The 115,343-nt window shown below is 61.0% G+C and carries 105 protein-coding genes and 6 pseudogenes (1 of these 111 running past the window's edge); 40 read left to right on the top strand and 71 right to left on the bottom strand.

The window, feature by feature from the left end:
• Positions 1-272: the 5' portion of an EAL domain-containing protein gene (locus FJ443_RS27255; protein WP_224656188.1), read on the bottom strand. 2,350 nt of this gene lie to the left of the window's left edge; only the first 272 of its 2,622 coding nucleotides appear in the window; the start codon lies at positions 270-272; its stop codon lies beyond the left edge, outside the window.
• A gap of 542 nt (positions 273-814) precedes the next feature.
• Complete coding sequence (locus FJ443_RS27250; protein ID WP_224656190.1) at positions 815-1,714, bottom strand: class I SAM-dependent methyltransferase; 900 nt, start codon at positions 1,712-1,714, stop codon at positions 815-817.
• Positions 1,715-3,010: 1,296 nt separating this feature from the next.
• Here FJ443_RS27250 and FJ443_RS27245 point away from each other — a divergent pair.
• Positions 3,011-3,238: a hypothetical protein gene (locus tag FJ443_RS27245; protein ID WP_140499490.1), complete on the top strand. Its 228-nt coding sequence runs from the start codon at positions 3,011-3,013 to the stop codon at positions 3,236-3,238.
• A gap of 687 nt (positions 3,239-3,925) precedes the next feature.
• On the opposite strand, the gene FJ443_RS27240 is transcribed toward FJ443_RS27245, so the two are convergent.
• The 4 genes from FJ443_RS27240 to FJ443_RS27225 all read right to left on the bottom strand — a co-directional run bounded on the left by FJ443_RS27240 (position 3,926) and on the right by FJ443_RS27225 (position 8,028).
• On the bottom strand, positions 3,926-4,348 hold the full coding sequence (locus FJ443_RS27240) for a hypothetical protein (RefSeq protein WP_140499492.1): 423 nt from the start codon (positions 4,346-4,348) through the stop codon (positions 3,926-3,928).
• A gap of 138 nt (positions 4,349-4,486) precedes the next feature.
• Complete coding sequence (locus tag FJ443_RS27235; RefSeq protein ID WP_140499494.1) at positions 4,487-4,882, bottom strand: hypothetical protein; 396 nt, start codon at positions 4,880-4,882, stop codon at positions 4,487-4,489.
• Between the two features lie 788 nt (positions 4,883-5,670).
• The gene (locus FJ443_RS27230) at positions 5,671-7,107 is read right to left on the bottom strand and encodes a glycosyl hydrolase (RefSeq protein WP_140499496.1); all 1,437 of its coding nucleotides are present in this window, start codon (positions 7,105-7,107) and stop codon (positions 5,671-5,673) included.
• A gap of 111 nt (positions 7,108-7,218) precedes the next feature.
• Positions 7,219-8,028, bottom strand: a complete 810-nt coding sequence (locus FJ443_RS27225; RefSeq protein ID WP_140523363.1) for an SDR family oxidoreductase — start codon at positions 8,026-8,028, stop codon at positions 7,219-7,221.
• A 672-nt stretch (positions 8,029-8,700) separates the two neighbouring features.
• Here FJ443_RS27225 and FJ443_RS27220 point away from each other — a divergent pair.
• The 6 genes from FJ443_RS27220 to FJ443_RS27195 all read left to right on the top strand — a co-directional run bounded on the left by FJ443_RS27220 (position 8,701) and on the right by FJ443_RS27195 (position 14,691).
• Positions 8,701-9,972 carry an ABC transporter substrate-binding protein gene (locus FJ443_RS27220; RefSeq protein ID WP_210239623.1) on the top strand — a complete coding sequence of 424 codons (1,272 nt, stop codon included), beginning with the start codon at positions 8,701-8,703 and terminating at the stop codon, positions 9,970-9,972.
• Between the two features lie 160 nt (positions 9,973-10,132).
• The gene (locus FJ443_RS27215; RefSeq protein ID WP_140499499.1) at positions 10,133-11,005 is read left to right on the top strand and encodes a branched-chain amino acid ABC transporter permease; all 873 of its coding nucleotides are present in this window, start codon (positions 10,133-10,135) and stop codon (positions 11,003-11,005) included.
• Between the two features lie 8 nt (positions 11,006-11,013).
• Positions 11,014-12,000: a branched-chain amino acid ABC transporter permease gene (locus tag FJ443_RS27210; RefSeq protein ID WP_140523360.1), complete on the top strand. Its 987-nt coding sequence runs from the start codon at positions 11,014-11,016 to the stop codon at positions 11,998-12,000.
• A 2-nt stretch (positions 12,001-12,002) separates the two neighbouring features.
• Positions 12,003-12,743, top strand: coding sequence for an ABC transporter ATP-binding protein (locus FJ443_RS27205; protein ID WP_224656199.1), 741 nt, complete (start codon positions 12,003-12,005; stop codon positions 12,741-12,743).
• Complete coding sequence (locus FJ443_RS27200) at positions 12,740-13,456, top strand: ABC transporter ATP-binding protein (RefSeq protein WP_140523358.1); 717 nt, start codon at positions 12,740-12,742, stop codon at positions 13,454-13,456. Before FJ443_RS27205 ends, FJ443_RS27200 begins: the two co-directional genes overlap by 4 nt.
• A gap of 809 nt (positions 13,457-14,265) precedes the next feature.
• Positions 14,266-14,691, top strand: coding sequence for a hypothetical protein (locus tag FJ443_RS27195; protein ID WP_140523354.1), 426 nt, complete (start codon positions 14,266-14,268; stop codon positions 14,689-14,691).
• Between the two features lie 465 nt (positions 14,692-15,156).
• Here FJ443_RS27195 and FJ443_RS27190 read toward each other — a convergent pair whose 3' ends face one another.
• The 5 genes from FJ443_RS27190 to FJ443_RS27175 all read right to left on the bottom strand — a co-directional run bounded on the left by FJ443_RS27190 (position 15,157) and on the right by FJ443_RS27175 (position 18,447).
• A complete protein-coding gene (locus tag FJ443_RS27190) occupies positions 15,157-15,378 on the bottom strand; it encodes a hypothetical protein (RefSeq protein ID WP_140499509.1) in 222 nt (73 codons plus the stop codon).
• Positions 15,379-15,392: 14 nt separating this feature from the next.
• Positions 15,393-15,680, bottom strand: a complete 288-nt coding sequence (locus tag FJ443_RS31475; RefSeq protein ID WP_140736593.1) for a hypothetical protein — start codon at positions 15,678-15,680, stop codon at positions 15,393-15,395.
• 548 nt (positions 15,681-16,228) lie between these two features.
• Positions 16,229-16,972: a hypothetical protein gene (locus tag FJ443_RS27185; protein WP_224646632.1), complete on the bottom strand. Its 744-nt coding sequence runs from the start codon at positions 16,970-16,972 to the stop codon at positions 16,229-16,231.
• 28 nt (positions 16,973-17,000) lie between these two features.
• Complete coding sequence (locus FJ443_RS27180) at positions 17,001-17,534, bottom strand: sigma-70 family RNA polymerase sigma factor (protein WP_140499513.1); 534 nt, start codon at positions 17,532-17,534, stop codon at positions 17,001-17,003.
• A 703-nt stretch (positions 17,535-18,237) separates the two neighbouring features.
• Positions 18,238-18,447, bottom strand: coding sequence for a hypothetical protein (locus FJ443_RS27175; RefSeq protein WP_140523478.1), 210 nt, complete (start codon positions 18,445-18,447; stop codon positions 18,238-18,240).
• A 957-nt stretch (positions 18,448-19,404) separates the two neighbouring features.
• Between FJ443_RS27175 and FJ443_RS27165 the strand changes: the two genes are divergently transcribed.
• Both FJ443_RS27165 and FJ443_RS27160 read left to right on the top strand, forming a co-directional pair.
• Positions 19,405-19,614 carry a hypothetical protein gene (locus tag FJ443_RS27165; RefSeq protein WP_140523352.1) on the top strand — a complete coding sequence of 70 codons (210 nt, stop codon included), beginning with the start codon at positions 19,405-19,407 and terminating at the stop codon, positions 19,612-19,614.
• 15 nt (positions 19,615-19,629) lie between these two features.
• Positions 19,630-19,950 (top strand): hypothetical protein, encoded by a 321-nt coding sequence (locus FJ443_RS27160; RefSeq protein WP_140499517.1) that lies wholly within the window; start codon positions 19,630-19,632, stop codon positions 19,948-19,950.
• 252 nt (positions 19,951-20,202) lie between these two features.
• On the opposite strand, the gene FJ443_RS27150 is transcribed toward FJ443_RS27160, so the two are convergent.
• The 5 genes from FJ443_RS27150 to FJ443_RS27130 form a co-directional block, all read right to left on the bottom strand.
• Entirely contained in the window at positions 20,203-20,448 is a 246-nt protein-coding gene (locus tag FJ443_RS27150) for a DUF982 domain-containing protein (RefSeq protein ID WP_140499519.1), read from the bottom strand.
• Between the two features lie 143 nt (positions 20,449-20,591).
• Positions 20,592-22,046 carry an aldehyde dehydrogenase family protein gene (locus FJ443_RS27145; protein WP_140523349.1) on the bottom strand — a complete coding sequence of 485 codons (1,455 nt, stop codon included), beginning with the start codon at positions 22,044-22,046 and terminating at the stop codon, positions 20,592-20,594.
• Positions 22,043-22,234 carry a hypothetical protein gene (locus FJ443_RS27140; RefSeq protein WP_224646634.1) on the bottom strand — a complete coding sequence of 64 codons (192 nt, stop codon included), beginning with the start codon at positions 22,232-22,234 and terminating at the stop codon, positions 22,043-22,045. Before FJ443_RS27140 ends, FJ443_RS27145 begins: the two co-directional genes overlap by 4 nt.
• A 57-nt stretch (positions 22,235-22,291) precedes the next feature.
• Complete coding sequence (locus tag FJ443_RS27135; RefSeq protein ID WP_140499523.1) at positions 22,292-23,470, bottom strand: alanine racemase; 1,179 nt, start codon at positions 23,468-23,470, stop codon at positions 22,292-22,294.
• 11 nt (positions 23,471-23,481) lie between these two features.
• Entirely contained in the window at positions 23,482-24,510 is a 1,029-nt protein-coding gene (locus FJ443_RS27130) for a GNAT family N-acetyltransferase (RefSeq protein WP_224646636.1), read from the bottom strand.
• 132 nt (positions 24,511-24,642) lie between these two features.
• Here FJ443_RS27130 and FJ443_RS27125 point away from each other — a divergent pair, with 132 nt between their 5' ends.
• Positions 24,643-25,581 carry an ornithine cyclodeaminase family protein gene (locus FJ443_RS27125; protein ID WP_140499525.1) on the top strand — a complete coding sequence of 313 codons (939 nt, stop codon included), beginning with the start codon at positions 24,643-24,645 and terminating at the stop codon, positions 25,579-25,581.
• A gap of 438 nt (positions 25,582-26,019) precedes the next feature.
• On the opposite strand, the gene FJ443_RS27120 is transcribed toward FJ443_RS27125, so the two are convergent.
• From FJ443_RS27120 to FJ443_RS27085, 8 genes and pseudogenes are all read right to left on the bottom strand, one after another.
• The gene (locus tag FJ443_RS27120; RefSeq protein WP_140499813.1) at positions 26,020-27,342 is read right to left on the bottom strand and encodes an FAD-binding oxidoreductase; all 1,323 of its coding nucleotides are present in this window, start codon (positions 27,340-27,342) and stop codon (positions 26,020-26,022) included.
• Positions 27,343-27,613: 271 nt separating this feature from the next.
• Positions 27,614-28,224: pseudogene (locus FJ443_RS31850) on the bottom strand (IS481 family transposase); the annotation flags it as partial.
• 62 nt (positions 28,225-28,286) lie between these two features.
• Complete coding sequence (locus FJ443_RS27110; RefSeq protein WP_140499527.1) at positions 28,287-29,597, bottom strand: FAD-binding oxidoreductase; 1,311 nt, start codon at positions 29,595-29,597, stop codon at positions 28,287-28,289.
• A 55-nt stretch (positions 29,598-29,652) separates the two neighbouring features.
• Entirely contained in the window at positions 29,653-30,531 is an 879-nt protein-coding gene (locus tag FJ443_RS27105; RefSeq protein WP_140499530.1) for an ABC transporter permease, read from the bottom strand.
• 32 nt (positions 30,532-30,563) lie between these two features.
• Positions 30,564-31,514 carry an ABC transporter permease gene (locus tag FJ443_RS27100; RefSeq protein ID WP_140499531.1) on the bottom strand — a complete coding sequence of 317 codons (951 nt, stop codon included), beginning with the start codon at positions 31,512-31,514 and terminating at the stop codon, positions 30,564-30,566.
• A gap of 80 nt (positions 31,515-31,594) precedes the next feature.
• Positions 31,595-33,265 (bottom strand): peptide ABC transporter substrate-binding protein, encoded by a 1,671-nt coding sequence (locus FJ443_RS27095; protein WP_140499533.1) that lies wholly within the window; start codon positions 33,263-33,265, stop codon positions 31,595-31,597.
• A 23-nt stretch (positions 33,266-33,288) separates the two neighbouring features.
• On the bottom strand, positions 33,289-34,953 hold the full coding sequence (locus FJ443_RS27090; protein ID WP_140499535.1) for an ABC transporter ATP-binding protein: 1,665 nt from the start codon (positions 34,951-34,953) through the stop codon (positions 33,289-33,291).
• A 791-nt stretch (positions 34,954-35,744) separates the two neighbouring features.
• On the bottom strand, positions 35,745-36,632 hold the full coding sequence (locus tag FJ443_RS27085; RefSeq protein ID WP_140499537.1) for a LysR family transcriptional regulator: 888 nt from the start codon (positions 36,630-36,632) through the stop codon (positions 35,745-35,747).
• A gap of 73 nt (positions 36,633-36,705) precedes the next feature.
• Between FJ443_RS27085 and FJ443_RS27080 the strand changes: the two genes are divergently transcribed.
• The 6 genes from FJ443_RS27080 to FJ443_RS27050 all read left to right on the top strand — a co-directional run bounded on the left by FJ443_RS27080 (position 36,706) and on the right by FJ443_RS27050 (position 43,589).
• Complete coding sequence (locus FJ443_RS27080; RefSeq protein WP_140499539.1) at positions 36,706-37,752, top strand: four-carbon acid sugar kinase family protein; 1,047 nt, start codon at positions 36,706-36,708, stop codon at positions 37,750-37,752.
• Positions 37,749-38,741 (top strand): 4-hydroxythreonine-4-phosphate dehydrogenase PdxA, encoded by a 993-nt coding sequence (gene pdxA / locus FJ443_RS27075; protein ID WP_140523343.1) that lies wholly within the window; start codon positions 37,749-37,751, stop codon positions 38,739-38,741. The genes FJ443_RS27080 and pdxA overlap by 4 nt, the downstream gene beginning before the upstream one ends.
• Positions 38,742-38,762: 21 nt before the next feature.
• Entirely contained in the window at positions 38,763-39,827 is a 1,065-nt protein-coding gene (locus tag FJ443_RS27070) for a cupin domain-containing protein (protein ID WP_140499543.1), read from the top strand.
• A gap of 795 nt (positions 39,828-40,622) precedes the next feature.
• Positions 40,623-41,948, top strand: coding sequence for an FAD-binding oxidoreductase (locus FJ443_RS27060; RefSeq protein ID WP_140555434.1), 1,326 nt, complete (start codon positions 40,623-40,625; stop codon positions 41,946-41,948).
• Between the two features lie 80 nt (positions 41,949-42,028).
• Positions 42,029-43,102, top strand: a complete 1,074-nt coding sequence (locus tag FJ443_RS27055; protein ID WP_140523338.1) for a tartrate dehydrogenase — start codon at positions 42,029-42,031, stop codon at positions 43,100-43,102.
• Between the two features lie 10 nt (positions 43,103-43,112).
• Positions 43,113-43,589 carry an Lrp/AsnC family transcriptional regulator gene (locus FJ443_RS27050; RefSeq protein ID WP_140499549.1) on the top strand — a complete coding sequence of 159 codons (477 nt, stop codon included), beginning with the start codon at positions 43,113-43,115 and terminating at the stop codon, positions 43,587-43,589.
• Positions 43,590-43,762: 173 nt separating this feature from the next.
• Here FJ443_RS27050 and FJ443_RS27045 read toward each other — a convergent pair whose 3' ends face one another.
• Positions 43,763-45,139 (bottom strand): aspartate aminotransferase family protein, encoded by a 1,377-nt coding sequence (locus FJ443_RS27045; RefSeq protein ID WP_140523335.1) that lies wholly within the window; start codon positions 45,137-45,139, stop codon positions 43,763-43,765.
• Positions 45,140-45,152: 13 nt separating this feature from the next.
• Positions 45,153-45,992, bottom strand: coding sequence for a GNAT family N-acetyltransferase (locus FJ443_RS27040; protein ID WP_140523333.1), 840 nt, complete (start codon positions 45,990-45,992; stop codon positions 45,153-45,155).
• A gap of 321 nt (positions 45,993-46,313) precedes the next feature.
• On the opposite strand from FJ443_RS27040, the gene FJ443_RS27035 reads away from it, so the two are divergent.
• Positions 46,314-47,003, top strand: coding sequence for a haloacid dehalogenase type II (locus FJ443_RS27035; protein ID WP_140523330.1), 690 nt, complete (start codon positions 46,314-46,316; stop codon positions 47,001-47,003).
• Positions 47,004-47,150: 147 nt separating this feature from the next.
• Here the strand turns inward: FJ443_RS27035 and FJ443_RS27030 are convergent, their stop codons facing one another.
• From FJ443_RS27030 to argE, 5 genes are all read right to left on the bottom strand, one after another.
• Positions 47,151-48,626, bottom strand: a complete 1,476-nt coding sequence (locus FJ443_RS27030) for an NAD-dependent succinate-semialdehyde dehydrogenase (protein ID WP_140523327.1) — start codon at positions 48,624-48,626, stop codon at positions 47,151-47,153.
• A 20-nt stretch (positions 48,627-48,646) separates the two neighbouring features.
• Positions 48,647-49,690 (bottom strand): tartrate dehydrogenase, encoded by a 1,044-nt coding sequence (locus FJ443_RS27025; RefSeq protein WP_140523325.1) that lies wholly within the window; start codon positions 49,688-49,690, stop codon positions 48,647-48,649.
• A 229-nt stretch (positions 49,691-49,919) separates the two neighbouring features.
• Positions 49,920-50,276, bottom strand: coding sequence for a cupin domain-containing protein (locus FJ443_RS27020; RefSeq protein WP_140523322.1), 357 nt, complete (start codon positions 50,274-50,276; stop codon positions 49,920-49,922).
• A 14-nt stretch (positions 50,277-50,290) separates the two neighbouring features.
• On the bottom strand, positions 50,291-51,214 hold the full coding sequence (locus tag FJ443_RS27015) for a glyoxylate/hydroxypyruvate reductase A (RefSeq protein ID WP_140523319.1): 924 nt from the start codon (positions 51,212-51,214) through the stop codon (positions 50,291-50,293).
• Between the two features lie 17 nt (positions 51,215-51,231).
• A complete protein-coding gene (argE, locus tag FJ443_RS27010) occupies positions 51,232-52,356 on the bottom strand; it encodes an acetylornithine deacetylase (protein WP_140523316.1) in 1,125 nt (374 codons plus the stop codon).
• A 227-nt stretch (positions 52,357-52,583) separates the two neighbouring features.
• Between argE and FJ443_RS27005 the strand changes: the two genes are divergently transcribed.
• Positions 52,584-53,462: a GNAT family N-acetyltransferase gene (locus FJ443_RS27005; protein ID WP_140523314.1), complete on the top strand. Its 879-nt coding sequence runs from the start codon at positions 52,584-52,586 to the stop codon at positions 53,460-53,462.
• A 224-nt stretch (positions 53,463-53,686) separates the two neighbouring features.
• Here the strand turns inward: FJ443_RS27005 and FJ443_RS31845 are convergent.
• The 5 genes and pseudogenes from FJ443_RS31845 to FJ443_RS26980 form a co-directional block, all read right to left on the bottom strand.
• Positions 53,687-53,821, bottom strand: a pseudogene (locus FJ443_RS31845) (ACP phosphodiesterase); the annotation flags it as partial.
• Positions 53,803-54,489 carry an amidohydrolase gene (locus FJ443_RS26995; RefSeq protein WP_318013174.1) on the bottom strand — a complete coding sequence of 229 codons (687 nt, stop codon included), beginning with the start codon at positions 54,487-54,489 and terminating at the stop codon, positions 53,803-53,805. The pseudogene FJ443_RS31845 and the gene FJ443_RS26995, both read right to left, overlap by 19 nt.
• A 623-nt stretch (positions 54,490-55,112) precedes the next feature.
• Positions 55,113-55,349, bottom strand: coding sequence for a hypothetical protein (locus tag FJ443_RS26990; RefSeq protein ID WP_140523311.1), 237 nt, complete (start codon positions 55,347-55,349; stop codon positions 55,113-55,115).
• A gap of 512 nt (positions 55,350-55,861) precedes the next feature.
• A complete protein-coding gene (locus FJ443_RS26985; RefSeq protein ID WP_224656193.1) occupies positions 55,862-55,999 on the bottom strand; it encodes a hypothetical protein in 138 nt (45 codons plus the stop codon).
• Between the two features lie 254 nt (positions 56,000-56,253).
• Positions 56,254-57,264 (bottom strand): SDR family oxidoreductase, encoded by a 1,011-nt coding sequence (locus tag FJ443_RS26980; RefSeq protein WP_140555432.1) that lies wholly within the window; start codon positions 57,262-57,264, stop codon positions 56,254-56,256.
• Between the two features lie 171 nt (positions 57,265-57,435).
• Between FJ443_RS26980 and FJ443_RS26975 the strand changes: the two genes are divergently transcribed.
• The 3 genes from FJ443_RS26975 to xth all read left to right on the top strand — a co-directional run bounded on the left by FJ443_RS26975 (position 57,436) and on the right by xth (position 59,827).
• Complete coding sequence (locus FJ443_RS26975) at positions 57,436-57,651, top strand: hypothetical protein (protein WP_140523309.1); 216 nt, start codon at positions 57,436-57,438, stop codon at positions 57,649-57,651.
• 1,206 nt (positions 57,652-58,857) lie between these two features.
• Positions 58,858-59,040: a DUF3606 domain-containing protein gene (locus tag FJ443_RS26965; RefSeq protein WP_140523303.1), complete on the top strand. Its 183-nt coding sequence runs from the start codon at positions 58,858-58,860 to the stop codon at positions 59,038-59,040.
• A gap of 10 nt (positions 59,041-59,050) precedes the next feature.
• Entirely contained in the window at positions 59,051-59,827 is a 777-nt protein-coding gene (gene xth, locus FJ443_RS26960) for an exodeoxyribonuclease III (RefSeq protein WP_140523301.1), read from the top strand.
• Between the two features lie 215 nt (positions 59,828-60,042).
• Here xth and FJ443_RS26955 read toward each other — a convergent pair whose 3' ends face one another.
• Positions 60,043-60,918, bottom strand: a complete 876-nt coding sequence (locus tag FJ443_RS26955) for a hypothetical protein (protein ID WP_224656195.1) — start codon at positions 60,916-60,918, stop codon at positions 60,043-60,045.
• A gap of 559 nt (positions 60,919-61,477) precedes the next feature.
• Between FJ443_RS26955 and FJ443_RS26950 the strand changes: the two are divergent.
• Positions 61,478-61,915 (top strand): annotated as a pseudogene (locus FJ443_RS26950) (transposase); the annotation flags it as partial.
• A 496-nt stretch (positions 61,916-62,411) separates the two neighbouring features.
• On the opposite strand, the gene FJ443_RS31325 reads toward FJ443_RS26950, so the two are convergent.
• The 15 genes from FJ443_RS31325 to FJ443_RS26875 form a co-directional block, all read right to left on the bottom strand.
• Positions 62,412-62,585 (bottom strand): hypothetical protein, encoded by a 174-nt coding sequence (locus FJ443_RS31325; protein ID WP_181167739.1) that lies wholly within the window; start codon positions 62,583-62,585, stop codon positions 62,412-62,414.
• A gap of 54 nt (positions 62,586-62,639) precedes the next feature.
• Positions 62,640-63,680, bottom strand: a complete 1,041-nt coding sequence (locus FJ443_RS26940) for a GTP-binding protein (RefSeq protein WP_140523298.1) — start codon at positions 63,678-63,680, stop codon at positions 62,640-62,642.
• The gene (locus FJ443_RS26935; RefSeq protein WP_140523295.1) at positions 63,673-64,005 is read right to left on the bottom strand and encodes a hypothetical protein; all 333 of its coding nucleotides are present in this window, start codon (positions 64,003-64,005) and stop codon (positions 63,673-63,675) included. The genes FJ443_RS26940 and FJ443_RS26935 overlap by 8 nt, the downstream gene beginning before the upstream one ends.
• 183 nt (positions 64,006-64,188) lie before the next feature.
• Complete coding sequence (locus tag FJ443_RS26930) at positions 64,189-65,403, bottom strand: sugar ABC transporter substrate-binding protein (protein ID WP_140523293.1); 1,215 nt, start codon at positions 65,401-65,403, stop codon at positions 64,189-64,191.
• A gap of 30 nt (positions 65,404-65,433) precedes the next feature.
• A complete protein-coding gene (locus tag FJ443_RS26925; RefSeq protein WP_140523290.1) occupies positions 65,434-66,444 on the bottom strand; it encodes an ABC transporter permease in 1,011 nt (336 codons plus the stop codon).
• Positions 66,444-67,418, bottom strand: coding sequence for an ABC transporter permease (locus tag FJ443_RS26920; protein WP_140523288.1), 975 nt, complete (start codon positions 67,416-67,418; stop codon positions 66,444-66,446). The genes FJ443_RS26925 and FJ443_RS26920 overlap by 1 nt, the downstream gene beginning before the upstream one ends.
• A gap of 2 nt (positions 67,419-67,420) precedes the next feature.
• Positions 67,421-68,956, bottom strand: a complete 1,536-nt coding sequence (locus FJ443_RS26915; protein ID WP_140523285.1) for a sugar ABC transporter ATP-binding protein — start codon at positions 68,954-68,956, stop codon at positions 67,421-67,423.
• Between the two features lie 318 nt (positions 68,957-69,274).
• Positions 69,275-70,174: a polysaccharide deacetylase gene (locus FJ443_RS26910; RefSeq protein ID WP_140523283.1), complete on the bottom strand. Its 900-nt coding sequence runs from the start codon at positions 70,172-70,174 to the stop codon at positions 69,275-69,277.
• Between the two features lie 41 nt (positions 70,175-70,215).
• The gene (locus FJ443_RS26905; protein WP_224656196.1) at positions 70,216-70,980 is read right to left on the bottom strand and encodes a FadR/GntR family transcriptional regulator; all 765 of its coding nucleotides are present in this window, start codon (positions 70,978-70,980) and stop codon (positions 70,216-70,218) included.
• An 84-nt stretch (positions 70,981-71,064) separates the two neighbouring features.
• The gene (gene fabG, locus FJ443_RS26900) at positions 71,065-71,814 is read right to left on the bottom strand and encodes a 3-oxoacyl-ACP reductase FabG (RefSeq protein WP_140523280.1); all 750 of its coding nucleotides are present in this window, start codon (positions 71,812-71,814) and stop codon (positions 71,065-71,067) included.
• A 29-nt stretch (positions 71,815-71,843) separates the two neighbouring features.
• Positions 71,844-72,899 (bottom strand): ABC transporter ATP-binding protein, encoded by a 1,056-nt coding sequence (locus FJ443_RS26895; RefSeq protein ID WP_140523278.1) that lies wholly within the window; start codon positions 72,897-72,899, stop codon positions 71,844-71,846.
• Positions 72,896-73,831, bottom strand: a complete 936-nt coding sequence (locus tag FJ443_RS26890) for an ABC transporter ATP-binding protein (protein WP_181165428.1) — start codon at positions 73,829-73,831, stop codon at positions 72,896-72,898. The genes FJ443_RS26895 and FJ443_RS26890 overlap by 4 nt, the downstream gene beginning before the upstream one ends.
• 97 nt (positions 73,832-73,928) lie before the next feature.
• Entirely contained in the window at positions 73,929-74,939 is a 1,011-nt protein-coding gene (locus FJ443_RS26885; protein ID WP_210239621.1) for an ABC transporter permease, read from the bottom strand.
• Positions 74,939-75,862 (bottom strand): ABC transporter permease, encoded by a 924-nt coding sequence (locus FJ443_RS26880; RefSeq protein WP_140523273.1) that lies wholly within the window; start codon positions 75,860-75,862, stop codon positions 74,939-74,941. Before FJ443_RS26880 ends, FJ443_RS26885 begins: the two co-directional genes overlap by 1 nt.
• 63 nt (positions 75,863-75,925) lie before the next feature.
• Positions 75,926-77,587: an ABC transporter substrate-binding protein gene (locus FJ443_RS26875; protein ID WP_140560030.1), complete on the bottom strand. Its 1,662-nt coding sequence runs from the start codon at positions 77,585-77,587 to the stop codon at positions 75,926-75,928.
• A 213-nt stretch (positions 77,588-77,800) separates the two neighbouring features.
• Between FJ443_RS26875 and FJ443_RS26870 the strand changes: the two genes are divergently transcribed.
• From FJ443_RS26870 to FJ443_RS26845, 6 genes are all read left to right on the top strand, one after another.
• Positions 77,801-78,778: an asparaginase gene (locus FJ443_RS26870; RefSeq protein WP_140523267.1), complete on the top strand. Its 978-nt coding sequence runs from the start codon at positions 77,801-77,803 to the stop codon at positions 78,776-78,778.
• Between the two features lie 79 nt (positions 78,779-78,857).
• Positions 78,858-79,934, top strand: a complete 1,077-nt coding sequence (locus FJ443_RS26865; protein WP_140523264.1) for a tartrate dehydrogenase — start codon at positions 78,858-78,860, stop codon at positions 79,932-79,934.
• Between the two features lie 8 nt (positions 79,935-79,942).
• Positions 79,943-81,112: a mandelate racemase/muconate lactonizing enzyme family protein gene (locus FJ443_RS26860; protein ID WP_140523261.1), complete on the top strand. Its 1,170-nt coding sequence runs from the start codon at positions 79,943-79,945 to the stop codon at positions 81,110-81,112.
• A complete protein-coding gene (locus FJ443_RS26855; RefSeq protein ID WP_140527984.1) occupies positions 81,109-81,414 on the top strand; it encodes a hypothetical protein in 306 nt (101 codons plus the stop codon). Before FJ443_RS26860 ends, FJ443_RS26855 begins: the two co-directional genes overlap by 4 nt.
• A gap of 52 nt (positions 81,415-81,466) precedes the next feature.
• A complete protein-coding gene (locus FJ443_RS26850; RefSeq protein ID WP_140523255.1) occupies positions 81,467-82,225 on the top strand; it encodes an SDR family NAD(P)-dependent oxidoreductase in 759 nt (252 codons plus the stop codon).
• Between the two features lie 197 nt (positions 82,226-82,422).
• Positions 82,423-83,337 carry a polysaccharide deacetylase family protein gene (locus FJ443_RS26845; RefSeq protein WP_140523252.1) on the top strand — a complete coding sequence of 305 codons (915 nt, stop codon included), beginning with the start codon at positions 82,423-82,425 and terminating at the stop codon, positions 83,335-83,337.
• Between the two features lie 444 nt (positions 83,338-83,781).
• Here FJ443_RS26845 and FJ443_RS26840 read toward each other — a convergent pair whose 3' ends face one another.
• The 5 genes and pseudogenes from FJ443_RS26840 to FJ443_RS26820 form a co-directional block, all read right to left on the bottom strand.
• A complete protein-coding gene (locus FJ443_RS26840) occupies positions 83,782-84,924 on the bottom strand; it encodes a GSU2403 family nucleotidyltransferase fold protein (RefSeq protein ID WP_140523249.1) in 1,143 nt (380 codons plus the stop codon).
• Between the two features lie 205 nt (positions 84,925-85,129).
• Positions 85,130-85,369: pseudogene (locus FJ443_RS26835) on the bottom strand (DDE-type integrase/transposase/recombinase); the annotation flags it as partial.
• Positions 85,350-85,934, bottom strand: coding sequence for a DUF1403 family protein (locus FJ443_RS31995; protein ID WP_140523247.1), 585 nt, complete (start codon positions 85,932-85,934; stop codon positions 85,350-85,352). The pseudogene FJ443_RS26835 and the gene FJ443_RS31995, both read right to left, overlap by 20 nt.
• Positions 85,838-87,124 carry an FAD-dependent oxidoreductase gene (locus FJ443_RS26825; protein ID WP_140523245.1) on the bottom strand — a complete coding sequence of 429 codons (1,287 nt, stop codon included), beginning with the start codon at positions 87,122-87,124 and terminating at the stop codon, positions 85,838-85,840. Before FJ443_RS26825 ends, FJ443_RS31995 begins: the two co-directional genes overlap by 97 nt.
• Before the next feature lie 99 nt (positions 87,125-87,223).
• A complete protein-coding gene (locus FJ443_RS26820) occupies positions 87,224-88,144 on the bottom strand; it encodes a LysR substrate-binding domain-containing protein (RefSeq protein ID WP_181165427.1) in 921 nt (306 codons plus the stop codon).
• Positions 88,145-88,299: 155 nt separating this feature from the next.
• Here FJ443_RS26820 and FJ443_RS26815 point away from each other — a divergent pair, with 155 nt between their 5' ends.
• The 9 genes from FJ443_RS26815 (at position 88,300) to FJ443_RS26775 (ending at position 99,139) form a co-directional block, all read left to right on the top strand.
• Complete coding sequence (locus FJ443_RS26815; RefSeq protein WP_140523240.1) at positions 88,300-89,151, top strand: transporter substrate-binding domain-containing protein; 852 nt, start codon at positions 88,300-88,302, stop codon at positions 89,149-89,151.
• Positions 89,152-89,353: 202 nt separating this feature from the next.
• Complete coding sequence (locus FJ443_RS26810) at positions 89,354-90,892, top strand: FAD-dependent oxidoreductase (protein WP_140523237.1); 1,539 nt, start codon at positions 89,354-89,356, stop codon at positions 90,890-90,892.
• 48 nt (positions 90,893-90,940) lie between these two features.
• Positions 90,941-92,035, top strand: coding sequence for a LysR substrate-binding domain-containing protein (locus FJ443_RS26805; protein ID WP_224684691.1), 1,095 nt, complete (start codon positions 90,941-90,943; stop codon positions 92,033-92,035).
• Between the two features lie 69 nt (positions 92,036-92,104).
• Complete coding sequence (locus tag FJ443_RS26800) at positions 92,105-93,691, top strand: FAD-dependent oxidoreductase (RefSeq protein WP_140523234.1); 1,587 nt, start codon at positions 92,105-92,107, stop codon at positions 93,689-93,691.
• Entirely contained in the window at positions 93,688-94,548 is an 861-nt protein-coding gene (locus FJ443_RS26795; RefSeq protein WP_140523232.1) for a transporter substrate-binding domain-containing protein, read from the top strand. The genes FJ443_RS26800 and FJ443_RS26795 overlap by 4 nt, the downstream gene beginning before the upstream one ends.
• Before the next feature lie 48 nt (positions 94,549-94,596).
• A complete protein-coding gene (locus tag FJ443_RS26790; RefSeq protein ID WP_140499588.1) occupies positions 94,597-95,343 on the top strand; it encodes an amino acid ABC transporter permease in 747 nt (248 codons plus the stop codon).
• Complete coding sequence (locus FJ443_RS26785; RefSeq protein ID WP_140523229.1) at positions 95,340-96,179, top strand: ABC transporter permease subunit; 840 nt, start codon at positions 95,340-95,342, stop codon at positions 96,177-96,179. The genes FJ443_RS26790 and FJ443_RS26785 overlap by 4 nt, the downstream gene beginning before the upstream one ends.
• Positions 96,163-96,954 carry an amino acid ABC transporter ATP-binding protein gene (locus FJ443_RS26780; RefSeq protein ID WP_281405127.1) on the top strand — a complete coding sequence of 264 codons (792 nt, stop codon included), beginning with the start codon at positions 96,163-96,165 and terminating at the stop codon, positions 96,952-96,954. The genes FJ443_RS26785 and FJ443_RS26780 overlap by 17 nt, the downstream gene beginning before the upstream one ends.
• Positions 96,955-97,096: 142 nt before the next feature.
• Positions 97,097-99,139 carry an NADH:flavin oxidoreductase gene (locus FJ443_RS26775; protein ID WP_140523226.1) on the top strand — a complete coding sequence of 681 codons (2,043 nt, stop codon included), beginning with the start codon at positions 97,097-97,099 and terminating at the stop codon, positions 99,137-99,139.
• A gap of 20 nt (positions 99,140-99,159) precedes the next feature.
• Here the strand turns inward: FJ443_RS26775 and FJ443_RS26770 are convergent, their stop codons facing one another.
• Positions 99,160-100,455, bottom strand: coding sequence for an FAD-binding oxidoreductase (locus FJ443_RS26770; RefSeq protein ID WP_140523224.1), 1,296 nt, complete (start codon positions 100,453-100,455; stop codon positions 99,160-99,162).
• A gap of 31 nt (positions 100,456-100,486) precedes the next feature.
• On the bottom strand, positions 100,487-101,185 hold the full coding sequence (locus tag FJ443_RS26765; RefSeq protein ID WP_140523221.1) for an HAD-IA family hydrolase: 699 nt from the start codon (positions 101,183-101,185) through the stop codon (positions 100,487-100,489).
• Between the two features lie 122 nt (positions 101,186-101,307).
• Here FJ443_RS26765 and FJ443_RS26760 point away from each other — a divergent pair, with 122 nt between their 5' ends.
• Positions 101,308-102,315 (top strand): LysR family transcriptional regulator, encoded by a 1,008-nt coding sequence (locus FJ443_RS26760; RefSeq protein ID WP_140523218.1) that lies wholly within the window; start codon positions 101,308-101,310, stop codon positions 102,313-102,315.
• 85 nt (positions 102,316-102,400) lie between these two features.
• Here FJ443_RS26760 and FJ443_RS26755 read toward each other — a convergent pair whose 3' ends face one another.
• Positions 102,401-102,646 carry an FCD domain-containing protein gene (locus FJ443_RS26755; RefSeq protein ID WP_140523216.1) on the bottom strand — a complete coding sequence of 82 codons (246 nt, stop codon included), beginning with the start codon at positions 102,644-102,646 and terminating at the stop codon, positions 102,401-102,403.
• Between FJ443_RS26755 and FJ443_RS31835 the strand changes: the two are divergent.
• Positions 102,621-103,010: pseudogene (locus FJ443_RS31835) on the top strand (transposase); the annotation flags it as partial. The gene FJ443_RS26755 and the pseudogene FJ443_RS31835 sit on opposite strands and share 26 nt — an antisense overlap.
• 895 nt (positions 103,011-103,905) lie before the next feature.
• Here FJ443_RS31835 and FJ443_RS26750 read toward each other — a convergent pair.
• The 5 genes from FJ443_RS26750 to FJ443_RS26725 all read right to left on the bottom strand — a co-directional run bounded on the left by FJ443_RS26750 (position 103,906) and on the right by FJ443_RS26725 (position 108,524).
• Entirely contained in the window at positions 103,906-104,679 is a 774-nt protein-coding gene (locus FJ443_RS26750) for a hypothetical protein (RefSeq protein ID WP_140499601.1), read from the bottom strand.
• 424 nt (positions 104,680-105,103) lie between these two features.
• Positions 105,104-105,952 (bottom strand): S8 family serine peptidase, encoded by an 849-nt coding sequence (locus tag FJ443_RS26740; RefSeq protein ID WP_224656360.1) that lies wholly within the window; start codon positions 105,950-105,952, stop codon positions 105,104-105,106.
• A 435-nt stretch (positions 105,953-106,387) separates the two neighbouring features.
• Entirely contained in the window at positions 106,388-107,074 is a 687-nt protein-coding gene (locus FJ443_RS26730; RefSeq protein WP_246674846.1) for an AAA family ATPase, read from the bottom strand.
• Positions 106,975-107,268, bottom strand: coding sequence for an AAA family ATPase (locus FJ443_RS31990; protein ID WP_246674848.1), 294 nt, complete (start codon positions 107,266-107,268; stop codon positions 106,975-106,977). The genes FJ443_RS26730 and FJ443_RS31990 overlap by 100 nt, the downstream gene beginning before the upstream one ends.
• Positions 107,265-108,524, bottom strand: coding sequence for a DNA repair exonuclease (locus FJ443_RS26725; RefSeq protein WP_140523209.1), 1,260 nt, complete (start codon positions 108,522-108,524; stop codon positions 107,265-107,267). Before FJ443_RS26725 ends, FJ443_RS31990 begins: the two co-directional genes overlap by 4 nt.
• A 407-nt stretch (positions 108,525-108,931) precedes the next feature.
• Between FJ443_RS26725 and FJ443_RS26720 the strand changes: the two genes are divergently transcribed.
• The gene (locus tag FJ443_RS26720) at positions 108,932-109,855 is read left to right on the top strand and encodes a nucleotidyltransferase and HEPN domain-containing protein (protein WP_140523464.1); all 924 of its coding nucleotides are present in this window, start codon (positions 108,932-108,934) and stop codon (positions 109,853-109,855) included.
• A gap of 57 nt (positions 109,856-109,912) precedes the next feature.
• Here the strand turns inward: FJ443_RS26720 and FJ443_RS26715 are convergent, their stop codons facing one another.
• The 6 genes and pseudogenes from FJ443_RS26715 to FJ443_RS26690 form a co-directional block, all read right to left on the bottom strand.
• Positions 109,913-110,548, bottom strand: a complete 636-nt coding sequence (locus FJ443_RS26715; RefSeq protein ID WP_140523207.1) for an AAA family ATPase — start codon at positions 110,546-110,548, stop codon at positions 109,913-109,915.
• Between the two features lie 29 nt (positions 110,549-110,577).
• Positions 110,578-110,795 (bottom strand): annotated as a pseudogene (locus FJ443_RS26710) (3-keto-5-aminohexanoate cleavage protein); the annotation flags it as partial.
• Positions 110,792-111,736, bottom strand: coding sequence for a 3-hydroxyacyl-CoA dehydrogenase (locus FJ443_RS26705; RefSeq protein WP_140523204.1), 945 nt, complete (start codon positions 111,734-111,736; stop codon positions 110,792-110,794). The gene FJ443_RS26705 and the pseudogene FJ443_RS26710, both read right to left, overlap by 4 nt.
• A 13-nt stretch (positions 111,737-111,749) precedes the next feature.
• Positions 111,750-112,556, bottom strand: coding sequence for an SDR family oxidoreductase (locus tag FJ443_RS26700; protein ID WP_140523201.1), 807 nt, complete (start codon positions 112,554-112,556; stop codon positions 111,750-111,752).
• 453 nt (positions 112,557-113,009) lie between these two features.
• Positions 113,010-114,419: an amidohydrolase gene (locus FJ443_RS26695; RefSeq protein WP_140499610.1), complete on the bottom strand. Its 1,410-nt coding sequence runs from the start codon at positions 114,417-114,419 to the stop codon at positions 113,010-113,012.
• A gap of 18 nt (positions 114,420-114,437) precedes the next feature.
• On the bottom strand, positions 114,438-115,343 hold a 906-nt coding region (locus tag FJ443_RS26690; RefSeq protein WP_140666367.1), incomplete at its 5' end, for an aldehyde dehydrogenase family protein.

The raw sequence follows: 115,343 nt of genomic DNA, 5'->3' as shown, positions 1-115,343 counted from the left end.
AACAGGTTTCTCGCGAGAGAAGCAAAGCGTTGCTGTCCCATATAGGGTTCCGTCACGACCGTCGCGACCAGTCCATGCACAAGTTGGAGGTTTCCGCTGATGTTACCTTCTAGCTTGGCGCGAATTAGATTTACCTTGACCAGGACATCCGCGCGGGCGGCTTGGTCCGAAACGATTTTGTTTTGATGGTCCGCATACGCTGCGCTGATGGCAATAACCAAGACCGCCATGGCGGCCGGAATATTCACCGAAGAAAAAACGGCATCCTTCATCCCGCCGAACCTAGCGCCGAAAAGGGGCAATGGGGTCGAACTCCCTGTGTGGTTCCGGTGTTCGGATGGACTCGTGCTACAATACTAGCGTTGATTGCTTAATTTTAGACTTCACACTTCTGAAAACTTTGCACTTCCGACGGTGATGTCATCTCGGGTCGACGCCGGTCCCCTCGACGTTTTCACGCTGCCGACGACACCGATGACAACACTGATATTGATGGGAATCGTCGACAAGCGACTTCGTCACCTGCCCTGACCGCAATCAGAGAAGACAGGCGAAACGGCTACAAACGGCACGAACCTGGGCTGCTGCCAACCCCTTACAAGCCGCGCTACACGGCGCGGCTGGCCTATACGCAAGATTTAGAAACGGCTACGCTCAAGCTGAGGGCGTTCGCCTAGCAAACCAGATCGCCGTCGAAAGCCCGACCAGCCGGTGCTCGGCAGGCGGGTGCCTTCGACTGCGCGTCGTAGCAAGAGCCCTGTGCTCGGAAAGAATCCTGATCGCAGGCGACAGTCGTTTAAGCGGGATCATACCGTCACATGGATTTAGGAGCAGCGAGATATGGGATCATACCGACGCTCCGCTTCGTCGCGCCGATGGAATAGGCCATCGGAATCCTGGGAGAGTTCTTTGGCAAGCCGTACATATTCTTGCCGGCCCTCACCGCAAATGAAAAGTGCTGCCACGAAACCGTGTCATGCTCATTCAGAAAATCGAGCGTGAGCCCAGCTGAAATCAGGGCGTTCACGACATCGCTGATGGGATGAATCCACTCATAGTAGCGAGGATGCTTCAAGCGCCGGTCGTCGCCGGTATAGGTAAGTTCCTCGTTCCAGGCGAGCGGCTGAGCTATGGGTGTTCGCCAGTCGTGCTTCAACTCGAGTGCCGCGGCCTTGCGATCACACTGGAACATTAACGGATGGCCCTCAGCCATATAGAGCCGACCGCCGGGTCGCAGGAGATCGGCAACCACTCGCGCCCACCGGCCCACGTCGTCGAGCCAGTTTACCGAACCCCAAGTCACGTAAGCGACGTCAAAGGTCCGGCCAAGCGCTTCGACTGCCTCGAATAGCGGCGCTTCCACGAAGCGCACATCAGTGCCTGCCTTGGAAGCGAAATCCCGCGCAGCGGCGATGGCAGTCGGTGAAAAGTCGAGGCCGGTCACGCTGCGCGCGCCGAGATTTTTCAAGCTGATCGTGTCGAGCCCAATGTGACATTGTAGATGGATGATATCCTTGCCGACAATATTACCGAGCTCGCTCGTCTCAAGCTCATAGAGATTGGATCCCCCTGCCAGCACGTTTTCGATCTGGTAGCTGCCCGTTGTGTCAGTCGAATGCAGTTCGGCCCGATCATCCCAATTAAGGCGGTTCGTACCCAGAAACGATTCCACACCCCCTCCGATCGTCAGCGCTTGCTGATGCTTGGTAAACAAATGCTTAATATCTTTGCAGCGAAAGGGCCGTGCGTCAATCTGAGGTCGGCGGACGATGTGCCAGTTCGCGAAGCCTATAATCGCGGAGACAGCGGCGGGGTCTGAGGGAAGGTGTAGGTTGCTCGAACTGAGTTGATGATGATGCAGGCAGTTGCCGACCGCTCGCCTGGCAGTAGTTCTGCAAGCTCGGAAGAGAGCGCCAGCTGCATGCTTAACGAGGGAACAGTTTCCGCTCGTCTGCGACGACCCGCGCGGACCTGATCGGATCGGGTCGGTTTGCCTCATCAACAGCCCATCTGAGTGCCCCTCATGCCAACGAGCATCACATGATCGATTTCGGCAAGTCGGCAACGGAAGTGCTCGGATCTGAACGGGCAGCGTAGGCACGGTTCTCGCCGCCCGTCGATCAGCCCACGCTACCAGAGCTCCAACGGCGATCGCGGTTTACAGCATCGTTAACTCGCCATCGACCACGTATTGCCTGCCGGTCACATCTGCAGCAGCATCCGACAGCAGGAACCACGCGAAGGCTGCGGTCTTCGCCTTCTGGGGGGCCGAGAAAGTCGGCAGCATCCCCGGAACTTGCACTCAGCATGTCGTCTCGGGAACACGAACCCCGGTTCCGCAACGCGAGCCCAGTTCGTCCCCGCGGCTACCAACCTCTACCCTGGCACGCCCCACGGCGGCATGCGCATCCCCTGAAACCTATGGTGCTCGGAGGTTCGGCATCGCAGTTGGGGAATTGAATATTGCCAAGTGAAAGGTCGTGCCGATCTGCCGGGTCGCGGGTGCCGAGGGTGCCACATCTCTTAGATAGAGAGGTCGATCCAGGCGGCTGCAACCGCGGTCTGCTAGTGGCGTCCGTCAAGAACCATGCGAGGCATGGCCGGGCCTCGCCTTGATTCCCGAGCCCGCCTCGCCATTTTGTACCTGCGTCGTGCCCTGACTTCATCCTCCGCTTGCTTGCGCGATATCTCCACCGTACCGAGCAGCATCTTTTCTGGCATGCGATTGTCGTTTGAATTTCGAGTGGCCGCCATATTGGTTCTCCGTTGTGGAAGCCGAACTTCGACTTGGCGGAAGTGTTCCCTGCGGCGCGGGATCGATGCCTCGGGAGCACTAGTTGACCACCGACGAACAAGATCGGGAAACAGAGCCGCGACGTGGCTGGTGGCGGCAGATCCAGGGCGGGCATATCATAGTTAAATGACGGCGCAGGAGCAGGATGCGATGGGGGTGCTCAGCGGCTCCCCTTAAGCTGCTGAACAAAGGCATCGGCTTGCGGAGGACCACAGCATGCGCATGCATCATCCAGCAGACATCGCCATTTATCCAACCGATCTCGAACTGCTGCAGCGGGTTCTTATCCAGTATTGTTCAGAGAGACGGTGCAGTTTGGATTCCGCCATGGCCAACGACGCAGCATGTGAGCTGATGGCGCTGTTTCAGGCCGGCATCGAGGACGAAGGCGAACTCGAACGCATCATTTCCCGTCATGACATGCCGCTTCGGATGGTGGGGTAGGTGCCCTCCTGCCCGTGTAGTGGGCATGCTGTAGGGTCCAGGCTGCACCGCGCGGCTGGCAGGCTTATCCCACCCGCCCCCGCAACAAGGGCGCCGGCCACCTTGGCTCGGCACGGGTGCGAGCAAATTGTTTGCTAAGAACAGCCATACATCGAGCCTCGGTACCGGGTAGCCTCAATCCATAGTGCGAGGGCAATAGCTGGCGACCGCCCCTTAACTTCCAAATCGCGACCTCGATAGCCGCCAGCCGCGATCCATACTGTCTTTGAACGCTGGTAGATTGTAACGCCCCGTGCGCTCGCCCAAGCGCACAGGTCTGCAAAGTCTCGCTTCATGATTTCCCCACACGCAGCAATCGGAACGCTATAAACTGCGAAGGTGGAGGTATGTTCCACGATGCTAAAAAAGCCCGCCACCTTTCGGCGGCGGGCAATCAGCGGGAACACAGCACTGAATGGGAACAGTGCGAGGGTCCAACATCGCCAGCTCGAAATCGTTCCATGCTTCGGCAGGGATCATATAGCGGTTGCTTGACGAACTTGCCGACGTTCGCCGGAAGTCAAGAATGCCGCTGCGCTCCGCGCGCTTTCCTAGCGGATGAAAGCATAACCGCTAGGCTGCTATGCCAATGACGAGCCCCTTGCGCCGCAGATCGTCGATCTCTGCTTCATGTCTTGGCCGACGCGTTCATTTGCCCTGGCGTTGCCTATTCCACGCCTTGCTCCGACTCAACGCCGATTGCGTCGCCGTCACATAGACCGCACCATGATCCCAATTGTTCGTCTTGTGGGGAGCTTTGACGATGGCCTCTCGGTTATCCCTGTCTTTGTCCTTGCGGGCGCAGGTCTCGGTATATCGGGCGTGAACAGGTGTGAGGCCTGTCGCGTCCGCCAGATCCACTTGGGTAATCGGGAATTCAAAATTCTCGTCAACAATGTCGCCGAAAGCCCGCATGCGCACGAAAATTTCATATATCAGAAATCCAATGCGCGAAAAGGCGTCGCGCCTTCCCTCATCGATAATGCGTTCGCGCAACAGCCCTTCATCCTGAAGCGTGTTCCACCAGAAGGCGAGCGCGATACTAGGGCGGTCGAGAAGCAGTTCCTTCATGCGGGTGCCTGAGATCGGCAAGGCCGGCGTTAAGGGGCACGCAGTGACGAAGCAGGACCTGAAGTTCAGCCAGCGAGATTCGCCGAACAACTTTTCGCGACGAGAGAGGGGGCTGGCAACCCTCCACGGCGGCAGTGCCTACTTGCGGATGATCCAGTTTATCAAGGCGGGTTCGATCTGTTTGCGGTCGGTAAATTCCACGATCAGGCTTGTAGCCAGATCGCGCCATTTGTCTTCCGGCACTTTGGTTTCCAAAACCAGTTTTTTGAACACTTCGCGCAGAATGTCGCAATCAAATGCGGAGATGTCGCTCGGTGCCTTTGCCGCCTGCCCGATAAATTCGGAGCACGATCCCGGCTGGCGATCTTTCTGCTGCTCATGAAGGCGCTTCAAGAGTTGGCGCGAGGCTTCGACGGCCTTCCGGGAAAAGCTCAGGCTCCGGTGAAGTTCGTCAATCTCCAGTCCGGTACGCCGAACACTCAACCGCGCAGCCTCGACCAGCATTCGAGTGGTATCTGTTTGCGTGGCCATCATCGCCATTCCTCCCCAGCGATGTTTGTCCAATCTAGGCACATTTGATGGGTCACTTCAATGCCGACGCCGGCGGAATTCTTGGGTGCCGGCCTGTAGGATCTTAAGGACCAGCCGTTCTTCGTCAGCCATGTCGCTTGGCAGTCAGCCATTCAGAGCGGGGCCGATTGTATGGACGGGCAGCATGATCACCATCGAGCCTGTCGTTTGGGCTACAACGGCTTGCCGAAAACAAGGAACACTCACCAAAACCGCTGCGAACACAAATCATGTACCAGGCTGCCGGCCAAGCCACCATATTAGTACCCGCCACATGAAGCGGGTACTCAATCGACCGGCGATGAAGGGACTGGTGATCGGCGGTCGCCTTACTAATGTGACCTCGCCTGCGTTGTTTCACGCTTCAGACCCTTTGCGCTTCGGAATCAGACTTTGGTCGGGTTTGGGCGGTCCGATTCAAACCACCTGGCAAGGCGCGCCAGATGTCGACCCCAGGCGGTCACGAGCGATGCCACAGCTATCGCGATTCTGGCGACCTAAAGGCGCCAATCCCCACAAGTTTCCGACGACAAGGCTATCACGTTACGAAAATCCCCGTTCAGCCCGAACCCGAACGGGGCGTGCATATTTGCTGCCACGCCAACCTGGCAATGGATTTGAATGGCAAGCCAAACCATACCGAGGACGGTCAGCGTGCGCGAGACGCCGTCCTGAATTCATGCAAGCCAGAGAAGTGGTCAGCGTCGTGAAGCGGCCGGCCTAGCGTACGTCTCCGAAAGCGGGCCTCGGCTTTACGTGTTCGCCAGACGAATGGCGGCGACCGATAGCGGCGGCAGCGCAATTTTGAGGACCAAGCTACCGGCCTCGCTCTTGCTCGCGACCGGCTCGCTGCGAAGCTCCGAAAGATGTTTGAGTCTATCCACGGTCGGCGCGTCGAGATATTCGGGTTTGCCCATTTCTTCCCAGCGGCGCTTGGCGTTGGCGTGCTCGGCGTCGATGCGTTGCACGCAAGCCGTGGTCGCAGTCGACGCGGCTTTCAGCGTGAACAACACCTCCTCGGTCTTGATCGGATGGCGCGGCAGGGCGAAATTCGTCAGTATCAGCGTAGACGCGCCGTCGCCGCGGACGAACCAGGCGTCGACCGTCTCGTGAGCGCCCTCGACCGGCAGCATCTCGGTGCCAGCGCCATGCAGCAATTGAAAGGCACGATAGGCCGGCTTGGCGATGCCGTGGATGTTCAACAGTCCGAACCCGCCCTGGAAGGGCAGCGAGGGAAAATAATTCTCCTCGAAAATATCGGAGAAGGTCCAGTAGCTGTATCCCTCAACCAGTCCGTTCGCTTCCAGAACGGTCTTGACGATGAACGCGGCGGCATAAGGGTCGTCATGCAAGGGATCGCGCGGGTTCGAGGAGGTGCACCATTCGGTATAATAGAGGGGCACGTCGCCCGCTTGCTTGCGCGCGCCTCGCGCCTCGTCGCGCAGGGCGCTGCGTTTGCTGGCGGCGAGCTGCGCTTCGGTGTCGTCGCCTGGTTGGCCGAAATCGTCCGTCGGGTAATGGTGCGTGCTGACGAAATCGGCGGGCAGGTCGCCGGTCCGGCAGAAATTCAGGAAATCCTCGATCCACGCGTTATCGGCCGTCGCCGGACCGCCGACCCGCAACAGCTTATCGACGCCTTTGATGGCTTCGGCGGTATAGCGATAAAGCTCGAAATAGTCGCTTTGCTTGCCGCTGCCGAAGGCGGTCAGGTTCGGCTCGTTCCAGACCTCGAAGAACCATTGGCGCACCTCGTCCAGGCCGTAGCGGCCCACCCAGTGGCTCACCAGTTTGCGGATTAGCACCGCCCATTGCGCGTAGTCCTTCGGCGGCGTGACATTGGCGCGGTAGTGAAAGGCGGTCTTGTCGCCGGACGCCAGGGCGACGGGCATGAAGCTCAATTCGACGAACGGCCTCATACCGATCGAGCGCAGATAATCGAAGATGAGATCGGCGTTGAAGAACGAATAGAACAATGTGTTGCCCTCGCCGATCAGCGTGCCCATCTCGTCGCACAATATGCCGTGGAAGCGGACATAGCGCATGCCGAGCTCATCATGCGTCCGCTTCAGTTGCGCCTGCCAGTCTGCGCGCAGGCCGAGCGTGGCGTGCCCACTGCCGATCGTGTGTTCCCAGAAATGCGGCAGTTCCGTCGCCAGTCCGTTCAGGTCACATGAAAATGTCGCCGTCATGTAAGCCGCTCCTATCCGCCACACGACGCGCGTTGGCGATGATTGTCAGTGTGGGATTGACCACCGCGATCGAGGGAAGAAGCTCGCATCGCCGACCGCCGTCCATTCCGATCAGCCGTTGGTCGAAAAGCCAGGAAAGAGCGTCATGCCGCCATCGACGAAAAGCGTGGTACCGACAACGTAGTCGGAATCGTCGGACGCCAGCCAGACGGCTGCCCGCGCGATGTCTTCCGGCAGGCCGATCCGCCCATACGGAATCAGCGTCAGCAGGCCCTTGAGCGCTTCGGGCGTATCCCAGGCGGAGGTATTGATGGGCGTGCGTATCGCACCGGGCGCGATGGCGTTGACGCGGATGCGTCTGGGGGCCAGCTCCTGCGCCATGCTTTCCATGAGCAGCTTGATGCCGCCCTTGGAGGTGGCGTAGTTCGCATGGCCTGCCCACGGGATTTCCTGGTGCACCGAACTCATGCAGATGATCTTGCCGGCCGCGCACGAGACGGACGGCACCACGCCGCGCCGCAGGAACTCGCGTGTCGCAGCCTGGGCGCAAAGGAACTGGCCGGTCAGATTGACGCCGAGAACGTTAGTCCAGGTCGCCAAAGGCATGTCAGCAAACGCCGAGTCGCGTTGCAGGCCGGCATTGGCGACAAGGATGTCGATGGTGCCGAACTCGCGCATCGTGCGCTCGAACATGTCTCGAACCTGGTCTTCCATCGAGACATCGGCCATGTGGGCGATCGCCTTGCTGCCGGCCCGATGGATCTGGTCCACGACGGCGTTCGCGGCGTTCTCGTTTTCGACATAGTTCACCACCACGTCGGCGCCCGCCCGGCCAAGCGCAACGGCAACGCTCTCGCCGATGCCTGAATTAGCCCCCGTTACGATGGCTTTCTGCCGCGCCAGAGGCTTGTGATCGGACATGGAGAACTCATTCGAAAAGAAGCTCGCCTGGAACTAAAATTATCGCCACTGCCAGGTCAGCCGGCTCCCATGAAACGCAACCGCGGACCAAAAGGTCCGGCTGGCGCCATTACAATGCGGTAACGCGCAGGAACATGAATGTGATCGCGGCTTGCGAACCAATCCAACGCTCCAATGTAAGACTGAGTCGGGAGCGCGCCGAGCGCGCACTTCAGCCGGAGCCCGAAGAAAGCATCCGACGCCCGCTATCCTCGCCACGTTCCCTGTGCGCTGCCTGTTGGGCGTGTTGTTTCTGTCTTTCAGCGCGCCGGACAAGGTGCTGAAGTTCAAGCGGGCGATCGATCAGACGGCGAAACTTGTCTTGGCATCGACCATTCGGCGACCGCCGTTTCCAGCAGCGCCGGGAGCGTCACGCTCTACGAGAACCTCGGCCTGTCGTGCCAGCCCGTTCCTTCAGCCTGGGCGCCACCCCGTTTGCTCGGTGTGAACCGTCCTTCTCATCCTCAACCCTCCTGTAGCTCCCGCAAAGCTCTCCGTCTTTTCGATCCAGCGAAGACCGCTCGGACCCAAAGCCGCCTCGTGAGGCAATCTTCCTGGCCGCACAACCGCGTCTTGTGGTATGAACAAGAACATCATCGGTTTCCAATCTGACAGTCGGACAAAGGGAGTTGAATGATGTCCATCAAAAGCAAAGTTTCTCGCCGCCGGTTCCTCGGCGGCAGCGCCGTCGCCTTGGCGGCCGGCACGTTGGGGATACCGTTCGTGCGAACGGCACGCGCGCAGGTGGCGACCTTCAAGGCCGGTGTCATCACCTCGCTGTCGGGCGAGAACATACTCGGTGGCAACCTGACCAAGCGCGGTTACGATCTCTGGGCAGAGGCCATAAACGCCAAGGGCGGCGTCGAGGTCGCCGGCCAGCGTTTCAAGGTCGACATGTTCTACGGTGACGACCAGAGCAACCCGGCGACGGGAGCCGATGCCGCCGAGCGCCTGATCGTGCAGAACGAGGTTGATGTGCTGTTCGGCCCCTACACCAGCGGCTCGACCATCGCCGTGCAGCCGATCTGCCAGAAGTACCAGGTGCCAATGATTTCCGGCTCCGCGGAATCGCCAAACGTCTGGAAGGCCAAGCCGGAATTCAACTTCGGCATCATCCCGGCCGTCGACACCACCGCAGGCAAGTCGCTGGCCGTACTGGCGAAACTGTCCAACCCAGCGGCCAAGACGATTGCAGTGATTGGTGTCAACGAGCCCTTCTCGAAGGAAACCGGCGAAGGTTTTCGCGACGGGGCCAAGGAAGCCGGACTGGAACTCGTCGCCTACGAATTGGTACCGGCCTCGGGCGACCTGACCCCGGTCATCTCCAAGATCGCAGCGCTCAACCCCGACATCGTCGCCGTCGGCGGCCATGAGGAGCCGCTGATCAACGTCGTCAAGACCTCGAAGTCGCTCAACTTCCGGCCCAAGGCGCTGATAATGCACTATGGCGTCACCGACCCGGCCTTTGCCCAGGCGCTTGCCGCTGACGCCGACGGCACCTGCGGCGTCTCCGTGTGGCTGCCATCGGTGCCGTACAAGGACGACGTCTTCGGCACCGCAAGGCAGTTTGCCGAGATGGCGCAAAAGAAGTCTGGACACGAGCCCGACTATACCGAAGCGGCCTGCGCGGCCAGCGGACTCGTTTTCGGCGATGCCGTCAAGCGGCTTGGCAAGAAGCCGGCGCTCACGCCCGAAGACAGGGTGGCTCTGAAGGACGCGATAGCCGCCACCGACATCCAGACCTTCTATGGGCCGATCAAGTTCGAGAAGGAAGGCAACCACTACCACGACAACGTCCAGCCGGTGCCGGTGCTGATCCAGATTCAGGGTGGCAAGACCGTGGCGGTGGGGCCGAAGGAAGCCGCGGCAGCAGACCTCACCTACCCGCTGCCGGCCTGGAAATAGGCGGTTTTGGACAGGGTGTGGGCGGCCTCGTCGCCATCACTCTGCCAGGCGGAACCACGGTTGCGCGTGCGCGGAAAATGACGGACCATGCCGTTGAGCGCGCTCGCCTCGCCATGGCATTCCCGCTCTTTCGCTTGCCTACTGAGGGACGGTTTGCACCTTGGATCTTTTCCTACAGACCTTGCTGAACGGCCTTCTGATCGGCGGCGTCATCGCCACCTTTACGATCGGATTCCAGCTCGCTTTCGGCGTGCTGCACGTCATCGATTTCGCCGTGGGCGGCTGGGTCGTACTGGGTGGCTATCTCGGCTACTACATGGCCGCTGGACTGGGCGTCGACGGATTCCTTGCGATCCCGGTCGCCTTCGTGCTGTTCGGCGCCATCGGCTATCTGATCGGGCCGATCCTCTACAATGTCCGCAACAGCCGCACGGCGCGGCCGGAATTGATGGCGCTGGCGCTGACCTTCGGATTGTTCACGCTGCTGCGCGGCGGCATGCTGACCGCGTGGGGCTTCAATACCCACAGCGTTCCGACGGCCTTGAGCGGCGAGAGCCTCGCCGTCGGCCCGTTGACGGTGCCGCTGATCCGCGTGGCGGCGGCGGTGTTCGCGGTCGCCATCGCCAGCGGACTGTTCATATTCCTCTACCGCACCCGCTATGGATTGGCGATCCGAGCGACGGCCGAAAACCGGCAGAACGCGGCGCTGATGGGCGTCGACATCCGCCGCCTAAGCGCCAATGTTTACGGACTCTATGCAGGCATCACTGCCATGGCCGGTGTGTTGATGGGTGCAATTTTTTCAGTCAATCCGGAGGTCGGCCTGCGCTATACGCTGTTCGCATTCTTCGTGGCTGTGCTTGCCGGCTTAGGCTCCGTCGGCGGTGCCCTTGTCGCCGCGCTGCTGCTCGGCGTCATCGAAGCCTTCGTTGCGACCTATGTCGGGTCGAGCTATTCACTGTTGGCGATATTCGCCACGCTGTTCCTCGTCCTGCTCGTATCCCCGCGCGGGATCCTGCGGCACGGCTTGTGAGACCGGACATGAACCCACGCTGGGCCGGCGTCCTCCTGCTGATCGCGGTGATCGGCGTGTTGGCGCTGCTGCCGATGCTGGTCAACAACTATTGGCTGCGTATCGCCACCGGCGCACTGATGTGGGCGGGGCTGGCCTGCTCTTGGAACATACTTGGCGGCTATGCCGGCTACATCAATTTCGGCCATTCGGCCTTTTTCGGGCTCGGCGCCTACGTCACCGCGCTGCTGATGGGCGACAAGCTCGCCTGGCCCTTCTTCGCCACCGTCCCCGCCGGTATGGTTGTGACAGCGCTGTTTGCCATCATAATCGGAGCGCCGACGCTGCGCCTGCGTGGCGCTTATTTCGCCATAGCCACCTGGGCCTTCGCCGAGGTGCTTATCCAGTTCGCCTCGGTGATGGACTTCACCGGCGGCATCGGCGGAATTGGACTGCCGCCGTTTCTCGATGAGCGCTTCTTCTACTTCGCCATGTTCGCCGCAGCGGCGCTGACCTACCTAATCACCTGGGCGCTGTTCGAGCGCTCACGTTTTGGGCTGAAGGTCAAGGCGCTGCGCGACCACGAACTGGCGGCCGAGGCAATGGGCATCAACACTTCGCTGGTCAAGCTGCAGACCTTTGTGCTCAGCGCCGTCACCGCCTCCGTGTTCGGCGCGATCTTCGCCTACTGGGTCACCTTTATCAATCCGAAGAGCGTCTTCGGCGGCGACATCACCGACCAGATGGTGGTCATGGTGCTGCTGGGCGGGCTGGGCAGCCTGTGGGGGCCGGCACTGGGCGGCGTGGGGCTGTTCGTCGTCAACCGGCTGATCTGGATGTATTGGGGCGACACCGCCTTCTATATCGCCATATTGGGCGCGGCCATCGTGCTGGTGGTGCTGTTCATGCCGAACGGCATCGCCGGCCTGTTTTCGAAGCGCGCCGGCAACTCCGGCGCCGTGCTGGAAAAGGCGGTCGACAAGCTTGTCGGCGGTGACCAGGGAGAGCCCAATTGAGCGTGGCCGACGACCGAACGGCTGGCGGCGGCGACCCTATCCTCGTCGTGCGCGAACTTTACCGCCATTTCGGCGGCATCAAAGCCGTCAACGGTGTCTCCCTGGACGTCGCTCGGCACGAGATCGCCGGCCTGATCGGGCCTAATGGGTCGGGCAAGTCGACACTGTTCAGCCTGGTATCGGGCGCGGTCACCCCTGATCGCGGCCAGATCCGCTTCGACGGTCACGAGATCGGCGGCCGAAAGACTCACGTTATCGCGCGGCTGGGGCTTGCCCGCACCTTCCAGATTCCGGCCATGTTCGACAATATGACCGTCATAGAAAACCTACTGGCAGCAGCGGCCGAGGGCCATTGGCAGGGCGCGCGTGAACGGGCGGCCGAAACACTGGCGCTGCTGAAGCTGGACCATGTCGCCGACAATCGCGCCTCCGACGTTTCGGGCGGCCAGCAGAAACTGCTGGAGTTCGGGCGCGTCATCATGCGCCAGGCCTCGCTCATTCTGCTCGACGAGGTGACGGCGGGCGTGCATCCAAATATCCGGAACATTATCGTCGAGGCCATCGCGCGGCTGCGCAAGCGCGGCGTCACCTTCCTGATCATCGAGCACGACATGGAGATTGTGCGCAATGTGTGCGACCGCATCATCGTGATGGACGCAGGCCGTGTCGTGGCTAGCGGCTCGTTCGACGACATTGTTCGCGACTCGGAAGTCATGCAGACCTATCTGGGGCGGCCGCAATGAGCGCCACGCTCACGGCAGAAAACATCGTCACCGGCTATGGCAAGCAGGAGATCGTCCACGGTGTCTCGCTTAATGCGGAGGCTGGCAAGATCACCTGCATCTTCGGACCGAACGGGTGTGGCAAGTCGACCTTGCTCAAGGCCATTGCCGGCGCGCTGCCGGTGTGGAGCGGCAGGGCGAGCCTGGGCGATACAACGCTCTCCAACCTTGCCGTTCATGAGATAGTGCGCGAAGGGCTCGTGCTGATGCCCCAGGGCGGCGGCGTGTTCCCACGCCTGACGGTGATGGAAAATTTGCGTATGGGTGGCTACGCCATCGCGGACCGCCGGTTAGTCGAGCAGCGCATCGAGGCGCTGATCGAGCAATATCCCTCTTTGGCGCGGCGGCGGCGCACCGCGGCCGGTTCGCTTTCAGGCGGCGAGCAGGCAATGCTTGCGCTGGCGCGAGCGCTGGTCTCGCAACCTCGCTTCATTCTACTCGACGAACCTTCCGCTGGATTATCGCCGGCCATGGTCATTGAGACGCTCGAACGCGTTACCACCCTCACCTCGCGTGGCATCGGCATCGTGATGGTGGAGCAGAACATCCGCGAGGCCATGCCCATTGCAGACAAACTTTACATCTTGGCGGCCGGCGAAAGGCGCTTCGAGGGAAGGCCTCAGGACGTGCACGACGACCGGCAGATCATGGACATCTATATGGGCGGAGCGTGAGATTTGCAGTTCTGCTCTTGCGGTCGGGGATTGCTATTTCCTGACCTGCCACTGCACTGTGATCCAGTGGCGATTAGAGCCTTTGGCCCTTTCTGTTACCCCTCGCGGAACCGGTTGCTCAATCCGCGCCACACCCGCTGAAGAAGCGGCCAATCGAATGAGATGGAGAAGCAGGAGCCGTAGCGCGCCGAACTGATCGATCAGATGCCCGCAGACCAGCAAAAAAAGATGATGGTTATGGACGTTGCCGGATATCCAACTGATCTGCCACTGGACGACTGCGGTGGGACTGCAATCCGATCGTCAGCTTCCAGGCAAGGAGTTGCTGAGCAGCCATTCACCTCCCGTTGATTGCCGACGTAGTTGACCGGGCTGTTTGCGGGGCCTCAATCCTATGAGGGCGCCGTTTGCGCCATGTCGTCAGCTCCGGCTATTGGCGACGGAGCCTACCGCGACTTCACATAATCGAGACTAGCTTGGAATAGTTTGGCGGCAGGCTCGGTATATGCAGCATCGAGGTGAAGTTTGTCCGCTCTTGCCGTTTTGGGAAATTTCCGGATGCTCAAGCACGTCGTCTCAGGCGCCAGAGTGCGGGAGATGGGTGAGGACGATAGAGGATCGGCGCCCACGTGCTCGCGCCCGAAAGTGCTGCCAATCGGACCCTGCATCCCCCTGCCCTGTTTCCTGAACTGGATCGATCTTGCCGGGGAGCATTGTCCTGCCGATGATCGCTCGAATTCCGGCCACTGTCGGCCCACGGCTGCGGAAATCACCCCGAAACGAAGAGCGTATCTCAAAAGGAGGAAACTATGACAACCGATCGAACACTGTCGCAACGCTTCGACGAATACCAACCTTCCAAGACACTTTGGTTTTGGTCGCTAGTGGGTGCTGCTGTATTGACGATGATCGTCGGCTTCACCGCCGGTGGCTGGACGACGGCAGGGACGGCATCGGAAATGGCGAATACATCCGCTATCAAGGCCAAGGCTGAACTGGCGGCCAATCTTTGTGTGGAAAAATTCATCACTGCGTCCAACGCGAGCGACAACCTGGCCAAGCTGAAGGATACGTCTTCCTACCAGAGAGACAGCTTCATCAGCGATGGCGGGTGGGTCAAACTGGCCGGCATGAAGAAGGATGTGCCAGGCGCCGCAGATCTATGTGCGGACAAATTGGCAGCGATGGACACAATCCCGGCGAACAGCGTAGCTCAGGACAACACCAAGAGCTGATTGCCGATCTTGGACTTTCGCCAGGCAGCGCTATGTCGCGCGACCGTCGCAATGGAGGCGCGACCATGTATGAAGCGTGGCTTCAAGGGCCGGTGCCGGTGGCCACCAGCATATCTGGGGAGACAGCAGCTTTCCAATCAGGCAGGCACCAACGGTGAAACCAGTTCGGCGCAACCAGGAACCGAATTGATCCCAGCATTCCGATCCCCGATCGCAGTTTGGGCAAGATCTCACAGACGCAAGATCTCACAGACGAATGCAGGACCAGCTCGCCACAGCGCGGCCGAAGGATCGTTATGCGTGAAGGGGAATTTCAGCCAGCCCACGCCGAACCTGATTTCAGGTCCATCGACAATCCAGATCGAGGCCACGGGCTTGAGGACGTTGATCGGCTCGTAGAAGTCCAGACTGTGCCGGCCTTGACGTGCCTGTGCGGCATGGCTTGCCTCAGCCAGGGATGATGAACTACTCCGGGATGTCCGAGGGAAAGCGCAGGCTTTTGCGCATCGCCAGCCATTCTCGAAGCGCAAGGCGAATGACCTCCAACCGATCGAGGCTCATCTCGGCGGCGACTTCCGAAATTGCCGTTTCAGTGCGCACATCAAAGGCTATCGTCGAAGCACGTAGCATGGCCGCGGCCTGAAGATCGGTGTGCCGCCTGGCCGTATCCTTCTTCCCAGCAGTCAAGGCCCTTCTCGCGATCATCCGTTGGCGTTTTGGCTGTTTTCCGCGCCGCCGTAGTCCCGGAGCGCAACAATCCAATTGTCTCTTATCGTCACCAGAACGAGGCGAGATCCGTGCGGGTAGTACCTGGGCAGAGCCGCTGCTTGATGCGCCAGGAGGGTCCCGTTCAGCCCACACCGTTCACCGCCGAGCAGCCAGTTCTGGCGCTCGCTGTCTCGCAGAACGGCGATGTACTCTCCGTCACCGGGATACCCTATGAGACCAATTTCCTCGTACTCTTCCAATCTGCGCATGGTGATCGTCACGATATCAAGAATAGGACCCTGGGATGGAACTCATTGCGCCAAGATGCAAACGGCCCGACACCACCCCAGCCTGGTGCCGGGCCGTCAGGAAGTGCCCGCGCGGTCGCACTTCCTTGGACATCAGCCTGTGTCATCAAAGTGGTCGGTTAGGAGGGTCTCGTTTGCGCAAGCAACCAGCGGAATCGTGGAACCCTGTTGCCTAGCTTGCGACAACCACAGTGAACGGTTTTCCTGCGACAGCCCTTTCATTGCAGAGCGCGCGGCGGAAGTGATCTCGAAACCTCCGCAAGACGCACATTGGAATTCGATCTTGCGAAGAGTGACGTCGGCCTCGAGCGCCGTGCCGGTGCAGACAGGGCACGTGGCGGGAAAATACCGCCTTTCGAATGACAGGACGTTCATTGCTCTGTCTTTGCTATCGGCGCGCTGGCCGTCGCCGACCGATCAAAGCAAGTCCAACCTGTACCTTTCCAACTGATCACGAACGGTACGGAGTTCCATAGACCAATTGCTGAGCGCATATGTTTCCCTCTGCCATTGCCAACCTTTTAGCCCCTGATCTTCGCAGAGACGTTTCTTCGCGTTGCCACTTCGATTTGCTTTGCTTCCACCTCAAGCCGGTCCGGCGCGGCCGAGCCCATCAGGGCGTAGGCTGTGCCTCCCGATTGCCAATAGACTGTCGGGACGCGACCGTCGGTCGCTGTGGTCGGCGAAACGGCGTCCTCGCCGTTCATCGGAGCCGCGACAAGTGTGATCCGACCGACGCTTGGTGTGTCGGCCGTCACGACCAGGCTTTGCTGTCCGTTCCAAGGCTGTACTTGGACATCCTTCACAACCCATACCGATGGAAGGGTCGGCATGCTGACGTTGACGGCGCCAACCAGTCGCTCGATCTTGTCCTGCTTCGGCTCGGTGCCCGTCTCCGGACCTGCATTCAGTTGTGCCACCCGCAAGGCATCTCGGGCGGCCAGGATGAAGGTCTCATCGGCTGTCTTGCCTCCCTGGCGAAGCGGCACGGTCAGCGAGTTGGCCGACCACCCGATCGCAACCAGCGCGACGGCCGCGACTTGAAGTCTGAGCAATGTGAACATCTTCCTGCGGCGAAACGCCCTCTCCAGCTGCCTGGCTTTCTTCAGGCTCACGCTGGGCGGAAACAACCGCCGGGGTTGGGACTTGCGCAACGCTTCCATGCGCTGCGCGTGGGCAAAAACCTCTGCCGCCTGTTCCGGATCGCGGGCAAGCCTGGCTTCCAGCTCGGATCTCTGCGACGGCGACAGCTCGCCATCCAGCAAGCGGCCGATATCCTCTTGCGAAACACGATTATCGGGCCACATAACGCCCTCCCACGACCTTCAAATGAGGGGAAGCTCCATCGTCCAAATTTTCCATGTTGTGCTTCAAGGCAGCGCGAGCTCGGCTAAGCCGGGACATCACGGTTCCTGGCGGCACTCCAAGCAGTTCGGCCGCTTCGGAGTAGGTAAAGCCCAGCACTCCAACCAGATGGAGTATTTCGGCCTGATCGGCCGGCATTCGCGCGAGCGCCCTTCCGACTTTGGAGAGCTCGGCGCAATGTTCTTGCGATGGCGGCCACGCAGTGTCGGACATGTCCGCGATGGACGCCAAGCGTCGTCGGTCGGCATTGGCCTGGCTAGCGCCGGTCAAAAAAGTGTTCCGAACGATCCGTATCAGCCAGGGAAGCAGCGGTCTGGAGGTGTCATAGCCGCCCGCCATCGACAGCGCACGGGCGAGGGCCTCCTGCACCAGATCGTCGGCGTCGGAATCGTTGCCTGTGAGCACCCGGCCGTAGCGCCAAAGATCCTCCAGATGCGGTATGACGTCGATCGTCGTTTTCATCCCGTCTCATACTGCGTTAGCCCGAGCGCCATTTCCAACTCGGACTCATCGTCTGCCGGCCGAAAACCCGAGGATCGGCCCAGCGGTCAGGGACAGGGACAGGCAACCGCTGGGCCGATGGGAGCGTGCTCCTCCCGCCTGCAAGCTGCGAGAGGCAAGCCACCCTCCAGCACTCGCTACCGCTCCCTGTATCATCGTGACGATCGGTTTACGCGCCACGCATTTCCGTTCACGCTCGTTCTTGGGCCATCTACTGAGCTGTGCCCGATATTATTCCATTCCAATCGATCTTTTTGCCGCCCTTTGCGAAGCACCGTGGAATAAGATCCCTTGTTCGTCGGTATCTTCGGGTACTCGTCTAACCGCGTGTCCCTTACGAGGATGGTCATGCAACTTGGCGAGTTCACAGCAAACACCTTCGCCGCAGTCTTGGCGCTATGCGCTCTCGTCATCGTGTTTCTGGTAGCGGGAAGACCGCTCTTCCCGAGGCGTCAGGCGCGAATGGTTATCATTCTGCCTGCCGACTCGGATACCACAGCCGCAAGCCATTGCCGTGGGCGAGACGGGCTGCGGAAGCTGGGAGTATCGCTGCGAAGCTTCCGGCGCTCCAACTTCGGAAAGAGTACGTTGTTCGCGTCAAAGAAAAAGACCGACAAGGCCCCGAAGCGCAAAAACTGGGCAGGCGGTAAGTTCCGCGAGTTGGCTAACGGCCAAGCGGCTGCTTCGAGAGCAAAACCAACTCCGCCTCGTCGACCACACCTGCCATGTAATTCGCGATAATTCGGGAGGCAATGAACTCGCGCTCATCCGGCGATGGGTTGCCTAGCTTAAGGTTGTGGAAAACCCGCCCAAGCAGTGCCAACTCAGATGCGTCGAAAATACCGGCCTCCGCCGCCTTTTGTTGAATTGGCATGATTTTCTCCCGGGAATCCAACACCGAAAACATGCAGCAAGACCTCCGGCCGTGCAAGACCTTCAAGGGCAGCGATCCTGGCCGAGATCACAATGGCCAGCGCTGGTTTTTCAGGAAACTTGCTTCGCGCCCAAAGAACTCCAGTCGGTACCAATGAGCTTGACCGCGCGGTTCTCGTTCCGGGATGCCGACCTCTCAAGCCAGCCGCCGAGCAAGCAACTGCATGCCCTCGTCATCTTCGGGTCCGCCGCCGTGCTCTCTCATCGGAACCTCCTTTAGTCTCCGGACTTGCCGGAAGCGGCTTCGTTTCGCTGGGTGACTGAAGAGCCCGCCGGCGGGAGCCAGCGGGGCCCCTCGATGGACTGCGAGTTCCTGCATCGAGGGCCACATGGCGCCATGCAGGAAGAGCTCGGCATCCTGGTTGCCTTCAGCAGGTAGAGCTATGCCTTAAAGGGACGAGGCGGCCTCAGAGTTCCGCGTCGTTCGATGGCCGAAGGGGAAGAGGAAGCAAAGAAAGAGCACTCCTCCGCGGCCAGGGCTATGATCATCCCATCGATTCTCTCAACCGTTTCTCTGCTCACTTGATCATGCCCATGAAGGCACTGACGCGCACGCTTCAGGTGTCGGCGTGCGGCCCGCGCTTCCGTCTTCCATCCCTGTCAGGCAGAGCCCAAAAAAAGGGATTTATTCCTCGTCTAGTCATTTCACTCTTGACAGTTTTGTTCCATTTTTGTTCACTGTCCACGACATTAGGAGGCGTTCAGGTGGATTGCGTTGTGTCACTCGACAGCCGGCAAGAGGCTGCCCTTCAAGCCACCGTCGACAGGTTCGTTGCCGTACACAAGGGCGACGTTGATGAAGGCCCTCAAGGAAATGATCGTTCTCAACGGTTACCTTCAGGACCGCCTTGACGCGCGCTCGGCACCCCGCAGAGCAACCCGTTAGGAAAATACTGCAATGGGCACGATGCACCTAGACGCCGAAACCAAAGCCGAACTACACGCGGAGGCGGAGAAGCTCATCGCCCGCTACGAAACGCCCCTTGAGACCGTAAAGGCGCTCATGGCTTACAACTGCGAGCTTGAGACACAGATCCTCGCCCTCGCTCACAGGCATCCGGGGCTCGTGGCGATCAGCTTCGATCCTACGCCGCCTGTGCTGGGGTGAGACAGACAACCCTCAATGCATGACCTTATCGCTTTCATTGAGAGTAACTCTGCGCTGGTAGCGGCCAACCCGGCAGCCTTTGCCACGTTTGCCGTGCTGTTTGGAGGCGGCGGCTTCGCTGTTGGACGGTATTTGCTGACTGAGCGTATCGCCAATCTGGAAAGCCGAATTGCCAGACGCGACGAGGAAATAGCGGACCTTAAGTCAAAGCACACAGCGCCAGAGCAAGGCGGCCTATCGGTGCCTCTATTCGAGATGACCGAGGTTCTGCCCCCTCCACCGCTCAACGTCCACCGGCTCTTGCTCCAGCCCAAAGAGGACCCCCATCTCAGATAACCTGATGCCGCAACATAAAGCCCCGAAGCTAATCGTCGTCACCGCCTTTGGCCGCGATGAGACTGGCGACCTCCGGCCTGTCTTCGGACCAGCCGACTGGAGATCGGGCGATATGGACCGCAAGGACTTGGCGGGGAACCATGCCGGCGTCATTGCGAGGTCGCGTGAAGCCAACCCGGTACTGCGCGAATACGGGAGCCGACGACGCTGTTTGTGGGTGGCGACGTGCCAGACATGGAGTAAGCTATAGTCTCAACCGCTGGCAAGCAGCTTGCCTCCCTCCTCAGCAGCGGCAATGAACGCCTGGCGGACATCCTCAGGTGTCATGTCGCCAGCCAAACAGGACAGGCAGGCGCGTACCGCAAGGTCCCATTTGGGGCCGCGATCGTTCCACCCCATGAGCTCCCGAGCTGCACCCTCGACGTTGTTGCAGCTATACGTCATGCCAGGCTTGCCAGTCCTGATAGAGACCGGGGGATTGAACCAATGGAGGCTCATAAAGGCTCTCTGAGGTCGAACAGGACGAACTGGCCGCGAAACTTGGCTTCGTTCATGATGATCTCGACCAATTCACCGTCGGTCTCTTGTACTCTTGGCATGAATGGCTCCGACGGCGCGCCTCTGCGCCGGGCAAAGATCGCCTAGAAATAGCCGAGGATGGATTTGACCTCCAGATATTCCAGCATGCCCTCGATCCCATATTCGCGTCCGTTTCCGGACTGCTTGAAACCGCCAAACGGCGCGTGCGGATCCCAGGCCGGGTAGTTGAGATGCACCTGACCGGAGCGAATGCGCGATGCGACGTCTCTGACGGCGTCCATATCATTGCCCTGCACATGGGCTCCCAGACCATAGACCGTGTCATTGGCAATGCTGACGGCCTCATCAACTGTGTCGTAGGGGATGATGCAGAGAACTGGACCGAAAACCTCTTCCTGTGCAATGCGCATGTTAGTGCGCACGGCCGAAAAGATCGTCGGCTTCACATAGAGGCCGACGTTCAGATCGTGTGCACGACCAGGTCCGCCGATGACGACCTTGGCGCCTTCCGATATGCCGACGCCGATCATGGTTTGGATGCGGTCGAATTGGGCACGATTGGCGATCGCACCGTGAGTGGTGGCTTCGCAAAGAGGATCGCCAATGACGATCTGGGCCGCGACCCTCTTGGCGATTGCCTCAATCTCGGTGAGCAGCGGACGTGGCACGATCATGCGTGTCGGAGCGCTGCATGACTGGCCGAGATTGCGGAAGGCGGCGGCTATGCCCAGGGAAACGGCGCGGTCGAGATCGGCGTCCGGCAGGATCACGTTGGGCGACTTGCCGCCGAGCTCCTGCGCGACACGCTTGACCGTCGGCGCTGCCGCCTGGGCCACCGCAATGCCCGCGCGGGTGGACCCGGTAATGGAGATCATGTCGACATCGGGATGGGAGGCGAGACAAGCACCTACGCCCGGACCATCACCCTGCACGAGGTTGAAAACGCCGGCAGGGAAGCCGGCTTCCTCGATCGCCTCGGCGAACAGCAGAGCGTCCAGGGGAGAAAGCTCGCTCGGCTTCAACACGACCGTGCAGCCTGCCGCGAGCGCGGGCGAAACCTTGGCGGTGATCTGGTAAAGGGGCCAATTCCATGGCGTGATCAAGGCGCAGACACCGATCGGTTCGTGGGTGACGGCGGTTTGGCCCCGCTGCTTGACGAAGGGAAAGGCTGTCACCACATCGCGAGCGACCTTGATATGCGCGATCGCCAGCGGCACCTGGGCGGTGCGCGCATATCCAATCGCCGCGCCCATTTCGAGGGTGAGGCATTGCGCAAGCAGTTCACTGCGCGCCTCGACCAGCGCCTGCAGGCGGTCGAGCAGACCGGCACGATATTCCGGCGTGGTCCGGCTCCAGGCGGCGAATGCCCGGCGGGCCGTTGCAACGGCCGCATCCACGTCCAAGCTGTTTCCGAGCGGAAACCGAGCCACAACCTCTTCGGTGGAGGGGTTCACCACCAAGCCCTTGGCGGTGCCGCGTGGCTCGGCCCATCGACCGTCGATGAAGAACTTGTCCAGGTGGCCGTTGCGCGACAGATGTTCGAGGGGCGGGATCACGCGACAAGATCCTTAATACGGGAATAGGCACCCAGAACCGGCAGGAACCAGGGGCGCCCGAAATAGCCGGGTATCGCTGGCCATTCGAAATCCTTCCAGAGGTTCAGGTCGGGGCGCCCATCCATGACATCAGTCATGGTGCTGCCTATCAGCGTCGACTTATCCAACCAGTAAGAGGCAAATTTCATTTTCTTGACCGCCAGTGCTGATTAGAGTGGGCTCGTCCGAGGCGTGTGTTCGCGCGTCTACCAGCCGCGCATCCGCTCCCAACGCGTTTCAATCTTGGGGCTGTCCCCGTTGACGACGCTGTAGAAGTCATGCTGGGCAGCCATCGCGCACGCATGGTTGGGCAGGATCCGGACCCGAGACCCGAGCGGCAGTTCGGGCATGGATTTCCCGGAACCGGCACGAATGGAGAGGATACCGTGTTCCTGGCTGGCCTGGGCCACAATCACATCTTCAAGCACGCGCCCCTTTTCGTCGCAGACCACGCCGTAACCCTGGTCGATCTGCTGGTTTGCGGTTCCCCGGTCGCGCGATAGCGCCATCCACCCAGCGTCAACCAGCACCCATCCATTTTCCGGCTTGGAGCCGATAACGGTGGCTAAAACGGAAATTGCGAGATCGTCGCGGTCGCAGACGCCAACCCCATGCTGGACGAGATCGAAGAACATGTAGACGCCGGCGCGCAGCTCCGTGACACCCTCCAGGTTCTGGGCGAAATGCGCTGTCGGCGTCGAGCCGACGCTGACGACCGGACAGGCGTGGCCATAAGCGCGCAGGATTTCAGCGGCGCGCACGGCGGCTGAACGCTCGTTCTCCGCTGCCTTGACCAGCGCATTGGGTGTGTTCAAGCCGTAGGATTCGCCCGCGTGAGCGAGAACGCCGACGAGCTTGGCACCGGCAGCGACAACCCTGTTGGCCACGTCGAGCAATCTTGGGTCGTCCTGCCTCAAGCCACCGCGATGGTAGTCGCAGTCCAGTTCGATGAGGACCGAGGGCGTCATGCCGGTGGCTTCGCGCACTCGGGCCAGGGCGTCGGCCTGGTCCACGCAATCGAGAAGCAGCTTCACATCGGCGCCGGTACGGCGACAAAGCTCCATGGCGCGCCTTGCCGAAGCCGGCGAGATGCCGACGGCATAGGTGATGTCGCGAAAGCCGTGGTCCGCGAAATACGCCGCCTCGGCGACGGTCGAGACCGTGATGGGACCGGGTCCCTGTGGAAACACGTCGCAAGCGACGTCGATGCTCTTGGCCGTCTTCATGTGCGGACGCAGCACCACGCCGAGCTTCTTGGCGCGTTCAGCGAGGCGTTGAATGTTGCGTCCGAGCCGTCCGCGGTCCAGCAGCAGGGTCGGCGTCACAAGGGCGTCGATACTCTTCGCCGTCGCGCTCCCTGATAGATTTGCCGCCCTATTGTCCATGACCTTGTTTCCTAAATGAACGACTGGTTTGCCAATGCGTACATGTGGGCCAGCCCGTCAGAAACGGGTCGTTGCCCTTTGACCATAGCGGTGGCACTGCCGGTCCGCTTGAGGCCGAGGCTCTCAAGCCAGTCGCCCAATCCATCCTCGGCATAGACGTCGATGCGAACGAATTGATCGCGAAGCTTCGAAAGCTGGGCCAGGATCAGAAGCCGCGCGTCCTCCACGCTTTCGGCCGCACAGGGGCCGACAACATAGCCGCGCCCGAACTTCCTGGCGATGGCGTAGCCGGCAACCCGCCCCGCGCGCTCGATAACGACGACCTTGCCCGCATCGGCGAGCGCAGCCACCATCGCCGTCCGGGGCATGCCGGTGGCCCGTTCGTCGAAGGCCTGGATTGCCGCGAGGTCTAAGACCGTCGCCTGACGGATGTCAGGGGTCGTCTGCGTCACGGCAACAGTCAGCGGGCCCTGGTGCTGAAGTACAGTGCCCCAGGCAGTGAAGCCACGCCGTTTATAGAGCGCGAGCCCCTCTTCGGTCGAATTGAGCAGCACGTGGCGCCCCTGTGTAGCCGCAAGCAATCCATCAAAGAGCCGGGAGCCGTTGCCGCCGCCTTGCGCGGAGCCGGTGACGATGATCATTCCGGCGGAAGCATAGGTCGGTCCGTAGCTCCAGGACATGGCCGTGCCGATCACGTGTCCTCCCCGCTCCAGGACCAGACCATTTCCAACCATTGCGGCAAATTCCCAATCCTCCAGGCGATAGGGCCAGCCCATCTCCTGCGACAGCTTCAACGCGCCCGGCAAATGGCGGGGCTCCAATTTCATCAGCTCCATCTGGTTGCTGACGATGTCTGTGCCATGCTCAATTGCCATAAGTGCAACGCTGTCATTCGATCCAGGATTGAAGTCGCACCTTAGAGTGGCGTCCGGCGGACAGATTTCGCTGCTGTTTTGCGCTTTCAATTCAGCGGGATTGTTCGTTTTAAGCAGTTCCTCGGCATCCCAAATTGCGCAAATCAGGCGAGGACTATCGGGCACCTAGAATCGCTCCGCCTGGTTGCCCTGCGATCGGCTGAGGTCCGCATCGTTCGCCGTGGGGTGCGATTTCAGCCTCGGTAACGCCGTAGCTGCAACCAGCGATAAACGACTGACGCACATGGGGAACTTTGGATGATCTACATCAGCGAGGAGGAATCGGCCGCCCTTGTCACGCATGAGCTTGCTTTCGAGGCGGCGCGGGAGGCTTTCGTGGCAGCAGCGTCGCGGCGGAGCTGGATCTTTCCCGCTGTTCTCGGGCGCACACAGGAGGCAACCAATACCTTCTCAATCAAATCCGGTTCGTCGGATGACCTAACCGGGGTGAAAATTGGCTCCTTCTGGTCGGGCAACCCGGCACGTGGCCTTCCCCGCCACAACTCCACAATCGTGCTGCTCGATCAGCATTCAGGTCGGCTCCGCGCCGTTATCGAGGCTGGGAAGGTCAACGCCTACAGGACGGCCGCAGCCGACGCGGTTGCTGCCGATTTCCTTGCGCGCAAGCAAGCCAAGGTCCTGGCGATATTCGGCGCCGGCAATCAGGCGGGCTTCGAAGTGATGGCGCTGGCACGCATCCGCCCAATCGAAACCGTGCTGGTCGTCGCCCGGCCTTCACCACGGCGCGACGCTCTTCTCGATCAGATCGCGAGAAGGGGCCTGGACGCGCGCGCTGCCTTGCCCGAAGAAGCCGTCCGCGCAGCCGACATCGTGGTCACAGTGACACCCTCACGCGAAGCCCTGTTCGATTCCGCTTGGGTGGGACCCGGAACCCATATCGTCAGCATGGGGTCGGATGCTCCGGGCAAGTGCGAATTGCCGAGAGAACTATTTCCCAGAGCACGTCTCTTTTGTGATCTGCTTTCCCAGTCCGTCCAGATCGGCGAGTTCCAACACGTGCTCGACGAGATCGATGCCGGCGTGCATGCGATAACACCAATCGGCGACGTCATTGAAAGGCGTGCCCCCGGACGCCGCTTCGACTATGAAATCACTGTCTTCGACAGTTCCGGTATCTCTCTCCAGGATCTCTACATGGCCAACGCGCTGATCCGCGCGAAAGCGTCCCACCACTGACCGCCTTCACACCGGCAGATCCCAGCCGACGAATTTTTCCGCTGCACTGGAAAAGACCTTTACAGCCGAGCCGTGGTTCATGGCGCCGCATGGAGCTCAAGACTCCGGTCCACCGCCAACGACCGAATGGCAACCAAGTCCCAGATTCGATAGCCTGAGTGAGAAACCAGCGTCATCGTCGCCATCAGAATTCTGCCATGGACGTTCGTGCCGTAGATCGCCCCCTTGAGGCTAGTCCCAACCAATGGCCGCGTGTGGAGATGTAGTGCATGTGATGGTCTTCGTTGGAGACGCGATCATTCAGCCGGGCCGCAGCGCCGCATGGTCAATGGGCCGCCAGCTTTAGCCGTCAGCGTTGGGCCCGCCACCAGGCGATCTTGTCCTGCAGGCCATAGCGGCGCTTGTTGGTGCGCGTCAGGCCTGACTTCCCACTGATCTTCAGATAGCGGCGATGTCCAGCTTCGAGCCGTCGACCAGACGCGACAGGCGGAACGGTGTAGGATCGACGCAAGGCGTGTCGTTTACGACCAGCTCTGCGGCCAGATAGCCAAGCCCCGGGCCCAAACCGAAGCCGTGGCCCGAGCAGCCCGCCGCGAGGACGAGACCTTTCACCGCGTCCACCTGCGACACCACAGGCACTGCGTCCGGCGTGCAATCGACGAAGCCGCCCCAGGCACTATCGATCTCTATGTCGCCGAGTTGGGGGAAGGTCTTCCGGACACTCTCCACCACTTGGCTTACCAGCCATTTTAAGGGTGGAGGATCCAGCACCCGATTCTGTTCGAAGATCCGATCGTCGCTGGTCAGCAGCGCCGGCATTGAATCCGGCCCCGAAAGGAACGATTGGCCGATGCCGAGCCTGACGTTCTTTAGGCGACGCAAGAATTGCGGCATGAATTCCCGACTATACCGGATAGCTTGGGGCGTGATTTCGAGGTTCGCCTTGCCGCTGATCGCAAGCGTATAGCTGCCGTCCAGTCGGCGCGTGATCGTGCAGTAGGGTGTGGAGACCGCCTCGCCTATGTTGATTGTCGGGGTGGAACGCAGCGCGGTCTGCCGGATGCTTGCTTGGGGGAAACTGATCCCGAGCGGCCTAAGGAAGCGCGAGGACCAGGCGCCAGCGGCGCACAGCACCGCGCCGGTTCTGATGTAGCCCTTCTCCGTGTGCACGCCCGCAATCTTGCCATTGGCCAAGTCGAGCGCCCGCGCGGCGCATTCCTGGTGGATGGTGGCGCCCAGAGCTCTGGCCCCTTCGGCGATAGCCGGCGCGGCGAGCGCAGGTTCTGCCTTACCATCCCGGTCTGAATAGGTCCCGCCGACCCATTTGTCGCGTGCTTCGGGGACGCGCTCGGCCACCTCCGCCCGGCTCAGCATGCGGGTGTCGACCTCGTACTCCCTGGCGACCTCGCGCCACCTTTCCCAGCCGGCGAGCACAGCCTCGTCGTGAGTCGCATAGACGAGACCGCAGCGTCGAAATCCAAGGTCCCGATTGATATCGCGCGTCAGCTCGTCCCACAGTCGCATGGAGATCACCGAGAGCGGCAGTTCGCGCCGATCGCGGTTCTGCTGACGGCACCAACCCCAGTTTCGGCTCGATTGTTCACAGGCGACGTGGCCCTTCTCTAGCAGAGCCACAGAGAGGCCACGCTTCGCCAGGAAATAGGCGGCCGTAGAGCCGAGGATGCCGCCGCCGACGATGACGACGTCGACTTCGGCCGGGAGACGCTCATCGCTGTGAATGCGCTCGACTCGGGGCGACATGTTCCAACCAACCTCGGCTGCCATGAATGCGGAAGCAAAGTTCCGATCAGCCCTTCATCGCATCGTGCGCTCGAAAGAATGTGCCGAAATCATCTAGGACTTCGCCAGATGTGCGGTTTCTTGATCCCTTGACCGATACGATCTGCTCAAGCCCGACCGAGTTCCAGTTCGGCGCAGGGCGGCGTAACCGCTTCGCGAGTCCGTTGGAACGCGCTTGAGGGTCTTGAGCCTGCGTGCGAAGTTGTAGTCGGCGAAGAAGTCCGAGGTGTTACCTGAGCTGATCGTGACTTCCCTAGTAGACGCGTTTGACCGTGGCGTCCTTAATCGTGCGGTACATCCTCTCGACCTGTCCATTGGTCCAATGCTTGGCCTTAGTCGTACGGTGCTCGATGTCGTTCGTGGCGCAGGCATATTCGAAGGCGTGCGCCCAGAAGCGTTCGCCGTTGGCGATAGCCTCATTGATCTGCGGCACGGCCGAGCCTCCGGCATTAGGTGTGGTGAACTGATTCCATCGTCGGTGAGCACTGTGTGGATCTTATGGGGAACGGCCGCGATCAGCCGGAGCAGGAACTCTCGGGAGACGACAGTGGTGGCCTTCTCATGCAATTCCATGAAGGCGCCCTTCGAGGTACGATAGATGGCGACGAACTTGTGCTGCTTGCCCTGATGCGGGATCGTCGGCTGCAACGCATAGAAGCAGTCATCCTGCGGCAGCAGCGTATAGCGTCAAAAGGCGACGATGACGGCCTCTTCATCGACCGTGAGCAGGGTCGACCGCGCCTCCTTCGGCCCAATCGGCAGATCGAGGACACAGATTCGACTCTGCAACTTCGCGACGGTCTTCTGGTTGATTCCATAGCGCTTCGCCAGCGCCCTCAAGCTCCGCGGTGCCTCCAGCCGGGCCGCAGCGACGAATAGTCAAAAAAGGCCGTCACCTTTGGCCGTCAGCGGCTGGCGCGCCAGAAGGCGATACGGTCCTGCAACCGGTAGCCCTGGATAATCGCAGGCATGAACCACGGATCGCCGCGATAGAGCGGGATGGCCGAAGGCGGTCGAAAGTCGAACGCCGTGCGGGACTGCTCGCCATGCCTCATCAGCTTGTGGGCCGCACGCATGCCGATCCATGGCGCCCAGACCACGCCCGAACCGCAGAAGCCGGTGGCATAGACCACACCTTCCTTCTCGAAGATGCGGGGCAGCATATCGCGGTTCATCGCCACGTTGCCGAACCAGCAATGCGAAAGGCGGACGTTTTCCAATTCCGGGAAAAGGTTCACCAAGCCCTTGCGTAGCAGAAGTTTCGGCGCCACCGGATCGCCGACGCGAGAACTGTCGCGCCCGCCCAGCAGAATGCGTTTCCCGTCGGGCGAGGGACGATAATAAAAACCGAGTTGCCGGTTTTCGGTGATCGTCATCAGCTTCGGCATCAGTTGCGCCATGACATCGGGCGCAAGTTCCTCGGTCACGATGATCCGGCTGCGGACCGGAACCAAGCGGCGACGCAGGAACGGAGCGGCGCCGTCGGTATAGCCATTGGTGCAGACCAGAACCTGCCGTGCATCCACCGTCCCTGCCGGTGTCGTGACGCGGAACCCCGAACCATTCCTCTCGATCGATTTGACCGCTGTATGCGAATGGACCGTCAACCCGGATCCGAGCGCCACCCGCAGGAGTTCAGCGTGGAATTTTGCGGGATGCAGCGCGCCAATGTCCATCCGGACGGTTCCACCGCGGTAGAAATCGGTGCCGATATAATTTCGCTGCTCGGCATGCGGAACGGCGTAGGACTGGATCCCCAGTTTCTTCGCCAGTGTCTCGGCGCCACGCGCCATTATCTCATACTGTTGATACCCGAAAGCGCCTTTGAACTGGCCAACCAGCCGGAAGTCGCAGTCGAGCCCTTCGGTCTTGATGAAGTCGTAGAGGAATTCGCGCGCGATCTTGCCCTCGGCCTCGATCGCCATGGCCTTCTCTTCACCGAAGCGCCGGGTGATCGTGGCATGGTCCGGCCGGATGCTGCCGCTCGTAATCCCGCCGTTGCGCGTGGAAGCACCCTCGCCCGGATGCATCGCATCGAAAGCGGCGACCGAGCGCCCCTCGCGCGCCAGCACAAGCCCAGCCGAAAGCCCGGCATAGCCGGCGCCGACAATCACCACATCGAGCTTCTTTGCCAGCGGCTGCCGCGGCAGCGGCATGACGGGCGCCGCTTCCCACCAGTAGGGCGTGTTCTTTTCGGCGACTTTGGGCTCTTGCACGTGACTGACTTCTCTTGATGTTCCAGGGATTAAGAAAGCGGCCGCTCGCGGCACTTCAAATATGGTCGTCCCGGACGTCCAGCGCGTCACGCAGTCCGTCACCAATGAAATTGAAACTGGTCACCGCGATGGTGATTGCAGCTCCGGGAATGATGGCCAGCCAAGGTGCGCTGCCCAGATATTGCTGGGCGCCGTTGAGCATGTTGCCCCAGCTGGGCAATGGCGGCTGAATTCCGTAGCCCAGGAAGCTGATGTAGGCTTCCATCAGAATGGCGCGCGCGACCGTCAGGGTGGAAGCAACGATAATGGGTCCCATGGCGTTGGGCAGTATCTCGCGGAACATGATGTGGGTGCCGCTCAATCCCAGCATGCGCCCGGCCAGGACGAACTCGCGTTCCCGCAACGAGCGGACTTCCGCTTCCACGATACGGGCAACCTCCATCCAACTGGTGAGGGCGATGATGACGGTGATCATCACAGGGCTGGGCTTCAGTGCCGCAGCCAGCGCCAGGAGCAGAAAGATCGAAGGGAACGACAGGAAGCCATCGACCGTGCGCATCAGCGTCGCCCCGATCCAGCCGCCGCGATAGCCGGCGATCACGCCGACAAGCGTGCCGACGAGGGTCGACAACACCATGGCGAAGAAACCCACCAGCAGCGAGATTCGTCCCGCCATCAACAATCTTGCCGCAAGGTCGCGGCCAAGCGGATCAGTGCCCAGAAAGTGGTGGCCCGTCAGCGGTGGGGCAAAGCGGGCCCGCAGATCGATATACAGTGAGTCATAAGGCAGTAGATGGGGGCCGAGCACGCAAGCAAGCACGAGGAAAATGATCATCGCCAACCCGAGCAGCGCCAGGCGGTGTCTCATGAAACGAAGCGCCGCGCGGTTGTTTGTCCATCGGCTTGGAGCTGCATTTGCGGTGAGAGCGGTCATATCGGCTGTCTCCTGTCGGGGAAGTTGCGCGCTCAAGCCAGGCGAATACGTGGATCGACAATAGCGACGACAATGTCGGCGATTAGGTTTCCAAGCAGAACGAGGATGGCCGAGAACATCAAAAGCCCCATCACAACCGGATAGTCGCTATAGCCAAGGCTATCCAGGAACAACCGTCCCATTCCCGGCCAGGTAAAGACGGTTTCGGTCACCAGAGCGCCGGTGAGAACACTGGGAAGCTGCATCCCGGCCAAGGTAATCATCGGCAAGAGTGCGTTGCCGACGACATGCCTCATCAGAATCCGCCGTTCGCTCAATCCCTTGGCCCGAGCCGTCTTGACGAAGTCCTGGCTGATGGCGTCGAGGGTCGCCGTCCGCATGTAGCGGCTCCAGATCGCGACATGGACCAGCGACAGCACGATACTTGGCAGGATCAAATGGTGGAGATATCCCAGGATCGAGGCATCTCCGATCTCGGACATATTGCCCGCGGGCAGCCAGCCCAGCTTCAGGGAAAAGATGTAGATGCCGACGAGTCCGAACCAGAAGGTAGGGACCGACAAAGCGATCATGGCACCGACAGTCGCTAGATAGTCGAATAGCGAGTAGCGGCGTGTGGCGCCCCGAATTCCAATCCAGGCGCCAATGGAGATCGCAATCACGGTTGAAGATCCCATCAGCAGCAGCGTGGCGAACACGTGGCTGCCAATGATCTGCAATACCGGCGCTCCGTCGCGGAAGGAGTGTCCCCAGTCGCCCTGCAGCAGCCGCCATGCCCAGTCCAGGTATTGGATCCATATAGGCCGATCGAGGCCAAGCAATCCCTTCAGCCGCTCGATATCCTGCTGGGTCATTCCGGGATCGAGCCCGAATTGCGCCAGTGGGCCGCCCGGGAGGAGGTTCAGAATGCCGAAGCCGATGATCGAAACGATCACAAGCAGCACCAGGCTCTGCGAGAGGCGATTGAGCAGGAAGCCGCGCATTCTGAGTCCTCCGTTGTGGGTTGGCGATTTTAGGCTGTTGCCGTCGCCGCAGTGAAATCCGGCGACGGCAATAGGATGGATCAGGCCTTCCAGCGCCAGTCTGCGGCATGCCACGACGCGGTGCGCGTGTTGGCATTGGGCTTGAAACCGTCCAACCCTGCCTTGCGTCCGAGCACGTTGGTGATCGCTAACAGCGGCAGGAAGGGCAGATCGTGACGCACCACTTCCTGCACGCGGTTATAGATCCCGTGCCGCTCTTCCTGATCGAAGCTGCGAGCACCCTTTTCAAGCAGGGCATCGACTTCGGGGTTGGAATACTGCCCGGTGTTCGAACCGTGCCCGCCTTGAGCAGCGATTGCCTTCGTATGGAGGCGGTTTGTGGCGTCGGGGTCCGCGGCAATCAGATAGGTAACGCCCACCATGGCGGTGTCGAACTGCGACTTCAGCCAGAATTCGCCCCACATGACCGCAGCCGGCAAGTTCGAGATCGTCATCTCGACGCCGATCTCGGCAAACGTCTGCTGCAGGAACTGCTGCGTCTGCTCGCGAAGATTGTTGCCTGACGTCGTCGAATTGGCAAAGGACAGTCGCACTCCATCCTTGGCGCGAATTCCATCCGGGCCTGGCGCCCAGCCGGCCTCATCCAGAATTTGTCGCGCGCGGTCCATATTGAATTCCTGCGCGGGCAGGTTCGGATTGTAGTAGTAGGACTCCTTCGGCATGAAGGTCTCGGTGAGAGTGCCCACGCCGTAATAGATCGTGTCAACGATCGCTTTCCTGTCCATTGCGGCGTAAAGCGCCTGGCGCACTGCCAGGTCCTTGAACTGCGGGCGCCCCAGATTGAGGTAGATCGACTCCACGGATGCGCCGGTCTCCAGTGTCACCACGCGGTCTGGCAATTCGCGGGCTTCAGCATAATGGTCGGCGGTAATGTAGGATTGATCGACCAGGTCGACGTCGCCGCTCTTGAACTGCGTGTAGAGCACCGTCATATCGGGGATGTATTTGAAGATGAGCTGCTCGACATAGGGGCCCTCGCCGGCATACTCGGGGTTGGCGACGAGCTCGATATGGTCGCCGGCTACCCGTTGGCTCCACTTGAAAGCGCCGGTGCCGATCGGCGCCTGGTTGAACGCCGCTGTATTCGGATCGCCCTCTTTCCCCAGGATGTGCTTGGGCACTATGAAGGTTTCGGCCAGGAACGACAGATAGGGCGCAAAAGCCTCCTTCATCCGCCAGGTGATCTCGGTGGGCGAAACCACCGTAATGTCCTGCACGAGCGAATGGCCGCTTGTACGCCAAGCGCGAAATTTCGGGTTGGTGATGAGCTCAAGGGTGAATTTCACGTCCTCGGCCGTGAAGGGCTCGCCGTCGTGCCAGCGAACATTGTCACGTAACCGGATGCGCCAGTTGAGACCATCCTCCGAAATGCCGCCGTTCTTCTGGCTTGGCACCTCGGCCGCGAGGTTCGGCTGAAGGACACCTTCGGCATCCATCCTGACCAACGCATCGAAAACCGAGAAATGGACCGCGTCATCGACTTCGATATGCGCCATCAGCGGATTGAACACCGTCGGCTCTTGTGAGAGGCCGACGACGACGCGACCGGCCGGGCCCGTGGCAGGGGTCTTGGCGAAAGCGGACTTGCCCAGAAGATTGGGCGCGATCAAGCCTGCAGCCCCCCCTAGCGCCATCAGTCGGAGTGCCTGGCGTCTCGAATAGTTGGATGTAGTCGTTGCATTTTTGGTCATCGTAGTTCCTCTCTTGTTATTTTTCATGCGTTTGCTGCAATGGGACGGGCATTGCCTGGCCGCTCCCCCGGAATCGCCGCCACGAGTTGGCGCGTGTAGGCTGCTTGCGGGTTCAGGAATATCTGCGAGGGCGGTCCGCGCTCGACGATCCGGCCCTTCTGCATCACGGCGATTTCATCGCAGATTTGGCTGGCGACTCGCAGGTCGTGCGTGATGAAGACCATCGATACGCCAGTCTCGCGCTGGATCTGGTCCAGAAGCTGCAGGATCTGCGCCTGGATCGACACGTCGAGCGCGGAAACCGCCTCATCGGCAATGAGCAGCTTCGGTTTGAACATCAGCGCGCGCGCGATGCCTATGCGCTGGCGTTGCCCACCCGAGAACTCGTGCGGATAGCGGCCGAAGGCGCCGACATCGAGACCGACATGGGCCAGGAGCGCCCGCGCTTCCTCGCGCGCTTGGGCGTAAGGCATTCCGTGTGCCACCGGACCGACCGTGATGATATGGCCGACCGTTGAGCGTGGGTTCAGAGACGCGAAGGGATCCTGGAAGATCATCTGGATCCGCGGTCGAAGTGGGCGGAACTTCGCTTCGGAAAGCTTGGCGATGTCAGATCCCTCGAACAAAATCTCGCCGCCGTCGCTGTCCAGCAATTTGATCAGAAGCCGGCCCAGCGAGGATTTTCCTGAACCGCTCTCGCCTACGACGCCCAGGGTGCGGCCTTGCGCCAGTTCGAACGAAACCTCGTTCACCGCCATCACAATCCGCTGCGCTCCGAATAGCGCGCTGCCGCCACGATAGGTCTTCACCAGACCTTCGACTTTCAGGATCGGCTCCTTGCTGGCGGCTTCCGCACGAGGGCGATCTTCGCCGGTCAGATGCGGTACGGCCGCGATCAGGCGCTGCGTATAGGGATGCTTGGGCGACTTCAGCACCTGCTCGGCGCTGCCCTGCTCGACGATGTGACCTTTTTCCATCACCACGACGCTGTCGGCGATCTCCGCCACCACGCCAAAATCGTGGGTGATGAACATCACGCTCATGCCCTTGCGGCGCTGAATGTCGCGGATCAACTCCAGAATCTGTGCCTGGGTGGTCACGTCGAGCGCAGTGGTTGGCTCATCGGCGATCAGCACCGTCGGCTCGAGCGCCAAGGCCATGGCGATCATGACGCGCTGTCGCTGCCCGCCCGAAAGCCGGAAAGGGTACTGATGATACATGAGTTCGGGGTCAGGCAGGCCCACTTCAGTGAGCAGCTCGATGGCGCGGTCGCGGCAGGTTTTTGGCGTGCCGTATCCATGCGCGGCCATGACCTCGTCAATCTGCGCGCCCACGGTCATCAGGGGATTGAGCGCCGAGAGCGGATCCTGAAAGATCATCGACACGACCCGACCACGCAGGTTGCGCAGCTTGTCGGGCGACATGCCGATGATGTTCATCCCCTCCAACTGTATTGAACCCGATGAGAGGCGGATCACCTTGGGCAGGAGCCCCATGATCGCGTTCGCCGTGACCGACTTGCCTGATCCGGACTCGCCTATGATGCAGAGGATCTGGCCGCGTTTCAGATCGAACGAGATATTCTCGACCGCATGGACCCGCTCCATCCCGGCCGGCAGGCTTACGGTCAGATCGCGCACCGAAAGCGCTATGTCATGGGGGGCAACAGCCTGGATGCTTGCGACCATCTGGATCAGATCCCCTTCAACCGAGCGGGTCCACGCTGTTGCGGACCGCATCATCGCCCTTTGAGCAGAAGCGCCTCACCGCAACAGCCGTAGCCTGGGCATCTCGACGCTTCGCACGCTGAGGCCGCGAGAGACGGGTTCTGCTCATCCAGGCCACTCCCTTATGAAAATCCGGCCGTGTACCGAACTGTGTTCCCTTTTCTTGGAGAACTCACCGATGGGGCAAACTGTGCCTTATCGGATGTCCTCTGGAGCCTGCCCGCCATAAAGAGGTTGGCTCCGTTCTTTCAGCCAGTTTGACTGTTCTGTTTCCGCAGAGTCATCGAAACTTGGCCCGCGAGCAGCACGAACTTCTGAAAAGAGCGTCCGAATTGGCATTTCACTCTGTTTGGCCTGATGATGATAGCGTGGGATAGGTGAGAGTCTGAGAGTGATTGCCCCAAAAATGAATGAGCAATGAGGCCAGCCGCCGTGCCGACCTGTCCAAGGCGGGCACGGCATTCCTTGTCACAGGAATTTGCACGATCCGCCGCGCCGGGATTTTCCGCATTTGAAATGGATTGGCACCCATCCAGGCGTTGAAGGTAGGTAGTAACCGGCGTCACCTGTACGAAGCCCGTGATGCGCCCATGCGATGCCTCATCAGGATGCCTGTAAAATGGTAGTGCGGAACCAAGCACGGCAAACTGTGCCGCTCATCGAGAAACTCTACCCGGCCTATCAATGCTCGGTTGCTGCTTTTCGATGCCGGTCGACCACATTCAGCTAGGCGAAGCTCGCAGGGCGCTCTTTCAAAGGTGCTGGGGGCTCAGGCCGCTGAACTGCGCTTGGAGCCACTCTGCGAGTTCAAACTCCACACCTTGCAGTTCACTCGACCCCAACCATATCAACCCATATTGACTGCCGTCGGGGTCAAAGCCAGCAGGCGCCGCCAGGCTTCCTCGTTCCACATCGTCAACCGCGAGTACGAGCGGACTGAGGGCTACACCCAAGCCTGCGGACGCTGCCTCGACGATCAGCGCGTGATTGTCGTAGTATCGCATTTCTGTGGGTCGACGCGCCGACGGATGGGTCTTCAGCCATTGCGCCCACGCGTCAGGTCGAGTCTTCGACCCGAGAGCGAGATAGTCGCCACGTTCGAACGCTGGCACCACTTCCGGCCTCATAACGGGCCCAACCGTTTCGGGGAAAAGGGTCCGGACGTTCCATGTCTCGGGCACAGCGAAGTCCAGCCGTCGAATAGCGAGATCGACCTGTTTCTTGCGAAATTCCACAAGCCCACCACCCACGGAGAGGTGGAGGGCCATGTTCGGATGCGCCACTTGAAGCGCCGCCAGGCGCGGAATAAGCCAACGCATGGCAACTGAAGGCTCGCAGGAGAGCACAAGGGCATTCTTCCCGGCATTGGCGGTACGCAGGCTTTGCACTGTGGTGGCCAACTCACCGAAGAACTTCCCGAGAGTCAGGTTGAGTGTCTCGCCAGCCGGGGTGAGCCGCAGGCCTCGCCCATTCTTTTCAAACAACCTGACCCCGATGTCATGGGCGAGTTTGGTGATACGGCGACTCACGGCGCCGTGCGTGAGCGCAAGCGAGTCTGCTGCAAGCCGGACCGAACCCAGCCGCGCTGTTGCTTCGAACGCTCGCAGGTCGTCGAGCGAAGGTATGTCCGAGCGATCCATCAGTGACAATCTATCACCGATTTCGTCAGAAACTATCGCTATTCATACTTGGCGACGTTTTGTTAATTGATGCATGCGCACCCATCATCAACCCAGCATAGCGGTCCTCGCCGATGACCTCACCAGCGCGGCAGATGGCGCAGCACCTTTCGTCGCCCGCGGCTTGACTGCATCGATCGGCAGACGCCAGCTTCCGAACCAAGCGGCAGCGGTAATCGCAGTCGATAGCGGTTCGCGGTCTGCTACTTCGTCGCAAGCGTTCGAGGCGGTCGCTCGATTGACCGCACGACTTGCCAGCCGTGCCGTGCTCTATAAAACGGTGGACTCCACTCTACGCGGCCACATAACGGAGGAGCTTGAAGCATGTTTTGCGGCGAGCGGCCGCAAATCGCTGCTCTTCGCGCCGGCGTTCCCCCAGGCCGGACGTACGACAGTGAGGGGCATTCAGTTCGTTGACGGCATCCCGGTGTCGGAAAGTGCGTATAGCCATGACCCCGTGCATCCCGTGCGGCATTCCGCGCTAGTCGACCTGGTCCCCAACTGCATCAAGAATGTCAGGCTGCTTGATGCAGAAACGCAGGAAGAACTCGATTCGCAGATTGCTTCCATCGAGGATCCAGAGTCGGTCCTTTGGGTTGGTTCTCCCGGAATGGCTGCAGCCCTATCGCGGCGTTTTGTGCAAGCGAAGACCCCACCGCCATTGCTCGATGGCATCAGTAGCGATGTCTTGGTCGTCATTGGGAGCGCAAATTTGCGCAGTCATCAGCAGGCAGACCAACTCCAGGAGGTCAGGGGCGTGATGCTGCTGCGCGGACCAAGGGCGCGCGAGGCGGACTCGGCAGCGGTGCTGCGCCGTATCGCACAAGACGCAGCGCAAGAGCTTCAAAGCCCACGCTTCGGCGCTTTGATCGCCACCGGCGGCGACACGATGGACGCGATCCTGGATCTTCTCAACGTCCGTGAGTTCGAGATCCTGCAAGAACTCGATCCCGGATTCCCACTTGGTCTCGCCAGGCTTGGCGATGGGCGCTCGCTCCTGTTCGCGATGAAGGCCGGTGGCTTTGGCAGTGACGACGCCCTGACGCGCGCCGTCGCGCGGATACGTGGAGCAACCCAATGAAGAACATTCCCCCGCTTGCTCTCACGATGGGCGACGCCTCCGGCATTGGACCGGAGATCGTGGCGAAGGTGCTTGCGAAGGGCGGCGAACGCGTCGTCGTGTTCGGCAGCTATGTTGTCATGCAGGATATTGTACGCCGGCTCGGGTTGAACATCGAGGTGCGACGCATCAACGCTGCCGATGCAGCTCAATTCGAGCCGCGGCGAATTGAAGTTATCGAAACCACCCGCATTACCGGGTCCCCACCAATCGGGCGTATCAGCGCGATCTCCGGGCAGGCGGCCTTCGACGCCATCGTTGCAGCGATCGCAGCAGCGAAGTCCGGACAAGTGAGCGGCATCGTCACGGCCCCGATCAATAAAGAGGCGATGGCCAGCGCGGGAATCCGCTACCCCGGCCATACCGAAATTCTGGCCGACTACGGCTGCGCCAAGCGCGTGGCGATGATGCTTGCGAACGATGACATCCGCACGGTGCTCGTCACGATCCACACGTCGCTGAGCAAGGCGATCGAACAGGGCGATTTCGACGCTCAGCTATCCGCCATTCGGCTCGCCCACGACGGTGGAAAAGCTCTCGGCTTCGCGATCCCGCGTGTCGCCGTAGCAGGTCTCAATCCGCACGCAGGTGAAGGCGGCCTCTTCGGGGACGAGGAAATCCGGATCATACAACCTGCAATCGACGCGGCCCGAGCCGAGGGCATCGACGCCACTGGCCCTTATCCGGGCGACACCGTCTTCATGCAAGCACGTCAAGGCCGATTCGATGTTGTGGTGGCACAATACCACGATCAAGGGCTGATCCCTGTGAAGTATCTCGGGCTGGAAAAGGGCGTGAACATCACGCTTGGCCTGCCGTTCGTCCGCACCAGCCCAGATCATGGCACGGCCTTCGACATCGCGGGCCGGGGGATTGCAGACCAGGCCAGCTTGGAAACGGCGCTTGCCTACGCCAAGCGGCTGGTAGCGGCGCGAACCAAAACGAACTAGATTCGAAAGGAACCACCACCGATGGGGTTACGCTTTATCTTCATGCTTACGCGCAATGACCGCACGGTTCCGGACGCGTCGCAGCAACTTCAAACCGCGCTCAGCTTTGGCGTGCGGCACATCGGGTTCAAAGACATCGGCGTGCCGATCGAGCAGCTGAAAGGCCTCAATGCAGCCATCAGGACGGGCGGTGCAACTTCCTATCTGGAAGTCGTGTCACTGGACCGCGAAAGCGAAATTGCTTCGGCAAAGGCAGCTGCCGCAATCGGCGTTGACGTTCTTCTTGGTGGCACGCGGGTCGACGATGTGCTGCCGATCCTCAGGGACACCGGCATCCAGTACTTCCCGTTTCCGGGTCGGATTGCCGGTCATCCGAGCGTGCTTGAAGGCGCCATCGACGAAATTGTCGAAAGTGCCAAGACGATTGCAGGGCGCGATGGAGTGCATGGCCTGGACCTGCTGGCATACCGTTCGGCGCAGAACGTGCCCGAGTTGATGAAGGCTGTCTGCGCTGCGGTCACCAAGCCTGTCTACATTGCAGGTTCGATCGACACCCCTGAACGAATCGCAGTCGTCCAAAGCGCAGGCGCAGCTGGTTTTACGATTGGGACTGCGGCTTTGGATGGCAAGTACCCGGCCAATGGGAATGACCTACCAAGCCAACTCACCGCGATCATTCGCGACGTCGCTGCCCTGAACAAGCACCTTTCGCCAATTCACAAGAAGAATTTGTCAATTGAGTTTGCCGGGCTGCACGCGCCTTGGGAGCCTAAAGTCGAGGTGCATGTCAACAACATGCAAATCCAGGTCGCCCTGTTCAAGGGAAGCTCTAACTGGTCATTTCGGCAGCACGACGATCAGCTGTTCTTCGTTCACCGGGGACGCCTGCTCATGAAATTTCGTGACCGTGAAGAGATCATCGAACCCGGAGAGTTCATCGTCGTTCCATATGGCGTTGAGCACAGTGCGGTGGCCTTGGGCGAGGAAGGATGTGAAGTGTTGCTGGCAACGTCAACCGCTCTACCCTGCTACCCACCCGCGGGAACTGATCTCGCACACTCTGAGCGATCCCAGTTGACTGCTTAGCACGACGGAACCGACTGCTAGGTTTCAGTGAAATCATGACGCAAGGCGCAAGAGCAATCATGACCGTGGCTATAGTGCTGCATCGCGCCGACGGCGCACCCGTTGCAAGCTCTTTCCGCAGGGCAGCGTTCGGCAAGGACGACCCCTTGGTGGGGCATCGCGAAATCGCCTGGGAAGGACCGGACTCGATGATCGTGGGCCGAACCAGCTTTATTGGTGAGCTCGAAGTCGCAAGCTTCCCCCACATCGAAACCATCGTCGTGGTGGAAGGAGAGCTGATCCCCACGGCGACCGGGACGGCCCGCTGGTGCTCGGGCCGCAAGCGGGCGTTGTCATCGGATGTGGCACCGCGCTTCGGATCCAGAGCGGATCAGGCGTGCGGTTTTCGTTCTGCGCAGCCGCTTGCGACAAACCGACGAAGCCCGGCCTTGTCCAACTGTTCGCCGACGCCGACATCAAGCCGTCTGCTTCGCTACCGGCCGAGGCCTTGCTTGGCCCGGCCCCGCAATGCCGCAGCGACAACGTCTTCTCCAGCGACGGCGCGGATTGCCATGCGGGCACGTGGGATTCGACCCCATAGGCCGCTTACGCAATCGACGCCCCTTCACACGAGATGGCTTTGAGGCTTCAGCCTACCTCCCCTCTGTGAGGTGGGACGCCAGCGAGCTTTTCACGCAATAATTTGCATGTCCTAAGGCTCACTAACCGCAGGATATTCCGTCCAGGCACACAACTCCGCAGCCTGTCTATTCTCGGCGCGGGTTAGAATGCTTCAGAGTAACCGGAGTCCCGTAGATGCCCGCGCCGCTAATGCACATCGAGTGCAGCCCTTCCCTGCCCCGCGAGGCGGACGTCGTCGTGATCGGCGGCGGCGTCGTGGGCGTGTTCACGGCGTATTATCTCGCACGCCGCGGCTTCAGCGTCGCCCTGGTCGAGAAAGGGCGGGTGGCCGCCGAGCAGTCCAGTCGAAACTGGGGCTGGTGCCGCCAGCAGAACCGTGATGCGCGCGAGCTGCCGATGGCGACCAAGAGCCTCGATCTCTGGGAGAAGGTGGCACAGGAGACTGGCGAGAACACTGGATTTCGCCGGTGCGGGCTCCTCTATCTCTCACAAGACGAAAATGAGCTGGCGGGCTGGGCGAAGTGGCGTGACTTCGCCGGGACAGTGGGCGTTACGACGCATGTGCTGAGCGCGGAGGAAGCCACCGAGAAGGGCAAGGTGACCGGACGCAAGTGGAAGGGCGGCGTTTTCTCACCGACTGACGGAACGGCGGATCCGTCCAAGGCAGTGCCGGTTGCCGCCCGCGGTATCATGGCGGCCGGCGGTACCGTCCATCAGCATTGCGCGGCGCGCGGGCTGGAGTTGAGCGCTGGCAGGGTCAGTGGCGTCGTTACGGAAGCGGGAACCATCCGTACGAAGACCGCGGTCATGTCCGGAGGCGCGTGGGCTTCCTCCTTCTGCAACCAGCTTGGTATGCGCTTCCCGCAAGCTGCCGTGCGTCAATCCATTCTAGCCGTGGCGCCAGGCGCAAGCGGCCTGCCCGATGCCCTGCATACAGCGAGCGTCTCGCTGACGCGGCGCAGCAACGGTGGATACACGCTGGCTATCAGCGGGCGGGCTCGCGTCGATCCAACGCCGCAGCAGTTCAGGTTCAGCCGCGAGTTTATCCCGATGTTCGCCCGCCGCTGGCGCAATCTCGCCCCGGGCGCCTTCGAGGGCTGGCGCCAAGGCCATGAAAGCCTGCGCAAATGGGGCCTTGACGATATTACGCCAATGGAACGGAACCGGATTCTCGACCCGAAGCCCGACATGGGACAGATTCGACTGACATATCGAAGAGCCTGTGAATTGATCCCCGAACTCCAGCGCGTCGCAATCTCCGATGCCTGGGCGGGCTATATCGACAGTACACCCGACGGCATTCCCGCGATCGGTGAAGTGGAGGGGATTCCGGGCTTCATCCTGGCGGCGGGATTCAGTGGTCACGGCTTCGGCATTGGCCCCGGCGCGGGGCATATGATCGCCGACATCATTACAGGCAGCGAGCCTATTGTCGACCCGCGTCCTTATAGGCCCGAACGCCTGAAGACCGCTGCGTGGGGCAAGGTCGCTGAATTCTGAGAAGATCAACTTACAGGTAACAATCGGTCGCACACGAGATTAAGGCTGCGAGCAGCCGTGCTGAAAACAGGGAAGTGACGATGCGCGAATACGAGATTGCCGCCATTCCTGCCGACGGGATCGGCCCGGAGGTGATCGCCGCCGGTCTCCAGGCGCTTGAGGCGCTGCAGCAGCGCTGCGGCGACTTCAAGCTGCGCGTCCAGCACTTCGACTGGGGCTCGGACTACTACAAGGCCAATGGCCGGATGATGCCCGAAGATGGAGTGGCGCAACTGAAGCGCTTCGATGCCATCTTCTTTGGTGCGGTCGGCGCTCCCGATGTGCCCGACGACATCACGCTTTGGGGTCTCCGGCTGCCGATCTGCCAAGGCTTTGATCAATACGCGAATGTGCGGCCGACCAGGATATTGCCGGGCATCGTTTCGCCGCTGGCGGGCGTTGGCCCCGGCGATCTGGATTGGGTGATCGTGCGGGAGAATTCGGAGGGTGAGTATTCCGGCCATGGCGGCCGTGCCCACCGCGGCCTCCCAGAGGAGGTCGGAACCGAAGTCGCGATCTTCACGCGCGTCGGGGTCACGCGCATCATGCGCTATGCATTCCGGCTGGCGCGGTCACGGCCGCGAAAGCTCCTGACTGTGGTTACGAAATCCAACGCGCAGCGTCACGGCATGGTAATGTGGGATGAAATCGCAGCCGAGGTGGCGCAAGAGTTCCCAGACGTCTCGTGGGACAAGATGCTGGTTGATGCTATGACGGTGCGTATGACACTCAAACCTCGCAGCCTCGATACGATCGTCGCCACCAATCTTCACGCCGACATTTTGTCGGACCTTGCGGGCGCGCTGGCGGGCAGTCTCGGCGTTGCACCGACCGCCAACATTGATCCCGAGCGGCGCTACCCCTCGATGTTCGAGCCAATTCACGGATCGGCCTTCGACATCGCCGGCAAAGGTATTGCCAACCCGGTCGCCACCTTCTGGACCGCTGCCCAGATGCTCGAACATCTGGGCGAAAGCGCAGCCTCCGTCCGGTTGATGAGCGCAGTGGAAACAGTGACCAGTGAGGGCGTGCTGACGCCGGACGTGGGTGGCACAGCGACCACGCAGGACGTGACGGACGCCGTCTGCCGGACGATCCGCAGTTCGAACGTGTGACAGGTTTGCGATGAAGCTCGACAAGATCGACATCAAGATCTTATCCCAACTGCAAAAGAACGGGCGGGTCACCAACGTCGAGCTTGCCGACCTGGTCAACCTCTCGCCGAGCCCTTGCCTGATGCGGGTGAAAAAGCTTCAGGCGGAAGGCTTCATTACCGGCTATTCCGCCCAGATCGATGTGTCCAAGCTCGGACAGACTCTAACGATCTTCACCGAGGTCACGCTCAAGCACCATCAACAAAACGACTTCGCGAGGTTTCTCACAGCCGTTCAGAAAGTGGATTCCGTCATCGAATGCCATCTGATTTCGGGCGGGTATGATTATCTTGTGAAGTTCGTCACAGCGGGCATAAGCGAGTATCAGACGATCATGGAGCGCATGCTCGAACTGGATATCGGGATCGACAAATATTTCAGCTTCGTCGTGCTGAAGTCACCGATCGTAAAATCCCATTTGCCTCTCGATGTCATTTTCGACAAATGAAAAGCCGCTCCGCGGTCTGAACACCTGGAGCGCGCGCCGGTGTTTTCTTCTGCTGAGGTCCCATAGCTGCAACTTGCTTGGCACCTGGCGGAATGCGGCACCACCCTGAGGGTTTGCTTCGTCCCCGCTCGGCGTCTGCCGCCTGGACGGGGGAGCTCCGGCGATGGCGAGGATCAGCCCTTCATCGCCGCCCGCACATCCTTGTCTTCGAGGGTTTGATCCAGCGTCATCCGGGTGCGTTCCAGGATACCATCGATTTCGTCGTCCGTGCAGCAGAGCGGTGGTGCAAAGCCGAGAATGCCGCTGTTGAAGGCGCGAATGACAAGGCCATTCTCCCAAGCGCGGTCGAAGATGCGGCGTCCCGGATCTGCCGCCGCCGGCAGCGGCGTTTTGCGCGCCTTGTCGGTCACCAGTTCGACCGCGGCCAGCATGCCGCGACCGCGAATATCGCCAACCAGCGGGTGATCGGCGAGCGAGCGGAGGCCCTTCATCAGGCGCCTCCCGGCCTTCCGGCCGTTCTCGAGCAAGCCATCTTCATAGAGACGCAGGCATTCCAGCCCGACCGCCGCGCTCACCGGATGGGCTGAGTAGGTATAGCCGTGGCCGACAGCCGTTTTGCCGGCCCCGTCCGCGATCGTATTGTAAACATGGTCGGTCATGAAGACGGCGCCCATCGGCACGTAGCCCGACGTCAGTCCTTTTGCCGTGGTCATCAAATCCGGCACGACCTCGTCTTCCTCACATGCGAACAGGGGCCCGGTGCGGCCGAAGGCGGTGATGACTTCGTCGGCAACGAACAAGACGTCGTGTTCTTTGCACACGGCGTGCAGTGCCTTCAGCCAGCCTGCCGGTGGAACCAGGACACCGCCCGAACCCTGGATGGGTTCGGCGTAGAAGGCCGCGACGCGATCAGCACCCAGTTCGGCGATCTTGTCCCGCAGTGCCGCGACCGATGCGTTGATGATCGCCTGCGGGTCGGAACCGACCGGATTGCGATAGGCGTAGTGCGAAGGTATCTTGTGCTGCCAGTCGTAAGGCACGCCGAAGCCAGCATGGAAAGCCGGAAGCGCGGTCAGACCTGCGCCAACCGTAGAGGATCCATGGTAGCCATACTCGACCGAGATAAACTGGTCTTTTCGCGGCGTCCCCTTGGCATGGTAGTAATAGCGAACGAAACGGATCGTGCTGTCAATCGCGTCGGAACCGCCCAGCGTGAAATAGACATAGTTCAGATCGCCAGGCGCCAGTTCGGCAAGGCGCGCTGCGAGACGAATGGCGGGCTCAGATCCTAGCCCGAAATATCCTGTCGCATAAGGAAGCTCTCTTAGCTGCTTCGCCGCTGCTTCGACGACGCTTTCTTGCCCGTATCCGATGTTGACACACCAGAGACCCGCGAACCCGTCCAGCAAGGTTTTCCCGCTTGCCTCGGTCACCGTTGCGCCCTTGGCGGATTTGAGCACCCGCACGCCCGTCTCTTCATGGCTCCGATAGCTTGAAAATGGGTGAACCAGATGTGCACGATCGAGTTCGATCAATGAGTTGGCCAGCATTTCTTCCTCCGATTCAGCCTAGCGCCTGACTAACGAGCGCATAAGTTTGGTGTGACCTGATTTCGACCTTCGGCTCGTCTGCGGTTCGTCGCATCGTGATGCCACCGCCGACGTGGGCCAGCCCGCGACGGGTGAGCCACTCGCCGAGAGCCGTGGATTCGTCGGTGTCGATACGGACAAACTCGCCCGCACTGTCGGCCAGCAGGAAGTCGATCAGGCATCTCGCTTCGTGAAGCTTCCTCCCCACCACCGGCCCAATCACCAGCCCTCGGCCAAACCGACGAACTGCGGCAAACGCCTGAACATTGCCTTCATCGCGAACGACGGCGAACTTCGCGCGCTCGCGCAACGAGCGCATGAGCGCCGACCGGTCATGACCAAACGCCGCGCGATCCAGAGCAACAAGGCGCGCGTGGTCGCCGTCCTTGCCCCATGACACATGTGCCGGTGCGTCTACAGACGGCGCCAGGCCCTGGTGTTGCACGATCTTGCCGGTCGCGACGAATCCCAGCTTCTCGTAGAGCGCGAGCCCTTCCTGCGTCGCCACCAAATAGCAGGTGCGCCCGCCTGCCTTGGCAAGCGCCTCCTCCATCAGCTTGCGACCGAGCCCGCGACCACGCATTGCGGCATCGACAATGACCATGTTGACGGTGGCGGCATCGTCGCCATAGGGCGTCATCAAGATCGTCCCCACCACGCGTCCTTCCTCCTGGACAACGACGCCTTGGCTGAGCGATTGCATCAGTTCCCAGTCTTCACGACGGTGCGGCCATTCAACATGACGTGACAATTCGAGAGCATCCCTCAGATGCGCGAATGTCATCGTTTCCAGCGTAATTTGCTGCGTGGTCATGGTTCAGTCCGGGCCTGAATTCTCTGAGCTCAAGGTAGGCTGCCGCAGACAGCAGTTCCTTCCGACCAGGAGCTGAGCGATAGGTGTTTTGACTTTCCTTTGCCGCCGGCGCCGCATGTTATGCGGACGGACAGCGGGCCGATCGCGCTCCCCTCGCAGACCGAAACGGTCTCGGGCGCAACTCTCTGCCAAGGCTCTACCGCGATACGAAACAATCTGCTTCGGGGCGCATCGAATGCGGCGACTCGTCTTGTTCGGCTCTCATTATGATCCTCGCTGTTAAAGGCACGCAGTGCCGAAAGATTGGAAGGATCGACGCCCATGACCCAGTTCAGACCGAAATACATCACTTTCGACTGCTATGGCACGCTGACCAACTTCGACATGGCCGGCGCGGCGCGACGCGTTTATGGCGCGCGACTATCCGCAACCGTGACGGCGCAGTTCATCAAGGACTTCTCGGCCTATCGTCTCGATGAGGTTCTTGGCGCCTGGAAGCCTTATAGCGAGGTCGTGCACAATTCCGTGGAGCGCGCCTGCAAGCGCAACAATGTGACGTTCCGGCCTGAGGACGCCCAGCGCATCTATGCGGAAATACCGACATGGGGTCCGCACCCGGATGTACCGGCGGGGCTGGCCAAGGTCGCCAAGGAGATTCCGCTGGTGATCCTGTCGAACTCCATGAAGAGCCTGATCATGTCGAACGTGGAGAAACTCGGCGCACCTTTCCACATGGTCATCACGGCCGAGGAGACCGGCGCCTACAAGCCGCATATGAAGGGCTTCGAGCACATGTTCGACAAGCTCGGCTGCGGCCCGGAAGACATTACGCATGTGTCGTCCTCGTTCCGCTACGATCTCATGACCGCCTATGATCTTGGCATCAAGAGCAAGGTCTGGGTGAATCGCGGCCACGAGCCCGCGAACCCCTTCTACGAATACACCGAGATCAAGGACATCGGCGGTCTGGCCGGCGCCGTCGGGCTGGAGCCCGTTCGTGAATTCGCCTGAACGTCTGTTGCCAGTGCAGTCGCCAAGCTGCGGCGCTCCCCACCTCGTTAATGATCACCGGTCGCAATACGGAGAAAGGGGCGGTTTTCACCGCCCCTTTCTTGTTGTTCCAACACTTTGGAAGCTGCAGGTGTTTCCACCTACTTCCTAGTTAAGCCCGCCAACATGAAGGGTCTTGACCTCGAGATATTCCTCGATGCCAAGCTGCGATCCTTCGCGGCCCACTCCTGACTGCTTGACACCGCCGAAAGGCGCAACCTCGGTCGAGATGAGGCCGGTGTTGAGCCCGACCATGCCGAACTCCAGCGCCTCGGCCACACGCCACGAGCGCTTGAGGTTCTCCGTATAGAAATAGGCAGCAAGGCCAAATGGCGTACCGTTCGCGATCGCGATAGCCTCTTCCTCCGTCTCGAAGCGAAAAAGCGGCGCCACCGGGCCGAACGTCTCTTCCGATGCCAGCAGCATATCGGTCGTAGCCTGTCCCAGCACGACGGGCCGTGCATATTGCTTGCCGTCCGGCACCGTCTCGCTCTGGGCGATGATCCGCGCGCCTTTCGCCTGTGCATCCGCGATGTGACGCTCGATCTTGTCGATCGCGGCCGAATTGATCATCGGGCCGATCTCAGTGCCGTCATCGGTCCCTGCGCCAACCTTCATTCGCGATACGCGCTGGCTCAGCTTTTCTGCGAAAGCCTCGTAAACGCCCGCCTGCACGAGAATCCGGTTCGCGCAAACGCAGGTTTGACCCCCATTGCGGAACTTGGATGCGATCACCCCCTCGACTGCGTTGCCCAGATCGGCGTCGTCAAACACGATAAAGGGCGCGTTGCCGCCGAGCTCGAGGCTGAGCCGCTTGATGCTATCGGCCGCGCCACGCATGAGCAGCGCTCCTACGCGGGTCGAGCCGGTGAACGAGATCTTGCGCACCGTCTCGTTGGCCATCAGTTCGTTGCCGATTTCGGTGGGCATGCCGGTGACAATGTTGATCACCCCGGCCGGAATACCTGCCCGTTCCGCCAGAACGCCGAGCGCCAGCGCCGAGAATGGCGTGAATTCCGACGGCTTAATGACAACCGTACAACCCGCGGCCAGCGCCGGCGCCACCTTGCGCGTGATCATCGCGTTGGGGAAATTCCATGGCGTGACGATGGCACAGACGCCGACGGCCTCCTTCAGCACCAGAATGCGGCGGTCGGGCGTTGGCGACGGAATGGTCGAGCCACCGATCCGGCGTGCTTCTTCGGCGAACCATTTCACGAAGGAGGCGCCATAGCGGATTTCACCGCGTGCCTCCGCCAGAGGCTTGCCCTGTTCCAGCGTCAGCAGCAACGCCAGGTCCTCTTCATTTTCCCGTATCAGGCTGTGCCAGCGTTCCAGAAGCGCTCCGCGTTCGGCATGGGTCCTGGCTTTCCAGTCCTTGAACGCTGCCTGCGCTGCATCTATTGCAGCCCTTGTCTCATCCCGGCCCATGTCGGGTACGGTTCCAAGCACTTCCAAACTGGCCGGATCGATCACATCGACAGTCGCGTTGCTGTGCGCATGCTGCCAGACATCGCCAATGAGTCCCCGCTGGCGAAACAGGTCCGCATCCTTCAGGAAACCAATCTTCGTTATTGCGTTCATGGTTCTTTTCCTCTGCTCTTTCAGCTTAATCCGGCCAGCACGGCCTGCGTGATTGCTTCAGTCCTGTCCTTGCCTGCAATCGTGCCTATCCCGCGTGCGGTTGCGGACTCGATTGCCGACATCACTTCGGCTGCCGCCTGCCGCTCGCCCAGATGCCCGAGCATCATGGCGCCGGACCAGATCGCGGCGATCGGATTGGCGATACCGAGATTTGCGATATCGGGTGCCGAACCATGGACCGGCTCGAACATCGAAGGCGCGCTGCGATCGGGATTGATATTGGCGGAGGCGGCGTAACCCAGCCCGCCCTGAATGGCCGCTCCAATATCCGTGAGGATGTCGCCAAAAAGGTTGGAGGCGACGATCACGTCGAGGCTTTCAGGCGCCAGCACCATGCGGGCGGCAATGGCGTCGACGTGGTATTGCGAGACCTCCACATCGGCGTAGTCCTTCGCCACCTCGCGCGTGACCTCATCCCAGAAAACCATGGAATGTCTCTGCGCGTTGGATTTGGTGACGGATGCAAGCTGTTTGCGGCGCGTCCGCGCCTGTTCGAATCCGAAGCGAAGGATCCGTTCGACACCCGCACGCGTGAAGATTGCCGTCTCGATCGCGACCTCATTGGCCGTGCCGGTATGAATGCGCCCACCGGCGCCGCAATATTCGCCTTCCGTGTTCTCGCGGATGCACAGGATATCGAAACCATCACGGCGAAGGGGTCCCCGAACGCCTGGCAACAGCCTGTGCGGCCGTATGTTGGCATACTGCGTGAATCCTTTGCGGATCGGCAGGAGCAGTCCGTGAAGCGATACGGAGTCGGCCACCTTCGCTGGCCACCCCACGGCGCCGAGGTAGATCGCATCGAATTTCTGTAGGATCTCGACGCCGTCTGGGGGCATCATCGCACCGGTTTCCAGGTAGTAGGCGCACGACCATGGGAACCTTGTATTCTCAAGGGCGAAACCGCCTCGCTTTGCCGCAGCCTGCAGCACGTCCCATCCCGCCTCGGTCACCTCCTTGCCGATGCCGTCGCCTGGGATGTGCGCTATCGTGTAAGCCTTCATTGAGGTCCTCCTGGAGACCGACGGGCACCGAAGGTCGCAGCTTGCTCAACATTGCAGCGACATTCGGCATCTCGTACCTGGTTTCATCAGAACAATAGTCGACAGCGCGCCGCATTTTTCGCCGAGAATGAGCCGCCCGACCGCGTCGAATCGCGTCGGGCGGAATCTGGAAAGTCGATTGTTCTGGAACCGCCGCGCGCGCTATTCGGCCGGACCTTGAGCGTTGAGCTCAGTCGTAAACGCTGACGTAGATCTTGCGCACGGTTTCGATCGTGCGCCAGACGCCGACAAAGCCGGGCTTCATCACGAAACTGTCTCCGGTACGGTAAGTCTTGGTCTCACCGCCCTTCTCCTCGATCTCGACGAGACCCGAAACGATGTGGCAGAACTCGCAGGTAGTGCCCTTGATCGAATGCGTCTCGCCGGGCGTCGCCTCCCAGACGCCGGTCAGGACCTTTTCGCCTTTCGAGGCATCCTGCGCCCACGTCTTGAAGGATGGATTGCCCGAAATGAGCCGCTCTGGAGTTGGCAATGCCTCCTTCGGCGCGAAGGCTGGATCTGTGTCGATCGTGATCAGAAGTGACATGTCATGTTTCCCTGTTAGTAGCCGAGTGTCCGATCGACGAGGCCGATCAGTTCTTCCCCGGCGCGGTGGCGCCGGATATTGTCCACGACGGATTGCGCCGCGGAATCTGCTTGCGTTACGGAAGCGATGTGCGGCGTGATCATCACCTTCGGGTGCCGCCAGAGCGGATGGCCGTCCGGCAGCGGCTCGGGATCGGTGACATCGAGCATTGCGGCATCAAGGTGCCCGCTATCGAGAGCCTGAAGCAGGGCGGTTTGGTCTAACTGCGGCCCGCGGCCGACATGCAGCAGCCTCGCCCCGGCAGGCAGCCGGGAGAAGAGGGCCGCATCGAGGATGCCACGGGTTTCTTCCGTCAGCGGCAGCAGGCAAACGAGAATGTCCGTGCGCGCGAGGAAACCGGCAAGCTGATCCGCTCCATAAAAGCAGGTGACGCCGTCGATCTCCTTCCTGCTTCGGCTCCAGGCAGCGAGGGGAAAGCGAAACGGCAGCAATCGCTCGATAGCCGCCTGCGCCAGCATGCCGAGGCCGAGAAAGCCCACGCGGCGCTCGGCGGCTTGCGGAGCGGCAAGACCGAGCCACGCTTGGCGCTTCTGCTGTTCACGATACGCCACCATATCCCGGTGGAGACTCAGCACGCCGAGAACGACATATTCCTGCATCATGCGAATGATGCCGTCCTCGACCATGCGCACCAGCTTCACCTGCTGAGGCAGGCTCTCACGCTTGAACTGGTCGACGCCGGCGCCAAGCGAAAACAGCACTTCGAGATTGCGATAGCGCGCGATGTCATCTGGTGCCGTCCAAGTCAGGAGGTAGCGCACCTTCTCCGGGTCGACACATTCGCTGCTGTGGAACAATTCGACGTCCGGGAGCTCGCGTGCGAAAACCTTGCGGAAGACCGCTGCGCGCACCGGGTCGGAATTGAAAAGAAAAGCCATGAAACCGCCCTCTCCGGCTATGCGGCTAGGCGCGTGCCGAGACGCTCGATCATGCTCCGGCAGGCAACAAGTTCGCCGATCTCGATATATTCGTTGGCACGATGAGCCCGGCTGATATCGCCGGGACCGCAGATGATCGCGTCGATGCCGGCCTGCTGATAGAGGCCAGCCTCCGTGCCGTAACTTACCGCAGGCAGCGGCTCTTGCCCCGTCAACTCGGCCAGAAGGGTTGTCAGTTCACTCTTCTGCGGGAGCGAAAGACCGGGATACGCGCTCAACTCATGCCACGCCACGTCAAAGCCGCTGTCACGGAGAGCGATTAGCTGGGCCTTTACCGGCTCAAGCAATGATGATGGGGAAACACCCGGCACGGCACGGAGCTCGATATCGGCGGTGCAGCGATCAGGGATGATGTTGACGGCTTGGCCGCCAGCGATGACACCAACCTGCAATGACGAGTATGGAGGCGCGAAATCCGTGTCGAACGGCCCATCCGCAAGGGTCTGACCATAGGCCACGATCTGCGTGACGAGACCTGACATTGCATGCACGGCATTCAGTCCCAGCTCGGGCCGTGAAGAATGACCGGACCTGCCTATCACCTCGAGCCGCGCGGCCGCCTTGCCTTTGTGCCCCCGCACGGCTTCCATTCGGCTCGGCTCACCGATAATCGCGCCAAGCGGCTTCTCGCACAGGCTTGGCAGGGCGGCGATGAGATGCGGCACACCACGGGCACCCGCCTCCTCGTCATAGGAGAATGCGAGATGAATGGGCCGCTGCAAGTTCGTCGCCGCAAGCCGCGGCAGCGCAGCCAGCACGCAGGCAAGAAAGCCCTTCATGTCGGAGGTGCCTCGGCCATGAAGCCTGGCACCATCTTGGCGCAGAACAAAGGGATCCGAGTTCCATTCCCGCTCACCGGCCGGCACGACATCCAGGTGGCCCGACAAGATGTAGCCGCGGGCACGCCGCGGCCCGATCGTGACAAACAGGTTGGACCGGTCGCCTTCGGGGCCGCAAAGGACGGTCGTTTCTGCTCCGGCCGCCTCGCAATATTCACGCACCCAGTCGACGATCGCGCCGTTGGGCGAGCCCACGACCGAGGGGAACGCGATCAGCGTCGCTAGAATTTCTTCGACATTCACCGGGCGCCGCTCCACTCGCAGTTCGCTGGATGCGACAAGTGTGGCAGCAGGCGAGAGCATTCCGTGCCGAATGAAGCTATGCTTTGGCCGAAGATTTCGAATATTGGCCCGGAACCAGCGAAACCTGCTGGCTTTCGGGTGTAATCATAAGGCAAAAGACGGCTGCGGCACCGTCAGCGACGACAGGACGTGCTCGCGAGTTGGATATAAGGAGCAGGTCGACTGAAATGCAGAGATCAGTGCGCCTGAAGTCTTTCGAACTGGTCGCGCGGGACATCGATGATGTTGACGTCGAGTTGCTGCACGCGCTGTCGATCTCAGTCCGCTGGCCGCATCGGCCAAAGGACTGGGATATTCTGCGCCGCGCCGGCCGCGGCATTGTTGCCGTAGACGGCATTGGTCGGGTTTTCGGCAGCGCGATGTGGTTTCCGCAAGGGGACGATTTCGCCACCATTGGCGTAGTGATCACAACGCCCCGCACGCAAGCGCAAGGCGGTGGCCGATGGCTTATGGACCAAGTGCTTGAGCAGTGTGGCGATCGCAATCTGGCGCTCAACGCCACCCATGTCGCCTATCCTCTCTATGTCTCACTTGGCTTCACGACCGAGGCCATCGTATATATGCGACAGGGGGAGGTTCCGCTGGTACTCCCGGCCATGGCTGATTTGGAAGGTGAATTGCAGACGCTGCCGAGCGACAGGCTGAATGAGATCATCGAGCTGGATACGCGCGCGTTTGGAACAAACCGCGAGAGGCTGCTCGCATTGCTCTCAGCGGATGCCTCGATCTGCACTTTGAGCCGTGGCGGCGAGATCGTCGGCTACTCCATGTGTCGCGAGTTCGGGCGTGGCTACGTGATCGGCCCGATGGTCGCGCGCAGTGATCTGGACGCGGTCCATCTCACAGCCGTCCATCTGAGAAATCTTGCAGGACGGTTCGCCCGAGTCGATACCCGGGAGAAGGATGGCATGTTTGCCGCGTTTCTCGAGCAGTGCGGCCTTGGCATTGCCGAAACCGTTACGACCATGTCCAAAGGGCGTCGCTTCCTGAACCGGGAAGAAAACGGACCGTGGGTTTATGGATTGGCTGGCCACGCATTGAGCTGACTGCGGCACCACAATGCGACCGAAAGACGCCACTGCAGATTGTGGTAGTGCATTTCCACGACTATGCCTTCGTAGTGGCATTTCTGGGTTACCCGTTCCCTTGAAGATATCTTCGGTGTGGGCCATCCGCCATCAATCACTCTCGCATTGTTGCGAAAGGCAGCAAGCAGGCCGCCCTTCCCTCAGCCTCCGGATCGCAGCCGTCTAGGGGCTCCGTGACAACATCAGGCATCCTTTGGAAGCACCTGAAGGACCCGTGCGATGAACATATGGAACTCGGCCATGTAGTTGCGCAAGAACTCCTGCGTGGATTCGACTGTGACTTCGCCGCCGTCCGTGATCAGGCCCGGCGTGAACTGGTGCCGGCCTGCAACACACCGACCGTGACCACTGCCGCATCGGTGGCGGCAACCTCGCGGGACACGATGGTCTGAAGTCGCAGGACGACGGATGCCGCCATAACGGCGGGATCTATACTCGCTTGCGGCATCGACCCATGGGCCCCTCGTCCGAACAGCCGGATTTGAAGGCTGTCCGCCGCGGAGGTGATTGGCCCGGCGCTGCCGGCGACGGTGCCGGCGGGACCGACCATGACATGCTGGCCAAGCACGACATCAGGCGTGGGGAAGCGTTTAAGCAGACCGTCATCGATCATGGCCTGGGTGCCTTGGGCGGTTTCTTCACCAGGCTGGAAGACGGCCATCAATGTACCCTTCCAGTCTTTGCGCGTCTGCGCCAACAGCGTGGCCGCACCGACAAGCCAGGCGACGTGCATGTCGTGGCCGCACATATGCCCTACCGGCACCGTGTTCCCTTCGGCGTCCGTCGCCGTGACCTTGCTGGCCAAGGCGAGGCCCGTATTCTCGGCGATCGGGAGCGCGTCCATGTCGGCCCGCAGCATCACCGTCGGCCCCTTGCCGTTGCGGAGCAATCCCACCACACCCGTCTTGCCCACCCCGGCTGTTACCTCGTAACCGGCGTTCTTGAGCCTTTCAGCGGCAATGCCCGCTGTTCGCGTCTCCTGCATCGACAGTTCCGGATGGGCGTGAATGTCTTTGTAGAGCGCCTCAAGATCGGGCAGCAGCCTGCCCATGTTCGACAGGACGGCGGATGTGTCCTCACGAGAAGTATGCTTCTTCATGACAATCTCCTGCCGACGGCTTGGACAACCGGCCTTTTAAGCCTTCGATGGCCCAGCGGAGTAGACGATGATCATTGCTGTCCCCTGTATCGACAGCAAGTCCGATTCCTATGATCAACCAAATCGTGACCTCATCCCGATACGGTGCCGGTGTTCCGGGCGAAGCCTTCATGCGTATTTGCAAGGGCTCGGCCTCGATGGCTTAGTCGCCTTGTGGCGATGTCAAAGATCAGTTTCGGGGGGCGAACTGTCCACTCACCAGTCATCCTTGATCGATTTCCATAGCTGCGAGCTTGGCTACTTGCTCTGCCAAACGATCGCAGGGAGGCGAAACGTACGGATACGCTTCCCGGAGGGCCACTGCCCGTGCGGCTAGTTACGTCGGTCTTGTCCGCGTCGTGCACGGCTTGGCAGCAGCAGGCTTATTTCGACCGTGCTCCCGGCAAACGACATCCCAATACAAATTTGCATTTCGGTCCGCGATTAGACGGCCGAGACACTACCATATCTTAGCGCGAGCCAAACGCCGGCATTCGTGACGTCCAGATCGCCAAGCCGATGATGACGATTAATATCCAAAAGAGCGAATTGAAGAGCATGCGAACAAGGTCGCGGTTTTGGTCCTTGGTAACGCCAAGCCGATCCGAGATCGAGATAATGTCACCGGGCGCGATCAACAGCCAGATTATGAGACGAACGAGTCTTGCCATGCAATTCCTTGCCTCTCCAGCCAGATAGGAAAGCATCAACCGGCGCTCAAGTCGAGCGTGCCACACACGAAGCATGCACTGGCTCGCGCCCGGTCGGGTTCGCATCATTCGAAGCAGAGATGAGACCAGTTCGGTGAAGAGAAAGCTGCGATCTTTGCAAGTTGTCCCGAACTCGGCATCCCTCGCCAGGCGATCCCGCGCTTGCCCGACCGGGTTCAAAGGTTTGTGTGAAGCTCGATAGCCCTCGGGGCCGGATCACGGAACGTGGTCTGTCCTGCGAAACACATATCATGCCGCCGACATTCCCCTTCGTGCTGAGAGCATCGATGAGACCGGGCCCCCTTCCCTTCGGGCTTTCCAGTTCCAGGCGCGATAGCGGGCCGTGGTTGTACTCGTGCGTCACCCGCTGAACGGTCTCCTTCTGCGCTTCACGAGGCCGGCGCTTTCGACTGCATGGCCATGACAAAGCTCCTTCCAAACTCGGTTTTGCCTTTGCCGTCGATGGCTGACGTGAATTCTATTGAAGAACGGAAGCTGCCCTCGGCGCCTCACCAGCGAATGACGATCACCTTATCTCTCCCGCCGCCCAGTTGGATCGCCTCGGTGCCATCGGACTTGCGGCTACCAATTTGAGCGTCGTCAACGATTTCTACCGCAGTAGGATTCATGCCAAAGGCTTCGTCCACTTCGGCGCTGCAGACCAGCGTCCGGCGGTAAATCCTTGATCTGCTCTAAAAGCTCGCGAACGGTCATTTCGCACCTGTTTCGTGGAAGTGGAAGACACAGATCGCAAACTGCCCCCCTCGCGAAATGTTCCTCCTGCACGGCGAATATCCCCGCAGGCGGAGCTGATGGCATCGCTCAGCCGCTCAGCGGATCTTGCGGGCGACGAGGTGATGAAGGATCCGCTTGGGAGCATCACCTTTGCCCCTTTGTTTGCTTATGGCTGCCCCTGGCCGCCGCCGGACCCGTAGATATTTCCGGTTGCGAAGCTTGCATCGTTGGCTGCCAACTGCACATAGATGGAGGCCAGTTCCGCCGGCTGACCCGGCCGTTCCAACGCAGTTGTGCTGCCGAATTTCTTGTATTTTTCCTCCGACGCGCCGCCGCTTATCTGCAGGGGCGTCCAGATCGGTCCCGGGGCCACGCCGTTTACGCGAATACCCTTAGGTCCGAGCTGCTTCGCCAACGACTTCACGTAGTTCATAGTCGCGGCCTTGGTCTGAGCGTAGTCGTAGAGCTCGGGCGAAGGATCGTAGGCCTGTTCCGAGGTCGTTCCGATTATGCAGGATCCTGGCTTCAGATGCGGCAGCACCGCCTTGATGATCCAGAACGGCGCGTAGATGTTGGTCTTCATTGTAGCGTCGAAGTCCTCGCTCGTTATGTCGAGGATGGAGGGTTTCGCCTGCTGCCGGCCGGCATTGCAGACGACGATATCGAGCCCGCCGAGCTGCTGCAGGGCGTCGGCAACCAATTTCTGGCAGAAAGCCTCCTCCCGCAAATCGCCGGGAAGCGCGACTCCGGTCCTGCCGGCATCTCGTATAAGTTGGATCACCTCACTCGCGTCGGGCTCTTCCGACGGATAGAAGTTGATCGCGACATCCGCTCCTTCGCGCGCATAAGCAATAGCGGCGGCCCGGCCCATACCGGAATCGCCTCCCGTGATCAGAGCTTTGCGACCCGCAAGCCGGTCTGAACCCTTGTAGCTGGTCTCTCCGTGGTCGGGTTTCGGCTTCATGTCGCGTGCCAGGCCGGGCCAGGGCTGCGTCTGTGCTTCGAATGGCGGCTTCGGGTACTTGGAGCGGGGATCTTGCATCGCGGGTCCGTTCTCTGAGATTTTGGTCGTTGTTTGCTGGGCGCTGGCCGTACCCGAGACGCCGGCCGCTATTCCGACTCCTGCTGCCGCCATGACTTCACGTCGGGACAATGAACGGGGACGGTCTTTGGTCATTCGACTTCTCCGAGGCGCGTGAAACGTCCGAACCGCCTCGGCCTGATAAGGCTCCTTGGTCCGATCGAGAGAGCCCGAGGAGGGCCGCCATGTCATCTTTTCTCCACGGGATGGCGAATTTTCTCCACGGGATGGCGAATGGCTGGGCGGCTGGTTGCGCAGGAGGTCCGATTGACCGCGAACCCAAGAGCTCTCAATGCCCGAGATAAGGAAGCAATGGAGCAAATCATCGGCTATGACAGCCGAAATTACCTCGACTGGGAGATCGGCAGTGCGTACGAGGCGATCCTGCTGGCGTTGTGGGCCCACAGAATTTCGCCCACCCAATTGACCGCTAGCAGAGTTCTTTGCCCGTTAGCGGCAACGCATCTTCGTCCAATGATTTGAGCCGGCCGATCCGGAGCTCGCGGCTGGTGATTGATCTAATCGGTCTGCACGACCGACATAATTTCACCTTTGACAAGCGCCTGGGGATTACGCGGCCTCTTCCGTCTCAGCGTAATTGACGGGATTCTGCAGGTATGACGGGTCGAGCCGTCGAGCCCAGTTCCTCTCAGCATCGAGCAGTTCATCCTCCTCAGTCAGGCCGTTCATAAAGAGCCTGAGGACGTGCGCAGCAATGCGCGCTGCTTCGTTCGAAGCAGGGGCTACGCCGCGCTCTTTGCAGACGGAGTGACAAACGTGGGCAAGCATAACAATATCGCTCGGCCCCAAAAAACGACCAGGATACAACATACCGTTCTCTGCTCAAAAGCTACTGATGGCTACCGGTTACGCAAGGTTACCAGCAGTTACAATTAACTATGATAGTCATGCACCTCGACTTTGCGAAACATCCATTGCGCCCTCGAAAGGGCGTCAGGTACCAGCAGCACTGAGGCCGAGCCGGACGCTGGGCTGATCTGGCTGCTCGGGAGAATGTGAGAGAGCCTGAAAACTTGGACGAAGTGAAGCCGCTGGACCCGGGAGCGGCAGTCCCGTGCGCTCTGTGGCCGCGGCTACCAATGCGATCAAAGCGTCCGTCATCGATCCTTGAATGCCGGCCGATCGCGCAAGCTCCAAACATTGGCGTCCGGTTCAAATGTCGCGCCGACCACCCGCTCCTTCTCCTCCGGCCCAGCGCCGGCGCCGCTCGACCGAGGTGATCACTTCAATCTGATGCTTCGTCATAGGGCTACTCCTAGTGCTGGCACTAGAACTTGCAGCCCTTCAGCCTATGTCAGCAAGGCTGCTTCACCGGATGGGTACCGGATTTCCAAAGAGGACATTCGTGCTTCTCGCGGTCGCTCGCCTCGCCATGTGTATATCGAGGAGAGATCGCCGCGATCTCCTATTCATTTCACCTGCACTTCGTCATTCCCGTATGGACCGGTATGTCGTCGATCAGCGCGCAGCGCTGGAACGGACGAAACTGAGGCAGGGGGTAATGTCCGGGTAGAGGGCGGCCTCTACGGCCGGCATGCGGAACCCGAACACATAGTTCGATCCAATAGCCGGCCCTGACTTTCAGTTCCACACTACGCGCCGATGAATTGAACCGGAAGAGTCCGGCCGCGTTGTTGGGAAATCGAAACGTAATCCTTGGAGGAAGAAATGGCCGCTACTCAAACAACTCGCGGGCGCAGCCAGGACCGCGCAAAGGTCGCTGGCGGGCAGAATCATGAGGTGAAATACGAGGCGGGCAAGAGTGGGGCAAGCAAAGCCGACGTCAAATCGGCCGTGAAATCGGTCGGCAACAGTCGCAAGAAGGTCAAGGACAAACTCGGAAAGAAATGAGCCACGACAAATGGTTCGGATTGCCACCTTCAATGTGAACGGTGTCAATGGACGGCTGCCCGTGCTCCTCAAGTGGCTCTCGGCCACCAACTACGACATCGTCTGCCTCCAGGAACTAAAAACGTCCGACGAGAAATTTCCGATCGAGGCCATCCGCGAGGCGGGGTACGGCGCCATCTGGCATGGCCAGAAATCCTACAACGGAGTGGCCATTGTAACTCGAGGGATGGACCCGGTTGAACGCCGGCGCGGCTTGCCTGGCGATCCTGATGACACTCACAGCCGCTACATCGAAGCCCAGGTGGACCGGCTCGTTGTCGGCTGTCTCTACGTGCCCAATGGGAATCCAGCGCCTGGTCCCAAGTTCGACTACAAGCTGCGCTGGTTCGACCGCTTGATCAGCCACGGCCAGGACTTGCTCAAAGCGGGAGCGCCGACAGTGCTGTGTGGAGACTACAACGTCGTTCCAACTCCGATTGACGCCGTGGTGCCGCGACGATGGCTCGGCGATGCGGTTTTCTTCCCCGAGAGCCGGCAAGCCTATGCCGAGATGCTTGAGGATGGCTGGATCGATGCGGTCCGGCGCATCCGCCCGGAGAAGGGGGTCTATACTTATTGGAATCACTCCTATGGCGGCGGCTACGACAAGAGTTCTGGCCTGCGAATGGACCATCTGCTCGTCAGTCCATCGTTGTCGCCCAGGCTTCGCGATGCCGGCGTGGATGTTGGGACGCGAGGGTGGGAAAAGCCCAGCGATCATGCGCCGGCTTGGATAGAGCTCGACTAGTCGATTTTGACGGGGCCAAGTTCAGATGTCAGCAGGTTCACGCCTTTGTCCGAAACTTGTCGCATATTTCGGACATGTCCTTGGTTGAGCCTGACAGCAATTTCCGTACGCGCGTGCTTGCACGGATCGAGTCCAAACCCGACGAGGTATGGACCCGCCGACTTTGCAGACTTCGGTGGAGGCATCGAGAAGAGCCTCAACGGTGGCAAACAGGGTCACACTCGACCTCGCCGTCTTTCCAACCCACGCGCCGCCTTTCGTGCGACCCTGAGGTCATCGAGAGTTGGCTGCCACCAAAGCGCGTCACCAATCTCCGTCTTGGTTCGCGAGGGCCAGGTCTTGATGAGCTCATCGAAGGCGGCGGGACGCCACCGACCCCAGACATAGTCATGGTGGTCTGGAAAGTCGGCGTACTGGGTACCAAGAATGTCGCCATCGACGGGCTCGCCATCGCACCCGATGAAGACGATGACACCGTAGCCCCGTGTCATTACCGGCCGGCCAAGCGGCGGAAGATCGTTTGGATCCAGCGGATAGCGCCTGCGGCGGCGTTCCGTGGCATGGGCGCGAGACGCCAGTTCTTGCGGAGACCCCTGCCTCTGCGCCGCGCGCTGTTTTCGCGCTTCGGGCTCGTTGCGAAGAGCGGCAGCCTCAATTTCCGCCCAGCGTCGATGCAGTTGTTCATAGGAGCGATATGGCACTTTCCAAGCGTGCCTGTCGGGATCCCAGGACGCAAACGGCACGTCGCGCATCACCTTCACCACCGAGCGAGAATATGGTGTTTGCACCTCCAGCCGATCCTGGTGCACGAACAGGTACTTGGAAACGATAGGATCGAAGGCGTAGGCGTCGCGTCCTCTGCTGTCAGCATGCACGCTCGATCCGGCGAGTTCTTGCTCCATCCAACGATTGACGCGCCGAGCTGCGGTCTTTCCCGGGACAAACCAGGCCTTGAGTTGATCGCTCCAGCGGGCCCGGGGAAAACTCTTCCGGAAGCGTTCGACGGTGGTCCGATCAAAGGGGAAGGACGCCGGCACGCCCGTTGAGACATTGTCATTCGAACCTGATCCATCCGTTCTCTTCATGATCATGGAGCCTTCACCGCATCTCTGACAGGAGAACGCTTTACGAAGGCGCAAGTGCCCTTCGCGCCGATGTCGGCAAGAACTCCCAGATTGCAGGAGGCGAACGTACCTTTGCTTACTTCGCTAGGGCCTGGGCGATAGCGCGATCGGCGATCCAGCGCGCAATGCAACAGGATCTGCGCTTTTCGTCCGGAAGCCCGAGAGGCCGATCAAGCTGGATTTGCACCAGCTTTCTTAATTCGAGACCGAAATCGAAATTCAACAGTGCCAATTATGTGGACCTTCTCGAGCACAGACACCTGACCGTTTCCATTCATCGCCCAAGGCCAGTTTATCGCTGGAAAGCCAAAGTGCGGGAATTCAGGAGAAATGGCCGCTGGATGCGTTTTTTCTGAAGGGGGTTGTCGAGGGGAGATACCCATGGCTGCACCAGTCTGTCGGCGCTGCCAAATTTGCAGATCGCATCCAGGACCTTTCCAACGACATTCCGGAGCTATGTGACATTATGGAGGCGTTGCTTGCCGCCCGACAGAAACTTCGCGAGCAGTTCACGGTGCTGCATGAAAGGTTGTTGTCGATCGTGAAGGATGACACGGTTCTGCAGGCGGTTGATGACCGTGCCTGGTATCGGCCCTGTCGTTGCGCTGGCTTTCAATGCCACGGTCGACGTTCCTGCACGCTTCAAGAACTCGAAAGCCGTAGGTCCGGCTCTCGGGTTGACGCCGCGGTTGCATCAATCAGGCGAGGACAATCGCGTCGGACGTGTTTCCCTGTGCGGTGACGCCATGATGCGGACGCTGCTTTATGAAGCCGCGCAAGTCTTGCTGACGGTGGTGAAAAAGTGGTCATGGCTGAAAACTTGGGGATGAACATCGCCAAACGTCGAGGCCGGCAAAGGGCGACCGTTGCCCTTGCTCGCAGAATGGCTGTCATCATGCACAGAATATGGTCCGACGGCGGTGAGTTCCGCTGGGCGCGAGAGGAAGCGACGGGGGTGATATAGCCGGGTCCACCAAACGAAAGGGAGAAGATCCGATAACGGGATCCGCCAAGGGCGGATACATGTCCTTCGCGGGACGGAGGATGAAGAGAGGACGTGCCGGGACTCGTTTCCACCGCGGCAACGTGGTGAGAACGCTGTTTAGATTGTCCCCTTCATTCCAACTGATCCCATGCTGGGAGGGCCAAAGCGCCGATCCCGAAGAGAAGCAGGGCCTCGCGAAAGACATCAAATGCCCATGGTAGAGGAAGCTTGAAAGCGATTGACTTCAACACACCGAATAGAGAAGTCCCGGCATTTGCTGGAGCGGATTGAGAGTGAAGCGCTCGGGCTGGGAAGCTCATGCCTTGCAGATGAACTCGTAGGGGGTGAGACTTTGAGGGTTTCGAGTCTGCGACCGAAATTGTAGGCCGCGACCAAATCGGCAAGATGCCGACGCAGTTGGGCGTGATCGTGGTTCTGGGATGCCGCACCGAGCCGCAGCGTGTATGAGAGGCGCTCAACATCGCGTCGGCCGCGCCGCGCTTGGCGGTTTGTGTCTTCTGAGCGGGGAGCGGCTTTCGCTTGGGACGAAGGCAGCGTGATGCTGATCATCGCCGCCGCGCTTCGGTCGCCGATGACGCATGATCATCAGCAGCACCAGCATCGCCACGATGATCATCATGATCGGCATGCCAATGACCATCGCCGCGGTCGGTTGGTCCGTGTGGGGTACATTGGCGCTCGGCTACGCGCCGCCGATCACCATGACTTTGGGCTGGCTGGCCAATGCGAATGCAGCGAATGAGCGCTGCACCCGTTCTAAATCGAGGCCGTCGGCAATGATGACCAGCCGCGATGTGCGGTCTTGGCTCGGCCACGCCTCCATATGTACAGGAGGATGAACGAGATGCTGCACACCGTGGACCGCGACCGGGCGGTCTTCACCTGCGATGTTCAGGATGCCCTTCACCCGAAGGACACGCTCTCCATGTCTGTTGAGCAGCATGGTGAGCCATAAGCCGAACGCGGTCCAATCGACTTGCTCGTCCCAGACCAGGACGCAGGATGCGATCGCCGCTTGATGCGCCTGTCCGTCGGCAGTCGCCAACACGGCAGCCTCCTCGCAGAAGAAGCCTGACTGCGATTGCAGCTGGCTTGCACGGGCTACAGTCTCCTGCTCGAACAGATCTCGTGCGCAGAACCCGGAGCGGACATTCAGTATCGGGGCATCCGGATTGATGCGCTCCAGCCGATCTGCAAGTCGCCCGATTTTGGCGTCGTCAGCGAGATCGGTCTTGGTCATGACCAGCCTGTCGGCAATGGCCACCTGACGATTGGATTCGATATATCGGTCGAGGTTGGCAATCCCGTTCATGACGTCGACGGTGGTCACCACATTTCCCACGATGAAATGGTGCTTCAGCATCGGATCGGATTTTAGCGTCGAAAGAATCGGAAATGGGTCAGCCAGCCCCGTACTTTCGACCACTACCTGCCGGAACGGGGATATCTGGCCTCGCTCCCGCTTCGAATATAGATCGCGGATCGCGTCGGCCAGTTCACCGCGCACGGTGCAGCACACGCAGCCGGACTGAAGCAGTACCATGGTTTCGTCAATTCGTTCCACCAAGTGGTGGTCGAGCCCAACCTGGCCGAATTCATTGATGAGCACGGCCGCGTCCGATAGATCAGGGTCATCAAGCAACCGTTTCAGAAGCGTCGTTTTGCCCGAGCCGAGAAAACCTGTCAGCAGGTGGACCGGGGTGAAAGGCGGTAGTTCAGCCATCGCGACCGGCTTCGAAGCTTGCGATGACATCGGCCTCCAACGGATCGCAAGTCCTGCCCGAAAGACGCTCCGCAGCCTGCCATAGGTGTCCGAGATCGTTGATGATCTCGGTCTTGCCCGTTCGCGTTGAAATGACAAAGGCCGTCCCCTGCCAGTCCGCCAGCCGCATGCCGAAGGAGGCCAGGATGAGATTAGCTATCCTGACGCGATTGGCGCGCTCACGGCGCCGGTCAACGTTTTCGACGTTGCGCGTGTAAACGCCGGGCCGGGCCACGGCATCGGTCCAATGTTCGTTGCTGCCTAGAACGCCGCATAGCGAGCACATGATCTGCTCCTTGGATGACCGTCTTCGGAGACCGTTTGACCCCGACAGGGCCTTACAGTTCCTCTGTAGGTGGTTGCCCTGCCTGGCGATGCCAAGTCCCCCCTGCCTGGTCTACCGCAGGCTTCGACCAGAAGAAGAACGCGGTCTCGGAAATGCCGAGGCCGCGTTCTTCTGTCGAGGAACTCAAGGGGCCGGGATCGGCTTAACCTTGTTTGGCTCCAGCCAGCCCTTGGTCGGCTCACATTTTCCGCAGTTGATGCCGGGCAAATTGTCGGCGTAGGTCACGTCGGGCAGATCCTTGATGGTTGCGCCCGGCGTGGGCGTACCATCTTGCACCGACTTCAAGCTGAGTTCGGGCAGCAGATCGCCGTTCAGCGAGGTGTCGATGAAGAGCGGTGGCACCTTGTCGGCAGGGAAAGTGTTGCAGCCGTCAACGAAGGTCTCACCCTGGCAGAGCTTCACATCCTGCGGCTCAACCCATGGCAGCGGATATTCGATGTTGTTAGCGGTTAGCTTCTTCTTGCCGGTCACGACTTCCATCATGAGCTTGAAGGCGTAGCCGCCAACGGCCGGACCCGCGCTCGAGGAGACGCCTTTCAGGCCCTTGGCCTGCATTGCCGGATCCGCCATCGCGAGACGATAGCCGTTGTTGGACTGGCCGGCAATCACGACCAGCTTGTCGGGACGACTGTTGATGACGGCTTGCAAAGAGCCAAAGGTGCCGTCAACCGTCCAGATACCGTCGACGTTGGGGTGCGCGGCTAGGATCTTGGCAACCTCCTCCTGCGAGGTCGCGTCGTTCCAGTTGCCATAGAAATCGCCGACGATCTTGATGTCGGGATATTTCTTGAACACGCCATAGGCCTGTTCGTCATAGGTCTTGGTCACGGTCGTGCCGGCGACGCCGTGGTTGAAGATCAGCTCTCCCTTGCCGCCCATCTGGTTCACCATCCACTGCGCCGTATTGGCGCCGTAACGGGCGGTGATGTTGGAGACGTTGTGCGCGCAGGACTCCGTAACCGTACTGTCGTATGTGAACACCACGACGCCTTGATCGCAGGCTTGCTTGATGGTGCGGTTGAGCGCAGTCGGCGAGAGCGGATACAGAAGAATGGCGTTGGCGCCTGCCGCGATCATGCTCTGGAGGTCAGATATCTGCTTCTGCACGTCGGTGCCGGAGATAATGGTCTTGAACTCTACCTGGTTGTCGTAAGGCGGGGTCGAAGCCAGTGCCTTGATGCCGTTGGCGGCGCTCGCCTGCCAGGTGTTGCCGCTGTAGCTCATGTTCAGGAACACCTTGTAGGTATCCTGGGCATTCGCGCTGGATGTCCCCAGACCAAGCAACGTGGCGGCGATGGCCGCCCGGCCGTAAGTCAGTCTACGCGAAGCGTTCTTCATGTTCTTTCTCCCATTTGAAGCGACCGCCGACTAACGGCTTCGCAGATTGAGCCGCCCACGCTGGAGCAGCAAAGCGATGATGATGATCCCGCCCTGCACCAGGTCGCGGAATCCCTGCGAGAGGCTGAGCGTGGTGATGACGGTGGACAACGTGCTGAGGAAGAGCGCGCCGGCAAGAGTTCCGAGATAGATGCCGGAGCCACCGGTGACCCGTGCGCCGCCGATGACGACGGCGGCGATGGAGGGCATCAGCAGCGCATCGCCCATGTCAAGCGTCGCGCTCGAGGAATAGCCGGCCAAGAGGATGCCGGTCATTCCGGCACAAAGGCCGCTGATGGCATAGACTGCGATGGTGAGCGCGGCGATCGGCAGGCCCAGCACGTTGGCCGCGCCAGGGCTGCTGCCAATGGCGTAGAGCTTGCGGCCTTCCGCGCTCTTGTTCTGGAACAGCCAGGCGAACACCGCAAAGACGATTATGAAATAGACGGGGTAGGGTACCCCCAGCCAGCGGGAGCTCATGAACTGCTGGATCGCAGGAGCGACCGATTGTTGCGAATTGCCCGCGGTGAAACCCAGCGCCACCCCGAAGAATGTGATGCCGGACGCCAGCGTCACGATGAAGGGCGGGATCTTGGCAATCGCCACACCGATGCCGTTGATGAGACCGATGCCAAGACAGCACAAGAGGGTAAGCGGAATGGCGTACAGCAGCGCGTCGTTGCTGCCGCGCGTAAGTTCCGCGATCATCATGCCGCCGACACCGATGACCACGCCCAGTGACAAGTCGATGCCGCCCAGAAGGATCACCAGCCCCTGCCCGAACGAAGCGACCACCAGGAAGATGGCGGTAACCAGTATGGCGGTGAGCTGGTCGAACGAACCGAAATTGGGACTGGCGATCTTCGTGCCGATGACCAGCAGCGCCGTGGCGGCGAACACGGTGATCGGCGGCACAAGGTCCGATGAGACAAGTGCGCGGCGCGCGCTCTGCGCGCCGTGCTCGGACGTCTGTGCCGGGGTCGTAATGTCCTTGTCGGTCATCAGGCTTCCCTTCTCGCGGAACGGCGCGCCAAATAGACGGAGGCTTGGCCGAAAAGGATTGCCAAGATCATGATAAGTCCGTTGAAGATGTTGGTGTAAAAGTCAGCCACGCCGAGCGCGAACAGCATCTTTTGCAACACCGTCAAAATACCTGCACCGGCCAGCGTGCCGACCACCCCGCCGCGACCGCCGAACAGGGACGTGCCGCCGATCGCGACCGCCGCGAACATGAACAGCAAGAAGGAATCGCTGATGCGTGGATCGCCCGAACCGATCTCGGCGCTGAAAACGAAGCCGGCCATGGCATAGAACAGGCCGGCGGCCACGAAAGCGAATAGCCTGGTGGCGCGGATATTGAGCCCCGAGAGCCGCGCGGCCGTCTGATCCGTGCCGACCGCGTACATTGCTATGCCCATGCGCGAATGCTTGAGCAGAAACCAGAAGACGAGCACCAGCACCAACAGGATCGCCGGCACGGGAATGCGTAGAATGTCGCCGGTGATGCCATAAGCGATGGATTCCACCACCTCGCCGCCAGGTGCCGGAAGGATGAGGAGCGCGATGCCTTGGCATGCGATCAGAGAACCGAGCGTCACGGCGAGCGACTGCAGTCCAAAATAGGCGACCAGTATGCCGTTGAGACCACCGACCACGAGGCCGACCAACAGAACCAGGCCGAAGCTGCCAAGGGCGCCCGCATCGCCGCCACTCACCGTCGCCACCACCACATTCGCGATGGCGATCACACCGGGGCCCGAAAGGTCCAGCTCGCCGCATACCACGACGAGCGTCAGTCCCGTTGCGGCGAGGGCGAGTACGATGGCGTTGTTGAGGAGGTTACCGATGCCGAACAGCGAGAGTGCCGAAGGCTCGTGGGCGGCATAGACGGCGAACATGACGATAAGCAGGCCGATGGCGGCGACCGCTCCGTTGCCTAGAATTGTCAAGCGGCCGCGAGGCGTATCGGATGCCATCGTTACGCCCCTTGGGCGGCAGGCCGCCGCGACCCGTCGCGATAACCGGATGCCAGCGACAGCATACGGTCCTGTGAGAGATGGTCGCGGCCCAGCTCGCCGGCAATCGAATTGCGGTAGAGAACGAGGCAGCGATCACAGAGCTGAACGAGTTCGTCCAGTTCAGTCGAATAGAACAGGATCGAGCCGCCATCGCGCACGAACGCGCGCATCATGGCGTATATGTTGCGCTTGGCGCCGACATCGACACCGCGCGTGGGATCGAACAACAGCAGGCACCGCGCGCCCGTTATCAGCGCCCGCGCCAGCACCGCCTTCTGCTGGTTGCCGCCCGAAAGCGCGCCGACGTTGAGGGGCAGGAGCTGCTTCGAAAGGTTCACTGCCGGGGTTACCTGCTCCACCAGCCGCAGCTCGGAAGATCTGTTTACGAGCTTGAATGGGCTCACCTTGTCTATCACCGGCAGCGAGATATTCGCCTGCGTGGTGAGATCGTGAAACAGTCCTTCGGACTTTCGTTCCTCCGGCACCAGCACCATGCCGAGCCTACGCGCCGCGCGAGGCGAGCCGACCGAAGTCGCCTTGCCTGCGATCGAGATCGTGCCCTCTCGCAGCGTCGACAAGCCCACCAGCGACTTGAAGAGACTGGACTGCCCGTGACCCTCCAGACCCGCCACACCAAGAATCTCGCCGGGAGCCAGCGAGAAGCTGATATCATTGACGCCAGGGCCGATCAGGTGACCGACCTCCAGCGCCGGCGTGGCGCCGACGCGAACCGCCGACGGCGCCTTCTCCGCGGATTCAACCACGGAGCGACCGGCCATACTGCTGAATATCGCTTCGTCGCTCATGGATTCAACATCGCTTTCCAGCACCTTGCGGCCGTTACGCAGGATAACGCAGCGCTGGCACAAGCGGCGGATCTCGTCGAGCTTGTGGCTTATGTAGAGCACTGACGTGCCGCCACGAACAGCGGCATCGACCAGCTTGAAAAGCCATTCACGGTCGGAGAGCGCGGCGGTCGCTTCGTCGAGCACCAGCACGGCCGGGCGGTGCCGCAGCGCACGCACGATCTCGACCTTCTGGCGCATGCCGAGCGGCAGATCCTCGACCAGCCGCCGGGGCGCGATATCCGCCACGTCATGGGCTTGAAGAATCTCAGCCGCCTCACGCTCGATGTTGCGCGCCGACACCAGACCAAGGCGGTTGAGTGCCGGGCGCGGCAGGAACAGGTTCGCGGCCACTGACAATGTCGGAATCAGGCTGAGTTCCTGGAAGGCGGTTGCTATGCCGGCCAAGCGGGCGTCCACAATGCCCTGCGGCTTGAAAGGAGCGCCGCGCAATTCGATGGAGCCGGTATCAGGTGTGACGACGCCACTCAGTATCTTCACGAGTGTCGACTTGCCGGCGCCATTTTCGCCGAGCAGACCGCACACTTCGCCGGAGCGCATTTCAAACGAAATATCCTCAAGCGCAATCGTGGCACCGTAGCGCTTGGACACGGATCGGAAATCAAGGACGTTGTGCGTTCTATCCTTCATTCCACCTCTTCCCAGTCTTCCCTATTTGGTCAGACCAAGATTGGAGCTAGCACGCCTTACCCGCCATGACAATTAAGAAAACTTGCAAGAAAGCTTGAATTTTCAGCACATTTGGTCTGACCGGAAATGGGTGGTCGAAAAGCAATGCGAAGGGCACCAAATCCACCATCAATTCTGCTGTTTCCAGCAGAATTGACGGGAGCTGCCATCGGCGAGATGACACAGAAAGTATAATCAATCCGATCTATCGGGTCTGACCACTCAAGCGAACCGGGCCGGAGACCGCGCGGCGATCCCGGCATAGTACGCCGAAGCCGCTCAGGATTTGGGACGTGCCTTGCCGCTGCGCGGGAAGCGCTTGCCGAAATCGGCCGCGATCTCTTCCATCTTGACGAACTTCACGCCCTCGAAGCCCTTCATATAGTCATGGAGCCGTTCGTGCATCTTCAGCACATGCGGCTTGCCCGACACGTCGGGATGGATCGTCAGCGGGAACACGGCATAGTCGTAGTTCTCGTAGACCCAGTCGAACTGGTCGCGCCACATCTGCTCGATATCGCGCGGGTTGACGAAGCCGTGACTGTTGGGCGAGGCCTTGATGAACATCATCGGCGGCAGGTCATCGAGATACCAGGATGCCGGTATCTCGATGAGATCGGTCTCCTCGCCTTGCGAATACGGCTTCATCCAGCTGGATGGATGCTTGGAATAATCGATCTTCGTCCACTGGTCGCCGACCGTCACATAGTAGGGGTGATGGTCGTTATGCATCAGCGAGTGGTCGTAGAGCAGCCCCTTCTGCTTCAAAAGCTCATTTGTTTTCGAGCCGAACTCCCACCAGGGAGCGACATAGCCGCGAGGCGCCTTGCCGCAAAGCTTGGTGATCAGGTCGACGCACTTGTTGAAGATGGCCTCTTCCTGCTCGGGCGACATGGCGATCGGGTTCTCGTGGCTGTAGCCATGCATGCCGATCTCGTGGCCAGCGTCCGCCACTTCCTTCATTTCGTCCCAAAAGCTCTCGATGGAATGACCGGGGATGAACCATGTCGTCTTGATCCCCCACTTTTCGAACATCCGAAGCAGCCGGAGGCTGCCGACCTTGCCTGCGAAGGCGCCGCGAGAGATGTCGCAAGGGCTGTCCTCACCGCCGTAGGAACCCAACCAGCCGGCGACAGCGTCAACGTCCACTCCGTAGGATACAAACATTTCTTTCGGCATCTCTCTTCCTTTCGTTGTTCATGTCCCCGGCCGAAGGGCGTCTAGGGTAGTTGCGAGGGTGGAAGACCGGCCCGGCTTCCCGCCATGCTGATATGTTTGCGCATGTAGTAGTTGGCGCCATCGGGATCGCCCATGGCAATCGCCTCCAGGATGCGATCATGCTCCTGCACCGCGAACAGCAGATTGCCCCGCCGCTCGGTGGGCAGGCGCTGGCTCTCCAGCAGCACGCTCGCGAATGTCTGGTGCATGTCCACCAGCAGCTTGTTGCGCGAGATGCGCATGATGAGGTTGTGGAAATCGAAGTCCGTCTGCGCGTAGGAATTGAGGTCCTTTTCGCGCGCCGCGTTGCGAAAGGCGATCGTGCATTCCTTCAGGTCGGCGATCTCCTGATCGGTATGGGTCAGCGCCGCGAGCTCGGCGGCGTAGGATTCGACGATGTAGCGGAACTGATAGACCTCGCTCAGCGAATAACGCGCCGCGAAGCGCCAGGACGGAGTTGCCGGTGCGCCGGAAGGGTCGGCACAAACGAAGCCCCGCCCTCCCTCGCGCGCAACGATCTCGCCGATGGTGGCGAGGATCGACAGAGCCTCGCGCAGCGTGGCGCGGCTCACATTGAGGTCGCGGGCCAGGTCGCGCTGCGGCGGCAATGTATCGCCTGGTCGCAACCTGCCGTCGCGGATCATCGACTGCAAGGCGGCCACCGTTGCCTGGGCCACACCGCCGCTGGCTTCCCGGCGCTCGCGCCGCAGGTCGGGCGGCTGTAAGGCCGCCGTCTTTCCATCATCACTAAGATTGCGTTTCATCATGGCTAGGCCCCAGCGTCAGCAGGAATTGTCGCCACATAGCTAGAACAAGATACATTTGGATGGAACCATTCAGCCCGCGGTTGATCAGAGCATGACATCGCCGCCGTTCGGATTCATGGTCGCGCCGATGTAGTAAGCGCCCTCCTCCGACGCCAGCAGCACGGCGGTGGGAGCGATTTCGTCGACATGGCCGGCGCGGCCGATCGGCAGTTCGCCGAGCTTGCGCTTCTTCCATTCCTCCGGCAGCGCCTTGAATAGCTCCGTTTCGATCGGGCCGGGACAGATGGCATTCACGGTGATGCCGTCGCGCGCCACCTCATAGGCGAGCGAGCGGGTGAAGCCGATGACACCGGCCTTGGCGGCCGCATAGTGCGCCATTTCCGGCGCGCCCTTGTGACCGAGCTGCGAGGCGATATTGATGATGCGGCCGAACTTGCGGGAAATCATCGGCTTCAGCACCGCGCGCGTGCAAAGAAAGACGCTGCGCAGGTTGACGGCCATCATCTGGTCCCACATGCCGGTGCTCATTTCGGCGACGACGGACGTCGTGTCGATGCCGGCATTGTTGACCAGTATGTCGATATGGCCGAGCGCCGCCTCCACCTTCTTGACGGCTGCCTCGACCTGCGCCTCGTCGCTGACGTCGGCCGCGACGGCGAAGGTCCTTGCACCGAAATCAGCAAGGGCGGAGATGCGCGCCTCGGCGGCCTCGAGTTTCAGGTCGAGAACGGCCACGTCGGCGCCCTCGCGCGCGAAGGCCGTGGCAATCGCGCCACCGATGCCGCGTGCGCCTCCCGTGACCAGTGCTTTCTTTCCAGCGAGACGTCCTGACATGCTTGGTTTCCCATTTCCTGGTTGATTGACTATCGTAGCGAAGACGCGAGACCACCGGGCGCCGGCCGGCCGAGGATGCGTTCGGCTTCCTTCATGAACACGTTGAAGGTGTCGGAGGCCGGCACCGAAGCGGCGACGTCCTTGTGGCGAAAGCAATGGACCGTGTGCCGTTCGCCGACCGTCTCAGCCGGCGGCATCTCACGGCGGCAGCGATCGATGACGAACGGGCAGCGCGATGCCAGGAAGCAGCCCTGGGGCAGATTGATCGGGCTCGGGATCTCGCCTTTGAGGCTGACGCTGCTTTCGATCTTGAGATGCGGATGCGGCAGCATGACCGACGACAGCAAACCACTGGAATAGGGATGTTGCGGGCGATTGAAGACCGTTTCGGCGCTGCCCTGCTCAACGATCATGCCGAGATACATCACCGCGACGCGGTGGCTGATGAAGCGCACCGTGGAGAGGTCGTGGGAGATGAACAGATAGGCGGTGTTGCGTTCGCTCTGGATGCGCCGCAGCAAATCGATGATCTCGGCGCGGGCGGTCGGGTCGAGCGCCGAGGTCGGTTCGTCGAGGACGACGAGTTCGGGCTCCGTGACCATGGCGCGCGCTATGCCGACACGCTGCTGTTGCCCGGAAGGCAGCTCGGAAGGATAGGCGTCGAGCAAGTCGGTATCCAGCCGCACCAGGCGCAAGGCGTCGGCCGTGCGGCGGCGCCTCGTTTCGCGGTCGAGCTTTAGCGGCAGGAGCGGCTCGCAGATCGTGTCGCCGATCTTCATGCGCGGGTCGAGCGACTCGTTCGGTTCCTGGAATACAAGCTGAATCTTGCCAGCCAGCTTGCTCTTGTGTTGATGGCGCTGCGCCAGGTCGGTGCCGCGGAAGCGAATGTTTCCGGCGGTCGGCTCGATCAGGCCGACGATGCAGCGGCCGACCGTGGTCTTGCCTGAGCCACTCTCGCCCACGAGCCCCAGTGTCTCACCCGGCTCGATGGTCAGGCTGACGCCGTTGATCGCCTGTACCACCTGCTTGGAGCCGGCAATGGGGAAGCGCTTGTAGAGGTTGTCGATGGTCAGGACGGCGTTCATGCGTGCCTCACGGGGAAATGGCAGCGGACGAAGTGGCCCGGACCGATCTCGGCGAAAGGTGGCCGCTGTGCGCGGCAAACCGGCTGAGAGATGGGACAGCGGTTGGCATACTGGCAGCCGGTGGGCGGTTCGCGCCGCCGGCCAGTGTCCGGCACGCTCCAGCTGTCGCGCAGCCTGGGGCTATGGGAGAAGGCTGCAAGCAGCATCAATGTGTAGGGATGCGCGGGCGCGAGGAAGAGAGCCTCGCGCGGCGCGATTTCGACGATTTCGCCCGAGAACAGCACAGCGATGCGATTGCAGAAATGCGCGGTGATGCCGACGTCGCGGGTGATGAACAGCATGGCGCTGCCATGCTCCGAGGCAAGCTTGGTCAGCAGGGCCAGGATCTGCGCCTGCACCGTGACGTCGAGTCCGCTGGTGGCGTCATCCGAGATGATAAAGGCCGGGCTGCAGATCAGCGCCATGGCGATGACGACGCGCTGCGCCATGCCGCCGGACAGTTCGTGAGGATAGGCATCCATGCGCCGTTCCGGGTCCGGTATCTGCACGTCGTGCAGGATCTTCAACGCCATGCGCCGCGCCTCCTTGCCGCCGACGCCGAGATGGATCCTCGCCATCGCGGCGATCTGGTCGCCGACCTTGAGCAGCGGATTGAGCTCAGCGCGGGGATTCGGCACCACGACCGAGAGACGGCGGCCGCGAAGACGGCGGAGTTCGGATTCGGACAGGCTGAGGATCTGGCGGCCCTCGAAGTGGACTTCGCCGCCGGCGATGCGGCCCGGCGATGGCGGCAGCCCGAGGATGGAGCGGGCGAGCGTCGTCTTGCCCGCGCCACTCTCACCGACCAGGCCAACGATCTCGCCAGGCTGTACTGCAAGGTCGATGCCCTTCAGCACCGCCTTCGGTTCGGCGCTTCCGGACGGGAACGTCACGCGCAAGTTCCTGATGTCGATCAACGGCGGCTTGTCGCCGCCGGACGCGTTGCGCGTTTTGCTTATGATTTCTGCTGCGCCCAATGACATTCTCACATTAATTGCTGATCCGCGGGTCGAGCAGGAAATAGATGAGGTCGACCGCGATGTAGACGATGAGGGAGAAGATGGCGGAGAAGAGCACAAAGCCCAGAACCGGATAGATGTCCGAATTCAGCACACCTTGCACCGCGTATTGCCCCGCCCCTCCCCACGAGAACACGATCTCGACGAGCACCGCACCGCCGATCAGGAAGCCGTAGAGCACGCTGATAATGGTGACGATCGATGGCAACGCATTGCGCAGCGCATGGCGCACGACAAGGTTCTGCGGCACCCCGCACAAAACTTCAAAGCGGCTGAAATCGGAGTCCAGCATCTTCTCCATCGTCGCCTGCGTCATCTTGAGGATGGGACCGGCATTCAGGAGCCCGAGCGTCATCACCGGCAGGACCAGATGCGCGCAGGCAGACCAGAAGGCCTGCAGGTCGCCGGCGAGAAGCGCGTCGATGGTGAGGGCTCCGGTGACCGGCGCCGGCGGTATGACGATCATGTCGATACGGCCGAGAGGCGCAGGCGCCCAGCCGAGCACGGTATAGAAGATGAAGATCAGCACGAGGGCGAACCAGAAGTCCGGTAGCGCACCGGCACTCAAGCCATAGAGATCGGACAGGCGCGCGATCCAGCCGTTTGGCTTGCGCGCCGCATAGACGCCCAGCGTTACCCCAACGATGATAGCCAGGAGCAGCGAAAGCGTGACGAGTTCGAGGGTCGCCGGGAAGCGCTGAAGCAGATCCTCGAGCACCGGCCGCGTTGTCTGCCAGGAGGTTCCCAGGTCGCCATGCAAGAGATTGCGCACATAGATCAGGAACTGCATGTAGAGAGGCTGGTCGAGCCCGAGCTGCTGGCGCAGTGAGGCGATGGCCGAAGGCGTCGCCGTGGGCCCGAGCATCAGCACAGCGGGGTCACCCGGAATGCTCTTCACCAGCAGGAAGCTCACGAGCACAATGCCCAGCAACTGCGGGATCACGAAAATCAGGCGCTTGGCGAGATAGGCCAGGATGCGCATCAGGCGCCCTCCGCCGGCCGGTCGACCCGGCGGCGATGCTCGCGTGCATCGCTCAGCAGCTGCCGGCGCTTGGACGGATCGGCCAGGACCTCGATGGACGCGCCGACCAACGAGAAGCCGAATACGGTGATCGCGAGCATCGCGCCGGGGAACATGGACGGCCACCACTGGCCGGTCACCACGTTTTGAAAGCCCATGGCGATCATGCTGCCCCATTCAGGTGTCGGCGCGCGCACGCCGGCACCAACGAAGGACAGCGCCGAGGTCAGCAGGATGCCCCAGCCGACATTGACCGATAGCTGCGCCAGCACCGGCGCCATCGCATTGGGAATGATGTGGCGCCGAATGGTCTGCATGTCCGACAGGCCATTGACCTGCGAAGCCTCGACATAGCGCATGGAGCGGATGCTGAGCACCTGCGAGCGCATGAGACGCAAGTAGATCGGCGCATTGACGAAGGCTATGGCCAGAACCACCGTCTGGATGCTCTGACCGAGGCTGGCAACCAGGGCGATGGCGAAGACGAAAATGGGAAATGCCTGCAGCACGTCGGCCGCGCGCATGACGGCGAAGGATAGCCACACGCGAATGCCGCGCCCGCTGCTGTAGAAACCAACAACAGCACCGATCGAGCCGCCAATCAGCGCCGACAGGAGCGTGCCCAGTATCGCGATCGTCAGGTCGATGCGGGGCGCGTAGATGGAACGACTGAAAATATCCATGCCGACATTGTCGGTGCCAAAGAGATGGGTGGCATCCGGCGGCTGCAGGAAGCTGGCCGAATCCGCCTCGGTCGGCGAATAGGGTGCAATGGCCGGCGCGAAGATCGCCAGCAGGGTGATCGCGATGACGATCAGATAGCCGATCGCAAATCTCGGCCGGATGACCGCCAGCCTCAGGAGAAGGCTAAGCTTCGAAGACATCTAAGATCTTTCCGATACACTAACTTGTCCCCGGAGGCGGCAGCCTCCAGGGACAAGACCTCATCAGCCGCGGCTGAAATCCTGGAACCGAAGATTATTGGACGTGTAGTAAGTGTAACCCTTGAGGTTCGCCTTACGCGCCAGCGTGTATTTCGGATAAGCAATGAAGCCCCAGGGCGCTTCGTCCATCAACGTCTTCTGCACCTCCGAGTATTTCTGCTTACGCACATTGTCATCAAGCGTGGCAAGACCGTCCTTGATCATCTGATCGACGCTCTTGTTGTCATAATTGGAATAGTTCACGTAGCTTTCGGAGTTGAAGTAGAGGTAGGTCGAGTAGCCCGGATCCGGCGTCCACGGCGAATCCAGATAGAAGATCATCGGCTTGGCGCGCTTGGTGACGTTCTCGTAAAACACGCCGGCCGGCAGCTTCTCCAACGTCAGCTCCACGCCGATCTGCTTTAGCGCGGTCTGGATCAGCAATGCGATCGGCTCCTGCGTCGGGTCGCCGGCGTTGTAGGACAAGGTGGTCGCCAGGTTCTTGGCGCCTGCCTTGTCAAGAAGCTCCTTGGCCTTGGCAAGATCATAGCCGTACGCGAAGAAGCTTTCATCCGCCATCGGGTAGATATAGGGCATCGGCGCCTTCTGCTCGTCGGCATAGCCGTAGTAGATGGTGCGGATGATCTCGTCGCGCGGGATAGCGAGGTTGATGGCACGGCGCACGTCGACATTATCGAATGGAGCGATCTTGGAGTTGAGCTCCAGCCAGATCATGTAGGACGAATTGACGGCATCCACCGCCACGTTCTGCTGCTTCTTCAGCGCCTCCAGTTCGCGCGGCTGCAGGAACTGTGCGATGTCGACCGCGCCGCCCTGCAGCAGCGAGAAACGACTGGCCGACTGCGGCACTTCGCGCATGATGACGCGCTTCATGAAGGGCTTTTCATCCCAGTAGTCTTCGCGCGCCTCGAACACGGCTTGTTGACCGCGCACGAGCTGGGCAAGGCGATATGGGCCAAAGCCAGCACTATCGTTCTTGAGGAAATTGACCGCCCACGGGTCGTCGGAGCCACCGGCTTCGGCGCATTTGGTGGCGTCGTAGATCGGGTTGGCGAGGTTACACTGCTGCTTGAGAAGCAATGGATTTGGCTGTTCGAGATTGAAGGAGACCGCATAGTCGCCTTCCACCTTGATCTGGTCAGGCGTCTTGAGACCGAGCACCGCGGTCTGGAACAGGCCTTGCCCCTTGAGGTTGAACTTGCGGTCCCAAGTCCATTTTACGTCCTTGGACGTGAACTTGTTGCCCCAGTTGGAGACGACACCCTCGCGTAGCTTGAAGGTCGCCTTGCGGCCATCGGGGGCCACTTCCCAGCTTTCCGCCAACCGGCCGCGCAAGGCGAGGTTGTTCGGCTTGTCGGTATGGACGCCGGTATCCTCCCGCAGCACGCCGGGTGCATTGGGATCATCCATCTTCTCATAGCCAAGCATGTACTCGTAGAGCGCACCGAGGGAATCGATGGAGCCCAGGCTGACGTCGAACTCGATGTCGAGGCCCTGGGGCGTCGCGGGCGCCGCGATCACCAGCGTACTGTTTGCGTCCTGCGCGAAGGCTTCCCCCAAGCGGCCGGTCGATGCAGCAAGTGCGGCACCGCCGAAGGCGGCAGTCGTTTTCAGGAACTGACGGCGCGTGGGCGCCAACCGAATTCTGGTAAAATCATCAACCATCTCTCGTTCCCCATTGGTTGCGCGAATACGCTTCGTTATCTTTCCGCTTTTGGACAGACCAAAGAGCGTAACTGACATTAATGGACAAATTGGCCTGACCGTCAATCACAAAAAATGCGAAAAATTCGTGCATTTCATGCACAAAAAAATAGCTTCTTGATTTCTTGGTCTGACCAAATTATTCAACGTCGGGTACGGCAGCGAGGAACCGAAATGCGAAAAATCTGTCTGATGACAACAGGAGGGACGATCGCATCCAAGCTGGAAGCCGAGAGCGGACATGTCACCGCAAGCGTCACAGGATCGGAGTTGCGCGCCATGCTGCACGATCCGCTCGATGGCATTGACATCGCCATCGACGAGTTCTGCAACGTCGGCAGCTATGCCATCGACCTCCCGCTCGGCTTTGCACTGGCCCAGCGGATTTCACACCACCTTCAAGGTGACTTCGATGGGGTCGTGGTGACCCACGGGACCGATACGATGGAGGAAAGCGCCTTTTTGGCTGATCTCCTTGTCGCGACTAACAAGCCGATAGTGTTCACCGGCGCACAGCACGCGGCCGATGAGGCGAACCCCGACGGCCCACGCAACCTCACGGATGCCATCCGGCTAGCCGCGTCCGAAACTGCGCGGGGCCTGGGCGCGATGATCTGCTTCGAGCAGGAATTCCATGCTGCGCGTGACGTGAGCAAGTCGCACAGTTCACGCACCGATACCTTCATCTCCTACGAGCACGGCAAGCTCGGGGAAGTGGACGGCGACCGCATCGTATTGCACCGCAAGCCGGTCCTGCGCCGCACCTACGACGCAAAAGGCATTGTCGCTGATGTCGATCTTATCAAGCTGGTCATGGGGATCGGTGACCGCTACATCCGCTTCGCCGCCCAGGATGGTGCCAAGGCCATCATTCTGGAGGGTTTCGGGCGGGGTAACGCGACGCCCGCCGTCACTGCCGCCGCGACGTCGCTTGTCGCCAATGGTACTCCCGTCATCATGACCAGTCGTTGCCAGCGCGGCCGGGTCAAGCCGATTTATGGCAATGGCGGCGGCAAGACACTCTCCGACGGGGGCGTGATCTTTGCCGGCGACTTGAGCGGCCAGAAAGCACGAGTGCTCGTGGCCGTCCTGCTCGGCATGGGCATCGAGGGCGAACGCCTGCGCCAGGAGATCGAATATTTCGGCGGCTGATGCCCGCTCTTCCACCGCCTGATTTCCGTAAGGCGCCCGTCCATCGCCGCCGTCCCATTCCTGCAGCCGAGGAACCATGATGTCAGCAAAGAAGCACAGGATCGCGGTCATTCCCGGTGACGGGATCGGCAAGGAGGTCGTCCCCGAGGGACTTCGTGTACTGGAAGTGGCGGCAAGGCGCTTCGGCATCGACCTACAGCTCGACCATTTCGACTTTGCGTCGTGCGATTACCATGCCAGGCATGGCCGCATGATGCCGGAGGACTGGAAGTCCCGGATCGGAAACCATGATGCCATCTTCTTCGGCGCGGTGGGCTGGCCGGCCATGGTTCCCGACCATATCTCGCTTTGGGGATCGCTGCTGCAGTTTCGCCGCGAGTTCGACCAATACGTCAACCTGCGCCCCGTCCGGTTGATGCCGGGCGTGCCCTCGCCGCTCGCCAACCGCAAGCCCGGCGATATTGATTTCTACGTCGTGCGCGAGAACACCGAGGGCGAATATTCATCTATCGGCGGCCGGATGTATCCGGGCACGGAGCGCGAGATCGTCATCCAGGAAACCGTGATGTCGCGCGTCGGCGTCGATCGCATCCTGCGTTATGCGTTCGATCTGGCGCAGAAGCGTCCGCGCAAGCACCTCACATCGGCCACCAAATCCAACGGCATCTCGATCACCATGCCGTATTGGGACGAGCGCGTCGAGGCGATGGCCGCCCAATACCCGGATGTCTCTTGGGACAAGTACCACATCGATATTCTGGCAGCCCATTTCGTGCTCAATCCGAACCGTTTCGACGTTGTGGTGGCATCGAACCTGTTCGGCGACATTCTCTCGGATCTCGGACCCGCCTGCACCGGCACGATCGGCATCGCCCCGTCGGCCAACATCAACCCGGAACGCCGCTTTCCGTCGCTATTCGAGCCGGTACACGGCTCGGCTCCGGACATCGCCGGGAAAGGCATCGCCAATCCGATCGGACAGATCTGGACGGCCGCCATGATGCTCGACCATCTTGGTCACGAGGAGGCTGGCCGCGCGATCGTGGAAGCCATCGAAGCCACGCTGAAGAGCGAAGCCACCCGCACCGGTGATCTCGGGGGCAAGGCCGATACCGTCACCTGCGGCAAGGCGGTGGCGGAGGCACTCGAAGGATAGGACCAAGCATGCGCATCGTCGACATCAGGGAAAAGACCGTCTCGATCGCCTCCCCCATCGCCAACGCCTATATCGACTTTTCGAAGATGACTTGCTCGGCCGTCGCCGTGATCACCGACGTGGTGCGTGATGGCAAGCCGGTGGTTGGCTACGGCTTCAACTCGAATGGCCGCTACGGGCAGGGCGCGCTGATGCGCGACCGTTTCCTCGCGCGCGTCCTCGAGGCCGATCCCGAAACACTGATCGACCATGAGAACGACAACCTTGACCCGTTCGCCATCTGGAAGACGCTGATGACCAACGAGAAGCCCGGAGGCCACGGCGAACGGTCCGTGGCGGTGGGCACCATCGACATGGCCGTCTGGGATGCCGTCGCCAAGGTCGCCGGCGTCCCGCTGTGGCGCCTGCTGGCGGACCGTTACCGGGCGGGCGTGGCGGACGAGAAAGTTTGGGTCTACGCGGCAGGCGGCTACTATTATCCCGGCAAGGATCACTCGAAGCTTCAGGCGGAGATGCGGGGCTATCTCGACCGCGGCTACAAGGTCGTGAAGATGAAGATCGGCGCGGCGCCCCTGGATGAGGATCTGCGCCGCATCGAGGCCGTGCTGGAGGTGGTCGGTGGGGGCCAGTATCTGGCTGTCGATGCCAACGGACGCTTCGACCTGAAGACCGCCGTCGCCTATGCCAAGGCGATGCAGCCATACGGCCTGTTCTGGTACGAGGAGGCCGGCGATCCGCTGGACTATGCGTTGCAGACGGAACTGGCGAACCACTACGGTGGGCCGATGGCGACAGGCGAGAACCTGTTCTCGCACCAGGATGCGCGCAACCTCTTGCGCTACGGCGGCATGCGGCCCGACCGCGACTATCTTCAGTTCGACTGTGCCCTCTCCTATGGCCTGGTGGAATACCTGCGCACGCTGGAGGTGATGAAGGCGCTTGGCTGGTCGTCACGACGCGTGGTGCCGCATGGTGGACACCAGATGTCGCTCAACATTGCCGCAGGGCTGCATCTGGGCGGCAACGAATCCTATCCCGACGTTTTCCAGCCCTTTGGCGGCTTCGCCGACGACATCGCGGTCGAAGATGGCTATGTCGGGCTACCCGATGTTCCCGGTGTCGGCTTCGAGAAGAAAGCCGAACTGTTCAAGCTGTTCCGACAATTGCACCAGCCGTGAGCGAGACGCCGGCCGTGCCGAACGACAGTTTTCAGCCTGTCAGGACGTTGCACCCGCCTATGGCGTTGCAGACTGCTTCGGTGACTTCGCGCGTCGTCGCCGCAAGATTGGGTGCGGCGACGCCGACAACCGCAACCTCCTTCGAACTCAGTGTGATATCGGCCCTCATAATGGCCATGCGGAGCAATGGCCTGATCATTCTCGGCATCTCGTGCGAGAAGCAGAAGATCATCACCGGCCTAATTCTCATCCTTGCGGTGTTTCTTTCGCTGGAACACGGCAAGATCGGCGTCATCGAGTGATGCGCCTCATGTCCACAATCGCATCGAACCACGCAGTGTCCGGGAGATCGTCATGACCAAGCCTACCGTAATCATCAGCGGCGCCGGCATCGGCATTGGCCGCGCCACGGCCCTCGCTTTCGCCAGGGTTGGCTACAGAATCTGCGTGACCGACATTCTCGAGACCGAAGGCAAGCAGGTGGCCGAAGAGATCAAGGCGGGCGGCGGGGATGCTTATTTCCGCAAACTCGATGTGACCAGATCGGATCAGGTCGACGACGTCGTGGGGGAAATCGACAAGCAGTATGGCGGCGTGGACGTCGTGGTGGCCAATGCGGGTATCGCCCACAAGGTGCCGCTGGCGCAGATGAGCGATGCCAAGTGGGACATCACAGTCGACATTGACCTAAAAGGCGTGTTCCGGATGGCACGCGCTGCCACGCCGCGCATGCGAGAGCGTCGCAAAGGCGCCATCGTGGCGGTATCGTCGATTTCAGGCATGAGCTATGGCTGGGCCGAGCATGTCCATTATTCCGCCGCCAAAGCCGGCGTTCTGGGTTTGGTGCGAGGCTTGGCCGCCGAGTTGGGCGGCGACGGGATCCGGGTCAACGGCGTCGCGCCCGGTTTCATCCGCACGGCACAATCCCTCTCCGAGGAGCACTCGATGGGTGAAGCGCGGCTGGTGGCTCAGGCTCCTTCCATTCCATTGCGTCGCATCGGCGAACCCGACGAGGTGGCGGATGTAATCCTGTTTCTGGCTTCCGACGCAGCGCGATACGTGACGGGCCAGACTTTGCTGGTAGACGGCGGGCTGACGATCAAACAAGGCTAAACATCATCATGCGTCTGCTTGCTTGTGCAACTGGTCGTCCTTTGTGCCAAGCCAAGGCGCCCCACGTTGCATCCGCTTGGCGGCGGCGTGGTGGAGGTCTATACGTATCGGCCCACTGGTGGTGCGACTGGGTTGACGGCGAGTCACCCTATGAAGCTGATCAATCCAAGTGCGTTCCAAGCCCTTAGGACCGTCGCATGCCGCTGAGCCCTCGCGAACGAATAGACTACCAGGCCATCGTCGATAGACAGCCGCTGAAATTGCCTGACGGCGTCAGGATGCCGGTGTGGCTGATCGTCAATGTCGAACATTGGGACGCGAGGCGGCCGATGCCGCGCACCGTCTTGCCGCCGCCGATGGGCATGCCGATGCTACCCGATATTCCGAATTGGTCGTGGCACGAATACGGCATGCGGGTCGGCTTCTGGCGCATCCACGAGAGCCTGACATCCCGAACAATTGTTCCGACGTTGGCCATCAATGGATCAGTGTGCGAGGTCTATCCCAGGATCGCGCATGCCGCGCACGACGCCGGATGGGAACTGATGGGTCACGGTTGGCTCCAAGGGCCGATGCACAACCTCGAAGACCAGCGCGTTGCAATTCGGCGCACAATCGGCGCGCTGTCCAAGATTTCCGGTAAGCCGCCGGTGGGATGGGAAAGCCCAGGGCTTACGGAGACCTCGGACACGGCCGACATCCTCGCTGAAGAAGGAATTCGGTACGTCGCCGATTGGGTAATGGACGACCTGCCTTGCGAACTGAAGACGACGGCCGGCCGGCTGGTGACACTCCCCTATACGGTGGAGATTAACGATGTCGCAATAATGGCTGTGGCGCAGCACTCGTCGGCGGAACTGCTCGAGCGCGGCAAGCGCCAGTTCGACCGGCTGTATCGGGAGAGCGCGACCTCGCCCCGGATCATGTCCATCAGCGTCCATCCTTATCTTAGCGGTGTTCCGCATCGGATTGGCTATCTGGAGGAATTGCTGGATTATATCTCCTCTCATCGCGACGTGGCATTCTGGACGGGCGAGCAGATCTATAATTGGTACACTTTTGCGCGGCTCCCCGCAGGGTCGGTAGAGCTGTCTGGCACGGCTATGGGTTGAAAAAAGCAAACGCTCGTCTCCACCGAAGCGCAGCATTCTCGTCGATCGGGCTGTTCGGAATGCTATTGCGGAACTGGCGGGCCCGTGGCAGCTTGGGCGAGGCGTATCCGCGCTTTGGTGAGCGCGAATTTCCGTCCGCCTTTGCGGCCGCGTGCTCTGGCGGTAGGAAGACCAGCTGGCGCATTCACGGGTCAGGTCGCGCTCCAACTCGCCAGCGTGGTGAAGACGCAAAACCACCATACGGCCGCTGCGGTCGTGGTGCGATCTACGCACTTTTCCGGCTGGTCAGGCAGGGTTCTTTACCGTATTGGCCAGGTAGGCAAGCGATCGCCCGAGGCAATCCAGCTTATAGTTCCTTAGTGCCTTGTTTTAGACGAACACGGCGAACAGACCTCAGCTACGGTATATTCCCTCGTACGCGATCCTGATCAACGAGGATATTCCTCAGTCCAAGCGACAGGGCGGCTTTCGGGTCGCACTTTTTTCTGGCGACGACTTCACGGCCGAGTTGAAGCCGTCCAACTCCTCGCCGATCTCGACAAGGGCCTTTCTGACTGTCTCCTCAACTTCCTGTCGTTTCTTCGGCGGCATCAGGCTCAGCCCCTTCAGCATCGCCTCGCGCCAGTGCTGCCCCCTGCCCCACGCTTCCGCGAGCGCTGTTGCAAGGTCGTCCTGGCGACGGGTGGCCTCCAGTGCCTCGATAAGGAGGCTGGCCTGATAGACGTCCTTTTCGCGCTTGGCGACGCCGTTTGCATCTGATTGCCTGCGAGAGGCGACGATGAGCTTGTGAACTGCATAGCGTTCCGGCGACGGCACGGTTACAGGCACCCCTGACCGATGCAGCATCACGGTCCGGATGGGCTCGTGGATGAGGAAATCAAGGAAACGCAAGGGCTGCGCCGAAGCTCTGCCCAGTGCTGGCATCGGAGTGGCATGGTCGGTGTAGTGATCGGATCCCCGGTTCGGCGTGAGGAATTCGACCTTGTATCTCGTTGCATTCTCGAATTGCGTCGCGTGTGCGGGATCCGATCTGTGCGGGATCTCCCTGAAGGTCGGGTCAATCTCTCTCAAGATTTCCAAGATCGGCGGCCGGCTGTCGTCGACTGACGAGGAGATCGAGTAGTGCTGCGCGAAATCGGCATCGCCGGTTTGCAATGAGGCACCGGGCAATCTCACGCCGAGATGTCCCGCATACGTCTGGAAGGCAACCGTACCGACGAGCACGCCTCTCAGGCGGAAGATTCCTGCTGCTCCCATTGCTCCAACGACATCGCCAGTGAACCGGTCCGGTGCAGTCAGCCCTGCTTGGCGAGTCAGCGTGGAGACGAGTTTCCGTCGCCCGCGGAGGTCTTCCTTGATCTCTTGGAAGGCTGCAACGCGTTTCGCGATCTCGGGATCATCGGACGGGCCGACATACTTCCGCGTCTTCTTGGGTTGGGTCTCCTCAAAATACCAATAATCCCGCCCCTTCACCGGAACCCGAACGAAATTTCCCGCCGTTGAGAAGTCGGTTTCGAACGATGCACCAAGGCAGCGCTGAACGAGTTCCGCATACATCGTGCGATAAACGAGATCGACCGTCTTCATGCGCCGGCTCCGTTATAAGAAAAATGAGTTTCTCTTATAACAGGATGAACTCAAGCGACGCAAGCGGTGGTTATAAGACAGTTGCAGAAATCTTATAACGCCGCCGCATCATCCAGGGTTCACGCAGACCCGTCATGCCACACATGGCGATCGATGCGCCCGGCTTTGGCCAATGCTACCGCCAACGATGCTGGAGCCGCGCCGATCAATCAGGCACCGCGTGACCGCCGCTGATCATGTGAACCATTTTGATGCCGTTTAGGATGATCGCGGCTGATCCCGGTGATTTGAAGCCGAGCATTGACCCGATGCGGCGCTTGATGCGCCGATGGTCCTGTTCGATCCGGTTACTCAGGTATTTACTCTTGCGGGTCCGGATCGGCTTCAGCCGACGCCGGGAACGATACTGCAAGCGATTTGAGTTGTCACAGGAAACGACAGCCTCCAGGGTGGGCTGGTGCTGCCAGCACCAGGTCGGCAAGCCACCAGGCCAAAAGCTCGGGGTCGGGCCGAATCGCGGCGACGCGGGCGGCGATTGCCGTTGCAGCGAACGGCACCGGCCGCTGCGATCCCGCCAGTTTTTCGATCTCCGTGCAAAGGTCGGCGAGCGCCGCGCGGTGGCAATGGAGCCCGAGCTGGTCGACGATCTTTTCGAGTCGGTCGGCGCTGCCAGCGGGCGGCTGCACGGACAGCTGCCGCCAGGCGCCAAGAACCGCGCCGGCGGGGCCGGGATCGGCGCCGGCCGGGCGCAGGTACCAGGGGTCGCGCAGGGCGTCCTCGGCGCGGCCGGCGAGCCGCATGCTGCCGGCCGCGCTTCCTATCGCGGTGAGCTCGGCTCCGGCCTGTCTGACAAGTCCGTCAAGCCCGGCTCCGCCGTTAAGTCTAAGGCGAGGCCGCGTGAACGAACACGATCTCAAAGCGCCTGTTGCGCTTTGTGAACGATGCCCTTTTCGAACCGGGAAAGAGCAAAGGCGGAAAGATTGATCGAGGGGCTGCCCTGTGTGACCCATTCGCCGAGTTGTTTGCCGATGGAAGGTCCAAGCGCAAAGCCGTGGCCGCTGAAGCCGGCCGCCACGAAGAGTTCGAGCTCTGGCTTGGGCCGATCGATGATTGGAATGACGTCGGGCGTGATATCCAGCCTGCCGGCCCAGGCGTTCTGCAGTTCGATCGTATTCAGATGCGGAAAGATCTGCCGGAAGCCAGCAAGGTTGGCCATCACCTTGCGCATATTGGGCTTCGGCTCCGGCAGCGCCTGCACGGCATTGCGGCGGCTGAAGCGCGCGGCTAATTGATGACGGAAATCGGCTCCGATGCTGAGGTGCAGTTGACGCCAGTTGTTGCGATAGGCGGGTATGAAATGGCGCATGCAGCGAAATGAGTCGACGGTGATTTCGTAATCGACTCCCATGCCGCGATAGCCGTTACCGATAATGAAATCGCCGCCCATAGAGGGGCGGAATGCAACGCGGGGACCCCACATCGCGATGCGGGTGAAGGGTGCTGCCTTCCGGGTGCGGCCGACGGAGGATTTGACGATCTGGATAGGCAGGTGCAGGCCGGCCGAAGCGGCCAGCACCGGTGCGCCGATGCCGTTTGCCAAAACGACGGTTTTTGCTTCGAAGATCCCGTTAGACGCCAGGAGCCTCGGTCTGTCCTGCCTGTCGAGGTCGAGCCGGAAAACCGGTGTATCTTCCAGGATAGTGACTCCGGCTTCGCGTGCCGCAGCCGCGATGGTCCGGGTCGAAAGAGCCGGATCGGCATGGGCGTCGTCGGCGGTGAAAAGTCCGCCGCGCCATTGCCCAGCCAATTCGGGGATTGTCTGACGAACGTCCGCGGCATCCAGCAGGCGCGTCGAAAGGCCGAAGCTGCGCGCAATATCGTGGCCGCTGCGGATCCGATCCTCATCGGCAGCGGTTTCCGCGGGGACCAGGATTCCGCTGCGGGTGAACTGCGTCGCCTGTGTGCCGTATCTCGAGGTCAAGTCCGCCCACAGTTCCAAGGCTTCGACCGCGAGCGGCAGCTCGGCTTCATGCCGTCCTTGCCGGCGGATGAAACCCCAGGCACGGCTGGATTGTTCGGAAGCGATCTTGCCGCGCTCGAAGATTGTTACCGACCTCCCTTTGCGGGCTAGGGAAAGAGCGGTCGAGCAGCCGACAATTCCTCCACCGACAATGGCCACGTCCGTTTGAAAGGTGCCCATCTATGTTCCTTGCCCGATCCTTCGCCGCGACAATAACAGGAGAAGGCAGCCGCGCGTGGCATAGGGCTATGCCGGATCGGCATAGATGCGCGCCCGGCTTCAATTGCGGTGGAAGATATCGTCGATCTGACGCAGGACATCGCGGCGCGATGCCTTGAGGCTGGAAATGAATTCGCGCGCGACGCGCGAGGGGGAACGGTGTGTCGGATAAAGCATGCCGAGACGCAGGCTGACCGCGGGCTCGAAGGGAATGGAGCGCACTCCCGGATGCTCGCGAAAATCGAACGCCGTGAAGGGGTCGATCAATCCGATTCCCAGCCCCTTGGCCACCATGTTGGCGATGGTGCTAAAAAGCTGGGCTTCAAGGACAATGCGGCGCTTAACGCCGTAGCGGTCGAAAATCTGGTCGGCGAGTTGCCTCCCCAGATGATTGTGGGTGATGGAGATATAGCGTTCGTCGCGTAAATCTTCCGGCGTCAGCCGTGCCTTCTGCGCCAGCCGATGATGGCTTGGAACCGCCATCAGATAATGCGCGGAGCAGAATTCCTCGATTTCGATGCCGGAGCGGTCGAAGGGATATTCGGCGATGCCGACATCCACAAGCTGGCTGGCGACGAGTTCTTCTATGCGCGGCGACATCTGGATACGCAGCGAAATGCGGCTCTCCGGCCGGCTTGCCGTGAAGCGGGCGATCGCCGAAGGCATGAAGTCCATTGCCAGCATCGGCAGCGACGCCGCCGAGACCATCCCGGAATTGGCGACCTGCATTTCGCGGGCGATCTCGCGGATTTTGTCGATCGACACGAAGGCACGAAGAACCTCCTCATGCAGCAGGAGGGCTTCCGGCGTGGGATTGAGGTGCCCGCCGGACCGGTCGAACAGGGTCACTGACAAAGATGTTTCCAATTGACCCAGAAGCCGGCTTACGGCCGGCTGGGAAACGCCGAGAAGCTCCGCGGCCCCGATGGTGGTCTTTGCAGTCATCGTTGCCTTGAAGGCTTCGAGTTGCCTGATGTTCAAGCCGCCTCTCCTTTGCAGCCTATAACGGAACTGCATAGCGTCCATAATTCCCCTTATTTGACAATGGGATCGGCGCGAAGTCCGATTGATGAGGCGGTGACCAATCGCCGGACCGCGACATTTGTCGCCAATAATTGCAATGGGAGGATTGGGCAATGGATTTATGGGTGAAGTTCACGTCGATCGCCGTCGTGGCTGGCGCGGTCCTTGCGGGAGTTGCCGCAAAGGCGGACGCGGCCAATGATCGCTTCAAGGAAGTCCTTGAACGCGGCACGCTGCGGGTCGGAGTGCAGGGTGCCTATCCGCCCTGGTCCTATCGTGACCCCGATGGCAGGCTCGTCGGGATCGAGCCTGATCTCGCTGCGGATGTCGCCGAAAAGCTGGGCGTCAAGCTGGAACTGGTTCAGATCGAATCCGCCAACCGCATGCAACTCCTGCAGCAGGGAAGGATCGACCTCATCCTCGGGGCGATGTCCGACCTGCCGGAGCGACGCAAGGTCGTCGGGATGGTGCAGCCAGCCTATTGGGTATCGGGCGCCAATGTCATGGCCAAGGCCGGACTGATCAAGAGTTGGGAGGATCTCAGCGGCAAGCCGCTTTGCGCCAAGCAAGGCCTTTTCTACAATACCGTGATCGCTCAGGCCTATGACGCCAAGATCATTTCCTTTTCCGGCAATACGGAAACCAAACAGGCCCTGCGCAGCGGCAAATGCGCAGCGTGGCTGTCGGACGATACGGCGATCCAGCAGTCGTTGAGAACCGAAGGCTGGGATGGTTACGAAATGCCCCTGAAATCCCGTTATCACAGCTATTGGGCGGCAGGCGTTCCACTGGAGGAGCGCGACGGCATCTGGGGAAAATTCATGACCGGCATGAGCCATGGCTGGCATGCCTCCGGCAAGCTCATCGAACTTGCCGAGAAATGGAAAGTGGTCGCGGATCCGTGGTTCGAAGCCGAACACGAAAAGCTGCTTGAGGCTGACAACACGAAAATGGACAGCCAGTAGTCTCAACGCGACAGGCGCGCCGCCAGGCCGGTTGGCGGTCGACAGACAGCCTTTGTCGAGCCGCCGGCCGGAGACGGAAAAGCTCCATTTTGAGACCGGTGGACGCGGTCCTCCGGTCGATTTTTTTCAACTCTTGGTTCGATCGGCCCGGCGCGGGCGCCTGCGCCAAGCGGATCCATAGTTGCAAACAAGCAGGGATATCATGCGCCTTTCACTCGATGAACTTTCCGGATCAGTCTTCGACGTCGCCATCGTTGGTGCCGGCATCAACGGCGCCGAAACAGCGCGTTGCCTCAGTGCTGCCGGCTATTCGGTGCTGCTCGTCGACAAGAGTGATTTCGCCGCCGGCGCCAGCGGACGGTCTTCGCGGCTCCTTCATTGTGGTCTGCGTTATCTCGCGCCCGGAAAATCCGTCTGGGAATTCGTGCGCCAGCCGCAGCGCTTCCTGACCGCGTGCCGGATGGCCCGGGCGGCGATGCAGTCACGGGCGCAATTCGTCCGCGACACGCCCGACCGTATACGCTCCATGAGGTTCTGCTTTCCCGTCTACCGTGGAGGCCCTTATAGCGGGTGGCAGATCGATGCGGCGTTCCGCATCCTGAAATCCCTGGGCGGCCGCGAGGTGCCGCTGAATTACCGCCGGTTATCGGGCGCAGAAGTCGCGCAGATGCCGCTTCTCCAGCATCTGCGCGACAAGCAGGCGCTCCAGTCGGTCGCCATGTTCGACGAATACCAGTTCGACTGGCCCGAACGGGTGGTGGTGGATGCGGTGCTGGAAGCGCAGCGTCTGGGTGCGTCGGTACGCAACTATACCGAAGTCACCCATGCGGCGCAGCAGGGCGATCTGTGGCAGCTGGAGCTCGGCGATACGCTGGATGCTGCCGCCCGGCCCGTTCACGTCGTCGCGCGCAGTGTTTTCAACATGGGCGGGATATGGATCGACCGCATTAATGCGCGCGTCGAGGCTGGGCGGATCGGTCGTCGCATCACCGGCACCAAGGGCGTGCATATCGTGGTCCGCCTGCCGCCCGAATGCAGCCGTTTCGGCATCGCAACGCTCAACCGGCTGAATGAGGGGCTGTACTGTATCCCGTGGCGTGGCCTGCATTATTTCGGACCGACCGAAACGTTGTATGACGGCGATCCCGACGACATCCATCCGACCGAGGAGGATTTCGAGTTCCTGCTCGGCGAAGCCAATCATCTCCTGCCGACGCTCGATATCAGGCGGTCCGACATTCTCTATGGCTGGGCGGGCGTGCGGCCGCTCACTTACGATCCGGCGCAGCCCATGGGCGCACGTTCGCGGCAACTGCATGACTTCGGTCCTGAAGGAGCGCCCAACCTGTTCGCCATGACGGCAGGGCCGATCATGAGCCATCGCTCGGCAGGGCAGCTCGCATTGACGGCACTGGGCAAGGGACTGGCACCGTCACGGCCGAGCCAGCAGCCGGATTTCGCTTCCAGGAGCGTTCCGCGCGAAACCGGGAACAGCTCACGCGAGGACAAGCTTTCGATCATGCAACGGGGCGTGGAGAGCGAGCATGCCGAGACCATCGACGATCTGCTGGTACGCCGCAGCGGCCTCGTCTGGAACGACGACCCGCTTGGCGAAGACGTGGACCTGGCAGCCGAGGTGCTTGCCAAGGCGCGCTCATGGTCGGCGCAGAGGAAGCGGCAGGAGGCTGCTTCCGCCCGGGAGGCTATCGCCCATCGGCTGCACATTGATCCGCCCGCTTGACCCAATATCGGGCCCACCTGCCACCAGAGGCAGTGTTTCATGCCCTCTTTGCAGGACAGTCCGCGCCTTGAAGCCGTCAAAGATAATGACAGCCTGCTGATGGATAGATGCTACACAGCCGGTACGCGATCGCGGGAATCGCGATTACGGGACGAATGGCTTTGCAGGGAGTCCGGGGAAGACCGGTGCGCCATGACAAGTACGTTGAACCTTCTGCACTACTCGGCATTTCGCGCCGTCATGCTCACCGGCACCGTCAGCGGCGCGGCCGAATTGCTGGGGCGCAGCCAGCCGGCCGTCAGCCGGCTTCTCGACAAGCTGGAATACGAGCTTGGCGTTTCGCTTTTCGAGCGCCGCAGGGGCCTGATCACGCCGACCACCGTGGCACACCTGTTACTCGACGAGATCGAGCGAGCCTATGTCTCGCTGGACGCGTTGAGCAGCTTCGCAGCACGGTTGGCAAGCGGGGAAGGCGGCGAGATCAGCCTTGCGGTCATGCCGGCGCTGGGCATCAATTTCGTGCCGCATCTGCTGGCCGATTTCAGGAAGAACTGGCCGAAGACCAAGGTCACGCTGAACGTGCGCATGTCCGTCAAGATCGAGGAATGGGCGGCCGCGCAGCAGATTGATTTCGGACTGGCGGAAACACCGTTCAAGCGCTCCGGGTTCCGGACCGAAGTCTTCAGTGACGCGCCCTATATCGCGGCTGTTCCGCGCGATCATCCGCTCGCCGGGCGCAGCCGGCTCGGCCCGGCCGACCTGCGCCAGGGGCCATTCATTTCCTGGACTTCCTTCGTCTCGGCACGGCATCTCCTCGATCAGGCGCTGCTGTCCAGTAGCGTCAAGGTGGATGCCGCCTATGAGACGACCTTTTCGGTGTCGGCCTATGAAATGGTCAAGCACGGGATCGGTATTGCGATCATCGATCCCTACACCGCGGTCGAGCAGTTGGACGACCGGGTCAGGCTGATCCCCTTCGCGCCGAAGATCCCGTTTAACGTTGCCCTGCTGCGCCCGGAGTCGCGCGGGCCCAACCCCGCCGCCGATGCCCTGCTGGAGCTGATGGCGCAAAAGCGCGATCGGATCCTGAGACAATTGCCGGACCAGGACGATATGCACACTACGCATATCAATCGCCGATAATTCTATTTTGAACATTTCGGTATCAGCGCTTTATTGGCGTGATCGACCGTCCAGGAAAACAGGCCGCCAATGTCGCCTAGAATTATCGAGATGCAGGGCCGGGACTACGATGTCGTCGTGGTCGGCGCCGGCATCAACGGTTCGAGCGCGGCGCGAGAACTGGCCGCAGCGGGTTACAGCGTCCTCCTGGTCGACAGGAGCGATTTCGCCGCCGGCGCCTCCAGCCGATCCTCGCGCATCCTGCATTGCGGCCTTCGATATTTCGAAACGCCCAACCCGATCCGCACCTTTGCGTTTCATCCGCAGCGCTTCGCCGCGGCCTTGCGCATGGCGCGGGCGGGGATGGAAGCGCGAACCGAACTTGTCGGGCGGAGCCCGCAACGGTGCAAGCCCTTCACCATGTGCTTTCCGATTTATCCGGAGAGCCCCGTCCGCGGCTGGCATTTGGATCTCGGTTTCCGCATCCTGCGCCGTCTCGGGCCACCGGAACCGGCGCTCGCCTATCGTCGGCTGAAGAGTGATTTCGAAACCCACCTGCCATTCGCAAACGACCTGCGGGACCCCGAAAGTCTGCGGTCGATTGCCACCTACCGTGAATACATCATGGACTGGCCGGACAGGCTGTGCGTGGATGCCGCCCTCGACGCCGAGCGAAACGGCGCCGAAATACGCCTGTTCTGCGAAGCTTCCGTTATACGTAGGAAGCCGGAAGGCTGGCTCGTCGAACTGCGCGACGGTAAGGGGGAAGCGGCCGAGGTTCGCGCGTCCGTCGTGCTGAACATGGCCGGCACCTGGGTGGACGCGGTGAACGCCAATCCCGTCGCCGGCAAGCCAGCGCCCTGCCTTGTTCGCGGCACCAAGGGCGCTCATATCGCGGTCAGGCTGCCGGATTCCTATCGCGGCTACGGCATCGCCACGATCAACCGCAGCGGTATGCCGTTCTATTGTCTGCCTTCGCATGACGACTGCTTTTATTTCGGGCCGACGGAGACGCCTTTCGACGGCGACGCCGCCGGTGCCGCAGCCACCAACGAAGACATCGATTTCCTGCTTGCGGAAGCCAGTCACATGCTTCCCGGCCTGCGGCTCGGCCGCCGCCACGTCGAATTCACCTGGGCCGGCGTGCGGCCGCTCACCTTCGATGCAGCCGAGCCGATGGGGCGGCGCACGCGTCAGATCCACGATCTCGCATCTGCCGGCAGGCCGGGTATCTTCGCGATGACGGCAGGGCCGGTCATGAGCCATCTGAGCGCAGGGCGCGAGATGCTGCGGATCGTCGAGAAGCAACTGAAGCCGACGCGCAAGTCCGTGGCGAGGCGGATCCCGGAGACAGGCGACAGCGGTGCGGAGTTCGCAATTTCGAGGCCGCTTTCGCAAGGCAGGCGCGCCGCTTTCCGCACAGCGGTTTCGGTCGAGCATGCCCGCGACCTGAAAGGTATTCTCTATACGAGGACAGGCCTCGCCTGGCGCCGCCATCTCGACCGCGCCGAGGTTGAGGAGGCTGCCGATGCCATTGCCGATCTGGTCGGCTGGGCGCCGGAGCGGACCGTCAGTGAAATCGACGGGTTCATCCGATACCAGAAGACGGCGTTCCGCGCCGCATCGGACCTTCCAATTCAGCCGACAACACACAAAATGGGAGATGTAGAAGCATGAAAATCGGATCAGCACTGAAAACCATCGCCGCCCTTGCAGTCACGCTGGCCGCAAGTGCGATCCTTCCCGCCAGCAGCGCGCAGGCGGCCGAATCGCATCTGCAGCAGATTCTGGAACGAGGCGCCGTGCGTGTCGGCGTTCTCGGCGCGTTCAAGCCCTGGTCCTTCCCATCGCCGGATGGTTCGATGCAAGGCATCGAGGTGGACCTCGCCCAGTCGGTAGCCGATGCGCTCGGCGTCAAGCTTGAGCCGGTCGTGGTCACGTCCGCCAACCGCATGCAGTTCCTGCAGCAGGGCAAGATCGACGTCATCATCGGCGGCATGTACGACACCACTGAGCGGCGCAAGGCGGTCGGCATCATCGAGCCGGCCTATTGGACGTCCGGTCCGACCCTGCTGGCCAAGGAGGGTGTCATCAAGGACTGGAAGGACATCGCCGACAAGCCGGTCTGCGCCAAGCAGGGCGTCTACTACAACAAGCTGGTGGAGACGGAATATCACGCCAAGGTCGTCGCCTTCACCGGAAACACGGAGGGTAAGGAAGCCTTGCGCTCCGGCAAGTGCATCGCCTGGGTCTATGACGATGCGAGCATTATGGCCGACCTCGCTTCGGGCGAGTGGAAGGGTTATGAGATGCCTGTTTCCGTTCTCTTCGACAATCCCTGGGCGGCCGCGGTGCCCGTGGCGGAAGTGGACAAGGCCTTGGGCGTGTTCATGGCAGGCATGGCCTATCGCTGGCAAGCGTCCGGAAAGCTGGTCGAGCTTGAAAAGAAATGGAAGGTGAAGCCGTCGCAGTGGATCGCCGAGCAGCACAAGAAGGCTGAGTGGGACACGAGCTACCTGAAGGGCGGCAACTGAGCCGATGCTCTGCGAAACGCTGATCGATGACCGGCTGCCGGAGCTAAAATGTTCCAGTTGATCGCGCCCTTCTTCCAGGATCTCTACGACCGCACGGGCCTCAATTTCATCGTCTTCTACGACAGCTATGAATATGGGCGCTTCCTGTCCGGCATCAGCATATCGCTACAGCTGATCTTCTGGTCGATCGTCGTGTCGCTGGTGATCGGCGTCTTGGGGGCCTGGGCGCAAAGCGCCCGGTCTCCCGTCCTGCGGGTGCTGATGGATGCCTATATCCAGGCATTCCGCAACACGCCGCCGATGATCCAGCTCCTGTTCTTCTATTTCGCTCTCGGCGCCTTCACGCCGCAGGTCGATGTTGGCGGCTATTACCAGCCGCTGATCTCGTCCTTCGCCTGGGCGATCATCTCGCTCGGCATTTTCGGCGGCGCCTTCAATGTCGAGATCTTCCGCGCCGGCTTGGAGGCGGTGCCGGGATCGACGAAGGAAGCAGCCGAGAGCCTGTGCATGAGCAAGTGGCAGATATACCTGTATGTCACCCTACCGCTGGCCTTCCGCATCAGCCTGCCGGCCCTCACCAACAATCTCGTCAGTCTCGCCAAGACGACATCGCTCGCCTACGTCATTTCCGTCCCGGAGATGACCTATACGCTGAACCAGGTGTGGTCGGACAATGTGAACGTGCCGGAGATGATGTTGCTCCTGTTCCTGTTCTATGTGCTCGTCGTCTCGCTCCTGGCCGCCGGGCTCCATTTCATCGAGCACAGGCTGACCCTGCCGGGATACGGCCAATGAGCGGCGCGGCTTTCCGTATCGAAAGGGGCCGCTTCGCAGAAGAAAGCTTCTGCTCGCGCATCCATTGGCGGCACGGGCTGTGGCTGGTGCTCGCCTTCTTCGGCTCGCTTGCCTTCGCCTATGCCCAATCGGACCCCCAGCAGCAGGCCCCGTCGGCCATCGCCACGCTGATCCTGTGGCTGCCTTTCATTCTCAAGGGTTTCGCTCTCAATCTCCTGATGAGCTTCATCGCCATGGCGGTCGCAACCCTTCTGGGGATCGGGCTGGGATTGCTGCGGGTCAGCCGCTCGAAGCTGTTGCGAACGCCCGCATGGTTCGTGACGCATCTGTTCCGCAATTCGCCGTGGCTGGTGATCCTGTTCACGGTCATGCTGCTGGTGCCGTTCGAGATGCGCCTGCCCGGCGCCGGAACGGTGGCGATACCGGACTGGATCAAGGCCACCTTCGCCTTTTCGCTACCGGTGATGGCCAATATCAGCGAGGTGCTGCGCGGCGCCATCAACTCCATCCCGAAGGGTCAGTGGGAATCGGCGGAGAGCCTTGCCTTCACGCGTGGCCAGACCTTGCGCTGGATCATCCTGCCGCAATGCGTCAGGCGCGCCATTCCGCCATGGATGAACTGGTACGCATTGCTGGCGCTGGCGACGCCGATGGCCTCGATCCTCGGTGTGCACGAGGCGGTCGGCAATGCCCAGGCCGCCATGGAAGCGGCGGGCGCGCGGCCGGAATTCCTCATTCCGTTCTATCTTTTTCTTTTGTGCCTGTTCTTCGCCTACATCTATCCGATCGCAATCTGGACGCGGAAGCTCGAGCGAAAATATGTCGTTGCAAGTTAAATCGAATACCGACGAAGCAAAGCTGAAATCAGGCTGGTCGCCGGACATGCCGATCATATCGCTGCGCGACGTGCACAAGTCCTTCGGCGCCCTGGAGGTGCTGAAGGGGATCAGCTTCGATGTCCGCAAAGGCGAGGTGATCTGCGTCATCGGCCCGTCCGGCTCGGGTAAATCGACGCTGATCCGCTGCATCAACGGGCTCAGTCCTGTCCAGAAGGGCTCGATCAAGGTCGAAGGGCAGGAGGTGAACGACACCAAGCTCGATCTTCTCGCGCTGCGCAAGAAAGTCGGCATCGTGTTCCAGCAATATAATCTCTTCCCGCACAAGACGGCCCTGCAGAACGTCATGATGGCGCCGGTCCTGGTGCTGAAGGAGCCGAAGAGGGAAGTCGAGGAGCGCGCCCGCGCGCTGATCGCCAAAGTCCGCCTGCAGGGCAAGGAAAACGCCTATCCGGGAGAACTGTCGGGTGGCCAGCAGCAGCGCGTCGCCATTGCGCGCAGCCTGGCCATGCGCCCCGACATCATGCTGTTCGACGAAGTCACGGCGGCGCTAGATCCCGAGACGGTGAAGGAGGTGCTGCTCACGATCAGGGAACTGGCGGCAGAGGGCATGACCTGCATCCTCGTCACCCATGAGATGGGATTCGCCCGCGAGGTGGCGGACCACATCTATTTCACCGACCGGGGCGTGATCGTGGAGCACGGCCCACCGGACGAGTTTTTCACCAAGGCGAAGGATCCCAGGACGAGGCAGTTCCTGAGTCAGGTTCTTTAGGGCCGCAGGCCCTCGGACTAGGAGTTTAGGCCCAAGACCCTTGGGCCTCGGAAATTGAACCAACAGGCCGGCAACGGCGACGCGCGGACCGATCCGTCTGCGCGAGCGATCGTGCTCGGCCGGAATTCGGCAGGAGAATGAAATGAACGGGCCGGTCAAGACCATTACCAGGGATCCGCTGCTGCAGCCGCTGACCATCAAGAAGCTGACATTGCGCAACCGTATCATAAGCACCAGTCATGCCTGTGGCCTGGAAGTCGGCGGCATGCCCGAGGAAGCTTATCAGCGCTATCACGAGGAGAAGGCGCGCGGCGGATTGGCGCTATCGATGTTCGGCGGCTCGTCCAACGTCGACCTGGATTCCCCCAACATCTTCCGGCAGCTCAATGTCGGCACCGACGCGATCATCCCGCACTTCCAGCGCTTCAGCGCGCGCATGCATGATCTCGGTGCGGCGCTGATGTGCCAAATCACCCATCTGGGCCGCCGCGGCGATCCTTATGCCGGCGACCGGCTTTCTACGATCGGACCCTCGCCAGTGCGCGAGACGCTCCACCGCAGCATCCCCAAGGAGATGGACGAGCACGACATAGACCGTGTCGTGAAGGCTTACGCCCAGGCTGCCCTGCGCTGCAAGGAAGGCGGTCTGGACGGGATCGAGACCCTGGCGGCCGGGCACCTGATCGGCCAATTCCTGTCGCCGTTGACCAATCGCCGCACGGATCGTTTCGGCGGCGCGCTTGAGAACCGCCTGCGTTTCGGCCTGATGGTCCACGAAGCGATCCGCAAGGCCGTGGGGGATGATTTCCTCGTCGGCATACGTTTTGTCGTCGACGAAGGCCCCGATGGCGGCCTGAACTTCGAGGAATGCGTCAAGGCGGCCCTGATGCTCAAGGCGGGGGGAGGCGTTGACTTCTTCAATGCCATTTACGGCACGATGGATACGACACGCGCGCTTGCGGAGGAGAACATGCCCGGCATGGGCTCGCCGCTGGCTCCATGGATCGAACCGGTCGGCGCCTTCCGCCACGAGGTCGGGTTGCCCGTCTTTCACGCCGCGCGCATTGCCGATGTCGCTTCGGCTCGCTTCGCGGTGGCGGAAGGCAGGCTGGACATGGCGGGCATGACGCGCGCCCAGATCGCCGACCCCCATCTGGTGGAGAAGCTCGCCGGCGGCCGCGAGGCCGAGATACGCCCTTGCGTTGGCGCCACGCATTGCCAGTCGCCGTATCGCCCCTCCTGCCTGCACAATGCCGCGACGGGCCGCGAACTGACGCTGCGCCACATCATCCAGAAGACTGACGGACCTGCCCGCAAGGTAGTCGTCGTCGGCGGCGGACCGGCCGGCCTGGAGGCGGCGCGTATCAGCGCCGAGCGCGGCCATGCCGTTTCGCTCTACGAGGCGGCTGGCGATCTCGGCGGGCAGATCCGGATCGGCGCGACCGGCTCCTGGCGTCGCGACCTCATGGGCATTGTGGAGTGGCGCGAAGCCGAACTGCAGCGTCTCGGCGTTGCCGTCCATACCAACGCCTATATGGAAAGCGCCGATATCGCCGCGCTTGAACCGGATGTCGTCATCCTCGCCACGGGCGGCCTGCCGCAGATCGACCTGCAGGAGGGCGCGGAACTCTGTCTCAACACATGGGACGTCCTGACCGGACAGGTGCCGCTGCATGGCGAAGTGCTGATTTACGACGGAACCGGACGGCATCCAGGCCCGCTTTCCGCCGAACAAGCCAGAGATGCAGGTGCGGAGGTCGCCTATGTCTCGATCGACGCGCAGCTTTCGGAGGAACTGACCTATGCCGAGCGGCTGCGCTGGAAGAAGCGCTTCCTGCAGCTTGGCGTGAGGCCAGTCTTCGAGAGCCGACTCTTCGCGGTTCAGCGCAAGGACAACCGGCTGGAAGCCAGCTTTGTCAATGAAATCTCGCGGGAGGTGACGAGTATCCTTGTCGACCAGGTCATCGTCGAGCAGGGCAGCATTCCCATGGACGAAACCTATTTTGCGCTGCGCAGCCACTCGGCGAATGATGGCGTCACCGATCTCGACGCCATGGTTAAGGCGGCGCCGCAACCGCGCCTGCGGGAAAGCGGCTTCGAACTGCACCGTATCGGCGACGCGGTTTCGAGCCGCAACATCCATGCCGCGGTGCTGGACGCCTTGCGCATATGCAGCGCGCTGTGACGGTGCGCGCGCCGGCGGTGTCAGCGGCCGATGCGGTCGAGAAACTGATACCAGCCCGCCACTGTGCGCACCGCCGGCTCGCGCAGGAAATAGAAGGGGATGGATTGCGGCTCGTTGCGTTGCATCAGGCTGAGTTCCGGCCTGTCTCCCAGCATCAGGTCGACGGCGCGGCGGCCCATGAGGCCCGACATGGCGATGCCGGCCCCGTTGTAGCCGAGCGCGAAACCGGTCCGCTCGTCGAGCATGCCGATCTGCGGCAGGCTATCCATGGTCATGGCCACGAGCCCCGACCATCGGTGGGTGATCGCGGTGCCGGCAAGCTGGGGGAGCATCTCCTTCAGCGCCCTTTCGAGCGCCTGGAAGGCGGAGGCGGAATCTTCGCGCCCGAAGGCCCCGCGCCCGCCGAACAGCATCCGGTCGCCGGCGGGTCGAAACCAGCGCATCATGCGCCGCGTCTCGCTGTAGCTGCGGCAGTGCCGCATCAGCGTGGCCCTGAGGTCGGCGCCAAGCGGCTCGGTCGCGATCATGGCGCTGCGGAAGGGGATCACCGTTCCGCGCACCGGCGCAGTGGCGGCGGTAATGTCGGAATAGCCGTTGGTGGCGATCAAGACATGCCTGGCTGCGACCTGGCCCCGCGCCGTCGTCAAAACGGTGCGGTCGCCGTCCTTCCGGCGTGCCACCACGACCGAATTCTCGAAGATCTCGCCGCCCCCGCTGCGCACTGCGCCGGCAAGCCCCCGCGCATAGTTCAGCGGATGAACGATGCCGGCATGGGTGGAAAGCACGCCGCCGACGAAATCGGCCGAACCGGTTTCCTCGCGCACCGCGCTGGCGTTGAGTATGGTCAGGCTGGCATCGCCGAACATACCCCGCGCCGTCTCCGCTTCGGCCACGAGCCTTTTCTGGGCAAGTTCGTTGTGGGCGCAACGCAAATTGCCGGTCTGGATGAAGCCGGCGTCGGCAATACCCAGTTCTTGGATATTCCGTTCGACGCGATCCATCGCATCATGGCCGATGCGGTGCATGCGCCGCGCCGCTTCAAGCCCATGGTGCGCCGCGATGTCGCTTAGCGAGGCGCGAAACTTGGTGGAAACGACCCCGCCATTGCGGCCGGAAGCGCCCCAGCCGATTTCGACCGCTTCCAGAACGACGGGATGCAGGCCGCGCTCGATGGCGCGCAAGGCGGCATTGAGGCCGGTATATCCGCCGCCGATGATGGCGATATCGGCCTGGACCGCGTTTCCAAGCGCGACCGGCGGCGGCGCCGGCGAGGCCGTTTCCAGCCACAGCGATCGTGGATGTGCCAGGTCCTGCATCGGCATCGTCCTCCCTTGGGCGCCGGCGGAGCTATTCCCGCTCGACGGCGTCGGCGAGGTCGCGCAGTGTGGCGAAATGGAAATCCGGCTTCGTCACTTCGCCCGGATGCGGTGTGCCGCCATAGCCTTCCAGGTGCATCCGCCGCTCGATCCAGCAGACCTTGTAACCGAGCGAGCGGGCAACGCCGATATCATGATACTGGCTCTGTGCAACGTGCAGCATGTCCTCCTGGCGATAGCCGAAGGCGGATTGCCGCCCGAGATTATGCGAGAAGAAGCGTGGGTCAGGCTTGGCGCATCTGGCGTCGTCCATCGTGACGGCGTCGTGGAAAGGGGTCCCCAGCGTGTGCGAGTAGGCGCTGAAGGCAACGCGGTCGGCGTTCGTCATGGCGACCAGGCGGAAATGCCGGCGCAGCCGCTTGAGTGCCTCGGCGGAATCCTCGAATGCCGGCCAGCGCAGCACGGCAATCTGGAAAGCGTCGGCCGAGCGCTGGTCCGCAGGCAGGCCGAGCTTATGGGCCACATGGAGGTAGACGTCCGCCATCACCTGGCTGGAGCGGCCGGGATGATCGACGCGCCCTTCAAGATAGGGGGCGAAGAGATCGTCGTCGCTCAGCCCCTCGGCAGCCTTTCCCCCGATCGAGCGGAACGCGTCGAGAATGCCTTTCTCGAAATCGATGAGCGTCCCCACGACGTCGAATGTCAAAATTTTGAATTGCTTGAAGGACATCAGACCTGCCTCTCTTCCTCGCTGAAACCGGCTTCCGACCGGCGGAAGCTTGCGTTCAATGAACAGAAGAGGATGCGTCGCCGCAATTCCACAAATGCTGATCGGGGAGCTTACATTTTGTAATGTCCCGCCTTCGACACCTGCTTCCTTCGCTCAATGCGCTCGTGACCTTCGAGGCGGCCGTACGCTGCGGGACCTTTGCTCGTGCCGCACAGGAACTTTGCGTCACCGGCCCGGCTGTCAGTCGCACGATCGGGCGGCTGGAGGCCCATCTGGGCGTCGCGCTTTTCCACCGGACCGCTTCCGGCGCCGTCCTGACGGAGCAGGGCAGCGTGCTTTTTTCGGGAATTTCGGGCAGCTTCGACGAAATCGAGCGAACAGTCCTGCGGGTGCAGCAGTCAAGGCAGTCGGGAATGCGGACAGTGGTTCTTTCGGTGTCGTCTGCCTTCGCCACGCACTGGTTCATGCCCAGGCTAGCGCTGTTCCAGTCGAGATTCCCGAAAGTCGATATCCGCTTTCAGCTGATCAGCGGACCGCTTGGCGGAGCCGTGGACGGTGTCGATATTGCGATGCGCTTCGATCATGGCAGCAACGCCCGGCACGTCGCGCGCAAGCTGATGCCGGAATTGCTGGTGCCGATCCGCGCTCCTCACCTGCCGGAAAAACAGGCGCCCACCGGCACGTTCATGCCGGCGCTCGACAGGATCATCAATCTCAGCACGGCAGAACCGGACTGGTCGGGCCTGTTTTCGGAGAACACGGCAAATGGCACGGCGGGCGGGCTGCAGTTTTCGGACTATACAGTCGTGGTCCAGGCCGCCCTGCTCGGGCAGGGCGTCGCTCTCGGCTGGCTCAACGTCGTGTCGCATCACCTGGCGCGCGGTGTCCTGGTGCCGGTAGGCCCGGTCATGAAGACCGGCCGGACCTGCGAACTGGTCATCGCCCGCAAGCAGGAGACTCCTGTAGTTTCCGAGATCTGCGATTGGATAGATACCGAATTCACCACCGATATGAAGCGCGTCGACGCGCAGTATCCTGGCCTTGAACTTGGTGCCGATCCATCGCGCCAGGAAAATGGCCGTAATCCGATCAGGAGTTCATCCCATCCAGCGTCTTGCGGCGGATTCTGATAAGGGTGTTTCTCCATTGCTCCAACGGCTGCGGCGGCATCGCGCTTTTCAAGGCCGTCGAGTATTCGGGTGTGATCGCGGACGCTCAGTGACACGGCGCCCTTCGCCAAAAGCCCCGGCGGCGGAATTCCAGGCCGAACGAATACATCTTGTGCAGAAAATCGGCCAGAAGCGGATTGCCGCCGGCCCGACAGATGGCGTGGTGGAATTCGGCGTCGGAAATCTGCAACCGGACGGGATCATGCGTCATCTGGCGCTGCGCCTCGAGCGTCTCAGCTCCCGATCCCCCGACGACCGGTCGTTTGTTCGACAAGAGCCCGATCCAGCTCATCGGCGAACTTCGCCAGCCGAACGGCGCCGCATCGCGAAAGCCGCAGCGTATCGATTACGAAGTATCGCCGCAACGGCACCGCCAATCTCTTCGTTTGCCTCGATGCCCATCGGTCATGGGGGAACGTCAAGGTGACCGAGCGGCGAACCTCCGATGACTTCGCGCTCTGCATGCACTCGTCGATCTCCACTTCCCAAAGGCCGAGTACATCAGATCGTGCTGGTCAATCTGTCGACACACGCCCGCCGTCCTCTATGCGGCCTTCCCGTCATCGGAAGCGCGCCGCCTGCTCAGGCGCATCGAATTCCACTATGCGCCCAAGCACGCCAGTTGGCTCAACATGGTCGACATCGAGATCGGCATGGAGAAGCGGTTCTCAACCGGTTTGGCTGGCCGAGAGGAGGAAGTGACTATCAAAATACCTCAAAAGAAAATGTCGATGCGGATTGCCACTAGGGTGGGGTCCGCGGACGCCAACTTTGCCCACGGGCACCGGCACTCAGGTGGCGGCAAAGGAAGCATACCCAAGAACTCGAGATCCGGAGCAGATCCAAAGGCAGTTGAGGGCACACGCGACCTCGATTCCACCGACGGAGTCCCTTGGGCACGACGCCAAACAACGGTCCACACAGCTCCCCGGTCGACTTCCTCCCCAATTCAGCGCTTGGGGATTCACCGGTTTGCGCAAACGTCCTTCATGACTCGGCGTAATTGGCCCTGCTTGAATCGGAAATCGCATGAGTCGGTAGCGCCCGGTTCTTTCTTGTAAGAGAGCGGCTTCTGCAGCAAATCCAGGAATATTCATTTTGATCGCCTCCTTTGTTGGTTTTATCGATCATAGCATTTGACCAGACTAACTCCCGATTTGTCGACACAAACTTCAGTCCGCCAACATGCAGGAACGCTTTAACCAAGGAGCGCCCGCATGAACGGGCGATCCGGATCTTGCGAACGAACCTTCTGAATTGCGCTTAGCAGAAGCCAGACGCATAACATGCGGTCAAACATGCCGGTATATCGCCAGCAGTAAGTATTGAACAAGCAGTAGTACATGCAAGGCATGACCAAAACCCAAAGAGCACACCACCTCCCCCAATCATGCCTCCGCCGCCGCCGCGCAATTGAGCCATCACTCCTTCTCCAATATTGTTGTAGGGTTGGTTTATTGCAGATTGGTAGTGACCTCTCGTCTTGCATAGCGATGTTTCTGCAGTAAATCCAGGCATATTCATTTTGTATCTCCTTACACTTAGCTAGATTTAACGGTCATAGTACGGCGACATCTTCGCGACGAGGAACGGAAATTCTTCGGTTACGTCGCAGCGCGTAGAGAACTTCTCTGTAAAATCGCTGTTGCGGTTGGTATAAGAGAAGATCACGTCAACGATGTTGCGGGTGGCGCTCAAGGGCGAGGGGCGCACTTCCACCCCGGTCAACGAAAAGTCCCGCCCAAATTCCTCAGCGGCCTTGCCATAGATAGCGGGATAGCGCATGGCCAGGTAGTTCAAGGCGCGGTGCTCGTCGGTCGCGCCGGCATTGTCCGTCAGCTGCATGATCCTGCCGAACAGTTCCTCGGCCGCCGGTCCGAACTGCTGGGCAGTGGTTTTCTCCGGCTTCGGGATGGCTTTGATAAGGGCGTCGCGGTCGAAGGAGTAGATTTGATCGAATGCGACGATGGGTACCATCAGGCCATTACACATTTGCGGCGGCGCGATGGGACCGCGCATACCGATGACAACATCGATGTCATTAGGGCTAGGGGCGGGACGAGTGGCTTCCACCAGCAGATCAATGTCCGCCGGATCGCGTGGCTGCAGTAGGTAAGTTTCCAGCCCCTGGATGGTCAGGACCCAGCATAGTTGGCGCACTAGGTAGCGGTGCTCGCGCTTGGATAGCACGGCGTAGAAGGTCTGTTGATCGGTCTTCCCGGCGGTCTCCGTGCGTCCTGTCGCCTGGGCAAATTCCTTTTCCGCGGCGAGGTTCGGGAAACGCGCTTCGACCCGACCAATGGCGTAAACATAAGAGAGGGACATGGAGTTCGCGCCTCCTGCGCAGGTTGGGCAGGGCGTCTCCCTCGAGAGTGGAGAGGTCGACGACGATCGGAGGTTTTCCTCCCCAGCGGGACCGTAGGCGGCCGTGAACACAGCGGCATCGCATCTTGCCTCATCATGACCTGTCGACCGTTCTGTCGATTCTTGTTCCATAGTAATCCTCATTCATCACATCACAGATCAATGGATCTGGGTTAATGGGCACGGCCGGTGAAGACAAACCGGCGGTTTAGCGCGGCCGCCCGGCGTTCACAGCCTCCGCAGGATTGTATCCCCAGATAGGAGGTAGCTCGTCCAACCGCATCGCCTAACCCGATTTCCTCGTCGGTGATAAATCCAGGCAGGCGTACCCGGTAAGGCGGATGTTCGCTCTGGTTTGGCGAGTCGTTGCCTTCATTTGCCTTTGTCACGCTGTTCGCCTCCTCCCATTTGTCACCAATAGTACTTGGTAGGCCGCCGCGGCATCCAGTAAAGGTGGAACGACGGAAGCACGTCGCGAGGTGGAGGCTTGGGTCAGGGCGAGCTTGATTTGTACCGCGGTCGCAGAAGGAAATTCCGACCATAGAAGTGCAATCGCACCGGTCACAAAGGGCACCGCAACACTTGTTCCACCGAGCGCAAGCGACTGGCCCTCGCTGCCGAGACTGGTAATGCTGTCGCCGGGCGCGCGAAAACCCCGCCTGCCGATGGAACTACCCAGGTTCGATTCGTCGATCGGCCTACCTCGAAAATCACAGGCCACCACCGGGATGACCCACGGGTGGCGGGTGATGGCGGAACTTCCAAGCGTGCCTTGGTTGCCCGCAGCTGCAACGATTATGACGCCGCGGCTGACGGCGAGATTGAGCGCCTCTTCCAACGCCTGCTCGTCTTTAACCGAAGGTTGCGCAAGGGCGAGGCTTAAATTGATTACTCGCGCGCCTGAGCCAATGCATTCGACAATCGCCGTGGCAAGCTCCCGGGGTGTTGCACTGGGCATATGTTCGCGCCCGGCGGTCGTCTCGGTGAAAATAGGGCGTATGAGTAGGGTACAATCGGGGCAAATGGCGGGCGCAGCGGAACTCCGCCGGGCCGATAAGATGCCGGCCACAAACGTTCCATGTAGGCACGCCGCGCTGTTAGCTTGGGTGCATGTGCCACCGCTGCTTCCGAGGATCTCGTGGAGGTGTTCGCCTGTCAGATCGGGATGTTGGGTAACGACAGGTCCATCGATGAGCCCGATCTTCACTTCCGGGCTACCGCTGCCGCGTTCCATCAACGCGGTGAGGCTGACTAAGGCTAAAGAAGCAGAGGGCGCCATCTGCGTTGGACGATCGTCGCGATCGACCTCCCAGCATCTTTTTTATCCTACACGCCGCAAGGAATAACGCAACCCCATCCGGTTGCAATGTCGTAAGCAGATGAGTTGTCCGGATTAGGTAGCACGTGAGTTGTCCGGTTTTATCGCCAGCGGATGGAGGCTGGGGATGAAGCGGACGGCATGGCTACAGGACCGGAGAATGCAAAAGTTTCGGGACGTTTTGAGCCGCTGGAATGGCGGCGATCTTTCGATGATGGAGGCAGGCGAGTTGCTTGGCATGTCGGAGCGGCAATTCCGACGCTACCGCGATCGGTACGAAAAGGCTGGGGAAGCTGGCTTGCTCGATCGGCGTCTGGGCAAGAATTCGACTCGTCGGGTCATGATGCTGCATCAGGACGGCAGACGCGTTCTCAGGCTGGCGTCGATCTCGATCATGTCGGCGACGCTGCCCGTCCAGGTCCGTGACGGTGAAGCGATCTCTGGCAACTCGGCCAGCTGGGCTTGCTTGCGTCGGATATCGGCAAGGATCGGGATCGCGCGAAGATAATTCGCGATCGTATCGAGCCTGGCCGACAGCACCGACCGCTCGGCGATGCTGCGGTCGTAGTTTTCTGTCGCGTCCAGGCGCTCTGTCTCAAGGGTTTCGAAGGTCGACGCCAAGGTGTCGATCGCCTCCCTCCTCGACTTCAGTTCCGCAAGCCGCTTCTTGAACAGAGCAAGCTCGGTTCCGTGTGCCTGCTTGCGATAGAGCCTGTCCGCCTCGGCCTCGAGCAGGCTCAATGTATCGCTTGCATGCCCGAGGCCGGCGCTGGCCGTGAACAGCAGCTTGCCGAGGTCACCGCGCGATTCCAGGATTGATTTTCCACCTGCTTCCAGCGTTTCGTCGTCCAACGAGAACATGGTCTCGTAGGCGTCGCGCGACAGGCCGGCGAGATGGGATGATATCGCCATTTCGCTGACTGGTTGGCCAGTCGCGTTCAGCAACGAGTTGGTGCGCTGTTTGGTGCGTGTGAAAATCTGCTCCGCGCCGCCAAGTTCGAGCACCCCGCCGATGCGCATTGCGCTGTACTCGTGCACGAAATTGTAGCGGCTGCGCTCCTCGATGCCGAACAGCAGATCTCGAGATAGCCGGAAAGCACCGTCGACTTGCCGGCCTCATTCAGGCCGAAGACGACATGCAGGTCGGGACCGGATTCCGGTTTCGGCCCGAAGTCGATCGTCCTGTCGGTGAACTTGCCATAACGGATGAGATCAAGTCGCCGCAGCCTCATTGTGACCCACCGGCCTTGAGGCGGGCGGTAACAAGGTCGGCGCCGCTGGCAACCACCCTCTCCAGGAACAACTCCTGCTCAGTCTCGTCCTTGCCGGCGAAATCGCGCCCGTCAGGCGGAAAATCCGCGATCATCTTTTGGACCAACGCCCTCGCCTCGGCACGGAAGGCTTCCGAGCCGGCATCGGCGCGCATGGACTCTGCGAGCTCGAAAATCGGATCGGCGACGCCCTCGGATGTTTCGGCTGCGGGTGGCGAGACGTTAAGTTCGAGCTTCTCCACCCAGGTTTCGCCTACCTGGTCCGCGACCTGCTCAGCTTCCGCGAGCAGCAGATCCCGGTCGCGGATCAGTGCCCACGATAGAGGTGACGCCCCGGTCAGGCCGAGGCGAACCACAGCATGACGGGATCTAACGGAGGCGCGCACATCTTCGAGCGCGGATCGGACACGCTCGACGATCTCGGACCATTCCACCGTTTCGGTCACGTCGACGTTCACCCGCTCGAATTGCGCGATACTGGTGAGCCTTTCCTCGATCTCGATGGTGCGGTCGTCTTGTATCGTCACCAGGGTGACGGATTTCTCGCCGGCCTCGTTGATGTCCCTGCCCTGTGGAATTCCTGGCATCACCACGGTGCTTGCCCCGGGATGGACTTGGCGGACATGGATGTGCCCAAGCGCCCAGTAGTCGAAACCGTGGCCGTGCAGGTCAGCGACATTGCAGGGGGCATAGACGTCGTGGCCCGGCGATCCGGCCAGGCTGGTATGCATGATACCGACATTGACCGCGCCCTCGCGCGGCGCTGAGTACTTCGGGAGTAGACTGTCCGGCGCCTTGGGGCTGGCAAAGCTCAAGCCGTGGAACATGACGTCAAGCCCGCCGGCTGTCTGCAGCACGGTCTGGGGACGGCCGCCGAAGATCGTGACCGTGTCAGGGAACACCAGCTGTTTCGATATCCGCGACAGGGCGTCATGATTGCCACGGATCTTGAAAACCCTGATGCCGGCCTGATGAAGCCGTGTCATCTGTGACGCCAGGAAGCGGGCCGTTTTCATCGAAGTCTGATCGCCATCATAGAGATCGCCGCCAATGACCAGGGCATCGACACGTTCCGTGAGGCAGAGGTCAGCGATCGAGACAAACGCCTGACGGCTGGCGTCTCCGACGAGTTCGGCAAGGTCGGGGTTTCGCATCGCCAGCGAACGCAGCGGCGAGTCGAGGTGGATGTCGGCGGTGTCGACGAATCGAAATGGCATTGGAAATCTCCGGTTTGAACATACCGGTGTTCGACCGCGGCTCGACAGGGAAAATCTTAAGAAAATCCGGCGGCCGATACCGCCGCCCCCCTTCCGCATGAGTTCGCCGACATCTTCCGAGCTAGAAGTCTGTTCGCTTATTCGAGGACCGAGCGCGACGCTGCGGGACAGACCCTCCACAGATAAAAGCGCTGGGAAATGGTGGGGCAATGTATTGACGATACCCCCAACATTGCAGTGATACGTGATGAGCTTAAATCCCTCTGCAATGTTTAGGATGCTGACTTAACAACTCTTCCATTTGATGTCGCACGGTGTGCGTTGCTCAATTCGGCCGAACGAGGCAGTGTGTGGATTCGGGGCCTCGTCTCGGCTATGCACACACGATGGACGACAGATCCTTGTTTATGAAATCCAGCATCGACCACCTCCCGCCACCAAAGCAGCGCGAGCTGAGAAAGACGGTTGAGCTGCTCCTCGAGGAGTTTGAGGATGCCCTCAAGGGAGGGATGACCGACTTCAAAAAGCGCGGGCGCATTCTCAAGATCATACTTTTCGGGTCCTATGCACGTGGTGGCTGGGTCGACGAGCCGCATACCAGGAAGGGCTACCGTTCGGATTTCGACCTGCTTGTGGTGGTGAACAATCGCAAACTGACCGATTTTGCCGGCTATTGGCAGACGGCAGCAGACCGGTTGATGCGCGAAATCAGCACGCCAGTCAGCTTCATTGTACATTCCCGCCGGGAGGTGAACACTGCCCTCAGGGAGGGTCAGTACTTCTTTGTCGACATCCGTCGCGAGGGAATTGTCCTCTACGAGCTCGACGAAGAATCGCTGGCGCATCCGGCACCTACGAAGCCGGCCGATGCATTCCAATTAGCAGCCGAACACCTCGAAGACAGGCTGCCGCACGCCCGAGTATTTGCAAAGACAGCTGGATTTCTTCTCAGCGAATCCAATTTCAAGGAAGCGGCCTTTCTCCTTCACCAATCAATCGAGCAGGCCTACGCGGTGTTGTTGTTGGTTCTAACAAATTACAGCCCTGCCTCTCACAACGTCAAATTCCTTCGCAGCCTCGCTGAAGATCAAGCACAGGAACTTGCCGAAGTTTGGCCCCGCGACCAGCAGCGTTTCGTAGCTTGGTTCAACGTCATCAACGAGGCTTATGTGAAAGCGCGCTATTCGAGGCACTTCGAGATCACTCGCGAAGCGCTCCAGTGGCTTGCCAAGCGGGTCTCCGAGTTGATCGATCGTATCGAAATGATCTGCCGATCACGGCTTGAAAAATTGAGGAGCGAGGCAAATACGGCTGATCAGCAAGCGGGCTAACTTCGCGATTGCACCAATTCCGGTGTGATGTTCGGAATTATCTGTCGTCGTCCGAATTTAAGTGGGGCTGCCCACGTCGTGTGCGAAGTCGTTTCGGCACTCGTATAGAACCTTGAGCACATCGCTGCCGCACGACATGCCGCGAAGCGTGGTCTCTATCCGGGGAAGACGAATGCTGCCGAAGCCGCTGGTACCCGCAGCGCAATTCTGGAGGAGATGGCACAGCGCGCGAAGGGAGGTGTTTTGCCCGTAGGTGGCGATTGCCACGTAGGCGTCGGCTCCTTCAACGTTGTGTTCGGCGTCAATCCTCAAGCAGTCCTCCCGCGTCGGCTGCCCGATCTCGAAACGCATGCCGATACGGCTTTCGATCTGATCCATAGCATGGGTATCACGCCTCGTGCCCGCTAACCGATGAGTGTTGCCGGCGAGCAGTAAAGCGAAGCCGCATCGCTCCTGAAGATGCAGCAGCTCCCGCAAAACAGTGGGTGTGAAGTTCTGATATTCGTCCACCAGCAACGGGCGCGTCGGGCCGTATCGGGCGCCCAAAAAATTCATGCAATCCTTCGCAAGATCGTATGTGTGCTTGCTGTCCCTTTGGACGCCGTAGGCGTCGTGCAGCATCAGGAACATCGGCCTGATAGCCTTGGTATGCTGCGCAACCTCACAATAGGCAGCTCCGCTTTGGGCGGCTATCCAGTTGAGCGCTACAGTCTTTCCGAGTCCTCGGGTGTCTGGTCGGGCTTGCCGGTTTCCGGGTCTCGCGCGTGCAAATGCAGGATCGCGGCACCGGCCTCGGCCGCGGCGATCGCCTCCGACGCGATCTGGTCCGGTGTGATCGGCAGGTAGGGCGACATGGTCGGGGTGTGGATCGCCCCGGTCACCGCACAGGTGATGATGACCTGGTCGCCGTCGCGCCGGGCTTGCGGCTGGTTTCTTTCATTGTCCGAACTCCTGATCCGATTTTTTCTTGTGTGCCGCCAGCGCCATCAGCCGGCGATCCCGCCAGACCTGCCGGTCACCCAGTTTTTTCCTTGGCAGGCGCTTGCTGCGCTCGGCCTCGACGGTTGCCATGACCTCGCCCGCCCAGTCGACCCGGCGCAGCATCTGCGGGAAGATGTTGGAGTAGATGCCCTGGTAGCGATCGACATAATCGCGCACGCCGCCGGGCGCATTGAGGTCGATGGTCTCGAACGGCCCCATGAATGACCAGCGCAAAGCCAACCCGTCGCGGATGCCGATGTCGACATCCTCGACGCTGGCATAGCCGTCGACGAGCCGGAAGGCTTCCTCAAGCAAGGCGCCCTGCAACCGGTTCATGATGAAACCGTCGAGCTCGCGCTTCATCACCAGCGGCGCATGACCGGCATCGATAAGGAAGGCGCGGGTTCTTTCCAGCGTCTCAGCGGACGTCCATGGCGCTGGCACCACCTCGGCCGCCGGAATGAGGTAGGGCGGATTGATCGGATGCACGACCAGGCAGCGGTGCCGCCCCTGCAGATGGTCGGTGAACTTCGACGGCAACAGCGCCGAGGTGGAACTGGCGATCACCGTTTGCGGGCCGGCCAGACTGTCGATCAGGGAGAACACTTCCCGCTTCACATCGAGGTTTTCAGGCGTGTTCTCCTGGACATGGATTGCTCCAGCCAGCGCCTCCTCCAGTTCGACCGCGATGGCGATGCGGCCAAGCACGGTGTCGACGGACTGCCCACGCAGCAGGTCGTTCGAAGAAAGATCGCCAAGCACGCCTTCTATGTAGTCGCGCGCGCCGCCCGTCGCGGCGGGCGACTGGTCCCACATCCGCACGTCATGGCCGGCGCGAGCGAAGCTGATCGCCCAGGCCCGCCCAATGAAACCGCTGCCGACAATCGCAACCTTTGCCATGGATCGGCCCTCCTCAGAGCGTTTCGACGTTGCCGTCGACGCCGAGCGACTGCCCGGAAATGTTGATGCCGGCGTCCGACAGCAGGAAGGCGACCATCGACGCGACATCATAAGGGCTGGTCATGCGACGCAGCGAAATGTTTTGGAGATAACGATCGGTCATCTCCTCGTGGCTGATACCGACCTGCTTGGCGCGCGCCGAGATAACACCTTCGATGCGGGGTCCCTCGATGATGCCGGGCAGGATGGCGTTGACCCTGATGCCGTGCAGCCCAAGCTCCTTGGCGAGGCTTTGCGTGAAACCGATGACACCGCACTTGGCCGCCGAATAGGGCGTGCGGAACGCATAGCCGTGGCGGCCAGCCGCCGACGACATCGACACGATCGAGCCCCCGCCCGCCGCCTTGATCAGCGGCACGGCGCGCCGGGCGCACAGGAACTGGCCGGTCAGGCAGATGTCGATGCAGCGCCGCCAGTCGTCCGGATCGATCTCGTCGACACCGCCTGTCGGCCCGGCAATGCCGGCATTGTTGATCAGCGCATCGAGCCCGCCGAGTTCTTTCTCGACCGCCTCGAACAGCCGGTCGACGTTATCGTCGCGCGAGACGTCGGCCTTCACTGCCGCGATCAGGTCGATCTTGTCGGGCGCAGCGGCGAGCGCTTCGTCGGAAACGTCGCAGACAACGACGCGGGCGCCGAGCCGCGACAGCGTGTCGGCTATGGCAAAACCGATGCCCCCCGCACCCGCTGTCACCAGAACGCGCTGGCCTTTCAGCCCAGCCAGAAATTCGTTTGCGGAGTATGGCGCGCTCGAACTCATGATCGTCCCTCTGACAAGCTCGGCCGGAAATGATACACCCGGCGAAAAGTGACGACCGTCAGCACTTGGGCGGACGAGTTGCTTGAGCGTAAACCGGAACGGCAGGTCACAGTCGCTCTCGCCAACAAGGTAGGACGGATCGATAGCGCGTGAGGAAAGCTACCGCGCGCCGCACCCTTGAGGATGACCGACAGTCGCACGAAAAGACGTCCCCTTTCGGCAGGAGAGAACGACATCAGTGATGGAGATCCGGGCAACCCGAGGATCGGGAGAAGTGATTCAAAGCCCATCGCAGTGCAACAGCTTGATGAGGGCCGATCAACCGTCACTATCACGGGATCGTTCACACATCTTCCAGGAGAAATCCCATCTTCGGGCAAAGTATGTCGCTTCGCTCCAGCGGTTCCTTTGATTAGGACGACAAAGATGAGCACGATGCCCGGCATCATACATCTAGCCGTCCAACGGGGGCGCGAGGTGGGGCGGCAGGATCTGTACTGCGGGATCGCGCGCCAACCTTGCTGCATGTTCCTCCTTAGCTGAAGCTAGCAGATCGGGGTGGCTAAAGAGGTCCGCCGCCGTCGCCGCCAGCGCTTTGGCAACATGGATCATGCCCTTGTGTGCATGTGGCGATTTGCCCTGCGCCGTTACTTGCCATGTGTGCAAAGGCGTGCCGATGGCATAGGTCGCGCCATATGCCTGCACGGTCGGTACGGCCCAGCTCACATCGCCGACATCAGTCGATCCAAGCATCTGCTTGCCACCGGAAGCGGCGCCGACGATACCGTCGCTGAGAGCGCTGTCACTCTCCTGAAGCCGGAACATCGCATAGGCTGATTGGATGTGCTCCCTTGTCAGCGTGGCCTGGATCTGCCCCGCGAACGCTTGGTCAGCCGCATCGAATTCCGGCGGCCCCAGCATCTCGAAATTCTGCGCCATCGCTCCCTCCATAACGCGATTGCCAAGCAGGCTGTTCATCGCACAGACAAAGCGCGACTCCACTTGTGTCTCGCTCATCAGCGCTGCACCCTCCGCGATGCGCTTGACCCGCTCGACTAGCATCAACACCTCGGAGGCTCGCGGCGACCGAACCATGTAGCGCACAATTGCGGCCGCCTGCACGATGTTCGGCGCCGGACCGCCCGCATTGAGATAGGCGTAATGAACCCGGCAATCGGAGGGGATGTGTTCGCGCAGATAGTTGACGCCGACGCTCATCAGCTCAACGGCGTCGAGCGCGCTGCGGCCGAGATGCGGCGAGCCCGCAGCATGGGCGGACCGTCCAGTGTAAGAAAAATCAAGGATCGCGTAAGCGAGCGAGGCCGGCTCCATTACGCCCGCGAACGAGAAGGGGTGCCAGGAAAGCGCCGCGTCGACGTCAGCGAAAACCCCGTCGCGAACCATAAACGCCTTGCCCGATCCGCCCTCCTCGGCCGGGCAGCCATAATAGCGTACACGCCCGGGCAGGCTGTTCGCGGCCAGCCAATCCTTCGTCGCCGTAGCGGCGAGCAGTGCGCCGGCCCCGAGCAGATTGTGTCCGCAGCCATGTCCCGGTCCATTGCCGGAAAGACGCCGGTGTTCCGCTACGCCGGCTTCCTGGCTTAACTCCGGCAATGCATCGAACTCGCCGAGGAAGGCGATGACCGGGCCGCCTTCGCCTGCCTCGCCCATGATGGCCGTCGGCATGCCGGCAAGGCCGGTAGCAACTCGGAAGCCCTGATCGTTAAGCGCCTTCAGATGCTCGGCCGACGACCGATGTTCCTGATAGTTCAGTTCGGGCGTTTCCCAAACCCTGTCGCTCAGTTCGATGAAGCGCCCGGCCTGACCGTCGACATGCATCCATATTCCATGGCCGTTGCTCATTATCGCTCCGGAACTCCCTCAGACTGCGACAGTCTTGTGCTCGATGTAGTGATTGATGGCTTCCGGGCCGAACTCGCGTCCCACGCCGCTTCGCTTGAAGCCGCCAAAGGGGGAGAGCAGGTCCGAGGCCGCGTTGTTGATCGTCAGCCCGCCGCTGCGGATGCGGCGGGCGATCGCCAGACCCTGGTCAGTATCGTTCGTCCAAACCGAACCGGAGAGACCGTACTCCGACTCGTTGGCGAGCCGCACTGCCTCATCCACCCCGTCATAGGGGATGACGCAGACGACTGGGCCGAAGATCTCCTCCTGGGCGATGCGTGAGTTGTTGTCGACATTGGCAAAAACCGTCGGCTTCACGAAGGCGCCGTGATTGATGCCTTCCGGCATTCCAAGGCCGCCCGTCGCAAGTTCCGCGCCGCTTTCCAGCCCAGACTGGATGTAGTCACTGACCCGCTGGCGCTGGCGCTCGGCAGCAACCGGACCGAGGAAAGTTTGCGGGTCGGCCGGATTCCCGATCTTCATACCCGTAACATTGTCCACCAGCGCCGAGGTGAAGGCATCGTGGCGCCGGCGCGATATGAGTATCCGAGTCTGCGCAACGCAGACCTGGCCGTTGTTCGGAAACGAGCGGTAACGCAGCGCCTCGACCGTTTCGCCGATATCCGCGTCGTCTAAGACGAGCGCCGCGGACTTGCCACCCAGTTCTAGGCTGACTCGCTTCAGCTGCGCACCGGCGAGGCTGGCGATGCGGCTTCCGGCGGCGGTCGACCCGGTAAAGCCGATCTTGTCCACTCCCGGATGCGTGACGAGATACTCGCTCACTTCCCGGTGCGCTACCAGGATGCTCAGCACGCCGTCCGGCAGTCCGGCTTCGCTGAAAAGTTCGCCCAGATATTGGCCGTCAATCGCCGTCTCCGGCGCCAA

Origin of the sequence: Mesorhizobium sp. B2-6-1 (assembly GCF_006440475.1) — a bacterium.
Classification (GTDB): Bacteria; Pseudomonadota; Alphaproteobacteria; order Rhizobiales; family Rhizobiaceae; genus Mesorhizobium.
The sequence above is the reverse complement of the archived record's forward strand: the minus strand, read 5'-3'. Positions and strand labels throughout refer to the sequence as shown.

Bases quoted from the DNA above. Each gene is read 5' to 3' on its own strand.
- FJ443_RS26920 (WP_140523288.1), bottom strand. From the start codon at position 67,418: ATGGCATCCGATACGCCTCGCGGCCGCTTGACAATTCTAGGCAACGGA.
- FJ443_RS26925 (WP_140523290.1), bottom strand. From the start codon at position 66,444: ATGACCGACAAGGACATTACGACCCCGGCACAGACGTCCGAGCACGGC.
- FJ443_RS26910 (WP_140523283.1), bottom strand. From the start codon at position 70,174: ATGCCGAAAGAAATGTTTGTATCCTACGGAGTGGACGTTGACGCTGTC.
- FJ443_RS27150 (WP_140499519.1), bottom strand. From the start codon at position 20,448: ATGAGCCTCCATTGGTTCAATCCCCCGGTCTCTATCAGGACTGGCAAG.
- FJ443_RS27105 (WP_140499530.1), bottom strand. From the start codon at position 30,531: ATGACCGCTCTCACCGCAAATGCAGCTCCAAGCCGATGGACAAACAAC.
- FJ443_RS26705 (WP_140523204.1), bottom strand. From the start codon at position 111,736: ATGGCAAAGGTTGCGATTGTCGGCAGCGGTTTCATTGGGCGGGCCTGG.
- FJ443_RS27045 (WP_140523335.1), bottom strand. From the start codon at position 45,139: ATGCTGGCCAACTCATTGATCGAACTCGATCGTGCACATCTGGTTCAC.
- FJ443_RS27195 (WP_140523354.1), top strand. From the start codon at position 14,266: ATGACAACCGATCGAACACTGTCGCAACGCTTCGACGAATACCAACCT.
- FJ443_RS26885 (WP_210239621.1), bottom strand. From the start codon at position 74,939: ATGCGCATCCTGGCCTATCTCGCCAAGCGCCTGATTTTCGTGATCCCG.
- FJ443_RS26935 (WP_140523295.1), bottom strand. From the start codon at position 64,005: ATGTGCTCGCTATGCGGCGTTCTAGGCAGCAACGAACATTGGACCGAT.
- FJ443_RS27015 (WP_140523319.1), bottom strand. From the start codon at position 51,214: ATGGCTTTTCTTTTCAATTCCGACCCGGTGCGCGCAGCGGTCTTCCGC.
- FJ443_RS26760 (WP_140523218.1), top strand. From the start codon at position 101,308: ATGTCCCGCCTTCGACACCTGCTTCCTTCGCTCAATGCGCTCGTGACC.
- FJ443_RS27080 (WP_140499539.1), top strand. From the start codon at position 36,706: ATGCGCACCCATCATCAACCCAGCATAGCGGTCCTCGCCGATGACCTC.
- FJ443_RS26750 (WP_140499601.1), bottom strand. From the start codon at position 104,679: ATGTCCCTCTCTTATGTTTACGCCATTGGTCGGGTCGAAGCGCGTTTC.
- FJ443_RS26695 (WP_140499610.1), bottom strand. From the start codon at position 114,419: ATGAGCAACGGCCATGGAATATGGATGCATGTCGACGGTCAGGCCGGG.
- FJ443_RS27220 (WP_210239623.1), top strand. From the start codon at position 8,701: ATGATGTCCATCAAAAGCAAAGTTTCTCGCCGCCGGTTCCTCGGCGGC.
- FJ443_RS26940 (WP_140523298.1), bottom strand. From the start codon at position 63,680: ATGGCTGAACTACCGCCTTTCACCCCGGTCCACCTGCTGACAGGTTTT.
- FJ443_RS27135 (WP_140499523.1), bottom strand. From the start codon at position 23,470: ATGGACAATAGGGCGGCAAATCTATCAGGGAGCGCGACGGCGAAGAGT.
- FJ443_RS31995 (WP_140523247.1), bottom strand. From the start codon at position 85,934: ATGGGTCACACAGGGCAGCCCCTCGATCAATCTTTCCGCCTTTGCTCT.
- FJ443_RS27040 (WP_140523333.1), bottom strand. From the start codon at position 45,992: ATGACCACGCAGCAAATTACGCTGGAAACGATGACATTCGCGCATCTG.
- FJ443_RS27030 (WP_140523327.1), bottom strand. From the start codon at position 48,626: ATGAACGCAATAACGAAGATTGGTTTCCTGAAGGATGCGGACCTGTTT.
- FJ443_RS27100 (WP_140499531.1), bottom strand. From the start codon at position 31,514: ATGCGCGGCTTCCTGCTCAATCGCCTCTCGCAGAGCCTGGTGCTGCTT.
- FJ443_RS27005 (WP_140523314.1), top strand. From the start codon at position 52,584: ATGCAGAGATCAGTGCGCCTGAAGTCTTTCGAACTGGTCGCGCGGGAC.
- pdxA (WP_140523343.1), top strand. From the start codon at position 37,749: ATGAAGAACATTCCCCCGCTTGCTCTCACGATGGGCGACGCCTCCGGC.
- FJ443_RS26860 (WP_140523261.1), top strand. From the start codon at position 79,943: ATGCGCATCGTCGACATCAGGGAAAAGACCGTCTCGATCGCCTCCCCC.
- FJ443_RS27230 (WP_140499496.1), bottom strand. From the start codon at position 7,107: ATGACGGCGACATTTTCATGTGACCTGAACGGACTGGCGACGGAACTG.
- FJ443_RS27175 (WP_140523478.1), bottom strand. From the start codon at position 18,447: ATGCCAATTCAACAAAAGGCGGCGGAGGCCGGTATTTTCGACGCATCT.
- FJ443_RS26795 (WP_140523232.1), top strand. From the start codon at position 93,688: ATGAAAATCGGATCAGCACTGAAAACCATCGCCGCCCTTGCAGTCACG.
- FJ443_RS26780 (WP_281405127.1), top strand. From the start codon at position 96,163: ATGTCGTTGCAAGTTAAATCGAATACCGACGAAGCAAAGCTGAAATCA.
- FJ443_RS26845 (WP_140523252.1), top strand. From the start codon at position 82,423: ATGCCGCTGAGCCCTCGCGAACGAATAGACTACCAGGCCATCGTCGAT.
- FJ443_RS26755 (WP_140523216.1), bottom strand. From the start codon at position 102,646: ATGAGCTGGATCGGGCTCTTGTCGAACAAACGACCGGTCGTCGGGGGA.
- FJ443_RS26980 (WP_140555432.1), bottom strand. From the start codon at position 57,264: ATGACCAAAGACCGTCCCCGTTCATTGTCCCGACGTGAAGTCATGGCG.
- FJ443_RS26785 (WP_140523229.1), top strand. From the start codon at position 95,340: ATGAGCGGCGCGGCTTTCCGTATCGAAAGGGGCCGCTTCGCAGAAGAA.
- FJ443_RS26765 (WP_140523221.1), bottom strand. From the start codon at position 101,185: ATGTCCTTCAAGCAATTCAAAATTTTGACATTCGACGTCGTGGGGACG.
- FJ443_RS31325 (WP_181167739.1), bottom strand. From the start codon at position 62,585: ATGCCGATCATGATGATCATCGTGGCGATGCTGGTGCTGCTGATGATC.
- FJ443_RS26995 (WP_318013174.1), bottom strand. From the start codon at position 54,489: ATGCAGGAGACGCGAACAGCGGGCATTGCCGCTGAAAGGCTCAAGAAC.
- FJ443_RS27025 (WP_140523325.1), bottom strand. From the start codon at position 49,690: ATGAAGGCTTACACGATAGCGCACATCCCAGGCGACGGCATCGGCAAG.
- FJ443_RS26880 (WP_140523273.1), bottom strand. From the start codon at position 75,862: ATGTCTTCGAAGCTTAGCCTTCTCCTGAGGCTGGCGGTCATCCGGCCG.
- FJ443_RS26840 (WP_140523249.1), bottom strand. From the start codon at position 84,924: ATGAAGACGGTCGATCTCGTTTATCGCACGATGTATGCGGAACTCGTT.
- FJ443_RS27050 (WP_140499549.1), top strand. From the start codon at position 43,113: ATGAAGCTCGACAAGATCGACATCAAGATCTTATCCCAACTGCAAAAG.
- FJ443_RS27165 (WP_140523352.1), top strand. From the start codon at position 19,405: ATGGGCACGATGCACCTAGACGCCGAAACCAAAGCCGAACTACACGCG.
- FJ443_RS27055 (WP_140523338.1), top strand. From the start codon at position 42,029: ATGCGCGAATACGAGATTGCCGCCATTCCTGCCGACGGGATCGGCCCG.
- FJ443_RS27090 (WP_140499535.1), bottom strand. From the start codon at position 34,953: ATGGTCGCAAGCATCCAGGCTGTTGCCCCCCATGACATAGCGCTTTCG.
- FJ443_RS27210 (WP_140523360.1), top strand. From the start codon at position 11,014: ATGAACCCACGCTGGGCCGGCGTCCTCCTGCTGATCGCGGTGATCGGC.
- FJ443_RS26965 (WP_140523303.1), top strand. From the start codon at position 58,858: ATGGCCGCTACTCAAACAACTCGCGGGCGCAGCCAGGACCGCGCAAAG.
- FJ443_RS26875 (WP_140560030.1), bottom strand. From the start codon at position 77,587: ATGGTTGATGATTTTACCAGAATTCGGTTGGCGCCCACGCGCCGTCAG.
- FJ443_RS26815 (WP_140523240.1), top strand. From the start codon at position 88,300: ATGGATTTATGGGTGAAGTTCACGTCGATCGCCGTCGTGGCTGGCGCG.
- FJ443_RS26770 (WP_140523224.1), bottom strand. From the start codon at position 100,455: ATGCAGGACCTGGCACATCCACGATCGCTGTGGCTGGAAACGGCCTCG.
- FJ443_RS27035 (WP_140523330.1), top strand. From the start codon at position 46,314: ATGACCCAGTTCAGACCGAAATACATCACTTTCGACTGCTATGGCACG.
- FJ443_RS26930 (WP_140523293.1), bottom strand. From the start codon at position 65,403: ATGAAGAACGCTTCGCGTAGACTGACTTACGGCCGGGCGGCCATCGCC.
- FJ443_RS26895 (WP_140523278.1), bottom strand. From the start codon at position 72,899: ATGAACGCCGTCCTGACCATCGACAACCTCTACAAGCGCTTCCCCATT.
- fabG (WP_140523280.1), bottom strand. From the start codon at position 71,814: ATGTCAGGACGTCTCGCTGGAAAGAAAGCACTGGTCACGGGAGGCGCA.
- FJ443_RS27095 (WP_140499533.1), bottom strand. From the start codon at position 33,265: ATGACCAAAAATGCAACGACTACATCCAACTATTCGAGACGCCAGGCA.
- FJ443_RS27240 (WP_140499492.1), bottom strand. From the start codon at position 4,348: ATGAAGGAACTGCTTCTCGACCGCCCTAGTATCGCGCTCGCCTTCTGG.
- FJ443_RS27060 (WP_140555434.1), top strand. From the start codon at position 40,623: ATGCCCGCGCCGCTAATGCACATCGAGTGCAGCCCTTCCCTGCCCCGC.
- FJ443_RS27180 (WP_140499513.1), bottom strand. From the start codon at position 17,534: ATGAAAACGACGATCGACGTCATACCGCATCTGGAGGATCTTTGGCGC.
- FJ443_RS26870 (WP_140523267.1), top strand. From the start codon at position 77,801: ATGCGAAAAATCTGTCTGATGACAACAGGAGGGACGATCGCATCCAAG.
- FJ443_RS27200 (WP_140523358.1), top strand. From the start codon at position 12,740: ATGAGCGCCACGCTCACGGCAGAAAACATCGTCACCGGCTATGGCAAG.
- FJ443_RS26720 (WP_140523464.1), top strand. From the start codon at position 108,932: ATGAAATCCAGCATCGACCACCTCCCGCCACCAAAGCAGCGCGAGCTG.
- FJ443_RS26725 (WP_140523209.1), bottom strand. From the start codon at position 108,524: ATGCCATTTCGATTCGTCGACACCGCCGACATCCACCTCGACTCGCCG.
- FJ443_RS27120 (WP_140499813.1), bottom strand. From the start codon at position 27,342: ATGTCGCCCCGAGTCGAGCGCATTCACAGCGATGAGCGTCTCCCGGCC.
- FJ443_RS26990 (WP_140523311.1), bottom strand. From the start codon at position 55,349: ATGCTTTCCTATCTGGCTGGAGAGGCAAGGAATTGCATGGCAAGACTC.
- FJ443_RS27140 (WP_224646634.1), bottom strand. From the start codon at position 22,234: ATGAAATTTGCCTCTTACTGGTTGGATAAGTCGACGCTGATAGGCAGC.
- FJ443_RS26790 (WP_140499588.1), top strand. From the start codon at position 94,597: ATGTTCCAGTTGATCGCGCCCTTCTTCCAGGATCTCTACGACCGCACG.
- FJ443_RS26825 (WP_140523245.1), bottom strand. From the start codon at position 87,124: ATGGGCACCTTTCAAACGGACGTGGCCATTGTCGGTGGAGGAATTGTC.
- FJ443_RS26915 (WP_140523285.1), bottom strand. From the start codon at position 68,956: ATGAAGGATAGAACGCACAACGTCCTTGATTTCCGATCCGTGTCCAAG.
- FJ443_RS27160 (WP_140499517.1), top strand. From the start codon at position 19,630: ATGCATGACCTTATCGCTTTCATTGAGAGTAACTCTGCGCTGGTAGCG.
- FJ443_RS27245 (WP_140499490.1), top strand. From the start codon at position 3,011: ATGCGCATGCATCATCCAGCAGACATCGCCATTTATCCAACCGATCTC.
- FJ443_RS27085 (WP_140499537.1), bottom strand. From the start codon at position 36,632: ATGGATCGCTCGGACATACCTTCGCTCGACGACCTGCGAGCGTTCGAA.
- FJ443_RS26955 (WP_224656195.1), bottom strand. From the start codon at position 60,918: ATGATCATGAAGAGAACGGATGGATCAGGTTCGAATGACAATGTCTCA.
- FJ443_RS27020 (WP_140523322.1), bottom strand. From the start codon at position 50,276: ATGTCACTTCTGATCACGATCGACACAGATCCAGCCTTCGCGCCGAAG.
- FJ443_RS26905 (WP_224656196.1), bottom strand. From the start codon at position 70,980: ATGATGAAACGCAATCTTAGTGATGATGGAAAGACGGCGGCCTTACAG.
- FJ443_RS26810 (WP_140523237.1), top strand. From the start codon at position 89,354: ATGCGCCTTTCACTCGATGAACTTTCCGGATCAGTCTTCGACGTCGCC.
- FJ443_RS27125 (WP_140499525.1), top strand. From the start codon at position 24,643: ATGATCTACATCAGCGAGGAGGAATCGGCCGCCCTTGTCACGCATGAG.
- FJ443_RS26700 (WP_140523201.1), bottom strand. From the start codon at position 112,556: ATGAGTTCGAGCGCGCCATACTCCGCAAACGAATTTCTGGCTGGGCTG.
- FJ443_RS26740 (WP_224656360.1), bottom strand. From the start codon at position 105,952: ATGGAACGCGGCAGCGGTAGCCCGGAAGTGAAGATCGGGCTCATCGAT.
- FJ443_RS27235 (WP_140499494.1), bottom strand. From the start codon at position 4,882: ATGATGGCCACGCAAACAGATACCACTCGAATGCTGGTCGAGGCTGCG.
- FJ443_RS26865 (WP_140523264.1), top strand. From the start codon at position 78,858: ATGTCAGCAAAGAAGCACAGGATCGCGGTCATTCCCGGTGACGGGATC.
- FJ443_RS26800 (WP_140523234.1), top strand. From the start codon at position 92,105: ATGTCGCCTAGAATTATCGAGATGCAGGGCCGGGACTACGATGTCGTC.
- FJ443_RS27225 (WP_140523363.1), bottom strand. From the start codon at position 8,028: ATGTCCGATCACAAGCCTCTGGCGCGGCAGAAAGCCATCGTAACGGGG.
- FJ443_RS31990 (WP_246674848.1), bottom strand. From the start codon at position 107,268: ATGAGGCTGCGGCGACTTGATCTCATCCGTTATGGCAAGTTCACCGAC.
- xth (WP_140523301.1), top strand. From the start codon at position 59,051: ATGGTTCGGATTGCCACCTTCAATGTGAACGGTGTCAATGGACGGCTG.
- FJ443_RS27070 (WP_140499543.1), top strand. From the start codon at position 38,763: ATGGGGTTACGCTTTATCTTCATGCTTACGCGCAATGACCGCACGGTT.
- FJ443_RS26775 (WP_140523226.1), top strand. From the start codon at position 97,097: ATGAACGGGCCGGTCAAGACCATTACCAGGGATCCGCTGCTGCAGCCG.
- FJ443_RS26850 (WP_140523255.1), top strand. From the start codon at position 81,467: ATGACCAAGCCTACCGTAATCATCAGCGGCGCCGGCATCGGCATTGGC.